The sequence below is a fragment of the Rhodococcus antarcticus genome (assembly GCF_026153295.1).
In the GTDB taxonomy this organism is placed as follows: Bacteria; Actinomycetota; Actinomycetes; order Mycobacteriales; family Mycobacteriaceae; genus Rhodococcus_D; species Rhodococcus_D antarcticus.
In genome coordinates, this window is sequence record NZ_CP110615.1 from 1,139,550 (window position 1) to 1,254,001 (window position 114,452).

Annotated in this window: 104 protein-coding genes (2 of these 104 cut by a window edge); 59 read left to right on the forward strand and 45 right to left on the reverse strand. The window is 72.7% G+C overall.

Annotated elements, in window-relative coordinates; genetic code table 11:
• Positions 1–405: the 3' portion of a DUF3159 domain-containing protein gene (locus tag RHODO2019_RS05595; protein ID WP_435532202.1), read on the forward strand. The gene continues 234 nt to the left of window position 1, outside the view; the window shows 405 of its 639 coding nt (coding positions 235–639); its start codon lies beyond the left edge, outside the window; its stop codon occupies positions 403–405.
• Here RHODO2019_RS05595 and RHODO2019_RS05600 read toward each other — a convergent pair.
• The gene (locus RHODO2019_RS05600; protein WP_265384013.1) at positions 402–1,058 is read right to left on the reverse strand and encodes a potassium channel family protein; all 657 of its coding nucleotides are present in this window, start codon (positions 1,056–1,058) and stop codon (positions 402–404) included. The two genes, RHODO2019_RS05595 and RHODO2019_RS05600, sit on opposite strands and share 4 nt — an antisense overlap.
• A gap of 70 nt (positions 1,059–1,128) precedes the next feature.
• On the reverse strand, positions 1,129–1,791 hold the full coding sequence (locus RHODO2019_RS05605) for a potassium channel family protein (RefSeq protein WP_265384014.1): 663 nt from the start codon (positions 1,789–1,791) through the stop codon (positions 1,129–1,131).
• 100 nt (positions 1,792–1,891) lie between these two features.
• Here RHODO2019_RS05605 and RHODO2019_RS05610 point away from each other — a divergent pair, with 100 nt between their 5' ends.
• Complete coding sequence (locus tag RHODO2019_RS05610) at positions 1,892–3,916, forward strand: APC family permease (protein WP_265384015.1); 2,025 nt, start codon at positions 1,892–1,894, stop codon at positions 3,914–3,916.
• The gene (locus RHODO2019_RS05615) at positions 3,913–5,175 is read left to right on the forward strand and encodes a class I SAM-dependent RNA methyltransferase (RefSeq protein ID WP_265384016.1); all 1,263 of its coding nucleotides are present in this window, start codon (positions 3,913–3,915) and stop codon (positions 5,173–5,175) included. Before RHODO2019_RS05610 ends, RHODO2019_RS05615 begins: the two co-directional genes overlap by 4 nt.
• 62 nt (positions 5,176–5,237) lie before the next feature.
• Here the strand turns inward: RHODO2019_RS05615 and RHODO2019_RS05620 are convergent, their stop codons facing one another.
• Positions 5,238–5,531, reverse strand: a complete 294-nt coding sequence (locus tag RHODO2019_RS05620; RefSeq protein WP_265384017.1) for a hypothetical protein — start codon at positions 5,529–5,531, stop codon at positions 5,238–5,240.
• Positions 5,532–5,608: 77 nt separating this feature from the next.
• Complete coding sequence (locus tag RHODO2019_RS05625) at positions 5,609–6,112, reverse strand: DUF1990 domain-containing protein (protein WP_265384018.1); 504 nt, start codon at positions 6,110–6,112, stop codon at positions 5,609–5,611.
• A 122-nt stretch (positions 6,113–6,234) separates the two neighbouring features.
• Here RHODO2019_RS05625 and dxs point away from each other — a divergent pair, with 122 nt between their 5' ends.
• Genes dxs through RHODO2019_RS05640 form a run of 3 tightly spaced genes read left to right on the forward strand, consistent with a single transcriptional unit; the run spans position 6,235 to position 10,018 of the window.
• Entirely contained in the window at positions 6,235–8,193 is a 1,959-nt protein-coding gene (gene dxs, locus RHODO2019_RS05630) for a 1-deoxy-D-xylulose-5-phosphate synthase (protein ID WP_265384641.1), read from the forward strand.
• Positions 8,194–8,240: 47 nt separating this feature from the next.
• Positions 8,241–8,903, forward strand: a complete 663-nt coding sequence (locus RHODO2019_RS05635; protein WP_265384019.1) for a response regulator transcription factor — start codon at positions 8,241–8,243, stop codon at positions 8,901–8,903.
• A 14-nt stretch (positions 8,904–8,917) separates the two neighbouring features.
• Positions 8,918–10,018 (forward strand): sensor histidine kinase, encoded by a 1,101-nt coding sequence (locus tag RHODO2019_RS05640; RefSeq protein WP_265384020.1) that lies wholly within the window; start codon positions 8,918–8,920, stop codon positions 10,016–10,018.
• A 14-nt stretch (positions 10,019–10,032) separates the two neighbouring features.
• Here RHODO2019_RS05640 and RHODO2019_RS05645 read toward each other — a convergent pair whose 3' ends face one another.
• The 3 genes from RHODO2019_RS05645 to RHODO2019_RS05655 all read right to left on the reverse strand — a co-directional run bounded on the left by RHODO2019_RS05645 (position 10,033) and on the right by RHODO2019_RS05655 (position 12,786).
• Positions 10,033–11,322 carry a ribonuclease D gene (locus RHODO2019_RS05645; RefSeq protein ID WP_265384021.1) on the reverse strand — a complete coding sequence of 430 codons (1,290 nt, stop codon included), beginning with the start codon at positions 11,320–11,322 and terminating at the stop codon, positions 10,033–10,035.
• A 50-nt stretch (positions 11,323–11,372) separates the two neighbouring features.
• Complete coding sequence (locus RHODO2019_RS19205; protein WP_290428892.1) at positions 11,373–12,062, reverse strand: response regulator transcription factor; 690 nt, start codon at positions 12,060–12,062, stop codon at positions 11,373–11,375.
• A gap of 124 nt (positions 12,063–12,186) precedes the next feature.
• A complete protein-coding gene (locus tag RHODO2019_RS05655; protein WP_265384022.1) occupies positions 12,187–12,786 on the reverse strand; it encodes a DUF3000 domain-containing protein in 600 nt (199 codons plus the stop codon).
• Positions 12,787–12,875: 89 nt separating this feature from the next.
• On the opposite strand from RHODO2019_RS05655, the gene hemE reads away from it, so the two are divergent.
• Genes hemE through hemQ form a run of 3 tightly spaced genes read left to right on the forward strand, consistent with a single transcriptional unit; the run spans position 12,876 to position 16,031 of the window.
• Positions 12,876–13,958 (forward strand): uroporphyrinogen decarboxylase, encoded by a 1,083-nt coding sequence (hemE, locus tag RHODO2019_RS05660; protein WP_265384023.1) that lies wholly within the window; start codon positions 12,876–12,878, stop codon positions 13,956–13,958.
• Entirely contained in the window at positions 13,958–15,334 is a 1,377-nt protein-coding gene (locus RHODO2019_RS05665) for a protoporphyrinogen oxidase (RefSeq protein ID WP_265384642.1), read from the forward strand. Before hemE ends, RHODO2019_RS05665 begins: the two co-directional genes overlap by 1 nt.
• Positions 15,335–15,338: 4 nt before the next feature.
• Positions 15,339–16,031 carry a hydrogen peroxide-dependent heme synthase gene (gene hemQ / locus RHODO2019_RS05670; protein ID WP_265384024.1) on the forward strand — a complete coding sequence of 231 codons (693 nt, stop codon included), beginning with the start codon at positions 15,339–15,341 and terminating at the stop codon, positions 16,029–16,031.
• A 185-nt stretch (positions 16,032–16,216) separates the two neighbouring features.
• Here the strand turns inward: hemQ and msrB are convergent, their stop codons facing one another.
• The 9 genes from msrB to RHODO2019_RS05715 form a co-directional block, all read right to left on the reverse strand.
• Complete coding sequence (msrB, locus tag RHODO2019_RS05675; RefSeq protein WP_265384025.1) at positions 16,217–16,633, reverse strand: peptide-methionine (R)-S-oxide reductase MsrB; 417 nt, start codon at positions 16,631–16,633, stop codon at positions 16,217–16,219.
• Positions 16,634–16,705: 72 nt separating this feature from the next.
• Positions 16,706–17,020, reverse strand: a complete 315-nt coding sequence (locus RHODO2019_RS05680) for a hypothetical protein (protein WP_265384026.1) — start codon at positions 17,018–17,020, stop codon at positions 16,706–16,708.
• Between the two features lie 28 nt (positions 17,021–17,048).
• Entirely contained in the window at positions 17,049–18,641 is a 1,593-nt protein-coding gene (locus RHODO2019_RS05685) for an alpha/beta hydrolase (protein ID WP_265384027.1), read from the reverse strand.
• A 36-nt stretch (positions 18,642–18,677) separates the two neighbouring features.
• The gene (locus tag RHODO2019_RS05690; protein ID WP_265384028.1) at positions 18,678–19,946 is read right to left on the reverse strand and encodes a DUF6286 domain-containing protein; all 1,269 of its coding nucleotides are present in this window, start codon (positions 19,944–19,946) and stop codon (positions 18,678–18,680) included.
• A 1-nt stretch (position 19,947) separates the two neighbouring features.
• Positions 19,948–20,400, reverse strand: a complete 453-nt coding sequence (locus RHODO2019_RS05695; RefSeq protein ID WP_265384029.1) for a hypothetical protein — start codon at positions 20,398–20,400, stop codon at positions 19,948–19,950.
• Positions 20,397–20,576, reverse strand: a complete 180-nt coding sequence (locus tag RHODO2019_RS05700) for a hypothetical protein (protein WP_265384030.1) — start codon at positions 20,574–20,576, stop codon at positions 20,397–20,399. The genes RHODO2019_RS05695 and RHODO2019_RS05700 overlap by 4 nt, the downstream gene beginning before the upstream one ends.
• A gap of 43 nt (positions 20,577–20,619) precedes the next feature.
• On the reverse strand, positions 20,620–20,970 hold the full coding sequence (locus tag RHODO2019_RS05705) for an Asp23/Gls24 family envelope stress response protein (protein WP_265384031.1): 351 nt from the start codon (positions 20,968–20,970) through the stop codon (positions 20,620–20,622).
• An 11-nt stretch (positions 20,971–20,981) separates the two neighbouring features.
• The gene (locus tag RHODO2019_RS05710; RefSeq protein WP_265384032.1) at positions 20,982–21,458 is read right to left on the reverse strand and encodes an Asp23/Gls24 family envelope stress response protein; all 477 of its coding nucleotides are present in this window, start codon (positions 21,456–21,458) and stop codon (positions 20,982–20,984) included.
• 106 nt (positions 21,459–21,564) lie between these two features.
• Positions 21,565–22,311 carry a pyrimidine reductase family protein gene (locus RHODO2019_RS05715; protein WP_265384033.1) on the reverse strand — a complete coding sequence of 249 codons (747 nt, stop codon included), beginning with the start codon at positions 22,309–22,311 and terminating at the stop codon, positions 21,565–21,567.
• A 35-nt stretch (positions 22,312–22,346) separates the two neighbouring features.
• On the opposite strand from RHODO2019_RS05715, the gene zapE reads away from it, so the two are divergent.
• The gene (gene zapE, locus RHODO2019_RS05720) at positions 22,347–23,381 is read left to right on the forward strand and encodes a cell division protein ZapE (RefSeq protein WP_265384034.1); all 1,035 of its coding nucleotides are present in this window, start codon (positions 22,347–22,349) and stop codon (positions 23,379–23,381) included.
• A gap of 109 nt (positions 23,382–23,490) precedes the next feature.
• Positions 23,491–25,161: an ABC-F family ATP-binding cassette domain-containing protein gene (locus RHODO2019_RS05725; RefSeq protein WP_354005582.1), complete on the forward strand. Its 1,671-nt coding sequence runs from the start codon at positions 23,491–23,493 to the stop codon at positions 25,159–25,161.
• Between the two features lie 52 nt (positions 25,162–25,213).
• On the opposite strand, the gene RHODO2019_RS05730 is transcribed toward RHODO2019_RS05725, so the two are convergent.
• A complete protein-coding gene (locus RHODO2019_RS05730; RefSeq protein ID WP_265384036.1) occupies positions 25,214–25,552 on the reverse strand; it encodes a GNAT family N-acetyltransferase in 339 nt (112 codons plus the stop codon).
• A gap of 77 nt (positions 25,553–25,629) precedes the next feature.
• Complete coding sequence (gene rocD / locus RHODO2019_RS05735; protein ID WP_265384037.1) at positions 25,630–26,853, reverse strand: ornithine--oxo-acid transaminase; 1,224 nt, start codon at positions 26,851–26,853, stop codon at positions 25,630–25,632.
• A 186-nt stretch (positions 26,854–27,039) separates the two neighbouring features.
• Between rocD and RHODO2019_RS05740 the strand changes: the two genes are divergently transcribed.
• The 3 genes from RHODO2019_RS05740 to RHODO2019_RS05750 are packed head-to-tail and all read left to right on the forward strand — an operon-like array spanning position 27,040 to position 29,210.
• Positions 27,040–27,540 carry a hypothetical protein gene (locus RHODO2019_RS05740; RefSeq protein ID WP_265384038.1) on the forward strand — a complete coding sequence of 167 codons (501 nt, stop codon included), beginning with the start codon at positions 27,040–27,042 and terminating at the stop codon, positions 27,538–27,540.
• Positions 27,541–27,543: 3 nt separating this feature from the next.
• Positions 27,544–28,389 (forward strand): PPK2 family polyphosphate kinase, encoded by an 846-nt coding sequence (locus RHODO2019_RS05745; protein WP_265384039.1) that lies wholly within the window; start codon positions 27,544–27,546, stop codon positions 28,387–28,389.
• Positions 28,386–29,210, forward strand: coding sequence for an SGNH/GDSL hydrolase family protein (locus tag RHODO2019_RS05750; protein ID WP_265384040.1), 825 nt, complete (start codon positions 28,386–28,388; stop codon positions 29,208–29,210). Before RHODO2019_RS05745 ends, RHODO2019_RS05750 begins: the two co-directional genes overlap by 4 nt.
• Here the strand turns inward: RHODO2019_RS05750 and RHODO2019_RS05755 are convergent.
• From RHODO2019_RS05755 to RHODO2019_RS05765, 3 genes are read right to left on the reverse strand one after another with little or no spacing between them, the layout of a single operon-like run.
• Positions 29,188–29,562, reverse strand: a complete 375-nt coding sequence (locus RHODO2019_RS05755; protein WP_265384041.1) for a YchJ family protein — start codon at positions 29,560–29,562, stop codon at positions 29,188–29,190. The genes RHODO2019_RS05750 and RHODO2019_RS05755 overlap by 23 nt on opposite strands.
• 50 nt (positions 29,563–29,612) lie before the next feature.
• A complete protein-coding gene (locus RHODO2019_RS05760) occupies positions 29,613–31,784 on the reverse strand; it encodes a 3-hydroxyacyl-CoA dehydrogenase NAD-binding domain-containing protein (protein WP_265384042.1) in 2,172 nt (723 codons plus the stop codon).
• A 13-nt stretch (positions 31,785–31,797) separates the two neighbouring features.
• A complete protein-coding gene (locus tag RHODO2019_RS05765) occupies positions 31,798–33,009 on the reverse strand; it encodes an acetyl-CoA C-acetyltransferase (protein ID WP_265384043.1) in 1,212 nt (403 codons plus the stop codon).
• Positions 33,010–33,144: 135 nt separating this feature from the next.
• Here RHODO2019_RS05765 and RHODO2019_RS05770 point away from each other — a divergent pair, with 135 nt between their 5' ends.
• Together RHODO2019_RS05770 and ilvA are read left to right on the forward strand one after the other, a co-directional pair.
• Positions 33,145–34,359, forward strand: a complete 1,215-nt coding sequence (locus tag RHODO2019_RS05770; RefSeq protein WP_265384044.1) for a TetR/AcrR family transcriptional regulator — start codon at positions 33,145–33,147, stop codon at positions 34,357–34,359.
• A 25-nt stretch (positions 34,360–34,384) separates the two neighbouring features.
• On the forward strand, positions 34,385–35,662 hold the full coding sequence (gene ilvA, locus RHODO2019_RS05775) for a threonine ammonia-lyase IlvA (RefSeq protein WP_265384045.1): 1,278 nt from the start codon (positions 34,385–34,387) through the stop codon (positions 35,660–35,662).
• Between the two features lie 21 nt (positions 35,663–35,683).
• Here the strand turns inward: ilvA and RHODO2019_RS05780 are convergent, their stop codons facing one another.
• Complete coding sequence (locus RHODO2019_RS05780) at positions 35,684–36,022, reverse strand: hypothetical protein (protein ID WP_265384046.1); 339 nt, start codon at positions 36,020–36,022, stop codon at positions 35,684–35,686.
• 168 nt (positions 36,023–36,190) lie between these two features.
• On the opposite strand from RHODO2019_RS05780, the gene RHODO2019_RS05785 reads away from it, so the two are divergent.
• Positions 36,191–36,979, forward strand: a complete 789-nt coding sequence (locus RHODO2019_RS05785; RefSeq protein ID WP_265384047.1) for an SGNH/GDSL hydrolase family protein — start codon at positions 36,191–36,193, stop codon at positions 36,977–36,979.
• On the opposite strand, the gene RHODO2019_RS05790 is transcribed toward RHODO2019_RS05785, so the two are convergent.
• On the reverse strand, positions 36,969–37,142 hold the full coding sequence (locus RHODO2019_RS05790; protein ID WP_265384048.1) for a CsbD family protein: 174 nt from the start codon (positions 37,140–37,142) through the stop codon (positions 36,969–36,971). The genes RHODO2019_RS05785 and RHODO2019_RS05790 overlap by 11 nt on opposite strands.
• Before the next feature lie 151 nt (positions 37,143–37,293).
• On the opposite strand from RHODO2019_RS05790, the gene RHODO2019_RS05795 reads away from it, so the two are divergent.
• Positions 37,294–38,160, forward strand: coding sequence for an LLM class flavin-dependent oxidoreductase (locus tag RHODO2019_RS05795; protein WP_265384049.1), 867 nt, complete (start codon positions 37,294–37,296; stop codon positions 38,158–38,160).
• Between the two features lie 36 nt (positions 38,161–38,196).
• Here the strand turns inward: RHODO2019_RS05795 and RHODO2019_RS05800 are convergent, their stop codons facing one another.
• Positions 38,197–39,810 carry a phospholipase D family protein gene (locus RHODO2019_RS05800; protein WP_265384050.1) on the reverse strand — a complete coding sequence of 538 codons (1,614 nt, stop codon included), beginning with the start codon at positions 39,808–39,810 and terminating at the stop codon, positions 38,197–38,199.
• A gap of 247 nt (positions 39,811–40,057) precedes the next feature.
• Between RHODO2019_RS05800 and RHODO2019_RS05805 the strand changes: the two genes are divergently transcribed.
• Both RHODO2019_RS05805 and pntB read left to right on the forward strand, forming a co-directional pair.
• On the forward strand, positions 40,058–41,590 hold the full coding sequence (locus tag RHODO2019_RS05805; RefSeq protein ID WP_265384051.1) for a Re/Si-specific NAD(P)(+) transhydrogenase subunit alpha: 1,533 nt from the start codon (positions 40,058–40,060) through the stop codon (positions 41,588–41,590).
• Positions 41,591–41,617: 27 nt separating this feature from the next.
• Positions 41,618–43,054: a Re/Si-specific NAD(P)(+) transhydrogenase subunit beta gene (pntB, locus tag RHODO2019_RS05810; RefSeq protein ID WP_265384052.1), complete on the forward strand. Its 1,437-nt coding sequence runs from the start codon at positions 41,618–41,620 to the stop codon at positions 43,052–43,054.
• A gap of 21 nt (positions 43,055–43,075) precedes the next feature.
• Here the strand turns inward: pntB and RHODO2019_RS05815 are convergent, their stop codons facing one another.
• The 3 genes from RHODO2019_RS05815 to RHODO2019_RS05825 form a co-directional block, all read right to left on the reverse strand.
• Complete coding sequence (locus RHODO2019_RS05815; RefSeq protein WP_265384053.1) at positions 43,076–44,611, reverse strand: amidase; 1,536 nt, start codon at positions 44,609–44,611, stop codon at positions 43,076–43,078.
• A gap of 53 nt (positions 44,612–44,664) precedes the next feature.
• Complete coding sequence (locus RHODO2019_RS05820) at positions 44,665–46,080, reverse strand: amidase (RefSeq protein ID WP_265384054.1); 1,416 nt, start codon at positions 46,078–46,080, stop codon at positions 44,665–44,667.
• Between the two features lie 264 nt (positions 46,081–46,344).
• A complete protein-coding gene (locus tag RHODO2019_RS05825) occupies positions 46,345–47,082 on the reverse strand; it encodes a FadR/GntR family transcriptional regulator (protein WP_265384055.1) in 738 nt (245 codons plus the stop codon).
• Positions 47,083–47,175: 93 nt separating this feature from the next.
• On the opposite strand from RHODO2019_RS05825, the gene RHODO2019_RS05830 reads away from it, so the two are divergent.
• The 12 genes from RHODO2019_RS05830 to RHODO2019_RS05885 all read left to right on the forward strand — a co-directional run bounded on the left by RHODO2019_RS05830 (position 47,176) and on the right by RHODO2019_RS05885 (position 59,739).
• On the forward strand, positions 47,176–48,099 hold the full coding sequence (locus RHODO2019_RS05830; RefSeq protein WP_265384056.1) for a proline iminopeptidase-family hydrolase: 924 nt from the start codon (positions 47,176–47,178) through the stop codon (positions 48,097–48,099).
• A gap of 65 nt (positions 48,100–48,164) precedes the next feature.
• Entirely contained in the window at positions 48,165–49,559 is a 1,395-nt protein-coding gene (locus RHODO2019_RS05835) for an APC family permease (protein ID WP_265384057.1), read from the forward strand.
• Positions 49,559–50,494: an acetamidase/formamidase family protein gene (locus tag RHODO2019_RS05840; RefSeq protein WP_265384058.1), complete on the forward strand. Its 936-nt coding sequence runs from the start codon at positions 49,559–49,561 to the stop codon at positions 50,492–50,494. The genes RHODO2019_RS05835 and RHODO2019_RS05840 overlap by 1 nt, the downstream gene beginning before the upstream one ends.
• Before the next feature lie 158 nt (positions 50,495–50,652).
• Complete coding sequence (locus RHODO2019_RS05845) at positions 50,653–52,269, forward strand: ABC transporter substrate-binding protein (RefSeq protein WP_265384059.1); 1,617 nt, start codon at positions 50,653–50,655, stop codon at positions 52,267–52,269.
• 5 nt (positions 52,270–52,274) lie between these two features.
• Positions 52,275–53,231, forward strand: a complete 957-nt coding sequence (locus RHODO2019_RS05850; RefSeq protein ID WP_265384060.1) for an ABC transporter permease — start codon at positions 52,275–52,277, stop codon at positions 53,229–53,231.
• Positions 53,228–54,115, forward strand: coding sequence for an ABC transporter permease (locus tag RHODO2019_RS05855; RefSeq protein ID WP_265384061.1), 888 nt, complete (start codon positions 53,228–53,230; stop codon positions 54,113–54,115). The genes RHODO2019_RS05850 and RHODO2019_RS05855 overlap by 4 nt, the downstream gene beginning before the upstream one ends.
• On the forward strand, positions 54,112–55,155 hold the full coding sequence (locus tag RHODO2019_RS05860) for an ABC transporter ATP-binding protein (protein ID WP_265384062.1): 1,044 nt from the start codon (positions 54,112–54,114) through the stop codon (positions 55,153–55,155). The genes RHODO2019_RS05855 and RHODO2019_RS05860 overlap by 4 nt, the downstream gene beginning before the upstream one ends.
• Entirely contained in the window at positions 55,152–56,150 is a 999-nt protein-coding gene (locus tag RHODO2019_RS05865) for an ABC transporter ATP-binding protein (RefSeq protein ID WP_265384063.1), read from the forward strand. Before RHODO2019_RS05860 ends, RHODO2019_RS05865 begins: the two co-directional genes overlap by 4 nt.
• 38 nt (positions 56,151–56,188) lie before the next feature.
• On the forward strand, positions 56,189–57,931 hold the full coding sequence (locus RHODO2019_RS05870) for a gamma-glutamyltransferase family protein (RefSeq protein WP_265384064.1): 1,743 nt from the start codon (positions 56,189–56,191) through the stop codon (positions 57,929–57,931).
• Positions 57,919–58,608 carry a GntR family transcriptional regulator gene (locus tag RHODO2019_RS05875; protein WP_265384065.1) on the forward strand — a complete coding sequence of 230 codons (690 nt, stop codon included), beginning with the start codon at positions 57,919–57,921 and terminating at the stop codon, positions 58,606–58,608. The genes RHODO2019_RS05870 and RHODO2019_RS05875 overlap by 13 nt, the downstream gene beginning before the upstream one ends.
• A 4-nt stretch (positions 58,609–58,612) precedes the next feature.
• Positions 58,613–59,398, forward strand: coding sequence for a YoaK family protein (locus tag RHODO2019_RS05880; RefSeq protein WP_265384066.1), 786 nt, complete (start codon positions 58,613–58,615; stop codon positions 59,396–59,398).
• On the forward strand, positions 59,377–59,739 hold the full coding sequence (locus RHODO2019_RS05885; RefSeq protein WP_265384067.1) for a DUF488 domain-containing protein: 363 nt from the start codon (positions 59,377–59,379) through the stop codon (positions 59,737–59,739). Before RHODO2019_RS05880 ends, RHODO2019_RS05885 begins: the two co-directional genes overlap by 22 nt.
• A gap of 75 nt (positions 59,740–59,814) precedes the next feature.
• On the opposite strand, the gene ctaD is transcribed toward RHODO2019_RS05885, so the two are convergent.
• The gene (gene ctaD / locus RHODO2019_RS05890; RefSeq protein WP_265384068.1) at positions 59,815–61,605 is read right to left on the reverse strand and encodes an aa3-type cytochrome oxidase subunit I; all 1,791 of its coding nucleotides are present in this window, start codon (positions 61,603–61,605) and stop codon (positions 59,815–59,817) included.
• Between the two features lie 418 nt (positions 61,606–62,023).
• Here ctaD and RHODO2019_RS05895 point away from each other — a divergent pair, with 418 nt between their 5' ends.
• The 7 genes from RHODO2019_RS05895 (at position 62,024) to RHODO2019_RS05925 (ending at position 72,220) form a co-directional block, all read left to right on the forward strand.
• The gene (locus tag RHODO2019_RS05895; protein WP_290428893.1) at positions 62,024–64,846 is read left to right on the forward strand and encodes an aconitate hydratase; all 2,823 of its coding nucleotides are present in this window, start codon (positions 62,024–62,026) and stop codon (positions 64,844–64,846) included.
• A gap of 73 nt (positions 64,847–64,919) precedes the next feature.
• The gene (locus tag RHODO2019_RS05900; RefSeq protein WP_265384069.1) at positions 64,920–65,648 is read left to right on the forward strand and encodes a succinate dehydrogenase cytochrome b subunit; all 729 of its coding nucleotides are present in this window, start codon (positions 64,920–64,922) and stop codon (positions 65,646–65,648) included.
• Position 65,649: 1 nt separating this feature from the next.
• A complete protein-coding gene (locus RHODO2019_RS05905; protein WP_265384070.1) occupies positions 65,650–67,605 on the forward strand; it encodes a fumarate reductase/succinate dehydrogenase flavoprotein subunit in 1,956 nt (651 codons plus the stop codon).
• Positions 67,602–68,351 carry a succinate dehydrogenase/fumarate reductase iron-sulfur subunit gene (locus tag RHODO2019_RS05910; protein ID WP_265384071.1) on the forward strand — a complete coding sequence of 250 codons (750 nt, stop codon included), beginning with the start codon at positions 67,602–67,604 and terminating at the stop codon, positions 68,349–68,351. The genes RHODO2019_RS05905 and RHODO2019_RS05910 overlap by 4 nt, the downstream gene beginning before the upstream one ends.
• A gap of 326 nt (positions 68,352–68,677) precedes the next feature.
• Positions 68,678–69,790, forward strand: a complete 1,113-nt coding sequence (locus RHODO2019_RS05915; RefSeq protein WP_265384072.1) for an NAD(P)/FAD-dependent oxidoreductase — start codon at positions 68,678–68,680, stop codon at positions 69,788–69,790.
• Between the two features lie 129 nt (positions 69,791–69,919).
• Positions 69,920–71,398: a dihydrolipoyl dehydrogenase family protein gene (locus RHODO2019_RS05920; protein WP_265384073.1), complete on the forward strand. Its 1,479-nt coding sequence runs from the start codon at positions 69,920–69,922 to the stop codon at positions 71,396–71,398.
• A gap of 141 nt (positions 71,399–71,539) precedes the next feature.
• A complete protein-coding gene (locus tag RHODO2019_RS05925) occupies positions 71,540–72,220 on the forward strand; it encodes a haloacid dehalogenase type II (protein ID WP_265384074.1) in 681 nt (226 codons plus the stop codon).
• Here RHODO2019_RS05925 and RHODO2019_RS05930 read toward each other — a convergent pair whose 3' ends face one another.
• The 5 genes from RHODO2019_RS05930 to RHODO2019_RS05950 all read right to left on the reverse strand — a co-directional run bounded on the left by RHODO2019_RS05930 (position 72,221) and on the right by RHODO2019_RS05950 (position 75,497).
• Complete coding sequence (locus RHODO2019_RS05930; RefSeq protein WP_265384075.1) at positions 72,221–72,760, reverse strand: hypothetical protein; 540 nt, start codon at positions 72,758–72,760, stop codon at positions 72,221–72,223.
• 70 nt (positions 72,761–72,830) lie between these two features.
• The gene (locus tag RHODO2019_RS05935; protein ID WP_265384076.1) at positions 72,831–73,274 is read right to left on the reverse strand and encodes a peroxiredoxin family protein; all 444 of its coding nucleotides are present in this window, start codon (positions 73,272–73,274) and stop codon (positions 72,831–72,833) included.
• A 53-nt stretch (positions 73,275–73,327) separates the two neighbouring features.
• Positions 73,328–74,557, reverse strand: coding sequence for an ABC transporter substrate-binding protein (locus tag RHODO2019_RS05940; protein ID WP_265384077.1), 1,230 nt, complete (start codon positions 74,555–74,557; stop codon positions 73,328–73,330).
• A 92-nt stretch (positions 74,558–74,649) separates the two neighbouring features.
• The gene (locus tag RHODO2019_RS05945; RefSeq protein ID WP_265384078.1) at positions 74,650–74,931 is read right to left on the reverse strand and encodes an anti-sigma factor; all 282 of its coding nucleotides are present in this window, start codon (positions 74,929–74,931) and stop codon (positions 74,650–74,652) included.
• Positions 74,928–75,497: an RNA polymerase sigma factor gene (locus RHODO2019_RS05950; protein WP_265384079.1), complete on the reverse strand. Its 570-nt coding sequence runs from the start codon at positions 75,495–75,497 to the stop codon at positions 74,928–74,930. The genes RHODO2019_RS05945 and RHODO2019_RS05950 overlap by 4 nt, the downstream gene beginning before the upstream one ends.
• Before the next feature lie 82 nt (positions 75,498–75,579).
• Between RHODO2019_RS05950 and RHODO2019_RS05955 the strand changes: the two genes are divergently transcribed.
• Positions 75,580–76,209, forward strand: a complete 630-nt coding sequence (locus RHODO2019_RS05955) for a class I SAM-dependent methyltransferase (RefSeq protein ID WP_265384080.1) — start codon at positions 75,580–75,582, stop codon at positions 76,207–76,209.
• A 31-nt stretch (positions 76,210–76,240) separates the two neighbouring features.
• Here RHODO2019_RS05955 and RHODO2019_RS19315 read toward each other — a convergent pair whose 3' ends face one another.
• Genes RHODO2019_RS19315 through RHODO2019_RS05970 form a run of 3 tightly spaced genes read right to left on the reverse strand, consistent with a single transcriptional unit; the run spans position 76,241 to position 78,587 of the window.
• Complete coding sequence (locus RHODO2019_RS19315) at positions 76,241–76,900, reverse strand: glutaredoxin family protein (RefSeq protein ID WP_354005583.1); 660 nt, start codon at positions 76,898–76,900, stop codon at positions 76,241–76,243.
• Positions 76,897–78,297 carry a radical SAM domain-containing protein gene (locus RHODO2019_RS05965; protein WP_265384081.1) on the reverse strand — a complete coding sequence of 467 codons (1,401 nt, stop codon included), beginning with the start codon at positions 78,295–78,297 and terminating at the stop codon, positions 76,897–76,899. The genes RHODO2019_RS19315 and RHODO2019_RS05965 overlap by 4 nt, the downstream gene beginning before the upstream one ends.
• Positions 78,294–78,587: a DUF427 domain-containing protein gene (locus RHODO2019_RS05970; RefSeq protein WP_265384082.1), complete on the reverse strand. Its 294-nt coding sequence runs from the start codon at positions 78,585–78,587 to the stop codon at positions 78,294–78,296. Before RHODO2019_RS05970 ends, RHODO2019_RS05965 begins: the two co-directional genes overlap by 4 nt.
• Positions 78,588–78,926: 339 nt before the next feature.
• Between RHODO2019_RS05970 and RHODO2019_RS05975 the strand changes: the two genes are divergently transcribed.
• The 7 genes from RHODO2019_RS05975 (at position 78,927) to RHODO2019_RS06005 (ending at position 90,220) form a co-directional block, all read left to right on the forward strand.
• Entirely contained in the window at positions 78,927–79,562 is a 636-nt protein-coding gene (locus tag RHODO2019_RS05975) for an isochorismatase family protein (protein ID WP_265384083.1), read from the forward strand.
• A 316-nt stretch (positions 79,563–79,878) separates the two neighbouring features.
• A complete protein-coding gene (locus RHODO2019_RS05980; protein WP_265384084.1) occupies positions 79,879–80,643 on the forward strand; it encodes a hypothetical protein in 765 nt (254 codons plus the stop codon).
• Between the two features lie 753 nt (positions 80,644–81,396).
• Positions 81,397–82,716 carry an amino acid permease gene (locus tag RHODO2019_RS05985; RefSeq protein ID WP_265384085.1) on the forward strand — a complete coding sequence of 440 codons (1,320 nt, stop codon included), beginning with the start codon at positions 81,397–81,399 and terminating at the stop codon, positions 82,714–82,716.
• 133 nt (positions 82,717–82,849) lie between these two features.
• A complete protein-coding gene (locus tag RHODO2019_RS05990; RefSeq protein ID WP_265384086.1) occupies positions 82,850–85,258 on the forward strand; it encodes a phosphoketolase family protein in 2,409 nt (802 codons plus the stop codon).
• Complete coding sequence (locus tag RHODO2019_RS05995) at positions 85,255–86,325, forward strand: class I fructose-bisphosphate aldolase (protein WP_265384087.1); 1,071 nt, start codon at positions 85,255–85,257, stop codon at positions 86,323–86,325. The genes RHODO2019_RS05990 and RHODO2019_RS05995 overlap by 4 nt, the downstream gene beginning before the upstream one ends.
• Positions 86,326–86,408: 83 nt before the next feature.
• The gene (locus tag RHODO2019_RS06000; RefSeq protein WP_265384644.1) at positions 86,409–88,850 is read left to right on the forward strand and encodes a plasma-membrane proton-efflux P-type ATPase; all 2,442 of its coding nucleotides are present in this window, start codon (positions 86,409–86,411) and stop codon (positions 88,848–88,850) included.
• A gap of 44 nt (positions 88,851–88,894) precedes the next feature.
• Positions 88,895–90,220: an APC family permease gene (locus RHODO2019_RS06005; RefSeq protein WP_265384088.1), complete on the forward strand. Its 1,326-nt coding sequence runs from the start codon at positions 88,895–88,897 to the stop codon at positions 90,218–90,220.
• Positions 90,221–90,405: 185 nt separating this feature from the next.
• On the opposite strand, the gene RHODO2019_RS06010 is transcribed toward RHODO2019_RS06005, so the two are convergent.
• A complete protein-coding gene (locus RHODO2019_RS06010; RefSeq protein ID WP_265384089.1) occupies positions 90,406–91,833 on the reverse strand; it encodes an ABC1 kinase family protein in 1,428 nt (475 codons plus the stop codon).
• A gap of 778 nt (positions 91,834–92,611) precedes the next feature.
• Between RHODO2019_RS06010 and RHODO2019_RS06015 the strand changes: the two genes are divergently transcribed.
• The 4 genes from RHODO2019_RS06015 to RHODO2019_RS06030 all read left to right on the forward strand — a co-directional run bounded on the left by RHODO2019_RS06015 (position 92,612) and on the right by RHODO2019_RS06030 (position 95,115).
• The gene (locus RHODO2019_RS06015; RefSeq protein ID WP_265384090.1) at positions 92,612–92,740 is read left to right on the forward strand and encodes a hypothetical protein; all 129 of its coding nucleotides are present in this window, start codon (positions 92,612–92,614) and stop codon (positions 92,738–92,740) included.
• Between the two features lie 148 nt (positions 92,741–92,888).
• Complete coding sequence (locus tag RHODO2019_RS06020) at positions 92,889–93,290, forward strand: hypothetical protein (protein ID WP_265384091.1); 402 nt, start codon at positions 92,889–92,891, stop codon at positions 93,288–93,290.
• A 320-nt stretch (positions 93,291–93,610) separates the two neighbouring features.
• Positions 93,611–93,973, forward strand: coding sequence for a hypothetical protein (locus RHODO2019_RS06025; protein WP_265384092.1), 363 nt, complete (start codon positions 93,611–93,613; stop codon positions 93,971–93,973).
• Positions 93,970–95,115: an NAD(P)/FAD-dependent oxidoreductase gene (locus RHODO2019_RS06030; RefSeq protein ID WP_265384093.1), complete on the forward strand. Its 1,146-nt coding sequence runs from the start codon at positions 93,970–93,972 to the stop codon at positions 95,113–95,115. The genes RHODO2019_RS06025 and RHODO2019_RS06030 overlap by 4 nt, the downstream gene beginning before the upstream one ends.
• An 84-nt stretch (positions 95,116–95,199) precedes the next feature.
• On the opposite strand, the gene RHODO2019_RS06035 is transcribed toward RHODO2019_RS06030, so the two are convergent.
• From RHODO2019_RS06035 to RHODO2019_RS06045, 3 genes are all read right to left on the reverse strand, one after another.
• The gene (locus RHODO2019_RS06035; protein WP_265384094.1) at positions 95,200–97,971 is read right to left on the reverse strand and encodes a heavy metal translocating P-type ATPase; all 2,772 of its coding nucleotides are present in this window, start codon (positions 97,969–97,971) and stop codon (positions 95,200–95,202) included.
• Positions 97,972–98,334: 363 nt separating this feature from the next.
• On the reverse strand, positions 98,335–100,779 hold the full coding sequence (locus tag RHODO2019_RS06040; RefSeq protein WP_265384095.1) for a glycoside hydrolase family 65 protein: 2,445 nt from the start codon (positions 100,777–100,779) through the stop codon (positions 98,335–98,337).
• The gene (locus tag RHODO2019_RS06045) at positions 100,776–101,090 is read right to left on the reverse strand and encodes an HAD family hydrolase (RefSeq protein ID WP_265384096.1); all 315 of its coding nucleotides are present in this window, start codon (positions 101,088–101,090) and stop codon (positions 100,776–100,778) included. The genes RHODO2019_RS06040 and RHODO2019_RS06045 overlap by 4 nt, the downstream gene beginning before the upstream one ends.
• A 495-nt stretch (positions 101,091–101,585) precedes the next feature.
• Between RHODO2019_RS06045 and RHODO2019_RS06050 the strand changes: the two genes are divergently transcribed.
• The 8 genes from RHODO2019_RS06050 (at position 101,586) to RHODO2019_RS06085 (ending at position 109,090) form a co-directional block, all read left to right on the forward strand.
• Positions 101,586–101,882 carry a hypothetical protein gene (locus tag RHODO2019_RS06050; RefSeq protein WP_265384097.1) on the forward strand — a complete coding sequence of 99 codons (297 nt, stop codon included), beginning with the start codon at positions 101,586–101,588 and terminating at the stop codon, positions 101,880–101,882.
• A gap of 934 nt (positions 101,883–102,816) precedes the next feature.
• The gene (locus RHODO2019_RS06055; protein ID WP_265384098.1) at positions 102,817–103,356 is read left to right on the forward strand and encodes a hypothetical protein; all 540 of its coding nucleotides are present in this window, start codon (positions 102,817–102,819) and stop codon (positions 103,354–103,356) included.
• 59 nt (positions 103,357–103,415) lie between these two features.
• The gene (locus RHODO2019_RS06060) at positions 103,416–104,450 is read left to right on the forward strand and encodes a cytochrome b (protein ID WP_265384099.1); all 1,035 of its coding nucleotides are present in this window, start codon (positions 103,416–103,418) and stop codon (positions 104,448–104,450) included.
• Positions 104,447–104,680: a hypothetical protein gene (locus RHODO2019_RS06065; RefSeq protein WP_265384100.1), complete on the forward strand. Its 234-nt coding sequence runs from the start codon at positions 104,447–104,449 to the stop codon at positions 104,678–104,680. Before RHODO2019_RS06060 ends, RHODO2019_RS06065 begins: the two co-directional genes overlap by 4 nt.
• A 138-nt stretch (positions 104,681–104,818) precedes the next feature.
• Complete coding sequence (locus RHODO2019_RS06070) at positions 104,819–105,070, forward strand: heavy-metal-associated domain-containing protein (protein ID WP_265384101.1); 252 nt, start codon at positions 104,819–104,821, stop codon at positions 105,068–105,070.
• 67 nt (positions 105,071–105,137) lie between these two features.
• On the forward strand, positions 105,138–107,585 hold the full coding sequence (locus tag RHODO2019_RS06075; protein ID WP_265384645.1) for a heavy metal translocating P-type ATPase: 2,448 nt from the start codon (positions 105,138–105,140) through the stop codon (positions 107,583–107,585).
• 113 nt (positions 107,586–107,698) lie between these two features.
• Entirely contained in the window at positions 107,699–107,914 is a 216-nt protein-coding gene (locus RHODO2019_RS06080) for a hypothetical protein (protein ID WP_265384102.1), read from the forward strand.
• 213 nt (positions 107,915–108,127) lie between these two features.
• Complete coding sequence (locus RHODO2019_RS06085; protein ID WP_265384103.1) at positions 108,128–109,090, forward strand: DMT family transporter; 963 nt, start codon at positions 108,128–108,130, stop codon at positions 109,088–109,090.
• Positions 109,091–109,808: 718 nt separating this feature from the next.
• On the opposite strand, the gene RHODO2019_RS06090 is transcribed toward RHODO2019_RS06085, so the two are convergent.
• From RHODO2019_RS06090 to RHODO2019_RS06110, 5 genes are all read right to left on the reverse strand, one after another.
• Entirely contained in the window at positions 109,809–110,273 is a 465-nt protein-coding gene (locus tag RHODO2019_RS06090) for a hypothetical protein (RefSeq protein ID WP_265384104.1), read from the reverse strand.
• The gene (locus tag RHODO2019_RS06095; protein ID WP_265384105.1) at positions 110,270–112,072 is read right to left on the reverse strand and encodes a glycoside hydrolase family 15 protein; all 1,803 of its coding nucleotides are present in this window, start codon (positions 112,070–112,072) and stop codon (positions 110,270–110,272) included. Before RHODO2019_RS06095 ends, RHODO2019_RS06090 begins: the two co-directional genes overlap by 4 nt.
• The gene (locus RHODO2019_RS06100; RefSeq protein WP_265384106.1) at positions 112,072–113,709 is read right to left on the reverse strand and encodes a GMC family oxidoreductase; all 1,638 of its coding nucleotides are present in this window, start codon (positions 113,707–113,709) and stop codon (positions 112,072–112,074) included. The genes RHODO2019_RS06095 and RHODO2019_RS06100 overlap by 1 nt, the downstream gene beginning before the upstream one ends.
• Complete coding sequence (locus RHODO2019_RS06105) at positions 113,706–114,233, reverse strand: gluconate 2-dehydrogenase subunit 3 family protein (protein WP_265384107.1); 528 nt, start codon at positions 114,231–114,233, stop codon at positions 113,706–113,708. Before RHODO2019_RS06105 ends, RHODO2019_RS06100 begins: the two co-directional genes overlap by 4 nt.
• A gap of 110 nt (positions 114,234–114,343) precedes the next feature.
• A protein-coding gene (locus RHODO2019_RS06110; RefSeq protein ID WP_265384108.1) for a hypothetical protein crosses the window boundary here: on the reverse strand, positions 114,344–114,452 show its end. 350 nt of this gene lie beyond the right edge of the window; the window shows 109 of its 459 coding nt (coding positions 351–459); its start codon lies off the right edge, out of view; it ends in the stop codon at positions 114,344–114,346.

Genomic DNA, 114,452 nt, shown 5'->3' on the forward strand with positions numbered 1-114,452 from the left:
AAGGGCTTCTTCCTGCTGGGGATCTGGACGAGCGTGCTGTACGGGAGCGCGTTCGTGGTGTCGGTGCTCGTCCGCTGGCCACTGGTCGGCGTCGCCTGGTCGCTGCTGAACGGGCACGGGTGGTCCTGGCGGCAGAGCCGGGAGGCCGTGCGCTCCTACGACGTCGCCTCGCTGGCGTGGGCGGTGCTGTTCTTCGCGCGCTTCGCCGTGCAGTACTGGTTGTACAACAGCGACCAGACGGGCTGGCTCGCCGCGGCCCGGATCGCCATGGGCTGGCCGCTGACCGGGGCGGTGCTGCTGCTCACGGTGTGGGTGGTGCGCCGTGGTGACCGGGCTGCAGCCGCGGCGGAGGAGACCGTTCGGGCGGCCGTGGACCCGCCGGACGTCGACGGGTGGACGCGCTAGCTCGTCAGCGCCGAGCGGATCTCGTCCTCGACGTCCGCCACGCAGACGAAGAACAGCTCGTCGCCCGGCTCCAGCGCGTCGTCGGCCTGGGGCACGATCACCCGTCCGCCGCGAATCACGGTCACCAGGGCTGCGTCGCGTGGCAGCACCACCGACTTCACGGCGCGTCCGGCCAGGGGGGTGTCCGGGGGCAGCGTCACCTCCACCAGGTTGGCCTGGCCCTGGCGGAAGGTCATCAGCCGCACCAGGTCGCCCACCGAGACGGCCTCCTCGACCAGCGCCGCCAGCATCCGGGGGGTGGAGACAGCGACGTCCACGCCCCACGCCTCGGTGTAGAGCCACTCGTTGCGGGGGTCGTTGACGCGAGCGACCACCCGGTGGACCGCGAACTCCGTCTTGGCCAGCAGGCTCACCACGAGGTTGACCTTGTCGTCCCCGGTGGCGGCGATGACGACGTCACAGTTCTGCACGCCTGCCTCCTCGAGGGAGGCGAGCTCGCAGGCGTCGGCGTTGACCCACTCCGCAGCGGGCACCGACTCGCCGTCGATGTGCGCCAGGTTGCGCTCGATGAGCATCACCTCGTGGCCGTTGTCGAGCAGCTCCCGGGCGATGGAGCGGCCCACGGCTCCGGCTCCGGCGATCGTCACCCTCATGCGTGCTGCTCCGTCCGTGGTCGGATGGCCGTTCCGGCGGCTGCGGTGGCCGTCGCTGCGGTCGTGGTCATCAGTCGGTGGGGGGTGCCTGGGCGGCGAGCGCCTTGGCCTCGGCGACGGTGCCGGAGACCGCGGCCACGAAGACCTGGTCATCGGCCTGCACGGCGGTGTCCCTCACCGGCAGCACCCCGTTGCCGAAGCGGACGATGAAGGCGACCCGCGCCCCGATGGTCGCCTCGAGCTCGGTCACCCGGTGCCCGGCCCAGTCCTCGTGCAGGTCCAGCCCGACCACGGCGACCGTGCCCGAGGGGTCTCGCCAGGCCAGTGCGCTCGAGTCGTTGAGCAGGGTGCGCAGGAACCGGTCGGTGGTCCACGGCACGGTGGCCACCGTGGGGATCCCCAGGCGCTCGTAGACCTTGGCGCGTCCGGCGTCGTAGATCCGTGCGACGACGTGCTCCACGCCGAAGTTCTCGCGGGCCACGCGGGCGGAGATGATGTTGGAGTTGTCACCGCTGGAGACCGCGGCGAAGGCTCCGGCCCGCTCGATGCCCGCGGCCAGCAGCACCTCGCGGTCGAAGCCCATCCCGGCGACCTGCTGGCCCGCGAAGTCCGCGCCGAGGCGGCGGAAGGCGGTCGGGTCGCGGTCGATGACGGCCACCTCGTGACCCAGGCGCTCGAGCCCGGCGGCCAGCGACGAGCCCACGCGACCACATCCCATGACGACGACGTGCACTGGTCAGACCTCTCACCGACGAAGACGGGACGGGCAGACGCTACCGGGTCCGGCCGGTCGCGACCCCGGGCACCACCGCAGGCCTCTACGCTGCGTCGTCGTGGCCAGTGCTCCGGACGTGCAGCGACCCAAGCTCTCGAGCGTGACCAAGCGCCTGCTGCTGGGGCGCCCGTTCCGCAGCGACAGCCTGGGCCACACGCTGCTGCCCAAGCGGATCGCGCTGCCGGTGTTCGCCTCCGACGCGATGAGCTCGGTGGCCTACGCGCCGCAGGAGATCTTCCTGGTGCTCTCGGTCGCCGGGGTCTCGGCGGTGGCGCTGACCCCGTTCATCGGTCTCGCCGTGGCCCTGGTGATGGGCGTGGTGGTGGCCAGCTACCGGCAGAACGTGCACGCCTACCCCTCCGGCGGTGGCGACTACGAGGTGGCGACCACCAACCTCGGCCCCACCGCGGGGCTCACCGTGGGCGCGGCCCTGCTCGTGGACTACGTGCTCACGGTGGCCGTGTCGATCTCGGCCGCGGCCGAGAACATCGGCTCGGCGGTGCCGTTCATCGCCCAGCACAAGGTGATCTTCTGCGTGTCCGCGATCGCGCTGCTCACCGCGGCCAACCTGCGCGGGGTCCGTGAGTCCGGCACCGCGTTCGCCATCCCCACCTACCTGTTCATGGGCGGCATGGCCGTGATGCTGGTGTGGGGGCTGCTGCAGACGTTGGTCCTGGGCCGCGACGTGCACGCGGAGTCGTCCGGGTTCACCCTCAGGGCCGAGGACAACCACCTGCTCGGCATCGCGTTCGTCTTCCTCATCGCCCGCGCGTTCTCCTCCGGCTGCGCCGCGCTCACCGGGGTGGAGGCCATCAGCAACGGGGTTCCGGCTTTCACCAAGCCGAAGTCGCGCAACGCCGCCACGACGCTGCTGCTGCTGGGCACCATCGCCGTGACCCTGTTCATGGGGATCATCGTGCTGGCCCAGCAGCTCGGGGTGAAGTACGCCGAGAACCCGGCCACCCAGCTCCTCGGTGCTCCCGCGGGCTACGAGCAGAAGACACTGGTCGCGCAGCTGGCCGAGGCGGTGTTCGCCGGTTTTCCCGTCGGGTTCTTCTTCATCGCCATCGTGACCGCGCTCATCCTCGTGCTGGCGGCCAACACGGCCTTCAACGGCTTCCCCGTCCTCGGGTCGATCCTGGCCCAGGACCGGTTCCTGCCGCGCCAGCTGCACACCCGCGGCGACCGCCTCGCCTTCAGCAATGGCATCCTGTTCCTCTCCGGTGGTGCCATCGCCTTCGTGGTCGCCTTCGGCGCCGAGGTCACCCAGCTCATCCAGCTCTACATCGTCGGGGTGTTCGTCTCCTTCACCCTGAGCCAGACCGGCATGGTGCGGCACTGGACCAGGCTGCTGCGCAGCGAGACCGACCCCCGTGCCCGCTCGCACATGCAGCGCTCCCGGGTCATCAACGGTGTGGGCCTGGCCATGACGGGGACGGTGCTCGTCATCGTGCTCGTCACGAAGTTCCTGGCCGGGGCGTGGATCGCGATCGTGGCGATGACGGCGATCTTCGTCCTCATGCGGCTGATCCGGAAGCACTACGACTCGGTGGCCGAGGAGCTGGACGCCTGGGAGTGGGACGGCGTGCTCCCCAGCCGCAACCACACCATCGTGCTCGTGTCCAAGATCCACCGGCCGACGCTGCGCGCGCTGGCCTACGCCCGGGTCAGCCGGCCGGACGTGCTCGAGGCCGTCACCGTCAACGTGGACGACGCCGACACCCGGCAACTGGTGCGCGACTGGGAGGCCCGGGGCATCCCCGTGCCGCTCAAGGTCGTGGAGTCGCCCTACCGGGAGATCACCAAGCCCGTCCTGGACTACGTCAAGCGGGTGCGCAAGGACGCGCCGCGCGACGTGGTCACCGTGTTCATCCCCGAGTACGTCGTGGGCAAGTGGTGGGAGCAGCTGCTGCACAACCAGAGCGCGCTGCGGCTGAAGAGCCGGCTGCTGTTCCAGCCGGGGGTGATGGTCACCAGCGTGCCGTGGCAGCTGACGTCCTCGCAGGATGCCGAGCCGCTCGACCGGGGTGGTCTGCCGCCCGGTGCGGTGCGCCGGGGCCTCGACGGCGAGTCCCGCGGATGAGCGTCCAGGCCCTGGACTGGACCGGGCGCGAGCTCGACCTCGAGCTGGGCGCGGTGGGCCACGGTGGCTTCTGCGTGGCCCGCCACGAGGGGCGGGTGGTCTTCGTCCGCCACGGGCTGCCGGGGGAGCGGGTGCGGGCCGCGATCACCGAGGACCGGGGCGGCTCGTTCTGCCGGGCCGACGCCGTGGAGGTGCTGTCCGCCTCGGCCGACCGCGTGGTGCCCCCCTGCCCGGTGGCCGGACCGGGCGGGTGCGGTGGCTGCGACTTCCAGCACGCCCGCCTGCCCGCGCAGCGCCGGCTCAAGGCCGAGGTGGTGGCCGAGCAGCTGCGCCGCCTGGGTGGGCTCACCACCACCGCGGAGGACGTGGTGGTGGAGGAGCTGCCCGGCGGGGCCGACGGTCTCGGCTGGCGCACCCGCCTGAGGCTCGCCGTGGGGCGTGACGGACGCACCGGGCTGCACGTGCACCGCAGCTCGACGGTGATCCCGCTGGCCGACTGCCCGCAGGCCGTGCCCGGCACGCTCGACGGCGTGGCCGACCGCACCTGGTCCCCGGGGGCGGAGGTGGCCGCGGTGCTCGACTCCACGGGCGCGCAGCACGTGGTGGAGCTCGTCCCCGTGGCGGACACCGACGGCCGCCGCCCTCGGCGCGGCACGAGGCCGCGGACCCGCCCGCGCGTGGTGCGCGGCTCCGGCCGGGCCGCGCAACGAGCGGGTGGGCGCGACTGGGAGGTGCTGGCCACCGGGTTCTGGCAGGGCCACACCGGGGCCGCGGACGTCTACGCCGACGTGGTGCGCGAGTGGTCCGCCGCGCCGGCCGGCGGCACCGCCTGGGACCTCTACGGCGGGGTGGGGCTGTTCGCGTCCGTGCTGGGTGAGCAGGTGGGGCCCGACGGCACCGTGGTGTCGGTGGAGAGCTCCAAGCTCGCGACGGCGGACGGTGCGGCCGCGCTGGCCGACCTGCCGCAGGTACGGTTCGTGGTCGGCACCGTGGAGGCCGAGCTGGCCGAGCTGCCGCGCCCGGTGGACGTGGTGGTGCTCGACCCGCCGCGCAACGGGGCCGGCCGGGCCGTGGTCGAGGCGGTCGCCGGGGCCGGGCCCGCACGGGTCGTCTACGTGGCGTGCGACCCCGCCGCGCTCGGCCGCGACGTGGCCCTGCTGGCCGCGGCCGGCTACGAGCTGACGGGGCTGCGGGCCTTCGACGCGTTCCCGATGACCCACCACGTGGAGTGCATCGCCCTGTTCACGCCCGCGGTCTGACGGGACGGCCCGGGGGGTCACCGGGTGGGAGCCTGAGCGGCGACGGAGGGCCGGCGGAGGGGTCACTCGTCGAGGGGGTCCCACAGCGCCTGGACGTTGTCGATCTCCACCGCCGGTTCCGAGCCGACCCCACGCTGCAGGAGGGCGGCGGCCGCGACCACGGCGAGCCGGCCCGGGTCCTGCACCACGCCGTGGATGGCCACCTCGGGCGAGGACCCGTCCGCGGACCGCAGGGTGGCGCCCCCGGCCAGACCGCCGGTGATGACCGCGGTGAGGTAGTCCTGGGCCAGGGCGCGGGCCCGACCCTCGTCGTGGACGGTGATGGTGAACCGCAGGGTGCCCAGGAACGTCGTCATGCGGTCGAGCCTGGCACCGGACCCGGGTGCGGACCCGGTGAGCACGCGGCCGGTGGTCGGGGAGCGGTGTGGGCCGCTCAACCCACCAGCGCGGCCAGGTAGCGCCGGGCCACCAGCTGCTGGGCCGCGCGACCCAGCGGTCCGGCCAGGGCGAGCACCCGCCACGCAGGCCGCGACCACGCCTGCACCCGCCCGGTGACGGTGCCGTCCGGGGCAAGGCTGACCGTGAAGCGCTCCACGCCGTGCTCGGGGTGGCCGGGCAGCGTCGCGTAGGCGTAGCCCGCGCAGCGCGGCTCGTCGACCACCTCCACCACCCGGCACCCGGCCCACGCCCGCAGCGGCCCCAGGCCGACTCCGAGCACCACGGTCGTGCCCAGGGTGTCCGCCCGTCCGTCGGCCTCCACGGCCACCAGGGCGTTGCGGTGGGTCACCCACGTGGCCAGGCGCTCGCGCGCCGTCTCGAACGTCGGGTCGCCCACACCGAGCACGCGCACCACGTCCAGCGTGTGGGCACCGGCGGGAGCGTGCTGCGGGTGGCGGGCGACCGCCGCGGTGAGACGGGAGGAGCGGGGGTGGTCCACCGACCCAGCGGACCACGGTCGGCGACGTGCCGCCAGACGGCCAGCCGGCCCGGCCGGGCCTCCGTAGACTCTCGCTGCCATCCCCGAAGACTCCCACCGGAAGGTCGTGACGGACGTTGTCGCTGCTGCAGAGCGTCTCCTCGCCCGCGGACCTGCGACGGCTCGACGCCGCCGAGCTCGCGCGGCTCGCGACCGAGATCCGCGAGTTCCTGGTGCAGAAGGTCTCCGCCACGGGCGGCCACCTCGGTCCCAACCTCGGCGTGGTGGAGCTCACCCTCGCCGTCCACCGGGTGTTCGACTCACCGTCGGACGCGGTGGTCTTCGACACCGGGCACCAGGCCTACGTGCACAAGATGGTCACCGGCCGTCAGGCGGGCTTCGACACGCTGCGCACCCAGGGGGGGCTGTCGGGCTACCCCAGCCGCTCCGAGAGCGAGCACGACTGGGTCGAGTCGAGCCACGCCTCGGCCTCGCTGTCCTACGCCGACGGGCTGGCCAAGGCCTTCCAGCTGCAGGGACAGCGCCGGCACGTCGTCGCGGTGGTCGGCGACGGGGCGCTCACCGGCGGCATGTGCTGGGAGGCGTTGAACAACATCGCGGCCGGCAAGGACCGTCCGGTCGTCATCGTGGTCAACGACAACGGCCGGTCCTACTCGCCCACCATCGGCGGCCTGGCCACGCACCTGTCGACCCTGCGCCTGCAGCCGAGCTACGAGCGGGCCCTGGCCGCCGGGCGCAGCACCGTGCAGCGGCTGCCGCTGGTCGGCAACGCGCTGTTCACGATGCTGCACGGGCTCAAGGTGGGCCTCAAGGACGCGATGAGCCCGCAGGTGATGTTCTCCGACCTCGGCATCAAGTACCTGGGACCGGTGGACGGTCACGACCAGCAGGCCGTGGAGTCCGCGCTGCGCCGCGCCAAGTCCTTCGGGGGACCCGTCATCGTGCACGCGGTCACCCGCAAGGGCATGGGCTACGCGCCGGCGGAGAACGACGAGGCGGACCAGATGCACTCCACCGGGGTCATCGACCCGGTCACGGGCAAGGCGCTGACGCTGAAGAAGCCGAGCTGGACGTCGGTGTTCAGCTCCGAGCTCGTGGAGATCGGTGCCCGCCGCGAGGACGTCGTGGCCATCACGGCGGCCATGCCGGGGCCGACGGGGCTCAGCGCCTTCGCCGAGGCCTTCCCCACCCGGTGCTTCGACGTGGGCATCGCCGAGCAGCACGCGATGACGTCGGCAGCCGGGATGGCGCTCGGTGGGCTGCACCCGGTGGTCGCGCTGTACGCCACGTTCCTCAACCGCGCCTTCGACCAGCTCCTCATGGACGTGGCGCTGCTCCGCCAGCCCGTGACGGTGGTGCTGGACCGGGCGGGGGTCACCGGACCCGACGGCGCCAGCCACAACGGGATGTGGGACCTCTCCCTGCTGGGACTGGTCCCCGGGCTGCGGGTGGCCGCCCCGCGGGACGCCGCGACGCTGCGCGAGGAGCTCGGCGAGGCCGTGGCGGTCGACGACGGCCCCACCGTGGTGCGCTTCCCCACCGGCGCAGTGGTCGAGAGCCTGCCGGCGCTGGAGCGGCTGCCGCACGGCGCGGACCTGCTGCACCGCCCGTCCGAGGGCGAGGCCCCCGACGTCCTGCTCGTGGCGCTGGGCTCCTTCGTGCCGCTGGCGCTGGAGACCGCGGAGCGCCTCGGTCGGCAGGGCATCGGCGTCACCGTGGTGGACCCGCGGTGGGTGCTGCCCGTCGGCGGTGACGTGCTCACCCTCGCCGCGGGGCACCGCCTCGTGCTCACCCTGGAGGACAACGGCGTGCACGGCGGGGTCGGCTCGGCGGTCTCGGCCGCGCTGCGCGCTGCTGAGGTGGACGTCCCGTGCCGCGACCTCGGTGTGCCGCAACGCTTCCTGGACCACGCGAGCCGCACCGAGGTGCTCACCGACCTCGGACTCACGGCGCGGGCGCTGTCCCGCCGGATCACGGGTTGGGTCGCGGGCATGGCGACCGACGACCCGGGAGCCGTGCCCGAGCGCGCGCACCGCGGGGACCGCCCCGTCGAGGACCGTGACGGAGCCGACGGACACTAGGCGCGCTCGACCTGGCCGAACCGCGTGGCGTCCGTACGCTGGTGGACGTGCGAGTACTGGTGGTGGAGGACGAGCAGGCGCTGGCGGACGCGGTGGCGCGCGGGCTGCGGCGCGAGGGCATGGCGGTCGACGTGGCCCTGGACGGGGACACCGCCCACGAGAAGGCGAGCGTGACCCGCTACGACGTGGTGGTGCTCGACCGGGACCTGCCGGGCATGAGCGGCGACCAGCTGTGCCGGGAGATCACGACCAACGGCGAGCTCAGCCGCGTGCTCATGCTCACCGCGAGCGGCAGCGTCGCCGACAAGGTCTCGGGGCTCTCCCTCGGGGCTGACGACTACCTCACCAAGCCCTTCGCCTTCGCCGAGCTGGTGGCCCGCGTGCGCGCCCTCGGCCGGCGGGCGACCCCTGCCACCCCCGCATCCATGGTGGTCGGCGGCGTGGAGCTCGACCCCGCCCGGCGCACCCTCACCCGCGACGGTCGCCGGATCGAGCTGACCCGCAAGGAGTTCGGCGTCCTCGAGGTGCTGATGGCCGCCCGCGGCTCGGTGGTGAGCAGCGAGGAGCTGCTGGAGCGGGTGTGGGACGAGAACGCCGATCCGTTCACCACCACCGTGCGGGTGACCGTGATGACCCTGCGCAAGAAGCTCGGCGAGCCCGGGGTGGTGGAGACCGTGGTCGGCTCCGGCTACCGGGTCGCCGTCGCCTGAGCCCCCGCAGCGCCGTGTCCCGCCCGTCCCTGGGTCTGCGGCTGCGGCTGACCGCGCTGGCGACCGTGGTGGTCGCGCTCGCCGGTGCCCTGCTCCTGGTGCTCGGCTGGGTGCTGGCCGGGCAGGTCGCCAACGACCTGCCGGTCTCGGCGGGAGCGCCGGTGGTGGTCGACGGCGTGGTCACCGACTCCGGCGTGCTCGCGGCCACGTTGCGGGCGCAGGCCCAGTCGGCCGTGCTCAGCCGGGGTGCGCTGGCCTACCCGCTCGTGGTGGTGGCCGCCGCGCTGGTCAGCTGGGTCCTCACCGGGCGTGCGCTGCGGCCGCTGCACCGGGTCACCGCCACCGCCCGCCGGCTCTCGCAGGAGAGCCTCGACGAGCGGATCCGCCTCGACGGCCCCCGGGACGAGGTGCGGGAGCTCGCCGAGACCTTCGACACCATGCTCGACCGGCTGCAGGCCGCGTTCGACGCCCAGCAGCGCTTCGTCGCCGACGCCAGCCACGAGCTGCGCACCCCGCTGGCCGTGATGCGCACCGAGGTCGACGTGACCCTCGCCGACCCCGACGCCGACGTCGCGGAGCTGCGGCGGATGGGGGAGGTGCTGCGGGCGGCCACCGACCGGGCCGAGGCGATGGTGGCCGGACTGCTCGTGGTGGCGCGGAGCCGGGCCAGCGGGCTGGACGTGCACGAGCCGGTGGACGTGGCCGAGCTGGTGCCGGGTGCACTGGCGGCCGTCGCCGGGGAGGTGCGTGGCCGCGACCTGCGGGTCGGTACCGAGCTCGCCCCGCTGCACACCGTGGGTGATCCGGCGCTGCTCGACCGGGTGGTCGGCAACCTCGTGGAGAACGCGGTGCGGCACAACAGCGACGGCGGTTGGCTGCACGTGCGCACCGGGGCCCCGGGCCTCGTGGTGAGCTCGTCGGGAGCGGTGGTCGGCGACGTGGCCGCGCTGTTCGAGCCGTTCCACCGTGGCGGCCCGGGGCGCACCGGTCACCGGGGCTCGGGGCTGGGCCTGGCGATCGTGAGCGCGGTGGTGGCCGCGCACGGCGGGACGGTGCACGCCGAGCCCGTGGAGGGTGGCGGGCTCACCGTGACCGTGGTGCTCCCCGCCCCCTGAGCGCCCGGGCTCCGTCACTCCGTGGCGGCAGGAGCCGGTTCCGCGCGCGGTGCCTCCGGCGCGCTCGCGCGCAGGGCCGGGACCAGGCCGGGCAGCAGCAGCTCGCGCTGCCACGGGCGGGCACCTCCGGCGGCCAGCGCCGCGTCCACCCCGTCCGCGTCCACCTGCTCGGGCGGGGTCCAGCACGTGCGGCGCAGCAGGTCCGGCAGCAGCAGGTTCTCCACCGGCACCCGGTGGCTCTCGCCGAGCTCGACGAGCAGGGTGCGGGCGGCGGTCAGCCGCGCGTGGGCGGCCGGGTCGCGGTCGGCCCAGCGGCTGACCGGCGGGGGGCCCTCGTGCGGAGCGGCGGTCGGGGGCAGCTGGTCCTCCGGCAGGGTGCGGGCCCGCTCCAGGGCCCCGAGCCAGGTGCGGGCCTGCTTGCGCTGCATGCGACCGCCGAACACCTTCAGGGTGGTGAGCCCGCCGACGTCGGTGGGGTCGGCCCGGGCCGCGTCGGCGATCGCGGAGTCCGGCAGCACCCGGCCGGGAGCGATGTCGCGGCTCGCGGCCAGGGCGTCGCGGGTCTGCCAGAGCTCCCGCACGGCCGCGAGCTGGCGCGGCCTGCGCAGGGTGTGGATCCCGGAGGTGCGCCGCCAGCGGTCCGGCTTCGGGGCCGGTGGGCCGGCGAGGCGCACGTGCTCGAACTCCTGACGGGCCCACTCCGCCTTGCCCTGCTCCGCCAGCTCGACCACCAGGGCCTCGCGCAGCTCCAGCAGCACCTCCACGTCCAGCGCGGCGTAGACCAGCCAGTCCGCGGGCAGCGGCCGGCTCGACCAGTCAGCGGCGCCGTGGCCCTTCTGCAGCCCCAGGCCGAGCACGTTCTCCACCATCGCGGCCAGACCGACCCGCTCGTGGCCGAGCAGCCGTCCGGCGAGCTCGGTGTCGAACACCGACGCGGGGTGCAGACCCAGCTCGGCCAGGCACGGCAGGTCCTGGCTGGCGGCGTGCAGCACCCACTCGGGACCGTCCAGGGCGGCCGCCAGCGGGCCCATCGCGCCGGCGGTGGGGATGGGGTCGACGAGGAACGAGCCGGCGCCCGCCCGCCGCAGCTGCACCAGGTACGCCCGTGCGGAGTAGGTGAAGCCGCTGGCGCGCTCGGCGTCCAGCGCGACGGGTCCGGTGCCGGCGGCCAGGCGCCCGGAGGCCTCGGCCAGGGCGGCGGCGGTGGTGGTGACCGGTGGGACGCCGTCGGCGGGGACGAGCAGCGGGGTCGTGGACGGCGCGTCGTCGGCCGAGGCGGGGGCGGGGGTGTCGTCGTCAGGCACCCAACGACCCTACGACCTGCCGGGACGGCATCGGGGAGGCCGGACCGCGGTCAGTCGATGATGCCGGCACGCATGGCGAGGGTGACCATCTGTGCCCGGTCCCCGGTGCCGAGCTTGCGGCTGATCCGGGAGAGGTGGCTCTTCACGGTGAGGGAGGAGAGCCCGAGCCGCTCACCGACGTCCTTGTTCGACTGTCCGTGGGCGACCAGCTGCAGGACCTGGACCTCGCGACCGGAGAGCTCCCGGAGCAGCCCGTCGGCGCCCAGCACGCGGGCCGGCGACGGCTCGCGACCGCGCAGGCGGTTCTCGCCGTCGAGGTCGCTGCGGTGCATCCGCCCCTGGGCGCCCCCTGCGGCCTTGACGAGGTAGCCGTGCGCGCCCAGCCCGAACGCGGCCTCGGCGTCGTCGGAGGAGCCGGCCGTCGCCAGGACGACCACCCGCAGCCACCCGCGCGTGCGGAGCTCGCCCACCAGGGGCAGCGCCATGCCGTCGGGCAGGTCGAGGTCCACCACCGCGAGCTCGCAGATGCCCCACGTGACGGCGCAGATGGTCGCCTCGCCGGCACTGCCTGCCTCGTGCAGCGGATCGGCACCCAGCCGCGCCAGCTCGAGGCCGAGCGAGGCACGCACGTCCGGGGCGTGCGCCACCACCATCGCGCTGAACACGGGTGCCCCGAGGACGGGATCCACCGGTTCGCGGAGCCGCGCGGCCGCCGGACCAGGGCTGTCCTGGACTCTCACGCGACCAGTTCTGCCGTTCGGGGGCACGCCGAGGACCCGTGGACGGAACGGTGCATGGGCTCTGACCTCCTGGCACGGGCGTGGTCAGCGGAGGATAGACCGACCCTGCGGTCTGCCGGCAGGGTCAGCCTCGTCGGTCGTTGAGCTCGCTCACCCCGGCCGGCGCGAGACCGGCCGCCTGGGCGAGCAGGGTGCAGAAGGCCACGGCGTGCGCGGCGAGGTCGTCCGCGCCGTCCTGGCCGTCCTCGGCCGTGCCGCTGCCGGCGACCGTCCAGGAGGCCCGCAGCTCCACCTGGTGCGTGCGACGCGGGCCGGCGATGTCGCCGAAGCGGATCGACGAGGTGGCGGTCACGGTGCCCCCCACGGCGGTGGTGGCGGCCCCGGACTCGGCGAGGGAGTCGACCAGCCAGCTCCACGCGACCTCGGGCAGCAGCGCGTCCTCGGCGAGCGCCTCGTCCACCTCGGCCTGCACGTAGGCCACCAGCCGCAGCGTCCCGTCCCAGGCCTCGTGGCCGTCCGGGTCGTGCAGCAGGATCAACCGGCCGAAGGCGTCGACGTCCTCGGCGCTGGTCACCTCGGCACCGAGGGCGTAGGTGTGCGGGGCGAGCTGCTGCGGCGGGCGGATCGGCCCGAGCGTGATCTCGGCCCGCGTCATCACCGAGGACAGCCCGTCGACGGCGCGGCGGAACACCTCGGGGGTCGTGGGGGACTGGGTCGCGGTCACAGCGGCGGACGCTAGACGCGCCGACGCCCCGCCTGCGGCAGGCGCGCCGCTGCCGGGTCGGTGGGGGGTGGGGCAGGATGGAAAGCGAGATGAGCACCGACGCCAGCGCCCCCGCGACCACCAGCCCCCGTCGACACCTGCCGGAGGCGCCGCTGCTCGTGGCCGCGGCCGGCGGCACCCCGAGCCGGACCCCCGTGTGGTTCATGCGCCAGGCCGGTCGGTCGCTGCCGGAGTACCGCGCCGTCCGGGCGGGCACCGCCATGCTCGACTCCTGCTTCACCCCGGACCTCGTCACCGAGGTGACGCTGCAGCCGGTGCGCCGGCACGGGGTGGACGCGGCGATCCTGTTCAGCGACATCGTGGTGCCGCTGAAGGCCGCGGGGATCGACCTGGAGATCGTGCCGGGCACCGGGCCGGTCATCGCGAACCCCGTGCGCACCGCGGCCGACGTCGCGGCCCTGCCCCGGCTGGAGCCCGAGCAGGTCGCCGCCGTGGCCCAGGCCGTTCGCCAGCTCGTCGGCGAGCTCGGGGACACCCCGCTGATCGGCTTCGCCGGGGCCCCGTTCACGCTGGCCTCCTACCTGGTGGAGGGCGGCCCGAGCCGGAACCACGAGCGCACCAAGGCGCTGATGTACTCCGACCCGCAGACGTGGCACGCGCTGCTCGCCCACCTGGCGGAGACCACCACCACCTTCCTGCGGGCCCAGCTCGACGCCGGGGTGGACGCGGTGCAGCTGTTCGACTCCTGGGCCGGCGCGCTCTCCCTGGCCGACTACCGCGAGCTGGTCCTGCCGCACTCCGCCCGGGTGCTGGCCGCGGTGGCCGACGCCGGGGTGCCGCGCATCCACTTCGGGGTCGGGACCGGTGAGCTGCTCGGGGCCATGGGGGAGGCCGGCGCCGACGTGGTGGGCGTGGACTGGCGGATCCCGCTCGACGTCGCCGCGCAGCGGGTCGGTCCCGGCAAGGCGCTGCAGGGCAACCTGGATCCCGCGGTGCTGTTCGCCGGGTGGGACGCGGTGGCGGGGGAGGTCGGTCGCATCCTCGCCGAGGGGCGCACCGCCGTCGCCGAGCACGGCACGCTGGGCCACCTGGTGAACCTGGGTCACGGCGTGCTGCCGGAGACCGACCCGGACGTGCTGACCCGCGTCGTGGAGCTCGTGCACTCGTCGTGATCCCGTCGGTGGCGGTGGTCGGCGGGGGGATCTCGGGGCTCGCTGCCGCCCACCGGCTGCGCACCCTGCTGGGGCGGGACGCCCGGATCACGGTGCTGGAGCGCGGGTCCCGCCTGGGTGGTGTCCTGCGGACCTCGACCCTGGCCGGCGCCGCCTACGACGTGGGGGCCGAGGCCTTCCTCGTCCGGCGGCCGGAGGTGCCCGCGCTGCTGGACGAGCTGGGGCTGGCCGACGAGCTCGTGCACCCCGGCGACGCCGCCCCCGCGGTGCTCGCGGGCGGGCGGGTGCGGCCGCTGCCGGCGCGGACCTTGATGGGCGTGCCCTCGTCGGCGGAGTCGCTGCGTGGCGTGGTGTCCGACTCCGCCCTGGTGCAGGTCACCGGGGAGGGCTCCGCCGCGTGGGCGTGGACGCCGGGGTCCGACCCCACCGTGGGCGAGCTCGTGCGGGCGCGTCTGGGCCCCGAGGTGGTGGCCCGGTCGGTGGACCCGCTGCTCGGCGGCGTCTACTCGGGCTCGGCGGACTCCCTGGGCCTGCGGGCGGCGGTGCCCACCCTGGCGGCCGCGCTCGACGCGGGAGCGCCCGGGCTGCTCGCCGGGGTGGCCGCCGCGCTGCCCGTGCCGCGGCCCGGAGCACCGGTGTTCGGGGCGCTGCGCGGCGGGTACGAGGTGCTGCTGGCCGCGCTCGCCGCCTCCGTCGACGTCCGGCTGGAGGCGGCCGTGACGGCGGTGACCCGCACCGCAGCGGGGTGGGACGTCGTGGTGGACGGACGCGCTGAACCGTTCGACGCCGTGGTGCTGGCCGTGCCCGCCCCCGTGCTGGCCCTGCTGCTGGGGCGCCCGGTGGAGGTGGAGCTGGCCTCGGTGGCCGTGGTGGGACTGGCGTACGCCGCGCTGACCGAGCTGCCGGACACCTCAGGGCTGCTCGTGGCCACGGGAGAGGCCCTGCACGCCAAGGCGTTCACCCACTCCAGCCGCAAGTGGCCGCACCTGGCCCCCGACCGCGCGGCCCACGGCCCCGTCCTGCTGCGGGCCTCCCTCGGACGCTTCGGGCAGACGGAGGTGCTGGAGCGCGACGACGACGAGCTGGTGGCCCTGGTGCGCGCGGACCTGGCTGCGGTGCACGGTGTCTCGGCCGTGCCCGTCGACACGGTGGTGCAGCGCTGGACCGACGGGCTGCCGCAGTACGGACCCGGCCACCTCGCGGTGGTGACACGGCTCGAGGCGGCCGTCGCGGAGCGGCCCGGGCTGGAGGTGGCCGGCTCCCTGCTGCACGGGGTGGGGGTGCCGGCCTGCATCGGCACCGGAGCGGCGGCGGCGGTGCGTGTCGCAGAGCACCTGGCCGCCCGCGGTGCGCACGGACCGCCGGTGGCACCATGAGGGCATGGCCCGCCTCGACTACGCAGCCCTGAACGCCTCCGTCATCTACACGATGTTCTCCGTCTTCAAGGCGGAGCCGGGGGCGATCGCCGATCGTGGCGCCGCCGCCACGGAGGCGGCGGAGTTCCTCGACTCCCTCGAGGGCAACGGTGTCATCGTCCGCGGGGTCTACGACCTGGCGGGCATGCGGGCCGACGCCGACTGGCTGATCTGGACGCACGCCGAGACCGTGGAGGCGCTGCAGCACACCTACTCGACCCTGCGCCGCGAGACCGCCCTGGGGCGCGCGAGCACCCCGGTCTGGAGCAACGTCGCCCTGCACCGGCCCGCGGAGTTCAACAAGAGCCACGTGCCGGCCTTCGTCGCGGGGGAGGAGCCGGGTGCGTACCTGTGCCTGTACCCCTTCGTGCGCAGCGTCGACTGGTACCTGCTGCCCGACGAGGAGCGCCGGCAGATGCTCGCCGACCACGGCAAGGCGGCCCGCGGGTACGCCGACGTGCGGGCCAACACCGTGCCGTCGTTCGCGCTGGGTGACTACGAGTGGTTGCTGGCCTTCGAGGCGCCGGAGCTCCACCGGATCGTCGACCTCATGCGCGACCTGCGGGCCACGGAGGCACGGCGCCACGTGCGCGAGGAGGTCCCCTTCTTCACCGGCCCGCGGGTGCCCGTCGCCGAGCTCGTCCGCTCCCTGCCCTGAGGGTGGGCGCCTGACCCGTCCGTGCGCCCGCCGGTCCGTCGTTCTCGCACACCCAACGGGCCGCGTCGCTCAGTCGGAAGCCCCGAGCCGTTCGGTGTGCGCCGACGACGGGTGGCGCAGAGCGGCTGCGCACGACGCAGCCCCCACCGCCGCGGGGGCAGTGGGGGCTCCGGCCGAGAGGTCGGTCAGCCCTCGGTGGGGACGAGCTTCACCGAGATGGAGTTGATGCAGTAGCGCTGGTCGGTGGGGGTGTCGTACCCCTCGCCCTCGAAGACGTGACCCATGTGGCTGTGGCACGTGGCGCAGATGACCTCCACGCGCCGCATGCCCATGGCGCGGTCCTCCTTGAGGATCACCGCGTCCCCGGCGAGCGGGGAGAAGAAGGACGGCCAGCCGCAGTGGCTCTCGAACTTGCTGTCGCTGCGGAACAGCTCGGCACCGCACGCCCTGCACTCGTACACACCGGTGGTCTTCGTGTCGGTGTACTCGCCGACGAATGCGGGCTCGGTGCCCGCCTTGCGCAGCACGGCGTACTCGGAGGGGGTGAGCTGCTCGCGCCACTCCTGGTCGGACTTGACGACGGCGGGGGTCGAACCGGTCACGGGAGTCATGGTTCCACGTTAATACCGTGCACGGCCCGCGTCACGGCGGAGGCGTTCGCCGTCAGCGGACGGTCAGAAGAAGGTGGTCAGCATCATGCCGAGCGCGTTCCAGACGGCCACGAGCACCCCGACGAGGATGAGGCCCACGACCGCCACGGCCACGGTGCGCCGGATCCCCGCGGCCCGGTTCGCGGAGTCCGCGAAGTCGCCGACATCGGCCAGGTAGCCCTCCACGGTGAAGCTGGAGCGGTGCCGCTCGACACGGTCGAGGTGCTCCGCGAAGGCCTGCGCCTCCGGGTCGTCCGGATCCAGTCCCACCAGGTCCTCGGCGAAGCGCCCCGGCGGCAGCCGCGGTTCGTCCTCGGGGCGGTCGCTGACGGTGGGCACAGCTGCCACGGTAGCCGTCACCCCGGTGTCAGGGCGGGCAGACGGTGCCGGGCTTGGGCAGCGCGCCGTCGGAGACGTAGCCCACCACCGCCGTCACCGTGCACGACGACGAACCCAGCACCGGGTGACCGCCCCCCAGCCAGCGCAGCACGGTGGCGTGGGCACCGGCGGTGGCCAGCTCCTGCACCGCGGTGGTGGCAGCGTCCGTACCGGTGACCGGATCGTTCGCCGCCGCCAGCACGAGGACCGGCGGCAGGGCGTCCAGACCGGCCAGTGCCGGGGCAGCGGGCGGGGTGGACCAGGGCAGGCACACCAGCAGGCGGGTGGCCGCGTCGGCCCCGAACAGCGGGTTCTCGGCGCTCCAGCGGGGCACCAGGTCGGCCACCTGGGCGGCAGTGGGGCGCAGCGCGGCGTCGCTGCACGTCGCCACGAGCTCACCGTCCTGCCGACTGGTGTCCCCGCCCTGGGCGGCCCGACCGGTGGCCGCGTCGACCAGGGCCAGCAGGCCCCCGGCGTCGCCGTCACGGGCCTGCGCGAGCACCCGGCCCAGGGTGGCGGCCGTCGACGTCCCCGGGGCCGTGAGGGCCTGCCGCACCGCCCCAAGGACGGCGCCCGCCGATGCCCGCCGCCCGCCCGCCGCGGGCAACCCGCCCTGCGCCCGGGCCTGCTGCTGCAGGGCGAGGACCGCGGCCCGCGGATCGCCCACCGGACAACCGGCGGACACGCACGCCGCGGAGAAGGCGTCGAACGCGGCCTCCGAGCCCCGGGCCTGGTCGTGGGCGGCGCTCGCCTGGTCGGTGGTGGGCAGCACCGGGGAGTCGAGCACCAGGCGCGAGACCCGCGCGGGGTGGCGCACCCCGTCGCGCAGGGCCACCGCCGCCCCGCCGCCCGAGCCGAGCACGGCCAGGGTGTCCACCCCGAGGGCCTGCCGCAGCCGCTCCACGTCGTCCGCGGCGTGCTCGCCGTCGAAGGCCAGATCCCCGGGGCTCAGCACGTCGCTGCAGCTCAGGCTCACCTCGCGGCCCAGCGCCAGCGCGGTGGCCTCGGCGTCCGGCGCCCCGGCGTCGAGGTCCACCAGGGCGCTCCGCTCGGCGGCGCTGAGGCACGTGACCGGCGACGAGGTGCCGGTGCCGCGACGGTCCAGGGCCACCACGGGGCGGATGCCCAGCGAGCCCCCGAGCACACCCACGGCGAGCTGGGCCAGGGTGGTGGTGGCGGGGGCGTCGGGTCCGGACAGCAGCACCAGCGGGGCGGAGCCGGTGGGGGTCTGGGGCAGCCGTGCCCGTAGGAGCCCCAGGGTGGTGGAACCGGGCAGCGCGCGGTCGAGCGGCACGGCCAGGGTGACGCACTCCAGCACCAGGCCGGCCGGACCGCCGGTGAGCCCGAGCCGGGTGAGCGTGGGACGGGTGCAGTCGGTCCACGTCAGGTCGGGGACGGGCGCCTGCAGGTCGGGGACGGTGGGTGGTGCTGGGGTGGTGCTGCTGGTCGGGGCACCAGCACCGCGGGCCACGGCGGCGTCGACCAGCGCCAGCGGCGGGCGGGTGGACGGACCGGCGCTGCACGCGGTGAGCACGGTTCCGAGGGCTAGCCCGAGAGCGAGCAGGCCCCCGCGTCGTGTCACGGCGGGCATCGTCGCAGACCCCTGGTGAGGGGACGGTCAGCAGACGCGGGCCGTCGTGGCGCCGGCACCGGGGGAGGCCTCCACCTCCACGTGCACCGCGGTGGGGAGCTCGTCACGCTCCACGGTGGTGCGGGCCGCCACGAGGACCTGCTGCTCCACCCCTTGCAAGACCGTGCCGAGGTCGGCCCCCCGGTGCAGCACGAGGTCGAGGACCAGCACGGGCGCGGCGGCCGTGCCCAGCAGGCGGGCGCGGGCCTGAGCCACCCCGGGCACCTGCTCGGCGTCGGTGCGTGCGGCCTCGGCCAGGGCGGCCCCCCGCACGAGGACCGTCCCGTCGCCCCAACCCTCGGGAACGGCGAGCGTGAGGTCCGGGGCGGAGGTGCGCCGCAGCGACCGCACCAGCCACAGCCCCCCGAGACCGGCGAGGACGACACCGACCAGCGCAGCCACGATCGCGCTGAGCACGGGGGTCCGCCCGGCGCGGGAGACGAGGTCCGGGTCGGCTACCGGCCCCCCGTCACCCAGCGGTCCGGTGCCCAGCAGCAGCCCGAGCACGCCGAGCACCGCGAGCACGCCACCGACCGTGGCGAGCCGCAGCCGCTCGGCCCGCAGCCGGGAGGTCCGCACCGAGCGTGCCCGTGCGGCCGCGGGACCGGGAGCGGCCGGGGTCACCGGATCCGGTGCGGGGGACGGGGCGGGCTCGGCGGGGTCCGCCGGCCGGGGGTCGTCCGGCTCCGGGGTGGTCACGGCGCGCTCCTCGGGGGTGGGGGCGTTGCCCGGGGTGCGCTCGGTGACCTCCACGGTCGGGGTGCGCTGCAGCGGCAGGGTGTCCAGGGCGGTGGCGGCCGCCGCCCGGACCCGCTCGGTGAGGGTGCCGGGGTGGTTGCCGTCGAGCCCGCTGCGGGTGACCCGGACGGTGACGGTGGATCGCCCCACCACCACGTCGACCGCGCCGCTCACCCCGTCGGCCGCGCGGACCGCGGCGCCGACGATCCGGGCGACGGCCCGGCGCGAGGTGGTCCCCGCCAGGGCCGGGTCCCCGGTGCGCAGCGTGACCTCGGCCCGCGAGCCGCGCAGCGCCAGCACCACCAGCACCCCGCCCAGCACGGTCACCAGCAGGCAGACCAGCCGCACCGACGGCGAGGACCAGCTGCCCGAGCCCGCCCCGTCGCGCAGTCCGCGCCAGTCCACCAGCACGTGGTCGGCTCCGGCCAGCGAGCCCGCCGCCTCGACCACGACGAGCAGCCCGGCCAGGGTGAGCACCAGCCCGAGCGCCGGGCCCAGCGCCCGCACCGTGCGCGGCACCTCAGGCCACCCGTCCGGCACCGCTCGCGGCGGGCAGGGCCGTCACCACCAGGTCCATCGTGCGCACGTGGTGGCCGGTGGTGCGGGCCAGGGCGTCGTCCACCGCGCGGCGCACCACCGACGCGGCTCGGCGGACCTCGGCGGGCCGGCGCAGCGCGACCTCGAGGCGGACGGCCACCGCGTCCGCGGCCAGCACCGTCACCACCGCGACGCTGCCCCGCGCCCCCAGCGCGTCGACGTCTCGACCGACGAAGCTGCGCCGCACGGAGACCGTGGCGCCGGTGGTGTCGCAGGCGTGCTCCACCACCTTGCGCAGGACGAGCGGCGCGATGGTGGTCGTGCCCCGGTCGCCGGGGTCGGGGTGGTGGGTGCCCCGGTCGCCGGGGTCGGGGTGGTGGGTGCCCCGGTCGCCGGGTGTGCCGGGATCGGCACCGGGGGAGGCCGGCGCGGTCACCGGTCCCGGCCTCGGCCGAGCAGCTCGTCGAGGTCGAGCTTGCCGTCGAGCACGCGCCCTACGGGGAGCCCGACGAGCCCGGCCGCGATCACCACGACGACCCGGCGAAGGCCGCCGAAGGCGGCTGCGAGCCCGACGACGAGGCCCGCGATCATTCCGGTCGGGGTGGTGGTCATGCGGTCCTCCGGAGGGTGGGGCTGGGGTTCGGGGGGAGCGGGCTCAGCGCACCCGCGGCCGCGGCGGTGCCTCGTCGGGGGTGAGGACGTCGGCGATGGTGACGTGCACGGGGAACTCGGGGGTTCTCAGCACCGCGCGCACGGCCAGCTGCAGCTCGGCCGCGACGGCGCGGACGGGCCGGCGCAGGTGCAGCACCACCGTCACGTTCACCCCGTCGGCGACCGTGCCGACGTGGACCCCGACGACGCGGCGACCGGGGAGGTGGGTGGCGGTGGTGCCGTGCGGACCGCCGTGCAGCTCGGCCACGTCGGGGTGGTCCAGCAGCCGCGCGGCGATGCGCTCGGACACGTCGAGGGTCCGCTCGCGGGGCTCAGGCACGGCGGGGGTGCTCATGGGAGCCCTGCTCACTCCACCCGGGAGGCGGCCGCGACAGGGGCCGGACGCTCCTCGGTCGGCAGCACGATGTCGTGGACGGAGATGTTGACCTCGATGACCTCCAGGCCGGTCATGTGCTCGACGGCGCTGATGACGTTGCGCCGCACGGCCTGGGTGATCTCAGTGATGGAGATGCCGTACTCCACGACGAGGTCGAGGTCGACGGCAGCCTGCTTCTCGCCGACCTCGACCGACACGCCCTGCCCGGCGGAGGCCCCTCCGCCGGGGATGCGCTCCCGGATCGCGCCGAACGCCCGGGACACGGAGCCGCCGAGGCTGTCGATCCCGTCGATCTCCTTGGCGGCGATGCCCGCGATCTTCTGCACGACGGCGGCAGCGATGGTGGTCTTGCCCAGGGAGCGCTCGCCGCCGGGCACGACAGCGGCGGTGGTCGTGGTGGTGGTGGGCTTCTCGAGGGAGGTCTCGGTGCTGGGGGTCTCGGACATGTGTCGTGCAGCTCCTCGGGTCGGCGCGGGTCGGTGGCCTGGGTGGTGCTGGCCGCGGAGCCCCAGACTGCCACCTCCCTCCCGGTGGGTCCTCCCTTCAGAGCACTCAGGTGCGGCGCACCCAGCGCGTCATCAGAGCCCCGTCGTCGCTGAGCACGTGCGCGACCTGGAGCCGGGTGGTCGTCACGGCGGCCGAGCGCGCGATCCGGCCCGCGCCGCCGGCCACCGCGAGCGGGGCCGTCGTCACGCAAACCTCGTCCACGAGGTCGGCGAGGAGAAGGTCGCCGAACAGGCCCGGCCCCCCCTCGCAGAGCACCCGGACGAGGCCGCGCTGCGCGAGCGCCTCCAGGGCCTGGGCGGGATCCACCCGGTCCTCGCCGACCACGAGGACCTCGGCGCCCGCGGACTGCAGGGCTCGGGTCCGGCCGGGATCCGCGTCCTCGGTGGTCAGGATGATGGGCGCCACGCTCGTGTCGGTGAACAGCGCCGAGGTGGGGTCGATGCGCGCCCTCGACGTCACCACCGCCACCGGGGGCACGTCGGACTGACCGCGACCGTGACGGGCCGTGCGGCGGCGCTGCGAGGTGCGCACCCCGCGGTAGTCCTCCTCCCGGACGGTGCCGGCCCCCACCAGGACCACGTCGCAGAGCTCGCGCAGCACCCCGAACACCTGCTTGTCGCCGGGGGAGGAGAGCCCCTCGGACGTCCCGTCCAGGCTGACGGCCCCGTCCACGCTGGAGACGAAGTTCGCCCGCACCCACGGCGTCCCGTCGAGCTCGGGGTAGGCGTAGAGCGCGCGGAGGTCGTCCTCGGTCAGCTCTGTCTGTTCGGTCTCACGTCCCAGGCGGTGCACGGTGGGAATGAGAGCACGCCACTAGCGTGGTCCGCATGGTCGACAGCCCCCCGGACGTCCCACGGCTCGCGGACCGGAGCCCGGTGCTCGCCCCCGAGCAGCTCGTCGCGGAGATGGTGCCGCCGTCGATGTTCGACGACGTCAGCTTCGCCACCTACCGGCCCGACCCGGCCGAGCCGAGCCAGACGGCGGCCGTGGTGGCCGGCGAGGCCTTCGCCGAGCGCGTGCAGGGCGGTGCCGCCAAGAAGGGGCTGTTCGGCCGGCGCAAGGAGCCCGCCACCGGCGCGGGGCTGTACCTCGACGGCGGCTTCGGCGTGGGCAAGACCCACCTCCTGGCCTCCATGTGGCACCTGGCGCCCGAGCCGAAGTCGTTCGGCACCTTCGTGGAGCTGACCAACCTCGTGGGCGCGCTGGGCTACCGCACCGCCGTCGAGCGGCTCTCCGAGCACCGGCTGCTGTGCATCGACGAGTTCGAGCTCGACGACCCGGGCGACACCACCCTGGTGTCCCGGCTGCTCGGCGAGCTGATGGACGCCGGGGTGTGCGTGGCCGCCACCTCGAACACGCTGCCGGACAAGCTCGGCGAGGGCCGCTTCGCCGCCGAGGACTTCCTCCGCGAGATCCAGGCGCTCAGCGCGCGCTTCGACGTGGTGCGGGTGGACGGGCCGGACTTCCGCCACCGTGACCTGCCGCCGGCGCCGGACCCCGTCGACGAGGCGGCGCTGGTCGCCCACGCGCAGGCCACCGGCGGGGCCACCCTGGACGACTTCGACGCGCTCGTGCAGCACCTGTCCTCGCTGCACCCCTCCCGCTACGGCGCCCTGGTGCGCGGGGTCACGGCCGTGCACCTGAGCGGCGTGCACCCGGCGGGCGACCAGTCGACGGCGCTGCGGCTGGTGGTGCTGGCCGACCGCCTCTACGACCACGACATCCCGGTGATGGTCTCCGGGGCGCCGCTGGACGCGCTGTTCACCGAGGAGATGCTGGCCGGCGGGTACCGCAAGAAGTACCTGCGGGCGACCTCGCGGCTGGTGGCGCTCTCCCGGCTGGAGCGGGCGCAGGCGGCCTGACCCGCGGCCGGGGTGTCCGCGCGGACCCCCAGCACCGGCCCGGGCGGTCCGCACCCGGCACCGAGCGTCCGCGCCGAACGGGTTTGACGGCTCCGGCACGATCGTGGCCATGGGTCTCCTGGACGCCGTCGGGCTGCGGCACGTGCTGCCCGACGGCCGCGAGCTGTACGCCGACGTCACGCTCAAGGTGGGTGACGGGGCCGTGGTGGCGCTGGTGGGCGACAACGGCGCGGGCAAGACGACCCTGCTGCGCACCCTCTCCGGCGAGCTCGCCCCGGCCGCAGGCTCGGTGCGGGTCCAGGGCGGGCTCGCGGTCATGCCGCAGTTCATCGGCTCCGCCTCCCAGGATCCGGACGGGGCCGACCGCACGGTGGCCGACCTGCTGCTGGCCGTGAGCCCGCTGCCGGTCCGGGAGGCAGCGGCCGAGCTCGCCGCCGCGGAGCTCGCGATGATGGACTGCGAGGACGAGCCCACCCAGATGCGCTACGCCCACGCGCTGTCGGAGTGGGCCGAGGTGGGAGGCTACGACGCCGAGGTCGCCTGGGACGTGGTGTGCACCGCGGCGCTGGGGGTGCCCTTCGACGGGGCCCGCTTCCGGGACCTCTCGACCTTGTCCGGCGGTGAGCAGAAGCGGCTCGCGCTGGAGGCGCTGCTGCGCGGCCAGGCCCAGGTGCTGCTGCTCGACGAGCCGGACAACTACCTCGACGTGCCGGGCAAGCGGTGGCTGGAGGACCAGCTGCGCTCGACCCCCAAGGCCGTCCTGCTGATCAGCCACGACCGGGCGCTGCTCGCCGAGGCCGCCACCGCGGTGGTCACCCTGGAGGCCGGCACCGCCTGGACGCACCCGGGGCCGTTCGCGACGTGGCCCCAGGCCCGGCAGGCTCGCTGGGAGAAGGTCGCCGAGCTGCACAAGCGCTGGGCGGAGGAGCACGAGCGCCTGCGCCAGCTCGTGTTCACCATGCGCCAGCAGGCCGCCATCAGCCCCGACATGGCCAACCGCTACCACGCGATGCAGACGCGGTTCGCGAAGTTCGAGGAGCAGGGGCCGCCGCCCGCGCTGCCCCGCACCCAGACCCTGGCCCCGCGCCTGGCCGGCGGTCGCACGGCGATGCGGGCGGTGACCTGCGAGGACCTGGAGCTGACCGGGCTCATGCAGCCGTTCAGCACGGAGGTCTTCTTCGGCGACCGGGTGGCCGTGCTCGGCTCCAACGGGTCCGGCAAGAGCCACTTCCTCCGGCTGCTGGCCGGTCTGCCGCACGACGGGGCCCTGACCGCGGTGCCCGGGGTGGCGCACACCGGCACGGTGCGGCTGGGCTCGCGGGTGGTGCCGGGGATGTTCGCGCAGACCCATGCGCACCCCGAGCTCGTCGGGCGCGACCTGCTGGACATCCTGTGGAACGGGGAGGGGCGACGCGCGGGGATGGGCCGCTCGGCCGCGTCGTCGGCGCTGGACCGCTACGGGTTGGTCGACCAGGCCGAGCAGCGCTTCGAGACCCTCTCCGGCGGGCAGCAGGCCCGGCTGCAGGTGCTGCTGCTCGAGCTCGGCGGCGCCACGCTGCTGCTGCTCGACGAGCCGACCGACAACCTCGACCTGGTCTCCGCCGAGGCGCTGCAGGGCGCGCTCGGGTCGTTCACCGGGACGGTGCTGGCCGTGACCCACGACCGCTGGTTCGCCGAGAGCTTCGACCGGTTCCTCGTCTTCCGCTCCGACGGGGTGGTGCAGGCGACCGACGAGCCCGTGTGGGACGAGACCCGGGTGGTGCGGACGCGCCAGGTGTGATGGTCCGCACGCACCACCACCACGGCCCCCGACGGTCCGCACCCGGCCGGGGTCAGCCGGTGACGGCCCGCTCCATGACGACGTCCCGGTAGGTCTGGCTGCCCACCGTGAAGTTCTTGTGGCCGACGGGGGCGAACCCCTGCTTGCCGTAGAAGCCCTGGGCACGGAAGTTCAGCGAGGACACCCCGAGCCACATCCCGGGGGTGCTGGTGACCGCGAGCCCGGCGGCGAGCAGCCCGGCGGCGAGGCCGCTCCCGTGGTGCTCCAGCCGCACGTAGCACTTGCTCAGCTCCGTGGTGGGGGAGTGCGTCAGCGCCTCGGCGACCTCGGGGTCGGGAGGCTCGGCGCGCACGAGCAGCACGTAGCCGTGCAACCCGCCGTCGGCGGCCACCAGCACCGTCTGCGCGGGATCGGCCAGCCGGGCGGCGAAGCGGGCCGGGGTGAGCTCGGTGGCGATGTGGGGCGGGCTCAGCCCGCGAGCACGTCCGCCAGCGCGTCCACGGCGGAGTCGAGCTCGGCCGTGGTCACCACGAGCGGCGGGGCCATCCGCAGCGTCGCCCCGTGGGTCTCCTTGCACAGCACGCCCCGGGCCATCAGCCCCTCGCTGGCCGCGCGCCCGGAGACGCCGTCGGCCAGGTCCACCCCGGCCCACAGCCCGCGCCCGCGCACCCGGGCGACCCCGTGGCCCACGAGCTCGCCGAGCCGGCCGTGCAGGTGCGCCCCGAGCTCGGTCGACCGCGCCTGGAACTCGCCGGTGCGCAGCAGCTCGACCACCGCGCGACCCACGGCGCAGGCCAGCGGGTTGCCACCGAAGGTGGAACCGTGCTCGCCGGGCTTGAGCACCCCGAGCACGTCCGCGCGCCCCACCACCGCGGACACCGGCACGATGCCGCCGCCCAGCGCCTTGCCCAGGGTGTACAGGTCGGCGCGCACGCCGGAGTCGTCCAGGGCCAGGAGGTCGCCGGTGCGGGCGAGCCCGGACTGGATCTCGTCGGCGATGAGCAGCACGTCGTTCGCGGTGCAGAGCTCGCGCACCCGCCGCAACCACGGCGTCGGCGGCACGACCACCCCGGCCTCACCCTGCACGGGCTCCAGCAGCACGGCGGCGGTGCGAGGGGTGATCGCCGCCTCGAGCGCCAGGGCCTGGGGGTCGTCCGGGCCGTAGGGCACCGTCACGAAGCCCGGGGTGAACGGGCCGAACTCCGCCCGCGCGGAGCTGTCGGTGGAGAAGCTGATCACGGTGGTGGTGCGGCCGTGGAAGTTGTCGGCCATGACGATGATCTCGGCGGTGCCGTCGGGCACCCCCTTGACCTGGTGGGCCCACTTGCGGGCGACCTTCACCGCGGACTCGACGGCCTCGGCGCCGGAGTTCATCGGCAGCACCATCTCGGTGCCGGTCAGCTCGGCCAGCTCGTGGCAGAAGGCGCCGAGCTGGTCGTGGTGGAAGGCGCGGCTGGTCAGCGTGACGCGGCCGAGCTGGGTGACGGCGGCCTCGACGAGCGCCGGGTGGCGGTGGCCGAAGTTCAACGCCGAGTAGCCGGCGAGGAAGTCCAGGTAGCGACGACCCTCGACGTCGGTGACCCAGGCGCCCTCGGCCTCGGCGATGACGACGGGCAGCGGGTGGTAGTTGTGCGCGCTCCACCGCTCGTCACGGGCGATGAGGTCGGCGGACAGGCTGCTGGTGAGCGTCATGTCTCCAGGCTAGAGGCACGTCGTGCACGAAACATCCATCGAACGCTGCGTCCAGCGCGGGTTCTTTGCGCCAGATCACACGACCGTGACGGATCGTTGCAGCAGCACCCCGGTGCCGCGGTCGTGGCACCCTGGGGGACACGTGCCGCACCCGGCGCACGCACCGACCACCAGGAGGACCGGCCCGTGCGCCGTCGAGCCACCACCGCAGCACTGACCGGACTGGGGGCCGTCGCGCTCGTCGCGCTCGCGGGCTGCAGCGCCAACGGCACCCCCGCCGCACCAGCCCGCTCGGAGGCGGTGCCGACCACCGCGGCCGCGACGCCCACCGGCGACGTCTCGGTGAGCGCGTGCACCGCCTACGCCGGCGCGACCGGCAACCCGCGCCAGGTGGTCGCCACGTCCTCGGCCAAGCCGGTGCTGGGCCCGGCCGTGGCCCTGGTGCTCGTGAGCTTCCGCGGCGTCGTCTCCGGGGCGAGCGTGCCGGCCGACCCTCAGCTGCAGGAGGCCTTCACCGAGCTGGTGGCCTCCGTGGACGACCTCTCCACCCAGCTCGCGGCTGGGCTGCCCGCAGGGGCGGACCCGGTGAAGACGCCGGTCACGGTGGACCCGACCCGGCTCCGGACCGCGCTGGACGCCGCCGACGCCCTCTGCACCGCCCGCGGCGTCGCGCCCAAGGCGGGCTGATCCGTGTCCGACGTGCGGGCACACTTCCGCCTGCCGGTCGGGGTGCCCGTGGACCTGGCCACCCATGGCTGTCGAGCCACCCCGGTGGGGCCGCGCCACAAGAAGGCCGGTCGGCGGGCGCTGGCCGAGCTCGGTCCGCACCTGGTCGACCGGCAGCAGGCACTCTGGGCGGAGGGGCGGGCGGGGGGCTCGCGGCGCGTGCTGCTGGTGCTGCAGGGCATGGACACCGCGGGCAAGGGCGGTGTGGTCCGTGCCGTGGGAGGCCTGCTCGAGCCGCAGGGGGTGGCGCTGAGCTCCTTCGGCCGTCCCACCGCCGAGGAGCTCGAGCACGACGTGCTGTGGCGGGTGCGTCGTGCGCTGCCCGCTCCCGGTGTCGTCGGCTTCTTCGACCGTTCGCACTACGAGGACGTTCTGGTGGCGCGGGTGGAGCACCTCGCCGAGCCGGCCGAGCTCGAGCGGCGGATCCAAGCCATCAACGCCTTCGAGACCGAGCTCGTCGACTCCGGGGTGGCCGTGGTGAAGGTGTTCCTGCACCTGTCCTCCCGAGCGCAGCTCGACCGGCTGACCGCGCGGCTCGACGACCCGGACAAGCACTGGAAGTACACCCCCGAGGACCGGCTGAACCGGTCGCGGTGGGACGACTACCAGCGGGTCTACGCCGACGTGCTGCAGCGGTGCGCCACGGCGGCGGCTCCCTGGCTGCTGGTCCCCGCCGATCGCAAGTGGTACTCCCGCTGGGCCGTCGGCGCCGTGCTCTCCGAGACCCTCGACGAGCTCGACCCGCACTTCCCCCCGCCCACCTACGACGTGGTCGCCGAGCGCGCGGCCCTGCTGGCCACCCGTCCGTGAGCGGGGCCCTCGGGGTGGCGGCCGCCGCGGTGCTCGTCGCCGCCCTGGGCGCCGGGTGCGCCGGCGGAGCCACTCCCGCCGTGCACGTCGAGCTGCCCCCGAGCCCGACCACCGGCTCCGTGGTCTCCCTGGTGGGTCTGGGCGACTCCATCCCCGCCGGCGACGAGTGCGACGGGTGCACCCCGTTCGTCGAGCTCTACGGGAAGCAGCTCGCCCGGGCCGCTTCCGCTCGAGTGGACGTGACCAACCTCGGTGTGGGCGGGTGGACCAGCAGCGACCTGCTCGTGGCCCTGCAGCCCGGTGGGGACGACGCCGCGGCGGTGGCCGGGGCGGACGTCGTGACCGTCACCATCGGCGCCAACGACTTCTCCACCCAGCTGGACAGCTACCTCGCCGGCGACTGCGGCGGCAGCGACGGTCTCGGCTGCTTCCAGCCCTACCTCCCGCAGCTGCGCAGCACCCTCGTGCAGGTGCTGCGGGAGATCACCGCGCTCCGGGCGGGGCAGCCGACCCGGATCGTCGTCACCGGGTACTGGAACGTCTTCCCCGACGGTGAGGTCGCGCAGGACGAGTACGGTCCCGGCTTCCTCACCGCGAGTGCGGCGCTGACCACCCAGGTCAACTCCGTCATCGCCTCCGCGGCCGCCGAGCAGGGGGCGGCCTACGCCGACCTCGCCACGCCGTTCAAGGGTGTCGACGGCGAGGGCGACCCCACCGGGCTGCTCGCCGCCGACGGGGAGCACCCCGACCAGGCCGGCCACCAGGCCATCGCCGACGCCCTGGTCGCGCTGGGGCCGCTCACGCCGGTCCCCGCGGCCTGAGGTACGTCCACGCCCCGTCCACCCGGACGAACTCGCTGTCCTCGCTCTGCACCCCGTCGGCGTGCACCGCGCGGAACTGCACGGTGCCGGTGGACTCCAGCAGCCCTCCGCCGGTGCGGTCCAGGACCTCCAGCCGCGTCCAGCGCACGCCGGGGTCGAGCTCGAGGACGGCCGGGCGGGTGGTGCGGTGCCAGGTCCGCAGCAGGTACGGGGCGTCGCCGACGACGAAGGCGCTGTAGCGCGCACGCATGAGGGCCTCGGCGGTGGCCGCGGCACCACCGGCGTGCAGCCGGCCGCAGCAGGTGTCGTAGGTGGCCGGCAGGCCGCAGGGACAGCGAACGGGGCGGGTCACCCGGTCAGTGTGCTCGACCGTGCGACCCGCCCCGCCGTCCCGGGTGCGACCTACTCGATGATCTGGCCCGCGTCCGCCTTGTCGACCAGCGACTGCGGCGGGGTGAACTGCGGGCCGTAGAGCTCGGCCAGCTCGCGGGCGCGGTCGTTGAAGCCCTTGAGCCCGCCCTCGTAGCCGTTGATGTACTGGATCACACCACCGGTCCAGGCAGGGAACCCGATGCCGAAGATGGACCCGATGTTGGCGTCCGGCACGGAGGTCAGCACGCCCTCGTCGAAGCAGCGCACCGTCTCCAGGGCCTCGGCGAACAGCATCCGCTCCTGCAGGTCGCGGAACGGGACGTCCTTCCCGGAACCGGTGCCGAACGCCTCGCGCAGGCCGGGCCAGAGCCCGGTGCGCTTGCCGTTCTCGTCGTAGTCGTAGAAGCCCGCTCCGGTGCTGCGCCCCTTGCGGTCGTGGATGTCGAGCATGGCGTCGATGACGGCCTCGGAGCCGTGCTCGGGCCACGTGCCGCCCTCGGCCAGGACCGCCGCCTTCGTCTCCGCGCGGATCTTTCGCGGCAGCGTCAGGGTCAGCTCGTCCATGAGCTGCAGCGGGGGTGCGGGGTAGCCGGCCTGCGACCCGGCCTGCTCGATGGTGGCCGGCGCCACGCCCTCGCCGAGGGCCGCGATGGCCTCGTTGAGGAAGGTGCCGATGACCCGGCTGGTGAAGAACCCACGGCTGTCGTTGACGACGATCGGGGTCTTCTTGATCTGCAGCGTGTAGTCGATGACCTTGGCCAGCACCTCGTCGGAGGTCTTCTCCCCGCGGATGATCTCGACCAGCGGCATCTTGTCCACGGGGGAGAAGAAGTGCACGCCGATGAAGTCCGCGGGACGGGAGACGCCCTCGGCCAGCGCCGTGATGGGCAGGGTGGAGGTGTTGGACCCCAGCACCGCGTCCGCCTCCACCACGTCCTGGATCTCGCCGAACACCGCGTGCTTGACCTCCACGGACTCGAAGACCGCCTCGATGACGAAGTCCACGCCCGCGAAGTCCGCCGCCGAGGCGGTCGGGGTGATCCGGGCCAGCAGCTCCGCGGAGCGCTCCGGGGTGGTCTTGCCGCGGCTGAGGGCCTTGGCCTCCAGCGCCTCGGCGTAGCCCTTGCCCTTGGTCGCGGCCTCGATCGTGGTGTCCTTGAGGACGACCTCGATGCCCGCCTTGGCCGAGACGTAGGCGACAGCCGCACCCATCATCCCGGCGCCGATCACGCCGAGCTTGCGCACGGTGTGCTGGGGGTAGCCCTCCGGGCGGCTGCCACCACCGTTGATGTGCTGCAGGTCGAAGAAGAACGCCTTGATCATGTTCTTGGAGACCTGGCCGACGACCAGGCTGACGAGGTAGCGGGTCTCGATGAGGGTGGCGGTCTCGAAGTCCACCTGGGCCCCCTCGACGGCCGCGGCGAGGATCGCCCGCGGCGCCGGCATGGGGGCACCCTTGATCTGCTTGCGCAGGTTGGACGGGAAGGCCGGCAGGTTCGCGGCGAAGCCCGGGCTGGACGGCGTGCCGCCGGGGATCCGGTAGCCCTTGACGTCCCACGGCTGCACCGCGTCCGGGTGCTCCTTGATCCACGCCTTGGCCGCCGGGACCAGCTCCTCGACGGTGTCCAGCACCTCGTCGACCAGGCCGACCTCCTTGGCCTTGGCCGGACGGTAGCGCTGGCCCTGGGCGAGCACCTGGAGCACTGCGCCCTGGATGCCCAGCATGCGCACGGTGCGGGTGACGCCGCCACCGCCGGGCAGCAGCCCCAGCGTGACCTCGGGCAGGCCGATGAGCGACCCCCGGGTGTCCGCGGCGATGCGGTGGTGGCAGGCCAGGGCGATCTCCAGGCCCCCACCGAGGGCCGCCCCGTTCACGGCGGCCACGACGGGCCGGCCGAGGGTCTCCAGCCGGCGCAGCTGGGCCTTGATGCGGTTGGCGTGCTCGGTGACCTGGGGGGCGTCCTCCGGGCCGGCCTTGATCAGGTCGTGCAGGTCGCCGCCGGCGAAGAAGGTCTTCTTGGCGGAGGTGATGACGACGCCGGTGACGGTGTCCTTCTCGGCCTCCAGCCGGTCCACCGCCACGCCCATGGAGTACAGGTAGTCGGCGTTCATCGTGTTGGCCGACTGGTTGGGGTCGTCCAGGGTCAGCACGACGATGCCGTCGGCGTCGGAGTCCCAGCGGATCGTGTTCGTCTCGCTCATGTCAGTCAGCTCCTCAGACCCGCTCGATGATGGTGGCCACGCCCATGCCGCCGCCGATGCACAGCGTCACCAGCGCACGCCGTCCGCCGGTGCGCTCCAGCTCGTCGACGACCGTGCCGACGAGCATCGCGCCGGTGGCCCCGAGGGGGTGCCCCATCGCGATGGCCCCACCGTTCACGTTGAGCTTCTCCTCCGGGATGTGCAGGTCCTTCTGCCACTTGAGCACGACGGAGGCGAAGGCCTCGTTGAGCTCGAACAGGTCGATGTCGTCCACGGTGAGCCCCGCGGTGGCCAGCACCTTGCGGGTGGCCGGGGTGGGGCCGGTGAGCATGATCGTGGGGTCGGCCCCGCTCGTCGCGGAGGCGATGACGCGGGCGCGCGGGGTGAGCCCGGCGCGGGCGCCGGCCTCCTCGGTGCCGACGAGCACGAGGGCCGCGCCGTCGACGATCCCGGAGGAGTTGCCCCCGGTGTGCACGTGGTTGATGCGCTCGGTGGCGTGGTACTTCTGCAGCGCCACGGCGTCGAAGCCGCCCATCTCGCCCATGCCCGCGAACGCGGCCTTGAGCTTGCCCAGGGACTCCACGGTGGAGCCGGGCCTGCGGTGCTCGTCGTGGTCGAGCAGGGTCACGCCGTTCATGTCCTTGACGGGCACGACGGACTTGGCGAAGTAGCCCCCGTTCCAGGCGGCCTCGGCGCGGTCCTGGGAGCGGACGGCGAACGCGTCGACGTCCTCGCGGGAGAAGCCCTCGATGGTGGCGATGAGGTCGGCGCCGATGCCCTGGGGCACGAAGTAGGTGTCGTAGTTGGTCGCCGGGTCCATGGCCCAGGCCCCGCCGTCGGAGCCGATGGCCACCCGCGACATGGACTCGACACCACCGGCGACCACGAGCTGGTCCCAGCCGGAGATGACCTTCTGCGCCGCGGTGTTCACGGCCTCGAGGCCCGACGCGCAGAAGCGGTTGAGCTGCACGCCACCGACCGTGTCCGGCAGGCCGGCCACCATGGCCGCGGTGCGGGCGATGTCCGAGCCCTGGTCGCCGACGGGGGAGACCACGCCGAGCACGACGTCGTCGATGTCCTTCGGGTCCAGCTGGGGGTGGCGGACCTTCAGCTCGTCGATGAGCCCCACGACGAGGTCCAGCGGCTTGGTGCCGTGCAGCGCACCTCCCTTGTTCTTGCCTCGGGGCGTGCGGATCGCCTCGTAGATGAACGCTTCACCACTCACTGTGCGAGCCTCCTGGGATCGGGTGGTGGACGGCCTCGTCCACCGTCGCTGATGCTAACAGCGGTTCACTGCAGACGCCATCGTCGCAGACAGGACGGCTGCCGGTGCCCTCCTCGCCTGCTAGCGTCCCGTCACGTGAGCACGCAAGCGACGACGGCCGCACGGGGCTCGGACCGCCGTGCCCAGCTGGTGGCGGCCGCGACCACCCTGTTCGCCGAGCGCGGGTACGAGTCCGTCTCGGTGGAGGACGTGGCGGCGGCTGCGGGTGTCACCGGGCCCGGGGTGTACCGGCACTTCGAGGACAAGCAGGCGCTGCTGGCGGAGGTCGTGCTCGCCGGCGTCGGCCACCTGGAGCAGCGGTCCGCGGCGGCTTTGGCTCCGACGGACCCCGACCAGGTGGCCGCTCCGGCCGGTGGTGAGGTGACGGCCCTGCTCGCCGAGCTCGTGGCCCTGGCCGTCGCACGCCCGGCCGCCGCGGTGGTGTGGCGCTGGACCGGGGGGCACCTGGCGCCGGCGGACCAGCGCGAGGTGGCCCGCCGCGCGCACGCGCTGCTGACCACCTGGGGCGACGTGGTCCGGGTGCAGCGGCCCGAGCTCAGCGCGGCCGACGCCGAGCTGCTGTGCTGGGCCGTGATGAGCGTGCTCGGCAGCACCACCGTGCACCGCACGCGGATCGGGTCGGCGCGGGCCCGGGACCTGCTGCGCGCGGCCGGAGGGCGGGTGCTGGGCGTCCAGCCCGGCGCGGCCGCGCCGACCCCGCCGCTCCCGGCCCCGGCGTGGACCCCCGGCAGCCGGCGCGAGCAGATCCTCGAGGCGTCGTCGAGGTTGTTCGCCGAGCGCGGGTACCACGCGGTGGGGATCGACGACATCGGTGCGGCCGTGGGCATCGCCGGGCCCAGCGTGTACCGGCACTTCCCCAGCAAGGTCAGCGTCCTCGTGGCGGTCTGCCAGCGGGCGGCCGAGCGGCTCGCCCTCGGTGTGCTGGACGCGCTGCGCGTCGGCCGGGACGCCCACGACGTGCTCCGCAGGCTGGTGGGCTCCTACGTCGACGCGCTGCTGGTCTCCCCGGACCTGCGGGTGGGGATGTCCACCGATCGGGCCGCCGTCACCGGGGCCGACCGCGAGGGACTGCGGCGCAACCAGCGCGAGCTCGTGGCCCACTGGGTGTGGGCGTTGCGGGAGGTGCACCCCGAGCTCGCCGCCGCCGACGCCGCCGTGCTGGTGCACGCCGGGCTCACGGTGGCCAACGACCTCGCCCGCACCCGCAGCGTGGCCGGCCGTCCCGGGCTGCGCGCCGAGCTCGTCGCCCTGGTGCTGGCCGTGCTGGACGTGCCCTCGGCGCAGGCGTGAGGGGCACCTGGCATCGTCTGCGGGCGTGACACCGCCCGCCGGCTCGGCCCGCCCCGCCCCCACCGTCACCGCCGAGCTCGTGGAGCAGGCGGCGGCCCGGTTGGCCGGGGTGGTCACCCGCACCCCGCTGGAGCCCAACCCGCGGCTCTCGGCCCGGACCGGTGCCCAGGTGTGGCTCAAGCGCGAGGACCTGCAGACGGTGCGCTCGTACAAGGTGCGCGGCGCGTACAACCTGGTGGTCCAGCTCCCGCCGGAGGTTCGCGACCGCGGCGTGGTGTGCGCGAGCGCCGGCAACCATGCGCAGGGCATGGCGCTGGCCTGCCGTCAGCTGGGGGTCACCGGCACCGTGTTCGTCCCGGGCACCACGCCGCGGCAGAAGCGCGAGCGGATCGCGGCGCTGGGTGGGGACGACGTCCGGGTGGTGGTGGTGGGGGAGACCTACGAGGACGCCAGCAGCACCGCGGCGGCGGAGGCGCAGCGGACGGGCGCGACGCTGGTGCCCGCCTTCGACGACCCCCGCACCGTGGCCGGGCAGGGCACGGTGGCCTGCGAGCTCGTGGAGCAGCTGGGCCGGGCCCCGGACGTGCTCGTGGTGCCGGTCGGGGGCGGCGGCCTGCTGGCCGGGATGAGCACCTGGTTCGGCGAGCGCCACCCCGGGACCAGGGTGGTGGGGGTCGAGCCCGCCGGCGCCGCGTGCATGGCGGCCGCGCTCGCGGCGGGCGAGCCCGTGGCGCTGGAGGCGCTGGACTCCTTCGTCGACGGTGCCGCGGTCCGCAAGGCGGGTGCGGTGACCTTCCCGCTGATCCGCGACGCGGGCGCGGAGCTCGTCAGCGTGGCCGAGGGTGCGGTGTGCACCGAGATGCTCGGCCTGTACCAGACCGACGGGATCATCGCCGAGCCCGCCGGTGCGCTGACGGCCACCGCCCTGGGCACCGTGGTGCAGGTCGAACCGGGCCAGACCGTGGTGTGCGTGCTCTCCGGCGGCAACAACGACGTCAGTCGCTACGCCGAGGTGCTCGAGCGCTCCCTGGTGCACTCCGGGCTCAAGCACTACTTCCTGGTCGGCTTCCCGCAGGAGCCGGGAGCGCTGCGGCGCTTCCTCGACGAGGTGCTCGGCCCGGACGACGACATCACGCTGTTCGAGTACGTCAAGCGCAGCAGCCGCGAGACGGGCCCGGCGCTGATCGGCATCGAGCTGGCCCGGGCGGGCGACCTGGCGGGGCTGCTGGAGCGCATGGCGGCCACCCCGCTGAAGGTGGAGCCCGTCGAGCCCGGGAGCCCGGTGTTCGAGTTCCTGCTCTGAGGCCGCTGCGGGCTCGGACGCTCAGCCGCCGCAGACCTGGTCGAGGGTGCCGCGGACGGTGGTCAGCTCGTCGGGGGTGATCGCCGCGTACCGCGCGTCGAAGCGGCTCTCGAACGCGGACAGGAACGCGTCCTTGCCCGAGGTGTAGGAGCTGCACGCGGCCTGGCGCTGTGCGCCGGTGACCTTGGTCAGCGCCGCGGGGACGGCGGCCAGCGCCTGCGCGCGCTCCTGCGCCGAGCCGAGGCTCGTCGGGGCCGCCGCGGTGGTGGCGGACGGGGCGGGGCTGTCCGGGGCCGGGGCGGAGGAGCAGCCCGCCACCAGCAGGAGACCGGTGACGACGAGGGTGAGGGCGGATCGCATGGAGCGACCGTAGCGCTGGTGCGGCCGGGGTGGTCGTCCCGGCGTCCCGTCCCGGTGCCCAGGACGGGCGCCCCGAGGTGCTCAGCGACCAGGGTGCCTGTCCGGCACGTCCGGACCGCCCGGGGCAGTCTGGTCCCCACGACGGTGCGGCCGGACCTGGCCGCACGCGTGAGCACCCGGGACGGAGGCGGTGTCGTGGTCCCCGCGGACTTCACCTACGACAACCGCACGGGGCGCGGCCCGGGCCGTGCCATCCGCGTGATGGGGGCGGTGCTGCCGGGCGTGGCCGCCGTGTGGCGCCAGGTCGAGCCGTACGCGGACGCGTGGCGGGTCGACAACAGCAGGAACCTCGACCGGCCCGGTCGACGCTGGATCGTGCTGGGGGACTCGATGTCGCAGGGCGTCGGCGCCTCGAGCCACGAGGCGGGGTGGGTCGGGCAGCTGCGCGGGCGGCTGGCCGCCGACGGCGAGGACCTGCAGGTGCTCAACCTGTCCGCGACCGGGGCCCGCGTCAGCGACGTGCTCGACCAGCAGCTGCCCCTGCTGCACGGGCTCGGCCCGCGCGAGGACGACCTCGTGACGGTGCTGGTGGGTTCCAACGACCTCTTCGGGGACCGGGGCCGCCGCAGGGAGCTGCCGGCGGCGTTCGCCGAGCTCGTGGACCGACTGCCGTCCGGTGCGGTGGTCGCCACGCTTCCCCAGCCCAGCGGTGCCGCCACCCTGGCCAACGAGCACGTCGAGCGGGCCGCAAGGAACGGCGCGATCGTCATGGTCGACCTGCGGGTCACCGGCCCACGGTCGTGGCGAGGGCGGCTCGCCGGGGACTTCTTCCACCCCAACGACGCCGGGTACGCCGCGATCGCGACGGCCTTCGAGCCCACGATCCGCAGCAGCCTGGCCTGCGGGCGTGGCAGGGCGGCGCCCCGACGTCGAGGTGGTCCGGGGGTCAGTGCTTGAAGACGTCCTTGATCTTCTCGCCGGCCTGCTTCAGGTTGCCCTTGGCCTGGTCGCCCTTGCCCTCGGCCTCCATCTGCTCGTCGCCCGTGGCGTGACCGACCTTCTCCTTCGCCTTGCCCTTCAGCTCCTCGGCCTTGTTCGATGCCTTGTCGTCGAGTGCCATGACGCTCTCCTCGGTTCTGTGCGCAGCGGGCCGCCGTGCGGCGGTCCGTGCTCGGGGACGGTAGTCGCGCGGCCACGGGAGCACCGGGGGAGTGCGGGAGGCCCGTCTCGGTCGTGGTGGTGGGCGCGTCCCGGGGGCTACCGTCTCGCGCGTGACGCGCACCGGAGCGATCTTCCTGCCGGCCTGGGCTCCGGAGACCTTGCTCCCGCTGGCCCGTGCGGCCGACGAGGCCGGGGTGGACGAGCTGTGGGTGTGGGAGGACTGCTTCCAGCAGTCCGGGGTGGCGGCGGCGAGCGCCTGCCTGGCGGCGACCACGCGGATCGACGTCGGCATCGGCCTGATGCCGGCCCCGCTGCGCACGGTGGCCCTGACCGCCATGGAGATCGCCACCCTGCAGCGGTTGTTCCCCGGCCGCTTCCGGCCCGGGATCGGCCACGGCGTCCAGTCGTGGATGGGGCAGGCCGGTGTCCGGGCCGCCTCCCCGCTGACGCTGCTCGACGAGCAGCTGACCGCGCTGCGCGCCCTGCTGGACGGACAGCGGGTCAGCACGCGAGGTCGGTACGTCCACCTCGACGACGTCGCGCTGGACTGGCCGCCGCTGCAGCGCGTGCCGGTGCTGGCCGGGGCCGAGGGTCCGAGGTCGTTGCAGCTCTCCGGTGCGCTGGCCGACGGCACCCTCCTGCCGGCGGGAACCACCGTGGACCGGTTGCGCGCGGCGCGCGAGCAGATCGACATCGGTCGCGAGCGGGCCGGTCGCACCGACCACCACGACGTCACCGTCTTCGTCCCGGTCGCCACCGGTCCGGGCGCCCAGCAGCGGTTGGACGCCTGCCAGGCCAGGTGGGGCTTCGACGGCCCGGGCTGGGGCGCGGCCGGCGACGCCGAGCAGGTGGCGCAGGCCCTGCGCGGGTGGGCCGGGGCCGGCGCTGACGCGGTCGCTCTGCAGCCCACCGACGACGACCCGGATCCGGCCTCATTCATGGCCTTCGCGGCGGAGGTGGGGCTGCTGCTGAGCTGAGGCCGCGCGCTCGCGACCCCAGCCCGGCGGCGGTGGTCACAGCTCGTGACTCCGACGTTGCCGGCGCGACCGACCGTCGGGGTCGGCGACCAGGGCGTAGAGGGGGTCGGCGAGCAGCCGTCGGACCCGGCTGACGGGGTCGGGGTCGTGGCGGCGTGCCTGACCCGGTGGCCGTGCACCGCCACCGCCGGCGGCGTGCCAGCGGTCGAGGTCGGCCGCTCGTGCGGTCCACAGCGCGAGCAGGTCGCCGGTCAGCAGCCGGGGGTCGTCCTGGGCGAGGCCGAGGTGCTCGGCCCACAGCTGCAGCCGCAGGTCGCGGGCGGCCACGCGGGCCCCGGCCCCGTGCCCGTCGAGCACCGTGGGCTCGCGCGGGTCGCGGCGGGTGTCGACCACCGCGCACGCGAGCTCGCTGTCGGAGGTCCACGAACGGCGGTTGAAGTTGTCCGAGCCGCAGGTGAACCACACGTCGTCGACCATGCAGGTCTTGGCGTGGACGTAGATCGGCGTGCCCGCGGCGTTCTCCAGGTCGAACACACCGACCCGGTCCGGGGCCTCGGACCGGAGCAGGGTCATGGCCCGGATCTGCCCGATCCGGTTGACCGGACCCATCAGCGTGCCGTCGGCGTCCGGGAACCGGGGCACCACCGCGATCACGCGCAGCGCGGGCGCCCGGCGCAGGGCGGCGACGAGCAGCCGTGCGACGACGGGGGACCACAGGTACTGGTCCTCGATGTAGATGAGGGAGCGGGCGAGACCGAAGGCCTTCTCGTAGGCCCGGGCGATGCTGCGCTCGCCCTGCGGCGCGAACGGGAACCGCGGGCGCTTGCGGCTGTACGTGCGCAGCACCTGCACCGCCTGCTCGCCGCACGGCTCGGGCAGCGGGCCCCGGGCAGGCAGCGGGCGAGGCCGGCGCGGCATGTCCGCCCGGCGCTGCAGCAGCATCCGGTAGGGGGTCCGCCGGTCCAGGGGCGTGGGGTCGTCCCACCGCTCGGCGAAGGTCTCCAGCAGCTCGCCCACCGCAGGGCCGCGGACCGCCATCGTCAGGTCGTGCCAGGGGGCCCGGGGTCCGTACCGCGCGTCCATGGGCTGCTGCTGCGGGTCCCCGCGGTGCTCGGCGTCGTCGCGCCGGCTGTGGCTGAGGTCGATCCCACCGACGTAGGCCACCGCCCCCGCCGGCGCGGCCCGCTGCAGGAGCAGCAGCTTCTGGTGGTGCGAGCCGAAGCGCCGCACCCGCTGGTCGAGCAGGGCCTCGGCGCCGGCCTCGTTGAGCTCGGCGCCCAGGCGCTGGTTCTGCTGCGCGCTGAAGGACATGTGGTCGGAGTGCGACCTCCACAGCAGTCCGCGCACCTCGACACCCCGCCGGGCCGCCCCGCACAGCAGCTCGTGCACGGTGGGTCCGTCGGCGGCGAGCCGCTCGTCCCCGTCGCCGCGCCAGTCCGTGAAGTAGATCTGGTCGCCCGCCCGCAGGTCGGTGACCTGCTCGAGCACCCGGCGGAAGTAGTGCGCCCCGTGGACCACCGGTTCGACGGCGTTGCCGGTGGTCCACCCGTGGCCCGTGGCCTGGGAGGTCAGCCTCGTGTGCGGGTTGCCGCGCTCGGTCGCGCTCAGGAACCAGCGCGCCGGAGCAGCGTCCTCGTGCGGGGGGGTCATGGCTGGTCAGCGTAGGCAGGCGGGCCCGCGACCGGGAGCCCGGGACCGCAGGTAGGATTCGGGGCGACGTGCCATCCGGAGCAGCAGCCTGGGCGGTCCAGCGGGGCCACCTACGACGCCCGGCGGGGTGCCCGTTGACCGGCACCGGTTCACACCGGCGTGCTCCTGCGTGTCGCCGACACGGTCCTGGTCGTTACCCTCCCGGTGGCGGCGCAGGTCTGACCACGACCCCCGGGAAGGAACGACCGTGCTGATCGGTGTGCTCAAGGAGGCTCGGCCCGGCGAGACGAGGGTGGCCGCCACTCCAGCGACGGTGGTGCAGCTGCAGAAGCTCGGTTACGCGGTGGTGGTCGACGCCGGGGCCGGTGAGGCGTCGACCTTCACCGACGCCGCCTACGCGCAGGCCGGCGCGACGACCGGTGACGCGGCGCTGGCCGACGTGGTCCTCGGGGTGAACGCACCCTCGCCCGACCAGCTCGACCGGCTCCGCCCCGGAACCACGCTGGTGAGCCTGCTCAGCCCCGCCCTGGACGCCGAGCTGGTCGCCGACCTGGCCCGGCGGCCCATCACGGCGCTGGCCATGGACGCGGTGCCGCGCATCTCCCGCGCCCAGTCGATGGACGTGCTGTCGTCCATGGCCAACATCGCCGGCTACCGCGCCGTCGTCGAGGCCGCCCACGTCTTCGGCCGCTTCTTCACCGGCCAGGTCACCGCAGCGGGCAAGGTTCCGCCGGCGAAGGTGCTCGTGTGCGGCGCCGGGGTCGCCGGCCTGGCCGCGATCGGGGCGGTCGGTGCCATGGGCGCGGTGGTCCACGCCACCGACCCGCGGCCCGAGGTGGCCGACCAGGTGAAGTCCCTGGGCGGGCAGTACCTGGCCGTGGAGACCCCCGAGGTGACCGACGAGGGGCCCGGCACCGGCTACGCGAAGGAGATGGGCACCGACTACGCCGCCCTCGCGGAGGCGCTGTACGCGAAGACCGTGCCGGACATGGACATCGTCATCACCACCGCGCTCATCCCCGGCCGGCCGGCGCCGAGCCTGCTCACCGCCGAGATGGTCGCCTCGATGAAGCCCGGCTCGGTCATCGTCGACATGGCCGCGGCCAACGGGGGCAACGTCGCGGGCACCGTCAAGGGCGAGGCCGTGGTCACCGGGAACGGTGTCACGATCATCGGCTACACCGACCTGGCCGGCCGCCTGCCCGCCCAGGCCTCACAGCTCTACGGCACCAACCTGCTGAACCTGGTCAAGCTCATGACCCCGCGCGGCGACGGTGAGCTGGTGCTCGACCACGAGGACGTCGTGCAGCGGACCATCACCGTGGTCCGCGACGGTGAGCTGATGTGGCCGCCCCCGCCGGTGCAGGTCTCGGCCGCGCCTGCTGCCGTGTCCCCGGCGAAGGCCCCCGTGGTGGCCGAGCCGAAGGTCCCCGCCTCGCTCGCGCGCCGGCTCACCGTGGTCACCGTCGCCGCCCTGGTGCTCGGGCTGCTGGTGGCCGTGGCCCCGCCCGCGCTGCTGGGGCCGCTGACGGTGTTCGCCCTGGCGATCGTGGTCGGCTACTACGTCATCGGCAAGGTGCACCACGCGCTGCACACCCCGCTGATGAGCGTCACCAACGCCATCTCCGGCATCGTCGTCGTGGGGGCGGTGCTGCAGATCGGCAGCGGCAGCACCCTGGTGACGATCGTGTCGTTCTTCGCGGTGCTGCTGGCCAGCATCAACGTCGTCGGCGGCTTCGCCGTCACCCGCCGGATGCTCGCCATGTTCAGCCGAAGCTGAGCGGGCTGTGAGAATGAGGAACCCACGATGACCATCCAGACCGCTGCGTCCGCGGCGTACATCGTCTCCGCGCTGCTGTTCATCCTGGCCCTCGCCGGGCTCTCCAAGCACGAGAGCGCCACCCTGGGCAACGGGTTCGGCATGATCGGCATGGCCGTGGCCCTGGTGGCCACCGTCGTGCTGGCGATCGACCGTGGCCTGTCCGGCCTGGGCCTGGGCCTGCTCCTGCTGGCCACCGCCATCGGTGCCGCGATCGGCATCGCCCGGGCGCGCTCGGTCGAGATGACGGGCATGCCCGAGCTGATCGCCCTGCTGCACTCCTTCGTCGGCATGGCCGCCGTGCTCGTGGGCTGGAACGGCTACCTCGAGGTCGAGGCCCACCCGGACGGGGCCGAGGCCGCCGCGCTCGACGCCATCGGCACGCTCGGCATCCACCACGGCGAGGTCTTCATCGGCGTCTTCATCGGCGCGGTCACCTTCACCGGCTCGATCGTGGCCTACGGCAAGCTCTCCGGGCGGATCAGCTCCACCCCGCTGGTGCTGCCGGGCAAGAACCTGATCAACGTCGGGGCCCTGGTCGCCTTCGTCGTGCTCACCGCGTGGTTCGTCGTGTCCCCGGCGCTGTGGCTGCTGGTCGCCATGACCGTGGTTGCCCTGGCGCTGGGCTGGCACCTCGTGGCCTCGATCGGCGGGGGCGACATGCCGGTGGTGGTGTCAATGCTGAACAGCTACTCGGGCTGGGCGGCGGCGGCCTCGGGCTTCCTGCTGGAGAACAACCTCCTCATCATCACCGGGGCGCTGGTCGGGTCCTCGGGTGCCTACCTCAGCTACATCATGTGCACGGCCATGAACCGCTCGTTCTTCTCCGTGATCGCCGGTGGCTTCGGCATCGTGGCGGCGGGTGGCGACGACACCGACTACGGCGAGCACCACGAGATCACCGCCGAGGGTGTGGCCGAGCTGCTGTCCGACGCCGAGCGGGTCATCATCGCGCCGGGGTACGGCATGGCCGTGGCCCAGGCGCAGCACGGCGTGGCCGACCTGACCCGGCTGCTGCGCGCCCGCGGCGTCGACGTGCGCTTCGGCATCCATCCCGTCGCGGGCCGTCTCCCCGGGCACATGAACGTGCTGCTCGCCGAGGCCAAGGTGCCCTACGACATCGTCCTCGAGCTCGACGAGATCAACGACGACTTCGCCGAGACCGACGTCGTCCTCGTCATCGGGGCCAACGACACCGTGAACCCGGCCGCGGCCGACGACCCGACGAGCCCCATCGCGGGGATGCCGGTGCTGACGGTGTGGGACGCCAAGCACGTCGTGGTGTTCAAGCGGTCGATGGCGCCGGGCTACGCCGGCGTGCAGAACCCGCTGTTCTTCCGGGACAACACGTCGATGATCTTCGGTGACGCCAAGGACCGGGTCGAGGACATCCTGCGGGCGCAGGTGCCGGCGCGCGTCGGCTGACCCGTCCCGCCCGGGTTCGCGCTACGGCGTCGACACCGTCGGTGTCGGGAACCCGCCGACCGCCTGCTCGAAGGTGTGGGCAACGCGCAGCACGGTGGCGTCGTCGTGCTGGTTCCCGATGATCATCATCCCGGTGGGCAGGCCGTTGACCAGACCGGCGGGAACGCTGCAGGCGGGGTGCCCGGTCACGTCGGTGACGCAGGTGTTGGCGATCATCTCCAGGGCGCGAGGGATGACCTCCTCGCGCGGGGCGTCCGGCTTCGGCAGCAGCGTGGCCTGCAGCGGCACGGTCGGCATCACGAGCACGTCGTAGCGGGACAGCGCCTCGTCGTAGGCCCTGCGGAGCTCGATGGCCAGGTTCTGCGCCATGGCGTAGTGCTTGCCCTGGTAGCGGTTCATGGCGTACCGGCCGGTGAGCAGGACCAGCTTGACCGTCTCGGGGAACTGGCTGCCGTCGGCGCGCCAGCGGCTGCCGTAGTGCTCGACGACCTCCGGGTCGTAGAGGCCCTTCCAGCTCATCCCGTAGCCGTTGCCGTCCACCATCTGCGCCGTCGGGCCCTCCACGGCGATGACGTCCCAGATCTTGGCGCCGTGCAGGTGCCAGGGGATCGACACCTCCTCGGCGCTGAGCCCGGCGCCGACGAGCGTGTCGACTGCTGCGCGGACCGCGTCGTTGACGCCCTGCTCGGCGTTCGCCTGGGCGAACCCCTCCGCCACGACACCTATCCGCAGCCCCTCGGCGCCGCGGGTGATCGCGGCCGGGTAGTCCACCGGCACGAGGTCGCGGGGCTGGCGGGGATCGAGCCCGTCGGGCCCCGCGATCACGCTCAGCACGAGCGCGGAGTCGGCCACGGTGCGGGTGATGGGGCCGACGTGGTCGATCGTCGCCTCGATGGGGAACGCGCCGGTGTAGGGGACCAGGCCCCAGGTCGGCTTGTGGCCCACGGTGCCGCTGTAGGCGCTGGGGATGCGGATGGAGCCGCCCTGGTCGCCACCGGTGGCCACGTCCACGATCCCCGCCGCCACCAGGGCGGCGCTGCCCGAGGACGACCCGCCCGCCGAGCGCGTCTCGTCCCAGGGGTTGCGGACGGCGCCGGTGCGCGAGGTGTGCGAGCCGCCGGAGAAGCAGAGGTCCTCGCAGGCCGACTTGCCCACGATGGTGCCGCCAGCCGCGAGCACCCGGCTGACGATGGTGGCGTCCCGCAGGGGTGTGTAGCCCTCGATCGTGGCCGAACCGTTCATCATCGGCACGCCGGCCACCGCGGTGTTGTCCTTGACCGCCACGGTCTTCCCCGCGAGCGGACCCTCGCCCGAGCCGGTGATGGAGGTCTTCACGTACCAGGCGTTGTACGGGTTGTCGGCCGCCTCGGGCCGCGTCCAGGTCCGCTCGGCCATCGTGGGAACCGACGCGGCGTAGAGCTCCTCGACCACGTCCCAGGAGGCGAGCAGCCCGGTCACCATCGGCGCGAACGACTCCAGGTCGGATCCCGACAGGCCGAGCCGGTACTGCTGGTTGACCGCATCGAGGGCGGCGTCATCGGGCGGGTCGACGGGCATCCGGGCTCCTGACTGCGGGTGGTGACGACGCTAGGCACCCGGCCCACACCCCGTCAACGGGTCGATACCTCCCACCCGAGCCCGTGCTCGAGGGCGTGGGCCACCTCGAGCAGCTGCTGGTCGGCCCGGTGTGCTCCGACGACCTGCAGGCCGACGGGCAGCCCCTCGGGTGTCCGGCCGGCGGGCAGGGACAGGGCGGGCAGCCCGGTGGCGCTGATCAGGGTGCAGGACCGCATCCACCCCAGGTAGTCGGCCTGCGCAGTGCCGTCGACGACGGTGGGGTACTCGGTGTCGACGTCGAACGGGACGACCTGGGTGGTGGGGGCGAGCAGGACGTCGTACCGGGTGAAGAAGTCCGCGACCGCGACGTGCAGCCGGGTGTGGGCGGCCTCGGCCCGGGCCAGGTCGGTCCCGTCGAGCCGCCGGCCGGCCGCGACGTTGCCGTGGATGGTCTCCTTGACGAGCGCGGGGTGGGCGTCGACGACCGGGCCCAGCGACGCGGCGAACAGCCACGCCCGCAGCACGGTGAACACCTCGTCGGCCTCGTCGAGGTCGGGGCACGCCTGCTCGAGCTCCCCGCCGAGGGCGAGGACGAGGTCGGGGACACCGGTGAGGGCGTCGCGGACCGCGGCGTCGACCGGGATCCGCCCGCCGAGGTCGGGTGCCCACGCCACCCGCAGACCGGTGAGATCCTCCAGGACCGGTCGGGTGAACGACGCTCCGAGCTCGGGCAGCGAGAGCGGGGCTCGCGGGTCCGGACCGGCGAGGACGGAGAGTCCCAGGGCGACGTCGGCCACGGTGCGGCCCAGCGGCCCCTGCACCGAGAGCGTCGAGAAGCCCAGCGCCGTGGGGAACGTCGGCACCCGGCCGGGGCTGGGCCGCAGCCCGACGACCCCGCAGAACGCGGCCGGGTTGCGCAGCGAGCCACCCATGTCCGAACCCTCGGCCAGGGCGACCATCCCGGTGGCCAGTGCGGCTGCGGCCCCGCCGCTGGACCCACCGGCGCTGCGGCTGGGGTCGTGCGGGTTGCGGGTGGGCCCGAACAGCGTGTTGGTGGTGTGCGAGCCCGCCGCGAACTCCGGGACGTTGGTCTTGCCGACCCGCACAGCACCCGCCGCGCCCATCCGCGCCACCACCAGCTCGTCCTCGGTCGGCACCAGGTCGCGGTGCACGGGCGAGCCGAAGGTGGTGCGCATCCCCGCGGTGAGGTGCGTGTCCTTGTGCGCCACCGGCAGGCCGTGCAGCGGTCCGACGGCCGCACCGTGGGCGAGGGCCTCGTCAGCGGCGGCCGCTGCTGCCGTGGCCCCCTGGACGTCCAGGGTCACGAGCGCGTTCACCGTCGGGTTGAGGCGGTCGACCCGGGCCAGGTGCGCGGCGAGGAGCTCGCGGGCGGAGACCTCACGGGCGCGCACCATCCCGGCCAGCCGGGTCGCGGGCAGCAGGCACAGGTCGTCGTCCGGCAGCGTCATCCCTTGATGGTGCAGCACGCGGTCTCGTCGCGGCTCGATCGCCGCACCCCGGCACGCGACCGGGCCACGAGGGGTGGACGACCTGACCACCACCGCACCCACGACCGATCAGGCGGTTCCGCACCGACGCGTCCGTGCTCACCCCGTCGCTGGGGACACCGGAGGCGCCGTGCCCGACCGTGGTGGCGGCCCCCTGGGGCGCGACCGGTGCCACGTCCGCGCCGAGTGGTGCCCGGCGTCGACGCCGCAGCTCGGGGGCCCGCCCTACGAACCGTTGGCCGTCGCGCGGCGCAGGCTCGCCCGCATCGTCTCCAGGGTCAGCGCGAAGTGCGCCTGGGCGCAGCGGCCGGCGACCTCGGCGTCCCCGCGGACGACGTGTCCCACCAGTGCGGCGTGCTCGTGGGTGGCCTGCTCGACGAAGCCTGCCTCGTAGGGCTCCGAGCCGAAGCCGAGGGTCGCGGCTGCGGTGAGGTGGGCCGACAGCAGGGTCAGGTGGGGGTTGCGGGCTGCGGCGCCGATCAGGCCGTGCAGCCTGCGGTCCCAGGTCCGGGCCTCGATCATCGACGTCGCGCGGCGAAACTCCGCCATGGCGTCGCGCATCATCGTCACGTCCTCCGCGGTACGCCGCTCCGCCGCCGCGCGGGCGATCATCCCCTCGACCATGCAGCGGTAGTCGAACAGGTCGACCAGACGGGGGAGCTCCACCTCCAGCGTCCGGCGTGCGGCCTCGGGGGCGATGTCCTCCCAGGCGACGGCCGCGACGAAGCTGCCGCCGCTCCGACCGCGGCGCACGTCGAGCAGACCGAGGTCGGCGACCCGGCCCAGCGCCTGGCGCAAGGTCACCCGGCTGACGCCGAGGCGCTCGGCGAGCTCGCGCTCGGGGGGCAACCGCTCCCCGGGTGAGTACGCGCCGACGGCGATCGCGGTGACCAGGCGGTCGGCCAGGGACGAGACCAGCGACGTCGGGTGCAACCCGCGGCGGCCGGCTTCCTCGGCGGTCATCGGGGAAGTCTATCCGCGTCGGCCCGAAAGGTATTGGCAGGAGACCTTTGGCGTGCTCTAGTACCCCGGTACCCCTGACCGGAGAGGCGTCCCATGGCCACCACGCGCGATCCGCGGTTCCCCGACGCGACCACGACCGGCACGGTGGAGACACGTGGCGGGCAGACCTGGTACCGCGTCACCGGTGAGCTGGGGAGCTCCGACAGGGCCCCCGTCGTCGTCCTGCACGGTGGCCCCGGCGTGGGCCACAACTACACGCTCATGATGGCCAACCTCGCCTCCGACGGCCGTGCCGTCGTCCACTACGACCAGATCGGGTGCGGCGGCAGCACCCACCTGCCCGATGCCCCGGCCGACTTCTGGACCGTCGACCTGTTCGTCGAGGAGCTGCGCTGCGTGGTCGACGCGCTCGGGATCAGCGACCGGTTCCACCTGCTCGGCCACTCCTGGGGCGGGATGCTCGGCCCTGAGGTGGTCCTCGCCGATCCCACCGGCATCGCCAGCCTCTCCATCTGCGACTCGCCGGCCAGCATGGGGCTCTGGCTGGAGGCGGCGGCCCGCCTGCGGGACGAGCTCCCCGCCGCCGTCGCGGCCACGCTGGGAACGCACGAGGAGGCCGGGACGACCGACACCGCCGAGTACGCGGGCGCGATGGAGGTCTTCTACGACCGGCACGTGTGTCGTACGGTGCCCAACCCGACCGAGGTGAAGGACTCCTTCGACCAGCTCGCGGCCGATCCGACCGTCTACCACACGATGAACGGACCGAGCGAGTTCCACGTGGTCGGATCGTTGAGGGACTGGACGATCGTGGGTCGCGTCGGCGGCATCGGCGTCCCGACGCTGGTCGTCTCGGGGGCACACGACGAGGCGCAGCCCGACACGTGGGCGCCCTACGTCGAGGGCATCCCCGACGTCCGAACCCACTTCTTCGCCGAGTCCAGCCACATGCCGCACGTCGAGGAGCCCGAGGCGTTCCTCGACGTCGTCGGGTCGTTCCTGCGCCAGCACGACTGACCCGGCACGACGCACCAATCGCCCTCCGCCCCGCACCGTTCGAGCAGGAACACAGAAGGAGTCCCGTGACCGAGACCCGCCCCACCTCCGGCGTGGAGGAGTTCGGCTACAAGCAGGAGCTGCGCCGAGGAATGTCACGGACCGACCTGCTCATCTACGGGCTGGTCTTCATGGTCCCGATCGCACCCTGGGCGATCTTCGGGGTGGTGTTCAACGAGTCCAGGGGGATGGTGCCGCTGGTCTACCTGATCGGCCTGGTCGCCATGATCTTCACCGCCGTCTCGTACGCCCAGATGTCTCGGGCGTTCCCGGTCGCGGGCTCCGTCTACGCCTACGTGGGCCGTGGGGTCCACCCCCAGCTGGGCTTCCTCGCCGGCTGGACGATCCTGCTCGACTACCTGCTGGTCCCGACGCTGCTCTACGTGTTCGCCGCCGAGTCGATGTCCGGGATCTTCCCGGACGTCCCGCGCTGGGTGTGGATCGTGGCCTTCCTCGCCGTCAACACCGCGGTCAACTACATCGGCATCTCCTTCACCGCGATCGTCAACCGGCTCTTCCTCACCGCCGAGGTGCTGTTCATCGTGATCTTCGTGGTCATGGCGGTGGTCGCGATCAGGAACGGCACGAACGGCGCCGAGCTCTCCACCAAGCCGATCTTCAACGCGCCTGAGTTCAGTCCTGGGCTGGTCGCCACCGCACTGAGCATCGCCGTGCTGAGCTTCCTCGGCTTCGACGGCATCGCCACCCTGTCCGAGGAGAGCAAGGGCGGGCGCGGCTCGGCCGGCTTCGCGATGATCGGCGGGCTCGTCATCGTGGCCATCTTCTTCATCGGCCAGACCTGGCTGGCGGCGATGCTGGTCCCCAACCGCACGTCGTTCACCGACGAGGAGGCCAACAACGCCTTCTTCAGCATCGTCGCGAGCGTCAGCAACAACGGTTGGCAGATCGCCTTCCTGGCCATGAACGCCCTGGCCGTCGGCATCGCGAACGCGGTGGCCGCCCAGAGCGCCACCTCGCGGCTGCTGTTCTCGATGAGCCGCGACGGTCGGCTGCCCCGCTTCCTGGCCTTCATCAACCGCCGCACCCAGGTCCCCGAGCGGGCGATCCTGCTGGTGGCCGGGCTGACCCTGGTGCTCGGGCTGGTCTTCGTCGGTCAGATCAACACCATCGCCTCGCTCGTGAACTTCGGGGCACTCACGGCGTTCCTGCTGCTGCACGTGTCGGTGGTCGTCTGGTTCGGGATCAAGCAGGGCTCGCGCCGCTACCTGGTGCACTGGGTCGGCCCGGTGATCGGCTTCGCTGTCATTGCCTACGTGCTCTACAACGCCGAGGCCGCGGCCAAGATCGGCGGCCTGATCTGGCTCGTCGTCGGCGTCGGGGTGATGCTCTACTACCGGGCCCGCGGCGGCGGGATCCTGCCCGAGCACGCGGCCGGCGCGGACCCCGTCGAGGTGCGGTGATGGTGGAACACCTCATCACCCGCGACCAGGCGTGCGCGGGCTACAGCGCGGCCCACGCACCGGTGCTCACCGTCGCGCCCGGCGCCGGCGACCGCATCGTGTTCGAGACCGACGACGCCGCGTACGCGCAGATGGAGCAGCACCGGGACCTGGCCACGATCACCGCCACGCTGAACCCGGTGACCGGCCCCGTGTACGTGGAGGGCGCCGAACCCGGCGACGCTCTCGCGGTCACCATCCACGACATCACGATGGCCGAGCACGGCTGGTCGGTCCACATCCCCGGCGCCGGCGCGCTGACCGCACGGATGGGTGAGGACTTCTTCGTCCGCCGGATACCTGTCGTCGACGGCACCGTCCGGCTCACCGACACCGTCAGCTGCCCGGCGCAGCCGATGATCGGCTGCATCGGGGTCGCCCCGCGCCACGGGACGATGTCGACGGTCATGCCGTCCTACGTCACCGGCGGCAACATGGATCTCACCGACGCCCGGCCGGGCTCCACCGTCTACCTCCCGGTGCAGGTGGCGGGCGCGCTGCTCGCGATCGGAGACCTGCACGCGGTCATGAGCCGCGGCGAGAGCTCGTTCGTGGCGATCGAGATCGCCGGTCGCGCCACCGTCAGCGTCGACCTGGTCAAGGGTCGGAACCTGCGCGCCCCGCAGATCGACACCGGCCCGGAGTGGGTGTGCGTCGGGATCGGTGACCCCGTGCAGGAGTCCGTCCGGATGGCCTACGAGGCGATGTTCGACCTGCTCGTGGACGATCACGGCTTCCACCCCGACGATGCCTACGTCGTCATGAGCGCGCTCGCGCACACCGAGCTCGGCGGCCCGACCGGCTCTCGTGACCCGGACCCGCTTCACCCGTTCAGGCCGGTGGGAGCGGTCACCCTGGCCCGGATCGCGAAGGACGTGCTCAGGTCGGTCCGGTGACGCGTCTCTACGGCCGGTGGCAACAACCGAGCCTTCGGAGCCGCCGATCTCCACCGAACCCTTGTCAAGTTCTTCGTATACAACATACGCTCCCCGCAATCCGAAGGGCAGGTGCTCCCATGCACAGTCGTGCAGTCCAACCCAGAACGACCGCGCTGGTGCGCGGTGTCGCCCTCCTCTGCGCGGCACTGACCGCCGCCTGCTCGTCGGTGACACCGGCCGCCGGTGGCGGCGCTGATGCCGCAACCGCACCCGCCGACAGCTTCGGGCAGCCGGCCGCCGCCGGCGAGGTGAAGCAGGGCGGAGCTCTCGTCATGGCTCTGTCCGCGGAGCCGGACCAGCTCGACCCCACGCTGTCGCGGAGCCTCTACTCCCGGTACGTGTTCTCGTCCATGTGCGAGAAGCTCTACGACGTCGACCAGCAGTCGAAGATCGTTCCTCAGCTGGCCACGGCCCTGCCCACCGTCACCGATGGCGGCAAGACGGTCACCATCCCGGTGCGCGACGGGGTGAAGTTCGCCGACGGCACCCCTTTCGACGCGTCGGCGGTGAAGTCGACCTTCGAGCGGAACCTGACCCTGAAGGGCTCGGGCCGCAAGAGCGAGCTGGGGCCGATCGAGAGCGTCGACGCGCCGAGTGCGAACACCGTCGTGGTGCACCTGAAGGAGCCGTTCGCGCCGCTCACGGCAGCACTGGCCGACCGTGCCGGGATGATCATGAGCCCCACGGCGACGAGTGCGCTGGGCGACAAGTTCTCGACGGCCCCCGTGTGCGTGGGAGCGTTCAAGCTCGACAAGCGGGTGCCGCAGAACTCCATCGACCTGGTCAAGGACCCCAACTACTACGACGCGGCCAACGTCCACCTGGACTCGATCTCGTACCGGATCATCACTGACGCGAACATCCGCGCGGCAAACCTGCGCTCAGGTGACGTCCAGGTCGCGGACACGCTGTCCCCGCAGGGCGTTCCCGAGGTTCGCGCCGACTCCTCGTTGACGGTGCTCCAGTCGACCTCGCTCGGCTACCAGGGTGTCACCTTCAACGTCGGCAACGTCGACGGCGTGGGAAAGCCGGCCAAGCCGGTCGACACACCGGCCGCCAAGGACCCTCGTGTGCGGCAGGCCTTCGAGTACGCCATCGACCGTGCCGGTCTGGTGAAGGTCGTCTTCAACGACCTCTACGCCACCGCCTGCTCGCCGATCGCGCCGGTGAGCGAGTTCAGCTCGCCCGCTTCCGAGGTGTGCAAGCCCCACGACCCGGCCAAGGCCCTGCAGCTGCTGAAGGACGCCGGCGTGCAGACGCCCTACCCGATCTCGATGCTCGTCTCCAACAACCCCGACTCGCTCCGGCTCGCGCAGGCCCTCCAGTCGATGGTCAAGGAGGGCGGCTTCGACCTGCAGATCAAGCCCGTTGAGTACGCCTCCCTGCTGGACCAGCAGGACCGGGGCGACTTCGAGCTCCTGCAGCTGGGCTGGTCGGGCCGGGTCGACCCGGACGCGAACATCACGAACTTCCTGGGCACGGGGGGCAGCCAGAACGTTGCCGGCTTCAACGACCCCGCCCTCGACTCGATCCTGACCCAGGCGCGGCAGTCGACGGACCTCGCGCAGCGGCGTGACCTCTACGGCCAGGCCGTGACCAAGATCCAGGAGTCCGACCCGCTCATCTACCTCTACCGGCAGCGGAACCTGACCGGTGTCTCCAACACCGTCAAGGGTGTCCAGGTCTTCCCGGACGGCGTGGTCCGGCTCGCCTTCGCCGGGCTCGCCAAGTAGCGGCGGTGTCCCGGTACCTTTTCCACCGGGCGTGGCAGTCCCTGCTCACGCTGTTCCTGGCCACGGTCGTGGTGTTCCTCGGGGTGCGCGCCCTGCCGGGAGACCCGGCCCTGGCCCTGGCCGGAGAGGACCGCTCACCGGCCGTCCTGGCGGCCATCCGGCAGGAGTACGGGCTGGACCGCTCGTTGCCCGTGCAGTTCTGGAGCTTCATCAGCAACGCCGTCCGGGGTGACCTGGGCACCTCCATCCGCACCGGGATCCCCGTCTCGTCGATGCTGAGGACCGCGCTGCCGGTGACCCTGGAGCTGTCGGTGCTGGCGATGCTGATCGCCGCTGTCGTGGGGGTCGGGGCTGGTGTCGTGGCGGCCGTCCGGCGGGGACACCTGGCGGAGTGGTTCGCCAACGCGCTGGCCCTGATCGGACTCTCCGTGCCGCACTTCTGGCTCGGGCTGGTCGCGATCCTGTACCTGGCCGTCGCCACGGGCCTGTTCCCCGCGTCCGGCTTCGTGCCGCTGCTGGACGACCCGATCGACAACCTGCACCACATCATCCTGCCGGCAGTCATCCTGGGTACCGGGCTGTCGGCGGTGCTGATGCGCCAGACGCGCTCCTCGATGCTCGACTCGCTGTCCACCGACTACGTGCGCACGGCCAAGGCGAAAGGCCTGCGCCCGGCGGTCGTCGTCGGGCGGCACGCCCTGCGCAACAGCCTCATCGTGGTCGTCACCATCGCCGGGCTCCAGCTCGGCGAGCTCCTCTCGGGGGCGGTGGTCACCGAGCAGATCTTCGGGCTCCCCGGTTTCGGCAAGATGACCATCGACGCCGTGTTCCAGCGGGACTACCCGGTGATCCAGGCGGTCGTGCTGGTCACGGCCACCGCATACATCACGATCAACTTCTTGGTCGACCTGCTCTACTCCGTGATCGATCCGCGCATCCGGGTAGGAGCTGATGCCGCATGACCAACGTTGCCGTTCCCACCGGAGCCGACGTGCGCGGCGGCACCAGCCGGCGCAGCCGAGTGCTGCGACGGCTGCGCCGGAACCCGTTGGCCGTCGTCAGCTCCACCGTGCTCCTGGTCGCCGTCGTCGTCGCCGTGCTGTCCCCGTGGCTGGCCCCCTACGCACCGGAGCAGACCGACTTCGCGAACGTGTTCTCGCCGCCGGGAACGTCCGGGCACCTGCTGGGGACCGACGACCTCGGCCGGGACGTCCTGTCCCGGATCATGCTGGGAGCGAGGGCGTCCCTGCTGGTCGCGGCCCTCGCGGTGGCCACGGCACTGCTGATCGGCGTGCCGCTCGGCCTGGCGGCGGGATACTTCCGCGCGTGCGACGCGGTGCTGTCCCGGTTCACCGACCTGCTGCTGGCGTTCCCCTTCCTCATCCTCGCCGTCGGGCTGGCCGCGATCCGCGGCGCCAGCCTGAGCAACGCCGCAGTGGCCATCGGCATCGCCCAGATCCCGGGGGTGATCCGGTTGGTGCGCTCGGAGACGCTGCGCCTGAAGTCGCTGGACTTCGTGGCGGCCGCCGTGGTCGACGGGGCCAGCGACGTCTGGGTGCTGTTCCGGCACATCCTGCCCAACGCGACCTCCGTGATCCTGGTGCAGGCAACGGTCGCGCTCCCGGCGGCGATCCTCGGTGAGGCGGTGCTGTCCTTCCTGGGCCTCGGGATCCAGCCGCCGTCGCCGAGCCTGGGAACCATGCTCGCCACGGCGCAGCAGTTCGCCACGAAGGCCCCGTGGGCCGCGATCCTGCCCGGACTGGCGATCATGGTGCTCGCCCTGGCGTTCAACGTCTTCGGTGACAGCCTGCGTGACGCCCTCGACCCCAAGGGAAGCCGAGAATGACCACACCCACCCGATCCGTCGGGGCGCCCGTCCTGACCGTGCGCGGCCTGTCGGTCAGCTTCACGACCGAGAGCGGCACCGTGTCCGCGGTCGACGGCGTGGACGTGACCCTCGCGCCGGGCGAGATCGTCGGCATCGTCGGTGAGTCCGGCTGTGGGAAGAGCGTCACCGCGATGAGCCTGACGGGTCTGCTGCCGCGCAGCGCCCACGTCACGGGCTCGGTCCTGCTGGAGGGGACGGAGCTGGTCGGAGCCCGGGAGTCGGTGCTGCGGTCGGCCCGCGGCAAGAAGATCGCCTACATCTTCCAGGAGCCGATGAGCTCGCTGAACCCCGTGCTGACCGTCGGCCGGCAGATCGGGGAGGTGCTGCAGGTCCACGAGGGCCTCTCCCGCAAGAAGGCCAAGGCGCGCGCGGTCGAGCTCCTCGCACTGGTGGGGATCCCATCGGCCGGCACCCGCGTCGACAGCTACCCGCACCAGCTCTCCGGCGGCATGCGCCAGCGGGTGATGATCGCGATGGCGGTGGCCTGCGGGCCGACGGTGCTGGTCGCCGACGAACCCACCACAGCCCTCGACGTCACCGTGCAGGCGGGGATCCTGAACGTCCTGCGCGAGCTCAGGGACCGGTTGGGGACGAGCATCTTGATCATCACCCACGACCTCGGGGTCATCGCGGACATCGCCGACCGGGTGGTGGTCATGTACGCCGGACGCATCATCGAGCGGGCGGGGGTGGACGAGCTGTTCGCCCACCCCCGCCACCACTACACCGCGGGACTGCTCGCGGCCTCGCCTGCGCCCGGCAAGCACGCCGGAACCGAGCGGCTGCAGGAGATCCCGGGCCTGGTGCCCGTGCTGTCCGTCCAGCCCGATGCCTGCACCTTCGCCGAGCGGTGCTCCGCTGCTGACAGCCTCTGCCACGACAGCAGACCGGAGCTGGGCGCCGACCCCGGCGCGGAGGAGCCCCGGCCCGACCACCTGGTCGCGTGCTGGCACCCGTGCGGGACGCCGTCGCAGCCGCGAGTGGCGGTGCGGGCGTGAGCGGGGACGAGCCGGCGCTCGAGCTGGCGGACCTGGTCATGCACTTCGGTGCGGTCCGGGCCGTCGACGGTGTCTCGCTGAGCATCCGCAAGGGCCAGGTCACCGCGCTGGTCGGGGAGAGCGGCTCCGGCAAGTCCACGGTCGGACGGTGCATCGTCCGGCTGCTCGAACCCACGTCCGGGACGGTGCGGGTCGGGGGGACCGACATCACCAAGCTGTCCCGTCGCCAGCTCCGCCCGCACCGCAAGGACGTCTCGATCGTGTTCCAGGACCCCGCGGGCTCGCTGGACCCCCGGATGCTGGTCGGCGACGTCATAGGCGAACCGCTGCGGCTGCAGGGGGACGCCTCTCGACGGGACGTCCAGGCGCGGGTCGACCGCGAGCTCAGCCGTGTCGGCCTGCGCAGCGAGGTGGCCAGGCGCTACTCCCACGAGCTGTCCGGCGGGCAGCGTCAACGGGTGAGCATCGCCCGCGCGCTCATCTCGGACCCGACGCTGCTCGTCGCCGACGAGCCCACGAGCGCGCTGGACGTCTCGGTGCAGGCGTCGGTGCTCAACCTGCTGGCCGACCTGCAGCGCGACATCGGGTTCGCGTGCCTGTTCATCACCCACGACCTCTCCGCGGTGGAGTACCTCGCCGACGAGATCGCGGTGATGTACCTGGGACAGCTGATCGAGAAGGGCTCCCGGGAGAGGATCTTCAGCCGTCCCACCCACCCCTACACGCAGGCGCTGCTGGCCGCGGCTCCGATCGCCGACCCACCCCGCCAGCGCGCCCGCCAGCCGGTGCTGCTCGGGGACGACCTCCCGTCCGCTCTGAACCCGCCCACGGGCTGCCGCTTCCACACCCGCTGCCCGCTCGCGTTCGACCGCTGCGTCACCGAGGTCCCCCCGCTGCTGGAGATCGAGGACGGGACAGTGGCCTGCCACCTGGTGCGGCCCGACGGGACGGGCCCCGACATCCGCACCACCGACCACTCGGGGACCACACGATGACGTTCACGACCAGGCCGACCTTGCGAGGGACCTTCGGGATGGCCTCGTCCACCCACTGGATCGCCTCCCAGGCCGCGATGCGGGCGCTCGAGCTGGGCGGCAACGCGTTCGACGCCGCGGTGACCGCAGGGTTCGTCCTGCACGTCGTCGAGCCCCACCTGAACGGGCCCGGGGGGGAGGCGCCGGCCATCATCGCGACGGCCGCGGACCCCGCGCCGCGGGTCCTCGCGGGTCAGGGACCCGCGCCCGCCGCTGCCACCACCGCCCACTTCGCCGCTCTGGGGATCGAGCTGATCCCGGGCTCGGGACCGCTGGCGGCGACCGTGCCGGGGGCGGTCGACGCGTGGCTGCTGCTGCTGCGCGACCACGGGACCCAGCGGCTCGCCGAGGTCCTGGAACCGGCCATCGGGTACGCGGGTGGCGGGCACCCCCTCGGTGAGCGGGTCAGCACCACCGTGGCGAGCGTGCGTGAGCTGTTCGCGGACAGCTGGGCCCCCTCGGCCGAGCTGTGGCTCCGCAACGGCGCCGCACCGGAGATCGGGGCGATGTTCGCGAACCCCACCTACGCCCGTACCCTCGCCCGGCTGGTCGAGGAGGGGGAGGCCGCGGGCACCGACCGCGAGACCCAGATCGACGGGGCCCGTCGGGCGTGGAGCCAGGGGTTCGTGGCCGACGCGGTCGACGCCTTCTCCCGGAGGGCGTTCCGCGACTCCACCGGTGACGCCCACGCGGGGCTGGTGACTGGTGCCGACATGGCGGTGTTCAGCGCCACGTGGGAGCAGCCGACCACGCTGGAGTGGCATGGGTTCTCGGTGGCCAAGACCCAGCCCTGGGGTCAGGGGCCGGCCCTGCTGCAGACCATGAGCATCCTCGACGCGCTCGGGGACCCCGCGGCGCTGGATCCGTCCACGGCCGAGGGGATCCACCCGATCGCGGAGGCGCTCAAGCTGGCCTACGCCGACCGTGAGGCCTGGTACGGCGACAGCGATGACGTCCCCGTGTCGACGCTGCTCTCGCGCGAGTACGCCGTGCAGCGAGCCCGGTTGGTGGGCGATCGGGCCAGCGGCGAGGTCCGGCCCGGCAGCCCCGACGGCCGGGCACCCCGCATCGCTGCATACCTGCTGGACCGCCGTTCTGCCGCCACCTCGGACGCGACGACCGGGGAGCCCACCGTGCAGCCGGACGGGGTGACCCGGGGCGACACCTGCCACGTCGACGTCGTCGACCGCTGGGGGAACATGATCTCGGCGACGCCCAGCGGGGGGTGGTTGCAGAGCTCGCCGACCATTCCGGAGCTCGGGTTCCCGCTCGGCAGCCGGTTGCAGATGTTCTGGCTCGAGGAGGGGCTCGCGTCCTCGCTCGTGCCCGGCAGGCGGCCGCGCACCACCCTGACCCCCACGATGGTGCACCGCGACGGCGAACCCGTCCTCGCCTGCGGCTCCCCGGGCGGCGACCAGCAGGACCAGTGGCAGCTGCTGTTCCTGCTGCGGCACCTGCTCGGGGGGCAGTCCCTGCAGGAGGCCATCGACGCCCCGATGTGGAACACGACCAGCTTTCCCGGCTCCTTCTACCCCCGCACCGTGGAACCCGCGGTGCTGGTCGCCGAGGACCGCATCGACGAGTCCGTGCTGGCGGCCCTCGAGGCACGCGGCCACCAGGTCAGGCGGTCCGGTCCGTGGAGCCTGGGGCGGATGTGCGCGGTGTCGCGCGACCCTGGAACGGGCGTGCTCGGCGCTGGGGCCAACCCGCGCGGCATGCAGGGCTACGCATGCGGACGGTAGAGCGGGCCTCGCGCAACGGTGACGCGCCGACGATCGGCGGACAGCACCTGCCGCTGCGGGACCAGGTCCTGGCTGTCCTGCGTCAACGCATCGTCAACGGCGACTACCCGCCGGGCGAGCGGTTGACCGAGGACCGGCTGGCGGCGGACTTCGGCGTCTCCCGGAACCCGGTCCGCGAGGCGCTGCGGGTCGTCGAGGCGGAGGGGTTCGTGATCATGGTCCCGCGCCGGGGTGCTGTCGTGGCCACACCCGATGCCACCACGATCGCCGACCTGTTCGCCGTGCGCGAGCGGCTGGAGATGCTGGCGGCGCGCCTCGCGGCCGAACGGGCGACGCCCGGCGACGTGGCGGGTCTTCGACGCCTGCTGGACGAGGCGAGGGTGGCCACCGAAGGGGTCGACTTCGACACGGTGGCCGAGCTCAACAGCGCGTTCCACCTCAGGGTGATCGAGATCAGCGGCAACCGGTGGCTCGCGTCGATCGCGAGCGCCCTGTACCTGCACGTCCAGTGGGTCTTCCGGATCGGTGCCGCCCAGCGGGCCCCGCACTCGTGGATCGAGCACATCCACCTGGTCGACACCATCGAGGCCGGCGACGTCGACGCAGCCGAGGCGGCGGCGCTGGCCCACGTGGTGGCCGCCTCGGCCGCTGCGCTGGACAAGCTCAGCGAGGGCTGACCGCGTGGTACCCGTCGCCAGCACGACCGCGCTCGAGGGCCTGAAGCGGCGCCGTCACACCCTGGTCGTCCTGCTGACCCTGGTCACCGGGGCTGCGGACGCGACCGGCTTCCTGGCGCTGGGTGGCGCGTTCTCGAGCGTCATGACGGGCAACATGGTCCTGCTCGGCCTGTCCGCCGGGCACACCGACGCCGCGCTGGCCGTCACCTCGGGCAGCGCCATCATCAGCTACGTGGTGGGGGTGCTGCTCGGCGCGCACGTCGCCGGGGCTGCTGTGCCGGGAGACCCGGTGTGGCCGCGGCAGGTGAGCCGCGCGCTCACCGTCGAGGGGGCCGTCCTGCTGGTCTTCCTGCTCGTGTGGGAGGTGACTCTGGGAGACCGGTCGACGGGGACCGCGCTGGCCCTGCTGATGATCGCGGCGGCTGCGCTCGGCATCCAGAGCAGCGCGATCCAACGGTTCGGCGTCTCGGGCCTGTCGTCCACCTACCTCACCGGCACGTTGACCACCCTCATCGGGGCCGTCGCAGCACGGAGTCCGCGACACACGCTGCTGCCGAGCGCGCAGGTCCTCTCCGCGCTGGTCGTGGGCGCCGGTGCGGGGGCCCTGGTCGTCGAGCACCTGCCGTGGTTCTCGCCCGTCCTGATCATCGGTCCCCTCGTCGTGGTGGTCGGGCTGTCGAGGCGGGTGCACGATGGGGGGTGGAGCGGTTCAGCCCGTCCGGATGGTTCTGTGCTGAACTCGCCGCAACCGTCGAGAAGGGGTGCGTGGTGGCCGCGAAGCACGAGGTGAAGGTCGGGCGGCCCTACGACTCCCGCCGGTACGGGGACGGGCTGAGGGTGCTGGTCGACCGGCTCTGGCCGCGGGGGTTGAGCAAGGAGGCCGCGGACCTGGACGAGTGGTGCAAGCAGATCTCCCCGTCCACCCAGCTGCGCACCTGGTACGGCCACGACCCCGAGCGCTTCGCAGAGTTCGGCCGCCGCTACCGGACCGAGCTCGAGGAGCCCGAGCGCGCGGCTGCGCTGGTCCACCTGCGCGCACTGGCCGAACGGCGGGTGCTGACCCTGCTCACGGCCAGCAAGGCCGTCGACATCAGCGAGGCCGTGGTGCTCGCGGAGGTGCTCCGCACGTAGCTGTTCCGCCTGCGGGTCTCGGCCGCGTCCTCCCCGGTCCCGCAGGGCGGTGCGAACGGCACCGCCCGGTGTCCACTAACGAGAACGGGCGTCGCCGCCGCTGACCTCGTCGGGCTCGAGAACGTTGGTGAGCGTCTCGGAGAGAGCCGCGGCGTCGTGACCGTCTCCGGTGTGGGCCTCCAGCCGCATCCGCTCGACCATGTGCGGGTAGTGCAGCTCGAACGCGGGGCGCTCGGAGCGGATGCGGGGCAGCTCGAGGAAGTTGTGCCGAGGCGGTGGGCAGGAGGTGGCCCACTCCAGGGAGTTCCCGTAGCCCCACGGGTCGTCGACGGTGACGATCTCGCCGTAGCGGTAGCTGGTGAACACGTTCCACAGGAAGGGCAGCATCGAGGCCCCGAGGATGAACGCGCCGATCGTGGAGATGGTGTTCAGGGTGGTGAACCCGTCGGTGGGCAGGTAGTCGGCGTAGCGGCGTGGCATGCCCTCGGCACCGAGCCAGTGCTGGACCAGGAAGGTGGAGTGGAAGCCGATGAACGTGGCCCAGAAGTGGTACTTGCCCAGACGCTCGTCCATCATCCGGCCGGTCATCTTGGGGAACCAGAAGTAGATGCCGGCGTAGGTGGCGAACACGATGGTGCCGAACAGCACGTAGTGGAAGTGCGCCACCAGGAAGTACGTGTCGGAGACGTTGAAGTCGATGGGCGGGCTGGCCAGCAGCACACCGGTGAGCCCACCGAACAGGAACGTGATCAGGAAGCCGACGGAGAACAGCATCGGTGTCTCGAAGGTGATCTGGCCCTTCCACATGGTGCCGATCCAGTTGAAGAACTTCACCCCGGTGGGCACGGCGATGAGGAACGACATGAAGGAGAAGAACGGCAGCAGCACCGCGCCGGTGGCGTACATGTGGTGCGCCCACACCGCGGTGGAGAGTGCTCCGATGGCCAGGGTGGCGTAGACCAGGCCCTTGTAGCCGAACAGCGGCTTGCGGCTGAACACCGGGAAGATCTCGCTGACGATGCCGAAGAACGGCAGGGCCACGATGTACACCTCGGGGTGGCCGAAGAACCAGAACATGTGCTGCCACAGGATGACCCCGCCGTTGGCCGGGTCGAAGACGTGGGCGCCCAGGTGGCGGTCGGCGAGGAGCCCGAACAGCGCTGCGGTGAGGATCGGGAACGCGAGCAGGATGAGGATCGAGGTCACCAGGATGTTCCAGGTGAAGATCGGCATCCGGAACATCGTCATGCCGGGGGCCCGCAGGCAGACCACCGTGGTGATCATGTTCACCGCACCGAGGATGGTGCCGAGGCCGGCGACGATGAGTCCGGTGATCCACAGGTCCGCACCGGCGCCCGGGGAGTGCACGGCGTCCGAGAGCGGGGTGTAGGCGAACCAGCCGAAGTCCGCCGCGCCACCGGGGGTGATGAAGCCCGAGGCCGCGATGATGCCGCCGAACAGGTACAGCCAGTAGGAGAACGCGTTCAGCCGGGGGAAGGCCACGTCCGGCGCCCCGATCTGCAGCGGCAGGATGTAGTTGGCGAAGCCGAAGACGATGGGCGTCGCGTACAGCAGCAGCATGATCGTGCCGTGCATGGTGAACAGCTGGTTGTACTGCTCGTTGCTCAGGAACTGCAGACCCGGCACGGCCAGCTCGGCGCGCATGAGCAGCGCCATGATCCCACCGATGATGAAGAAGCCGAACGACGTCACCAGGTACATCAGCCCGATGGTCTTGGGATCCGTCGTGTGGACCATCTTCAGGATGAAAGAGCCCTTCTTCGCCTCCCTGGCCGGGTACGGGCGCGTGTCAAGGGGTTTCGGGGAGTCGGATCCCGGGACGACGGGGGAGGCGGTCGTGGTCATGGGTCCCTCGGTCACGATCGGCGGTCAATGACGTCGCGGCTACGACAGGTCGTCGGGACCGTTCTGGTCCAGCGTCGGCCATCGAGGATCCGGACGGGAGGGCTGAGTGGACCCTCACGGGGGGACGTTCGGCCCTACCGCTGCCCGTGCTCGAGCCCACGTCCGCCCGGACTGACCCGCCGGTGGGGCCGGGGCGCGATGTCACGGGCCGCGTAGGGCCGAACGGCACTACCTCTGGTCAGGGGGTGCGGACAGGGTCGGGGTGTTGGCGTAGCCGGGAACCACAGCGAGGTGGTCGCATGACCGAGGAGACGCGCAGCCGGGCAGTGCCGACCGGCTCCGCTGGACGGTGGCTGAGGTGGAGACGGGCGCGGCCCGGTCCTCGGAGCACGTTCCTCGCGGGTGCCGGGGGAGGGCTGTGACCACCAACAGCTTCGGGACCCGTGACCAGCTCGTCGTCGACGGCACCGGGTACGCCATCCACCGGCTGGACCGGATCGAGGGAGCGGCGCGCCTGCCCTACAGCCTGAAGATCCTGCTGGAGAACCTGCTGCGCAACGAGGACGGCCGGCTCGTCACCCCCGACCACGTCCGTGCGCTGTCTGGTTGGCGGCCGACGGCGGACCCCACCACCGAGGTGGCCTTCACCCCTGCGCGGGTCCTGATGCAGGACTTCACCGGGGTGCCCTGTGTGGTCGACCTGGTCGCGATGCGCGACGCGATCACGATCCTCGGTGGCGACACCTCGCGGATCAACCCGCAGGTTCCCACCGAGCTGGTCATCGACCACTCCGTCGTGGCGGACGTCGTGGCTCGACCGGACGCTTTCGCCCGCAACGCCGAGCTGGAGTTCGAGCGCAACCAGGAGCGCTACCAGCTGCTGCGCTGGGCCCAGCAGGCGTTCACCGACGTCAGCGTGGTCCCGCCCGACACCGGCATCTGCCACCAGGTGAACCTCGAGCACCTCGCCCGCGTCGTCTTCACCCGTGCCGGGCCGAACGGCCCCGAGGCCTACCCCGACACCCTGGTCGGCACCGACTCGCACACCCCCATGGTCAACGGACTCGGTGTGCTGGGCTGGGGCGTGGGGGGCATCGAGGCCGAGGCCGCCATGCTCGGTCAGCCGCTGAGCATGCTGGTCCCGCAGGTCCTGGGGCTCAGGCTGACCGGCGAGCTGCCACCGGGGACGACGGCCACCGACCTGGTCCTCACGATCGCCGAGCTGCTGCGCCGCACCGGCGTGGTCGGCAAGTTCGTCGACCTCTACGGACCCGGCGTGGCCAGCGTGCCGCTGGCCAACCGCGCCACCATCGGCAACATGAGCCCTGAGTACGGGGCCACGTGCGCGATCTTCCCGATCGACACCGTGACCCTGGACTACCTGCGGCTGACCGGTCGCCCGGAGCACCGCATCCGCCTGGTCGAGGCCTACGCCAAGGAGCAGGGCCTGTGGCACGAGCCGGACCACGAGCCGGACTACTCCCAGACCCTCGCGCTCGACCTGGGCAGCGTGGAGCCGTCCATCGCTGGGCCCACCCGCCCCCAGGACCGGATCCCGCTGCGCGTCGCCCCCCACGCCATCGCGGCGCTGCTGTCGGGGTGCACCCAGACCGAGGCGCTCGAGACCGGACCGAACGGTGTGGGCCCCGATGGGGCCGGCCTGGACGAGGCAGGGGGTGAGTCGTTCCCGGCCAGCGACCCGATCGCGATCGACCACGACCGGACCCGTGACCGGCCGACCCCGTCGTGTGCGTGCCCGGGCAGCCACGACTGGCCGCACCACCCGGTCGAGCTCACCCTCGGCGGAGAACGGGTGAGCATCGACAACGGCGACGTCGTCATCGCGGCGATCACCTCCTGCACCAACACGTCCAACCCGTCGGTGATGATCGCTGCGGGCCTGCTCGCCAAGAAGGCGGTCGAGCGGGGTCTGGCCCGCAAGCCGTGGGTCAAGACCTCGCTGGCGCCGGGGTCGCGGGTGGTCACCGACTACTACGAGCGGGCCGGGCTGACCCCGTACCTGGACGCACTGGGCTTCAACCTGGTCGGCTACGGGTGCACCACCTGCATCGGCAACTCCGGTCCGCTGCTGCCCGCGGTGAGCGCCGCGGTCACCGAGGGCGACCTGACGGTCTGCGCGGTGCTCTCGGGCAACCGCAACTTCGAGGGCCGCATCCACGCGGAGTGCCGGATGAACTTCCTGGCCTCGCCACCCCTGGTGGTGGCCTACGCGCTGACCGGCTCGCTGCACGCTGACCTGCTCAACGACCCCCTGGGCACCGGCTCGGACGGGAACCCGGTGTTCCTGCGCGACATCTGGCCCTCGAGCGAGGAGATCACCGCGGTCGTCGACGACTGCGTCCGCGCGGAGATGTTCACCCGCGGGTACGCGGACGTCTTCGCCGGCGACGAGCGCTGGCGAGGTCTGCTCACGCCGGAGACCGACACCTTCGCGTGGGACCCGACCTCGACCTACGTGCGCAACCCGCCCTACTTCGAGGGCATGGGCCGCGAGCCGGAGCCACTGCGCGACGTCACCGGGGCGCGGGTGCTGCTCAAGCTCGGCGACTCGGTCACCACCGACCACATCAGCCCCGCCGGTGCGATCGCGGTCGACTCACCGGCCGGGGTGTACCTGCGCGAGCACGGCGTGGCGCGGGGCAGCTTCAACTCCTACGGCTCGAGGCGCGGCAACCACGAGGTGATGATCCGCGGCACCTTCGCCAACACCCGGCTGCGCAACCAGCTGGCACCGGGCACCGAAGGTGGCTGGACCCGCGACTTCACCCGTGGTGGTGCCGTCGCCACCATCTTCGACGCCGCCACGAGCTACGCGGCGGCGGGCACGCCGCTGGTCGTCCTGGCCGGCGCGGAGTACGGCTCGGGCTCCTCGCGCGACTGGGCCGCCAAGGGCACCGCGCTGCTCGGGGTCCGGGCGGTCGTCGCGGAGTCCTTCGAGCGCATCCACCGCTCGAACCTGATCGGGATGGGGGTGCTGCCGCTGCAGCTGCCCGACGGCGTGAGCATCGACTCGCTGGGGCTGACCGGAGAGGAGTGCATCGACATCACCGGCGTGACCGCCCTGCAGGACACCATCCCGGCGACGGTGCACGTGCGCGCGGGAGAGGTCGAGCTCGACGCCCGGCTCCGCATCGACACCCCGGGGGAGGCCGAGTACTACCGGCACGGCGGCATCCTGCGCTACGTCCTGCGGCAGCTGATCGACGGCGAGCAGGCGTGAGCGTCCACGCCCGGTGGGGGCGACGGTGATGGGTCGACGCGACATCCCCAGCACGACCGGGCCACGCCTGGGGGTGACGACCCGACCGCCGACCGCGCGGCAGCGTCGCAGCGCCGCCCTCCGCTCGACGGTCGTGCTCAAGGCCGCGATGGCGGTCTCCGGGCTGCTCATGGTGGCGTACCTGCTGGCCCACATGTACGGCAACCTCAAGATCTTCGCGGGCCAGGCATCCTTCGACGGGTACGCGCAGTTCCTGCGGACGGTGGGTGAACCGCTGCTGCCCCACGGGGGTCTGTTGTGGCTCGTGCGGGTGGTGCTCGGCGCCAGCGTGGTGGTGCACGTCAGCGCGGCCGTGGTGCTGTGGCGGCGGGCCCGACGAGCCACCGGGGGCCGGGGAGGTCAGCGCTACGAGAGCACCAAGGCCCGGACCGGTGTCCAGCGCTCCTACGCGTCGTTCACGATGCGCTGGGGCGGGGTGACGCTGCTGCTGTTCATCGTCTTCCACGTGCTGCACCTCAGTGCGGACAACGTGATCCATCCCGGTGGCGCGTCGAGCAGCCCCTACGAGCGCGTGGTGAACGGCTTCGGTGTCTGGTGGGTCGTCCTGAGCTACACCCTCGCCCTGCTCGCCCTGGGTCTGCACCTGCGCCACGGCTTCTGGAGCGCGTTCGCCAGCCTCGGCGCGAACACGAGCACCGCGCGTCGCCGGCACCTCAACGGGGTGGCCGTCGGCGTCTCCCTGGTGATCACCACCGGGTTCCTGGTCCCGCCCTGGGCCATCTTCCTCGGACAGGTCGGGTGACATGACCACAGGTGCCACGAACAGCCACTACACCGTCGGCGAGCCGGTCACCGAGACCAGCACGCCGCCCGGGCCCATCGAGGGGCGCTGGGACTCCCGCAGGTTCCACGCGGCGCTGGTCGGCCCGACCAACCGCCGCGGGCTGTCGGTGATCATCGTCGGGACCGGGCTGGCCGGTGCCTCGGCGGCGGCCACCCTCGGCGAGGCCGGCTACCGGGTCACCAGCTTCTGCTACCAGGACAGCCCCAGGCGGGCGCACTCGATCGCGGCCCAGGGGGGCATCAACGCCGCGAAGAACTACCGCAACGACTCCGACAGCACCTACCGGCTGTTCTACGACACGGTCAAGGGTGGTGACTACCGCTCGCGCGAGTCCAACGTGTACCGCCTCGCCCAGGTCAGCGTGGACATCATCGACCAGTGCGTGGCCCAAGGTGTTCCCTTCGCGCGGGAGTACGGCGGGCTGCTGGACAACCGGTCCTTCGGCGGGGTCCAGGTCTCGCGCACCTTCTACGCCCGCGGCCAGACGGGCCAGCAGCTGCTGCTCGGCGCCTACCAGGCGCTGGAGCGCCAGGTCGCCGCGGGCACCGTGACCGTGCACCCGCGCCACGAGATGCTCGACGTCGTCGTCGTCGACGGCCGCGCCCGGGGGGTGGTGGTGCGCGACATGGTGACCGGAGCGGTCGAGACCCACCTCGCCGACGCCGTCGTCCTCGCGACCGGCGGATACGGCAACGCCTACTACTTGTCCACCAACGCGATGGGCGCCAACGTGACCGCGACGTGGCGGGCCCACCGCAGGGGTGCGTTGTTCGCGAACCCCTGCTTCGCCCAGATCCACCCGACCTGCATCCCCGTCAGCGGCGAGCACCAGTCCAAGCTGACGCTGATGAGCGAGTCGCTGCGCAACGACGGGCGCATCTGGGTGCCGCGGGAGCCCGGCGACGCCCGCGCCGCCCGCGACGTCCCCGCCGAGGACCGCGACTACTACCTCGAGCGCCAGTACCCCTCCTACGGCAACCTCGTCCCCCGCGACGTGGCCTCCCGTGCGGCCAAGACCGTGTGCGACGAGGGTCGGGGCGTGGGTCCCGGCGGCCGGGGCGTCTACCTGGACCTGGCCGACGCGATCACGCGACTGGGCCGGGAGGTCATCGCGGACCGGTACGGGAACCTGTTCGACATGTACCGGCAGATCACCGACGAGGACCCGTGGGAGGTGCCGATGCGGATCTACCCCGCCGTGCACTACACGATGGGGGGCCTGTGGGTCGACTACGACCTGCAGTCCTCGATCCCCGGGCTGTTCGTCATCGGGGAGGCGAACTTCTCCGACCACGGGGCGAACCGGCTCGGGGCCAGCGCCCTGATGCAGGGCCTCGCCGACGGCTACTTCGTCCTGCCCGGGACGATCAACGACTACCTGGCCGGCGGACCCTTCGCTGACGTCGAGCTCTCCCACCCCGCCGTCCGGGACGCGGTCGAGGCGGTGAACCGGCGGATCGAGGGGTTGCTCGCGGTCGACGGCACCCGCACGGTCGACTCCTTCCACCGGGAGCTCGGCGCCATCCTGTGGGAGCACTGCGGCATGGAACGCACCAAGGAGGGCCTGGCCACCGCACTGCAGCTGGTGCGCGCGCTGAAGGCGGAGTTCTGGCGCGAGCTCAAGGTCACCGGCACCGGTGAGGAGCTCAACCAGGCCCTGGAGCGGGCCGGTCGGGTCGCGGACTTCCTCGAGCTCGCCGAGCTCATGTGCATCGACGCGTGGCACCGCGACGAGTCCTGCGGCTCCCACTTCCGGGCCGAGAGCCAGACCCCCGACGGTGAGGCACTGCGCGACGACGACAGCTTCGCCTACGTCGCGGCGTGGGAGTTCACCGGGTCGGGACAGCCGCCGGTGCTGCACAAGGAGGCCCTGACCTACGAGTTCATCGAGCTGAAGCAGCGGAGCTACGCGTGAACATCACCCTGCGGGTGTGGCGCCAGGACAGCCCGAGCTCCCGCGGCAGGCTGGTCAGCTACGGCGTCGACGGCGTCTCGCCCGACATGTCGTTCCTGGAGGTGCTCGACACCCTCAACGAGCGGCTCACGCTGGCCGGTGACGTCCCGATCGCCTTCGACAGCGACTGCCGGGAAGGCATCTGCGGCAGCTGCGGGCTGGTCATCGACGGTGTGGCCCACGGCCCGCTGCCCCTGGTGACCACCTGCCAGCTGCACATGCGCAGCTTCGCCGACGGGGCCGTGATCGACGTCGAGCCCTGGCGCGCAGCACCGTTCACCGTGGTCAAGGACCTGGTCGTGGACCGCGGCGCCCTCGACCGCATCATCGCCGCCGGCGGGTACATCAGCGTGCCCACCGGGGCCGCACCCGACGCCCACGCCGTGCCGGTCGCGAAGGCCACGGCGGACCACGCCTTCGACGCGGCCACCTGCATCGGGTGCGGTGCGTGTGTCGCGGCGTGCCCCAACGGGTCCGCGGCGCTGTTCCTCGGCGCCAAGATCACCCACCTCGGCGACCTTCCCCAGGGACAGCCCGAACGGGACTCACGCGCGATCAGCATGGTGGAGGCCCACGACGGCGAAGGCTTCGGTGGCTGCACCCAGATCGGTGAGTGCACCGCGGTGTGCCCCCAGGGCATCGGGCTCGACGTCATCTCCCGCTACCACCACGACGTGCTCGCCGCCCTGATCCACGGCGAGGGCTGACCTCCCGGCCAGGACGCCGGTGACCGGGAGGTCGACGGCGAGAAGGCCAGGCTCCTCGGTACCGAGACCGAGGAAGTCCGAGCACAAGGTCTTCGCGGACCCGATGTCGGCAACGCGAAGGTCGGCGGTGATGCTCGTCGTGCGCACCGTTCCTCCGACCGTGGAGGGGTGGTCGATGAACGAGGTCCGGTCGCCGCACGCTGTCGACCGCCGGGCGGTCGTGCCCGGTCGACCGGGGTGCGCACACCTCTCCCGTAACCTGGGCACGCGGCACGTCCTTCCGGCTGCCGTGGCCACCACCTCGCCCCACCGATCGGGGTCCTCCTGTGCCGGTCCTGCTCCTGGTCGGGGCGGGCCACGCCCACCTCCACCTGGCGAGGCGCGCGGCCGCGCTGGCTGCGGCGGGCTACCAGGTGCTGCTGCTGGCCCCGCGCTACTTCGACTACAGCGGTGTCGCCTCGGCCACGGCCGCTGGCGTGCTGGACGGCAGCGTCGGGCGGATCGACGTGCGAGCGCTGGCTGCCGCGTCGTCCCTGGAGATGCACGAGGGCACCCTGGAGTCGCTCGACCCCCAGGCGCGGATCGCGGTGACATCGGCGGGGGAGCTCCTCGCCTACGACGTGCTCTCGCTCAACATCGGCAGCGTGGCCGACCCGGTCGGTGTGCACGTCCACCCGTCCGTGCTGAGGGTGAAGCCGCTGCGCGGTCTCGCGGAGCTGGACGGGCGGCTCCGCGCTCGTGGGGCCCAGCGTGCGGTGGTGACGGTCGTGGGTGGCGGTTCTTCCGGCGTGGAGCTGGCGGCCCACCTGTCGGTGCGGTCGGACGTCGCCCACGTCCAGCTGGTGGAGTCCGGGGCCGGTGTCGGGGCCGGCCTGCCCGCGGGCGCCCGCAGGCGGATCGTGCGGCTGCTGGCCCGGCGTGGCGTGGCCGTGCACACCGGGCGCGTGGTCCGCGAGCTCGGCGAGCGCCAGCTGGTCTGCGACGACGGCACCGTGATCGCCCACGACGTCGCCCTGCTGGCCGCCGGTCTGACGGCTCCGCCCCTGCTCGCCGAGATCGGGCTCGGCGACGGGCGCGGGGTCCCGGTCCGGGCCACCCTGCAGCACGTGGAGCGGGACGAGGTCTACGCGGTGGGCGACTGCGCCCTCTTCCTCCCGCGCGCGCTGCCCCGCATCGGTGTGCACGGGGTGCGGCAGGGCCCCGTGCTGCTGCAGAGCCTGCTCGCGCGCGCACGGGGTGCGGCGCTCCCGGTCTACGAGCCCCAGCGACGGGCGCTGGCGGTCCTCGACCTCGGTGACGGCGTCGGCCTGGCCGCCCGGGGAGGGCTGTGGTGGTACGGCACGGCTGCGCTGCGGCTGAAGCGGTACGTCGACCGGCGGTGGCTGCGGACCTACCAGGAGCCCGTCCCGCTGCCTCGAGCCGGTCCCGGGAAGCGATGACGCCGTCGCGAGCACCCCGGACCGCGGGAAGCAGGACCCGTGCCCAGGGGGTTCCCTGCCCGTGCACGTGACCGCGTCGCCCGACCGTGTCCGAGACCTGCCGTCCACCTCCCACGACGAGGACACCCCGTGACCACCGACCGGCCGACCACGCACCCAGCTCCGTCCGTCGCGCCGGACGAGCCCTGGGACCTCCTGGTCGTCGGGGGTGGGACGGCGGGGATCGTCGGCGCGAAGACCGCCGCGCGGCTCGGGTCCCGGGTCCTGCTCGTGGAGCGCGAGCGCACGGGGGGCGACTGCCTCTGGACGGGCTGCGTCCCGTCCAAGGCGCTCCTGGCCGCAGCCGGCGTCGCCGCCGGGGCGCGCGGCGGACACCGGTTCGGCATCGACGTCGTCGGGGTCTCCGTCGACTTCGCGAAGGTGATGGAGCACGTCCGGGGCGCGATCGCGCACATCGCACCCGTCGACTCCGTCGAGGCGCTCGGGCAGGCATCGGTCTCCGTCCGCACCGGCACCGTCCGCTTCACCGGGCCGGACGTGGCCGAGATCGACGGGACGCCCGTGCGGTTCCGGCAGGCGCTGGTGGCCACCGGTGCCTCACCCGCGGTTCCCCCCGTCCCCGGCCTCGACGAGGTCGAGCACCTGACCAGCGAGACCGTCTGGGGACTGAGCGAGCTCCCCGCGCAGCTGGTCGTCCTCGGCGGTGGGAGCATCGGCTGCGAGCTGGGCCAGGCCTTCGCCCGGCTGGGTAGCACGGTCTCCGTGGTCGAGGGCGCCGCCCGCATCCTGCCCCGCGAGGACCCGCTCGCCGCAGCGGCGATCGCGCACGCCCTGGCCGAGGACGGCGTCGAGCTGCACACCGGCTACGGGGTCGCCAGGGTCGAGCCCACCGGGCGCGCGGCCGGGGTGCTCCACCTCGAGAGCGGGCAGCGGGTGCCGTTCTCCTGCCTCCTGGTCGCCGTCGGACGGTCCCCGCGCACGAGCGGCATCGGGCTGGCCGAGGCGGGCGTGGAGGTCGACGACCAAGGGTGCGTCGTGGTCGACGACCTCCTGCGCACCACCAATCCCCGCATCTGGGCTGCCGGGGACCTGACCGGCCATCCCCAGCTCACCCACCTGGCCGGTGTGCACGCGAGCCTGGCCGCGTCCAACGCGATCCTGGGGGTCCGCCGCAGGGTCGACCTCACCGCGGTGCCCCGGGTGACCTTCACCGACCCCGAGGTCGCAGCGGTCGGCGTGGGGACCGACGAGGTCCCGACGGGGTCGCGCGTCGTCGGCTGGTCCCACACCCACGTCGACCGGGCGGTGGCGGAGGGGGAACCCGCAGGTTTCGCGCGTCTCGTCGTCGACGGGCGCGGCCGCGTCCTCGGGGCGACGGTGGTGGGGCCGCGGGCGGGGGAGACCCTCGGTGAGCTCACCCTGGCCATCACCCAGGGACTCACGACGCGCGACCTCGCCCGCGCGACGCACGCCTACCCCACCTACAACGACGGACCGTGGAACGCCGCGATCTCCGACGTGCAGGAGCAGCTCCGGCGCCCCGCCACCCGGCGCGCCCTGGGCGTGCTGGCCCGGGTGCGCAGGTGGTGGGTCTCCCGGGACCGCTGACGGGACCGGCCGGCCCCGCGCCGGTGCGTCGCCACCCCGGCCGCAGGTCGGTGCTGTGGTCGAGGAACGCGATCAGGCGGCCTACGGTGGCCGGGACAACCCCGTGGGACGGTGAGAGGACCTGATGTGTCGGCAGCAAGCGTGATCGTGTTCGACGTCAACGAGACCCTGTCCGACCTCGGTCCGATGGCCGAGCGCTTCGCCGACATCGGGCTGCCCGCCCCGCTCGCCACGACGTGGTTCGCCCAGGTGCTGCGCGACGGGTTCGGGCTCGCCGCCGCCGGGGCGGCGGCCCCGTTCGCGACGATCGCGGACGGGGTGCTGCGCACCATGTTCGGCACGAGCGCGCCCAACCGGGCCGCCGACGACGCGGTGCGGCACGTGCTGGCGGGCTTCTCGTCCCTGCAGGTCCACCCCGACGTCCCGGACGGTGTCCGGGCCCTGGCCGCCGGTGGGCGGCGCCTGGTCACGCTGTCCAACGGGGCGAGCAGCGTGGCCGAGGCCCTGCTCACGACCGCCGGGGTGCGGGGGGAGTTCGAGCGGCTGCTCAGCGTGGCGGACGCCGGTCGCTGGAAGCCGGCTCCGGAGTCCTACGCGTACGCGGCCCGGGAGTGCGGGGTGGACCCGGCGGAGATGATGCTCGTGGCGGTGCACCCGTGGGACGTCGACGGTGCTGCCCGCGCCGGGCTGCGGACCGCGTGGGTCGACCGCTCCGGAGCTGGGACGTACCCCCCACACCTCACCGCACCGGACGTCACCGTCTCCGGCGTCGACGACCTGGCCCGCGAGCTCAGCGGCGGCGAGCCGCCGGCGCCGCGGTGATCAGGGCCTGACGCTGCCGGTCATCGCGGGCCGCAGCTCCCAGAGCCCTCCCAGCACCAGGAACACCCCCCAGGGCCAGCCGTCGGCGAAGACGCCCCCGGCCTGCGCCTCGAGCAGCTCGAGGGCGCCGATCGCGGCGACGACCACGGCGATGGCGAGGGGGTTGCAGGGAATGCCCGCGCGGGGGAGCTGCGTAGCGGCGATCGCCCCGACACCGATCGCGAGGACCGCAGCCGCGGTGAAGTCGACGCTGAGCGTGCCGCTGAGCACGGTCGTGGTGGCCACGCCCCACGCCGTGACGATCAGGCCGGGGACCCACAGACCCCCGCTGCGGCCGCCCGCCGCCGAGCTGAGCAGGTAGGTGACCCCGAGGACCAGGGGCATCACGTACAGCTTCGCCGGCCCGACCGGTTCGACGAGGACGATCACCACGAGCCCGCCGACGAGCAGCAGCAGCCCACGGGCCCAGGCCTGCACGCGGGTGGGTCGAGGCCGGACCCGTTCCGACGTCTCGGCGACCTGGGCGGGGTGGGAGCTCATCGGATCGTCTCCCCAGGCGCGGCCGGCAGCCGGTGCCCCGGTGTCGCGGCGGGAGCCCCGGTCCCGGCGGTCACGCGGCACCACGGACGGGGTAACCGGCCTCCTGGGCGAGGCGGAGCCCGGCGAGCACGTCGTCGAGCGGAGGACGTCCGAACGGCGTGCTGGCCACGCTGGTCCAGAACACGGTGCCGTCGGCGTCGAGGACGACCATGCCGGGCTCGGTCAGGCTGTGCGCGACGGCCAGTGCGTCGAGGTGCCACCGCTCGACCAGGCTCGCGCTGCGCTCGGCGGTCTCCATGCTGATGGCCACCACCCGCCCGACCCCTGCGGCCGCGACGTCCTCGCGGCGCCGGTCGAGCTCGGAGAGCTGCGCCCGGCACACCGGGCAGTGCAGGCCACGGAAGAACACGACCAGGGTGAACCGGCCGTCGGTGCCGGTGCCCAGCGCGAGGTCGTCGGTGCTGCCGCCCCCGGTCACGGGCAGGGACAGCGGGGGTGCGGGTGTCGTAGGCATCAGCATCACGGAGACGAAACCCCGCGTCGGGCGGCTCGCATTCCCCGGCGGGGTCACCCGCCGAGGACCTGCGACCGCCATCCCGCGTCCAGCGCGGTCACCCAGGCGGGAGCGAGCTCGGCCTGGGCGTTGCGGGAGAGCTCGGCGTAGGTCGGGACGACCGGCGAGGAGGGCAGGGCCTCGAACGGTGCCCGTTGGGCGGGGGTCAGCCGTGCCTGGTCGAGCACCGGGAACTGGCCCCACGTCGTCGGATCGGCCTTGGCGGCCTGCTGCTCGGGAGACAGCGCGGTGTTCGCGACGACCATGGCTCCCGCGCGGGCGCCGGAGCTGGCGGGCAGGGCGAGGAAGCTGGCGTTGCCGAAGGTGCCCTCCTCGAGCGGCAGGACCGTCGTGGTGGCGGGATAGGTGCCCTTGGCGACCAGGTCGGTGAGGGTGGCCGGTCCGTAGGTCATGGTCATGTCCACCTGGCCGTCGGCGTAGAGCTGGTTGAGCTCCTCGCCGGTCCGCGGGTAGGTCGTGCCCCCGCGCCACAGGCTGGGCGCCAGGTCGCGCAGGGTGCTGAGCAGGGCGGGGGCGTCCTGGTCGTAAGCGGCCTGGTCGAAGGTGCGGGGCACCGCGTCGCCGCCCCCGGTGACGCTGGTGAGGACCTGGCGGACGAAGACCGAGCCGGTGAAGTCCGGCGGTGCGGGGTAGGTGAAGCGGCCCGGGTGCGCCCGCGCCCAGTCCAGCACCCCGGCCAGGGTCGTCGGCGGGTCGGGGACCTTCGCGGCGTCGTAGACGAGGCTGAACTGCGCCTTGTGCCAGGGCGCCTCGCAGCCGTCGACCGGGACCCCGAAGTCGCTGGCCAGCAGGGGGTCGTCGGGGTCGGTGAGCGCGACGTTCGGCAGCCCGCCCGCCCAGCCGCACAACCAGGCGCCGGCCTGCCGCCCGGTGGAGAAGTTCGCGCCGTTGACCCACACCAGGTCCACGCTGCCGTCGGTGACCCCGGCCTGCCGCTCGGAGAGGACACGGGCGAGCGCGTCGGCGGTGTCAGCCACCGGTACACGGCGCAGGGTCACCCCCTGCGCGGCCACGGCCGGGGTGAGGACGTCGTCGACGTAGGCGTTGCCCTGGGTGTCACCGCTGTACATCCACAGCGACACCGTCTGCCCCTGGGCCTGGGCGAGGACGCTCGAGAAGTCCTGCGCCCCCACCGTCTCCGGGGTGGGGGCGGGGGCGGCGCACCCCGCGGCGAGCACCGCAGCGAGGGTCACGCCCAGGAAGGCACGGCGGTGCAGGGTCACGAGGTCTCCTCACGGCGCAGCGGTCGTCGGCCGGGAACCCGCCGCGTGGGCCCCACCCTTCCCGCTGCGCTCCGGTGCGGCGCGCCGGGACGTCAGCTCCGCTCGTCGTCGGCGGCGATGGTGTGGACCAGGTGCTGCAGGCGGGCGAGCGACGCGGCGTCGGGGCGGTGGTGGTCGCCGAGGCGGTGCAGGGAGGCGCGCAGGAGCCGGTGACGGGCCGCTGCGCGGGTGCACCGGTCGCACACGGCGAGGTGGGCGGCCAGGCGCTGCCGCTCGTCGGCGGGCAGCGGTGCGGAGGGATCCGCGTCCAGGTACTGCTCCAGCCGCGCGGCGGACCGCCGGCACTGCACCATCGACTGCATCCACGTGATCACGGGCTACCTCCGGAGCTCGACGGGTCGGGGTGGGGGCCGAGGTGCTTGCGCACCCGGTGCCGGGCTCGGCTCAGCCGGGACATCACCGTGCCGATCGGCACGCCCAGGGTGGCGGCGGCCTCGGCGTAGGTCAGCTGGTCGACGTCCACCAGCAGCAGCACGGTGCGGAACGTCTCGGGCAGGGCCAGCACGGCACGCTCGAGGCGGTCGCTGAGCTGCGCGTCCGCGTGGACCTGCTGGGGGTCGGGGTGCTCCCGAGCGCCGAAGGCGGGGCGCGCCCCCACCGCGTCGGCCGGCTCGGCCGCGGTGTCGGGACGCTGCCGCCGGTGCGTGTTGCGGTGGGTGTTGCGCAGGATGGTGAGCAACCAGGCCCGCGGGTGCCGACCGTCGAAACCATCCATCGCTCGCCACGCCCGGATCACGGTGTCCTGCACGAGGTCCTCCGCATCGGCCCGGTGTCCTGTCAGGGACAGCGCCACCCGCAGCAGCACCTCCACCTCGGGCTCCACGTGGGTTCCGAAGGCGAGACGGCGCGCGCTGTCGTCGACCTCGGGTGCGATGTCCACGTCCGGGGAACCCTTCGGGGTGCCCGCCGTGTTCCCTGGACACCACCCGTCCCCGTGCTCCGACACCAGCAAGGAGGTGCTCGTGACCCGTCCCGAGCGCTACACCGTCTCGGCCCGTGCCTACGACCTCATCTCCGGGGAGCGCCCGGTCTACCGTCGGGGCCGGGTCGCCGGCATCGCCGGGCTCGGTCTCACCCCTGGGTGCTCGGTGCTGGACCTCGGCTGCGGGACGGGGCTGAACCACCCGCTGCTCGTCCGCGCCGTCGGTCCCTCGGGCAGCGTCGTGGGCCTCGACCGCAGCCCCGCGATGCTGGCGCAGGCCCGCCGCCGCGCGAGCCGCGAGGGCTGGTCGCAGGTCCGCACGGTGCAGGCCGACATGGCCGACGGACCCGTCCCCACCGCGGACGGGTCCACCGGGTTCGACGCGGTGGTCGCGACCTACGCGCTGTCGCTGGTGCCCGAGTGGGAGCGGGCCTGGGCGAACGCGCTGCAGGCGGTGCGCCCCGGGGGGCGGATCGCGGTGGTGGACCTCGCCCTGCCCACCGGCCGCGGCCGTCTGCTGACGTCGTTGGCCCGCGCGGCCTGCGCCCTCGGCGGCTCGGACCCGCAGGCCCACCCGTGGACGGCGGTGGAGCGCGACTGCACCGACGTCACCGCGAGCAGCTGGTGGGGTGGGCACGTGCAGGTGCGGGTGGGTACCCGGCCGGCCTGACGGCCCGGTAGCCCGGCAGCCCGGCGGTGGCTCAGCCGCTCCGGTGCGCCCGCCGGGTCGCCAGGGCGAGCACCACCGCGGGTCCGAGCACGGCCAGGACCATCGACTCCACCACCGCGGGCCCGGGACCGGTGATCACCGGACCGTGCAGCAGGCCGAGGGTCCAGAGCACCCCGGTCAGGGTGATCACGACGACGCTGCTGGTCAGCGAGACCCGGCGCAGCAGGGGCAGGGAGTCCCGGTCGGGCTCGCCGCGCCGGGTCAGCAACCAGGGTGGGGCCGCGGCGGCGAGGAACGGGGCCAGGTGCCACTGGGTGTCCGGTCGCCAGGCGGCGAGCACCACCCAGAGCAGCGCGACCACCGCCCCCGCGAGGGCCCCCTCGCGCCACACCGGGGTCTGGGCCTCCAGCTCGGCGTGCCCCAGGAGGTCGTCCGCGTGGTCGGGGAGCTGCTCCCGCACGGCCGCCACGACCTGGCGCAGGTCCGGGTTGACCAGCGCCCGCTTCCCGATGACGACGGTGGGGACCGTCTCGTCGCCCCCGGTGGCCGCCCGCACCCGTGCTGCGGCCGCCGGGTCGGCCCAGATGTCGTGCTCGACGGTGACCACGCCGGCCCTCGCGAGGTCCCGGCGCAGCCGGGAGCAGTACGGGCAGCCCGGTCGCCACAGCACCTCGATCGCCGGGGTGCTCATGCGGCGCTCGCCCGGCTAACCGGGGTCAGGGGCAGCAGGGTTCGCAGCGCGACGTTCTCCACGGGGTCCAGCACGGAGTGCTGGACGCACGCCGGGACGAGCTCACCGGTGTCGGGGTGCGCCATGGCGTAGGAGCAGGCCGCCAGCCGTTCCTGCGTCTCGCGCAGCCTCGGCTCGGTGCAGGTCTCACCGCGCTGCGTCGCCGCCCACGCCGGGCCGACGTCGGCGGCGTCCATGAAGGAGTGCATCACGAACGTCACCGGGTGGATCCCGCCGCGCACCAGCCGCAGCGGCCCGATCCGCACCAGCCGCCGGACCAGCCACCGGCCGAAGTGCCCCACCAGGGACGGATGCCGCACGACCACACGGAGCAGGGTCGCGGCCAGCCGGGCCGGGGGAGTGCCCGTGAACCGGACCCCCCCGAGTCGGTCGAGGAACGCGTCGCGCACGGCCATGTCGCGGGGGTCGCGGTCGCCGAGGATCGGGTGGTAGTCCGGCCCGACGTAGAAGCCGTAGGTGGTGCGGTTGCAGCGCTCGTCGCCGTGCTGGAAGACCCGGAACGGCAGCCGGGTGCCTGCGCCGGCCTCGATCTGGGCCCACACCGCGTCGCCGGTGGTGGCGCCGTAGTCGTCGTGCCAGCGGCGGTCGTCGCCCACGAAGGCGGCCGGCTGGAACGAGAACAGCCGGTACCCGAAGCTGCGGGCGGTGCGGATGACGTCGGCCACCTGGTCGACGTTGCGCGGGGTGACGGTCATGTTGTGGGCGAGGAAGCTGCGCACCCCGTGGGAGGCCTTGAGTGCGCGCACGTCCTCGGCGAAGCGCCGGCGGAAGGGGTGCAGGGACGCCTCGTCCGGCGGGCGCTCCATGCCCCGGCGCCCGAACATCAGCATGTCGAAGTGCCCGGCGAAGGACACCCGGTCCAGCCGTCGGCGGCCGTCCGGGCCGGTGACGAGCCGTCGCAGGTAGTCGGCGTCGACGTCACCGTGGGTCATGCTCATCGGCTCGCGCCCGTGCTCGCGCATCACCGCCAGCGTGGCGGCGTGGTCGTCGGGCTCCAGCAGGGTGACCTCTCCGCCGATCAGCTGGGCGTGGGCGTGCGGTCCGCGCCGCGCGACGAGCAGCTCCATCTGCGCCCGCACCTCGCGCACGGTGTGGCCCCCGTTGGTGGCCACCCGGTTCGCGTCCCGGGAGTGGTAGCAGGGGGTGCACGCGAGGTTGCACCGCGGGAACACTCCATGGGTGCCCTCGCAGCCCACGGCGTGACGGCCCAGCACCTGCGACGGGGTCCGCACGTGCGGGGGCAGCTCGGCCCAGCGCCGCTGCAGCGCAGCCCTGGTCAGCGGGTGCACCGGGCGGGTCCGCTCCACCCACGACCGGGCCCGCGAGAGGAGGCTCACCGGACCTCGCGGACGTCGACCGACGAGTGGAAGGCGACCCGGTTCTTGATCCGGCGGGCGAGCGGTGACGGGTGCCGGTAGGTCCAGGCCCCGTTGTCCACCACGACCTCACCGGCGTGCACGGAGTAGTAGCTGGCCACGCCCTTCCACGGGCACAGGGACTTCATCCGGCTCCGCCGCAACACCCCCTCGGTCACCGACTCGACCGGGAAGTAGTGGTTGCCCTCCACCACCACGGTGTCCTCGCTGCGGGCCAGCACCCGGCCCGCCATGAGCGCTTCCACCACCACGCCACTCCTCCTCGACCTGTCTCGGCGTGCACACCCTCGCGGGGCCAGTGCGTCATCGCCCCCGGGCGACCTCACCAAGGAAACCCGCTGACCGGTCGCATGTCTTCCCCGCCGGTCCGAGAGCCGGCTCGACCTTCTCGACCCACCCCCGTGCGCGCCAGCTGTGGTCAGGGGTGGTTCTGGCCCGGTGGCTGCGGTGCCGCGGCTGCTTCGGCCGCGCTCTCTCCTGACCCCTGGTTGGCGCGGATCCACCGCAGCACCACCTCCGTGCCAGTGGTGGTTCCGTTGCCCGGGGCCGAGAGTGGGGCTCGACCCCGCCGTCCCAGCTCTGGAGACACCATGACCGCGCCCCGCCGTGCCCTGATCATCATCGACGTGCAGCAGCAGTACTTCGCCGGTCCCCTGGAGGTCCGGCACCCGCCGCACGCGGAGTCCCTGCCCCGGATCACCGCGGCGCTGGACGCCGCCAACGAGGCTGGTGTCCCGGTGGCCGTGTTCCAGCACACGGCCGGCGAGGGGGCACCGGTCTTCGACCCGACGACCCCGCAGTGGCAGCTGCACCCCGAGGTCGAGCACCGCCTGCAGCCCGGGTCGTTCCGCTCCGAGAAGCAGTTCGGCACCGTGTTCGCCGGCACCAGCCTGCTGGACTGGCTGCGCGCCCAGGACGTCGACACCCTCACCCTCGTCGGCTACATGACGAACAACTGCGTGCTCGCCTCGGCTGCGGAGGCCGAGACCCACGGGTTGTCGGTAGAGGTCCTCTCCGACGCCACCGGCGCCATCAACATCACCAACGAGGCCGGTTCCGTCGACGCCCGGACCGTGCACACCACGCTGCTCGCCCTGCTGAGCTCCAACTGGGCCGCCGTCGTCGACACCGACCGGTGGGTGCAGGCGGTCGGTGCCGGGACCGCGCTGTCCGGCTCCAACCTGGTGGTCTCGGCCGTGCAGGGCGCTGCCCGCGCCGCCGGCTGACCACCCCCAGGCGGACGCGCGCGACGGTGTTGTCGTTGCTCGACGGACACAGCTCAACCGTTGTCACGCTTCTGGCTCGAGTCGAGGTGGATCGGGTGTCGACCCGGAGACGTCGCCGGGCTACCCGGCGAAGGAGGCCCCCGGGCGCGCTCCGCGCGGCCACGGGGTGGTGGCTGAGGTCGCTCGGGGTGACCGAGGTCGTGGGCCGGGGCCGGGCCGGGCCGGGGACGTTGTGCTCTACCCCGGGGAGGTGGTTCGAGACCACGCTGACCGGGTGCCCCGGGCCCGTCCGGGGCACCCGGACGAGGAGATCACCGTGACCGCGACCGAACCGACCGCCGTGCCGAGCACCACCCCGGTGGCGACCCCCTCGGGCAGCCGGACCTTCACCCTCGGCGCGGACGCCCGCTGCCGCGACGGCGGGGCTGGCACGGTGACCCGTGTGGTCGTCGACCCGCGCACCCGGGCGGTCACCCACCTCGTGGTGACCCCCCGCCACCACCGCGGCGGGTTCGGCCGGCTCGTCCCGGTCGGCCTGGTGTCGACGGGGCCGGCGGGCGAGGAGGTGGTGCTGGACTGCACGCTCGAGGAGCTCGCGACCTTCCCCGAGGCGGAGGAGCACCACTTCCTCCCGGGCAACGAGGCCTACGGCGGGTACGGCCCCGCGCAGGCACTGGCCTGGCCGTACTACTACTACGGCACCGGCTACGTCGGGGGGATCGGGATGGGGGGCAGCTGGACGGGGGACGGTCTCGGGGTCGGGATGGGTGGCGGACCGGTGCTGACCACCTCGGAGACCGTGCCTCTGGGCGAGGTGTCGGTGCACCGCGGGGATCCCGTGCGCACGACGGACGGCAACGTCGGCCACCTGCACGGGCTCGTGCTCGGACCGGACGACCGGGTGAGCCACCTGCTGCTGCAGGAAGGTCACCTGTGGGGTCGCAAGCAGGTCGCCATACCCGTCAGCTCCGTGACCTCGATGGACGACGGGGTGGCGGTGCGCCTCACCACCCGCCAGGTGCACGACCTCCCGGAGATCACCCTGCTCCCGCACCCGGCGGCGGAGGCTGCGTCCAGGTAGCCGGCTCGCGGCGCACGACGCGAGCCGGCCGCCGGTCGACGCGGGCACCCACGCTGGGTGGCGTGCTCCCGGTCGTCGACGGGGGGTGGGCGTCGGCGGGTGCAGAGCCGCACGAGGGGTTCTGGTGACGACCGGGGCGACCGGGGTGGGTACCTGCAGCACGGTGCTCGGGTCCTGGACGAGCCGGTGCCCCTGCAGGCCGAGGGGGCTGTCGAGCCTGATGCGGGGTGGCCACGACTCTCTGGCCAGGGGCCACGGTCCCGCGCGGACGGGCCGGCTGGCCTCTGCACGATGGGTCCGGACGGTGGGGGAGCGGGCTCCGGCCCGAGGGGTCGACTCCGACCACCGGCGGTGGGGTGTCGCCCGGTCCTGATCGAGCCCGCCGCCGAGCAGGTGCCGGTGGCCGACCCGAGGGCCCGACAGGAGGGGGACCCGTGCCAGCCGGTTGCGGGGCCACCGGCCGAGTCCGAGGGGACGTTCGGCCCTAACCGGGTCCGCGGCAGGTGGCGCAGCGTGGGGACCGCGGTTGATCACGGTGGCGCACCCATCGCCGGACCCTGCTGCGGCCGCTCCCGTCGGAACGTCGCCCTGCTGACACCCGACCCCACGACAACACCGGGAACAATGATGACGAACCTCCACGACACTCCGGCTGACACCGCACCCCCTGCCGCCCCGGGGTCGCCTCCGCCGCCCACGCGGGGACCACCGGGGGACCGGGGGCTTGGGCTCACCCAGTCGACGGCCCTCATCGTGGGCAGCATCATCGGCGTCGGGATCTTCAGCCTGCCGTACTCGTTGGCCTCCTACGGGCCGATAAGCCTCGTCGCTCTGGCGCTGGCGACGGTGGGGGCGCTCGCGTTCGCGGTGCTGTTCGCCGCGCTGAGCAGGCGGATGCCTGCGGACGGCGGGCCCTACGCCTACGCCCGGGCCGCCTTCGGCAACGTGATCGGCTTCGGCAACGCCTGGACCTACTGGATCACGGCCTGGGCCGGCAACGCGGCGATCGCGGTGGGCTTCGTCTACTACGTCGAGAAGTTCGTGAACCAGGGCGGCACGAAGGGATGGACCATCCTGATCGCGCTGTCGGCCCTGTGGATACCGGCCCTGGTGAACCTGACCGGGCTGCGCAACGTGGGCAGCGTGCAGGTCGTCACCACCGTCTTCAAGTTCATCCCGCTGCTGCTCATGGCCACCGTCGGGCTGTTCTACATCAAGGGCGCCAACTTCACCCCGTTCAACACCAGCGGTGGATCGAGCCTGTCCGCGATCGGCGGGGCGATGGCGATCGCCCTGTTCAGCTACCTCGGCGTCGAGACGGCCGCGGTGGCCGCCGCGCGGGTGCGTGATCCGGAGCGCAACGTGCCTCGCGCCACGGTGTATGGCACCTTGGCCAGCGCCGCGGTGTACCTGCTCTCGATGATCGCGGTCTTCGGCATCCTTCCCGCCAGCGCACTGGCGCTGGACGAGAACAAGGCCTCCTACTCGGTCGCGGCCGACACCGTCGTCGGCGGCTCCTGGGCCGGGAACCTGATCGCGCTCGCGGTGATCATCTCGGGGCTCGGCGCCCTGAACGGGTGGACGATGATCTGCGCGCAGATGCCGCTCGCCGCGGCAAACGACGGTCTCTTCCCCCGACGCTTCGCCGGCCTCAACGCCCGTGGCGCACCCGCGTTCGGGATCGTCTCCTCGACCTCGCTCGCATCGGTGGCGGCGATCGTCTCCTACCTCGGCACCAGCGGCTCGACCGTGTTCACCACCTTGGTCCTGATGACCGGGATCACCGCAGCGGTCCCCTTCGGCTTCTCCGCCCTCGCCCAGATCGTGTGGCGGCTGCGGGACCGGCGCAGCTCGCTGCGCACCCGGCACTTCGTCCGCGACGTCGTCGTCGGCGGGATCTCGCTGCTGTTCGCCCTGGCGTTCATCTACTACTCCCGCAACACCGGCAACAGCTGGTACGTCGTCTGGGGCCCCTTCCTGATGACCGGCGGCGCCCTCCTGATCGGCGTGCCCGTCTACCTCGCCCAGCGCAGGCACATGACGCCGCCCGAGCCGGTGCCTCCCTACCGCTGACCGACGTCGCTGCCGGCCTCCGCGGTGAGGCCGGCACCACCGTCACCGCCCCACCGAACCCCGACCTCCGTGGCCCGCACCGGGCCGCGGGCGCCGATCCCGCACGAACCCCGACGAGACGAGGAACGACCTCATGACGGCCACCATCACCCCGGTGAACGCGCCGAGCCCCGGCCCGACGCCTCCCCTGAGCCCCGAGCTGTTGCGTCGGATGAACGCCTACTGGCGGGCGGCGAACTACCTGTCGGTGGGCCAGCTCTACCTCTACGACAACCCGTTGCTCACCAGGCCGCTGGCACTGTCGGACGTGAAGCCGCTGGTGGTCGGACACTGGGGCACCACGCCGGGGCAGAACTTCATCTACGTCCACCTCAACCGGGCCATCGTCACCCACGACCTGAACATGTTCTACGTCGCCGGGCCGGGGCACGGTGGGCCGGCCCTGGTCGCCCACACCTACCTGGAGGGCAGCTACACCGAGATCTACCCCGACATCAGCCAGGACACCGACGGGATGCGGAAGCTGTTCACCCAGTTCTCCTTCCCCGGCGGGATCTCCAGCCACGTCGCTCCGAGCACGCCGGGCTCGATCCACGAGGGCGGCGAGCTGGGGTACTCGTTGAGCCACGCCTTCGGTGCCGTGTTCGACAACCCTGACCTGGTCGTCGCCTGCGTGATCGGCGACGGTGAGGCCGAGACCGCTCCGCTGGCCACCGCGTGGCACTCGAACAAGTTCCTCGACCCGGCGACCGATGGCGCGGTGCTGCCGATCCTGCACCTCAACGGGTACAAGATCAGCAGCCCCACCGTGCTGGCGCGCATCGAGCCCGAGGAGCTCGATGCGCTGCTGCGCGGCTTCGGCTGGGCGCCGCACTACGTGGAGGGCGACGATCCCGAGACCATGCACCAGCTGATGGCGACCGCGGTCGACGAGTCCGTGGCCGAGATCCGCTGGTTCCAGGACCGGGCCCGAACCGAGGGTGACACCACCCGTCCGCGGTGGCCGATGATCGTGCTCCGCTCGCCGAAGGGGTGGACGGGCCCGAAGGTGGTCGACGGACTCCCCAACGAGGGCACGTTCCGGTCCCACCAGGTGCCGGTGCTCGTCGACGAGGCACACCCCGGTCACGTCGAACAGCTCGATGCCTGGATGCGCAGCTACAAGCCCGAGGAGCTGTTCGACACCAACGGGCGGCTGCGGGCCGAGCTGGCCGCGCTCGCCCCGCAGGGTGATCGGCGGATGGGGGCCAACCCACACACCAACGGCGGGCTGCTGCTGCGTGACCTGCACATGCCCGACTTCCGGACCCACGCCGTCGCCGTCCCCTCCCCGGGCGCGGTCAGCGCCGAGGACACCAGCGTGCTCGGCGAGTTCCTGCGCGACGTCGTCGTCGCCAACGACGCCCGGCGCAACTTCCGGATCTTCGGCCCGGACGAGACGCTCTCGAACAAGCTCGGGGCGGTCTTCGAGGTGACCAACCGGCAGTGGGACGCGGCCACCGTCGCGGGTGACGAGTGGCTGGCGCCGTCGGGGCGGGTGCTGGACTCGATGCTGTCCGAGCACCAGTCCCAGGGGTGGCTGGAGGGATACCTGCTCACCGGTCGGCACGGGCTGTTCAACTGCTACGAGGCGTTCGTCCACATCGTGGACTCCATGTTCAACCAGCACGCCAAGTGGCTCAAGGTCACCAGGGCGCTGCCGTGGCGCCGCGACATCTCCTCGCTGAACTACCTGCTCACCTCCCACGTCTGGCAGCAGGACCACAACGGCTTCACCCACCAGGACCCCGGCTTCCTCGACCACGTCGTCAACAAGAAGGCCGACGTCGTCCGGGTCTACCTCCCGCCGGACGCCAACACCCTGCTCTCGGTCGCCGACCACTGCCTGCGCAGCCGTCACTACGTGAACGTGATCGTCGCGGGCAAGCGCGCAATGCCGCAGTGGCTGACCATGGAGCAGGCGGAAGTCCACTGCACCCAGGGCATCGGCATCTGGGAGTGGGCCGGCAACGACCGCGGCGCCGAGCCGGACGTGGTGCTGGGCTGCTGCGGAGACACCCCGACCCTGGAGGTCCTGGCGGCGGTGTCGATCCTGCGGGAGCACCTGCCCGAGCTGAAGGTCCGGGTCGTGAACGTGGTGGACCTCATGCGGCTGCAGTCCGCCAGCGAGCACCCGCACGGGCTGTCCGACCGCGAGTTCGACGCGCTGTTCACCACCGACAAGCAGGTCATCTTCGCCTTCCACGGCTATCCGACCTTGATCCACCGCCTCACCTACCGGCGGACCAACCGCAACCTGCACGTGCGTGGCTACAACGAGGAGGGCACCATCACCACCTCGTTCGACATGCGGGTGCAGAACCGGCTCGACCGCTTCCACCTCGTCCAGGACGTCATCGACCGGCTGCCCCAGCTCGGTGCGACCGGGGACTACCTGCGCCAGGCCATGGCCGACAAGCTCGTCGAGCACGACCTGTACATCAACACCCACGGCCAGGACCTCCCAGAGATCCGGGACTGGACCTGGACCCCGTCGGCGTGAGCACCACCCTGCTCCCGCCACCGGCGGGCCTGGGCTCGCTCGTGGACACCGCCCGGCTCCTGGTCGGCGGCGACAAGGGTCTGCTCGCGATCGACGAGTCCACGTCCACCTGCAACAGGCGCTTCGCCCGCCTCGGGATCGCCCAGGACGAACCCACCCGCCGCGCTTGGCGCGAGCTGATCCTGACCACCCCCGGCCTCGGGGACGCGATCAGCGGGGTGATCCTCGTCGACGAGACGATCCGGCAACGCACCCGTGGTGGCACTGCCTTCCTGACCGTCCTGGCGCAGGCCGGGATCACCGCAGGCATCAAGGTCGACCTCGGTGCGACACCGTTGGCCGGGCACCCCGGGGAGACGGTGACCGAGGGGCTGGACGGGCTGCGGCAACGGCTGGGCGAGTACGCCCGGATGGGCGCCCGCTTCGCGAAGTGGCGGGCCGTGCTCACCATCGGGGACGGAACCCCGAGCCGGGCCTGCGTGACGGCCAACGCCCACGCGCTGGCCCGGTACGCCGCGCTGTGCCAGGAGGCCGGCCTGGTACCCGTCGTGGAGCCGGAGGTGCTGACGGCGGGCGAGCACACCCTGGCCCGCTGCGAACAGGTCACCGAGGACGTGCTGCACGAGGTGTTCGCCCAGCTGGACACCCAGGGGGTCGTGCTCGAGGCGATCCTGCTCAAGCCCAGCATGGTCCTGCCCGGGTCGGACAACCCCACCCAGGACCCGGTCGACGCGGCGGCCGCAGCCACGCTCCGCTGCCTGCGGCGGGCGGCACCGGCGGCCGTCGCCGGGATCGCGTTCCTGTCCGGCGGCCAGTCCGGTGACCTCGCCGCCGCCCGCCTGGCTGCGATGAACAGCCCCGCGCTGGCCCCGCTGCCGTGGCCGGTCTCGTTCTCCTTCGGGCGCGCGATCCAGGAACCTGCGCTGTCGATCTGGGGCGGCCAGGACGCGAACACCGAGCGGGCACAGCAGGCCCTGCTCCGGCGGGCCACCGCCAACCGCGATGCCCGCCGCGGCGAGGACACGAGCACGGGCGCCCATCCACGTCGACCTGAAGGACGAGCGTGATGACCACCGACGCGAAGCGACCCGAGGCTGATTCTCCGCCCGGCACGAAGCCGGACCCGGAGCACGACCTGAAGACCCTGTCGATGACCGAGGTGGAGTCCCAGCTCGACAGCTCGCCCGACGGGCTGACCCAGGCCGAGGCCGCGCAGCGGCTGGAGCGCTACGGGCCGAACGAGATCGTCGACCACAAGACCAACCAGCTGGTGAAGTTCCTGTCCTACTTCTGGGGCCCGATCCCGTGGATGATCGAGGCTGCGGTGATCCTGTCCGGCGCGGTGGGGCACTGGGCGGACTTCGGAATCATCCTGGTGCTGCTGCTGGCCAACGGGGTCGTCGGCTTCACCGAGGAGCGCCAGGCCGGCAACGCCATCGACGCGCTGAAGGCCAAGCTCGCGATCAACGCCCGCGTGCGACGCGACGGGCAGTGGGTCACGCCCGCTGCCCGTGAGCTGGTGCCCGGTGACGTGATCCGGCTGCGGCTGGGGGACATCGTCCCGGCGGACGCCCGGTTGCTCGACGGCGACGAGATCGAGGTCGACCAGTCCGCGCTCACCGGGGAGTCCCTTCCCGCGACCTGCAAGGCCGGGGACGCGGTCTACTCCGGCTCGGTCGTCCGCCGGGGCGAGATCGGCGCCCTGGTCTACGCCACCGGCACCGACACCTACTTCGGCAAGACCGCCGAGCTCGTGGAGGACGCGCACACGGTCAGCCACTTCCAGAAGGCTGTCCTGAAGATCGGCAACTACCTCATCGTCCTCGCGGGCGCGTTCGTCGCGGTGATCGTCGTCGTGTCGCTGCTGCGCGGTGACGAGCTCCTGACCACCCTGCAGTTCGCCCTGGTGCTGACCGTCGCAGCGATCCCGGTCGCGATGCCCACGGTGCTCTCGGTGACCATGGCCGTGGGGGCCCGGCTGCTCGCCACGAAGCAGGCCGTCGTCAGCAAGCTGGTCGCGATCGAGGAGCTCGCGGGGGTCGACATCCTCTGCGCCGACAAGACCGGCACGCTGACCCAGAACTCCCTGACCCTCGGCGAGGCGTTCAGCGTCGGCGACACCGCCGCGGCCGACGTGGTCCTCGCCGGCGCCCTGGCCTCCCTAGCCGACAACGACGACCCCATCGACCTCGCCGTCCTGGGCGGGCTGGGCGACGCCTCCGACCTGCACGGCTACACGGTGACCCACTTCCAACCCTTCGACCCGGTCGGAAAGCGCACCGAGGCAACGGTGGAGGCCGCGGGCAAGCCCACGTTCAAGGTGACCAAGGGGGCCCCCCAGGTCATCCTCGCCCTGGTCGACGACCAGGACGAGGTCGGCGCGGGCGTCGACGAGGCCGTCGACGACTTCGCCAGGCGCGGGTACCGCTCGCTGGGCGTGGCCCGGGCCGACGGCGACGGGCCGTGGCACGTGCTCGGCGTCCTGCCGTTGTTCGACCCGCCCCGGGAGGACGCGAAGACCACCATCGCCACTGCCCGGGAGATGGGCGTCGCGGTCAAGATGGTCACCGGCGACGCGATCGCCATCGCCAAGGAGACCGCGGCCAAGGTCGGCCTCGGTACCAACGTCCTGGACGCCGCCGGCCTCGGCGACGTGCACAAGACGGAGACCGACGCGGTCGCAGAGTCCATCGAGACCGCCGACGGGTTCGCCCAGGTCTTCCCCGAGCACAAGTACCACATCGTCGACGTCCTGCAGCAGCGCGGCCACATCGTCGGCATGACCGGCGACGGCGTCAACGACGCCCCCGCACTGAAGCAGGCCGACTGCGGCATCGCCGTCTCCGGCGCGACCGACGCCGCCCGCGCGGCCGCCGCGATCGTCCTCCTCACCCCGGGGCTGTCGGTCATCGTCGACGCGGTCAAGGAGAGCCGCAAGATCTTCCAGCGGATGAACAGCTACGCCATCTACCGCATCGCGGAGACGCTGCGGGTGCTGATCTTCGTCACCCTCACCATCCTTGTGTTCAACTTCTACCCCGTCACCGCCATCATGATCGTGATGCTGGCGCTGCTCAACGACGGCGCCATCCTCTCGATCGCCTACGACAAGGTGCGCTACCGCAACCAGCCCGAGGCGTGGAACATGCGCCTGGTGCTCGGGATCGCCACGGTGCTGGGCGTCGTCGGGCCGATCGCGGCCTTCGGCCTGTTCTACCTGGGCGACCGCGTCTTCGACATCGAGCGTGATCGCCTCCAGACGATGATGTACCTGCTGCTCTCGGTCGCCGGACACCTCACGATCTTCCTCACCCGCACCCGCGGACCGTTCTGGTCCATCCGCCCCGCCCGGGTGCTGGTGCTCGCGGTGGTGGGCACCCAGGTGATCGCCACCCTCATCGCCGTCTACGGCCTGTTCATGACCCCGCTGGGCTGGGGGTGGGCCGCCTTCGTGTGGGCCTACGCGCTCGTCTGGGCGCTCGCCAGCGATCGCATCAAGCTGTTGGCCTACCGGATACTGGACCCGGCCGAGAACCCCGCCGGCACGGATGTGGAGACGGCGTCGACCGAGCACGTCAGCGCGGGCGGATGATGCGACCACGCTTCGGTCCCGGGCTCGGTCCGCGGCGACGGCACGTGTCCGAGACCCCCGAGGACGTGCCGGGCAGCTTGAGCCTGTCGGGAGCGGTGGCGCTCGGTACCGGGGTCATGATCGGCGCCGGGATCTTCGCGCTCACCGGGCAGACCGCCCGTCTCGCCGGCGACCTGTTCCCGCTCGCGTTCATCGCTGCCGCTGTGGTCGTCGGGTTCAGCGCGTACTCGTACGTGAAGCTCGCCAACGCCTACCCGTCGTCGGGGGGCATCGTGGTGTTCCTCCGCGAGCAGTACGGACCCGGCACGACGACCGGGGTGTTCGCGATCCTCATGTACGTCTCGATGGTGATCAGCGAGAGCCTGGTTGCCCGCACGTTCGGCTCGTACGTGCTCCAGATCGTCGGCCTGCAGCCGGCCGCCTTCTGGGTGCCCGCCCTGGGGGTCGGGCTCCTGGCGGTGGCGTTCCTCGTGATCGTTGCCGGGAACAAGGCAGTCGAAGCCAGCCAGCGCGCCATGGCTGCGGTCAAGATCCTTGGTCTCGGGTTGTTCGCCATCGCCGGACTCTGGTTCGCCCAGGCCGCCAACTTCACCAACGGAACATCCGCTGCGGGAGTCGATGTCTCTCCCGAGGGGTTCCTGGCCGCGGTCGCCCTGGCCATCCTCGCCTACAAGGGGTTCACCACCATCGCCAACAGTGGTGGCGAGATCGTCGATCCCCACCGCAACACGGGCCGGGCCATCGTGATCTCGCTGGCCGTCTGCGGCGTGGTCTACCTGGCCATCGCTGCTGCCGTGGCCGGCAACCTCACCCTCTCCGAGATCGTTGCCGCCGAGAACTTCTCCCTCGCCGAGGCGGCCCGGCCGGCGTTCGGCGCCAGCGGCGTCTGGTTCACCGTGGCGCTTGCCGTGGTCGCGACGGCATCGGGGGTCATGGCGAGCATGTTCGCCGCCTCCCGCGTGCTGGGCATGCTCACGCGGATGAGACAGGTGCCCCACCGCCACTTCGGGCTGCCGGGCGCCATTCGCACCCACGCCACCGTCTACACCGTCGTGCTGGCGATGTCCCTGACCGCGTTGTTCGACCTGAGTCGCATCGCCGCCCTCGGTGCGATCTACTACCTCTTGATGGACATCGCCATCCACTGGGGTCTGCTTCGCCACCTCCGGGCGCGCGTCTCCTTCGCGCCGGCCATCGTCGTCACAGCCATCGTCCTCGACCTGGTGGTCCTGGGCGCCTTCGTGTGGGTCAAGGCCTCGGTCGACGCCACCACCCTCTACGCCGCCGGCGGCGGCATCATCCTCATCGTCCTCGGGGAGCGGCTCTTCATGCGCTCGCACACCCGCCAGGACGACACGATGGACATGTGAGGCAGCGCCGGCACCGCGCGGGCCGGATCAGCGCACACCTCCAGCCGCGCTGGCTGGCACTGCCCCTGCTGCACGTGGTCGAGAACACCGCCAGCGACACCGACATCCATCACGGCATCGCGCGGCTGGCGGGGGTGTTCGTCCTTCCCTCGGTGGCTGTCGTGGCCCGAGGCCTGCCGGGCTGGTCAGGCGGACGATCCCCGCCCACGTGCCGTTGCCGCGGCGAGCCACCCGGCGGCGGCCCCGGTGGTGGTGGCGGCGAGCAGGAGCCAGCCCGGGGAGGGCCGGTCCGGCATCGGCTCCCGTTGCAGCTCAACCGGGTTCGGCGGCCCGTTCCTCAACCGGCGGGCGAGGTCGGGCAGCAGGTCGCCGAGCAGGTCGGGCAGGTCGAGCGCCAGCTGGAGGTAGTCGAACCGGTGGTGCTCGAGCACGTCCTTGAGCTGGGCCACGCTGGGCAGCACCGCGTCGCGGATGTCACCGACGAGCGGTTCCAGCAGCTCGCGGAACGAGCGCTCGGGAACCACCAGCGTGGTTGTCGCCTCGAGTCCCACCAGGGCGCGGGCGACGAGAACCAGATCGCGCGGGAACACGATCCCGAACCGTGCGCCGAGCCCGAGCTCGCGGACCAGCAGGCGTGCGATCGACGCGTTGGCCTTTCCCGCGTACCAGTCCTGCACGACGTCGTCGAGCGCGTCGCGAAACGCCTCGGGGTCGGCTCCGGGAGCCCGCGTGGCGAAGTCGAGGAGCTGGCCTGCGACCGCGTCGAAATCACCCTGCACCAGCGCCCACACCATCAGCGCCAGCTTGCGCCGGTTGCGTGTGTTGAGGCGACCGAACATGCCGAAGTCGAGGAAGGCCACCCGGTCGCCGGGCAGGAACAGCAGGTTTCCCGGATGCGGGTCCGCATGGAACAGACCGAGCGTGAACAGCTGCTCGAGCATGGCCCGTGCACCCGTGTCGAGCAGCCGGTCGACGTCGAGACCCTGCTCGAGAAGGACCGCGGCGGGAGCAGGGGAGACACCCTCGATGAGCTGCATGGTCAGGACGCGTTCCGTGCTGCGGTCGGAGTCGATCCACGGAATGACGACGTCGTCGCGGCCGGCGAAGTACCTGCCGACCCGCTCGCAGGTGCGGGCCTCCTGCCGGAAGTCCAGCTCCCGGAGCGTCGTGTCACGGAGCTCGGCGACCATGGCCGAGGGTCGGAAACCCAGGACCTCCGGAGCACGGCGCTCCAGCCGACGGGCGAGGAACGCGAGGAGCTCGAGATCGTCCCGCATCTGACTGCCCGCCCCGGGACGCTGGATCTTGACCGCGACGCGACGTCCGTCCGGGAGCGTGGCGCGGTGGACCTGGGCCAGCGACGCTGCCGCGAACGGCTCCGGCTCGAAGTTGGCGAACAGCTCGTCCAACCGTTGGCCGAGCTCGGCCTCGACCACCCGCCGGGCCGACTCGGACCCGAACGGCTCGGCGTGGTCCTGCAGCTTCCGCAGGGCCAGCGCGTACTCGGTCGGCACGTAGTCCGGGCGCATCGCGACGATCTGCCCGATCTTGACGAAGGTCGGGCCCAGGGTTTCCACCACCCGGCGCATCCGGTCCGGCAGCGGCACATCCATCTCGACATGGTGGTGGCACTGACGAAGGCGCCCCGTGCACAGCACTCGACACCCGACGTCGACACAAACGCGCAGGCCGAGCGCCGCCACCAGCCAGGAGAACTCGCTCGCCGACAGGATCGTGGCGATCTGCGCCGCGCGCCGGAGCTGCCGGAGGACGTGACGTGGGTCTGCAGCGACGGGGTTCATCGCTCAGCGCCTCGCTTCGTGACGAGCCACGGCTCGGATCCCGGAGGGCAGCTCGACACCTCCGATGCGATGTCCACCACGACCGTGTCGCCGGGCGACGGGACCTCGCGGTGCTCGACGCACGCGGTGGTGGTTGCCGGCCACCGCGCCGCGGGCCACGCACTCGCGGGGCGTCCCGCCCCGGTTCGGAGGGCCTGGGACTCCGGTGGTCGCGGTCGTGTCCGCGAAGCTCACCTGTCCCCGCAGCGGCACCCAGCTCGGCGGTGTGCCTCGACCTCCAGCTCCGACGTCGATCGATGCTCGGTCACGAATCCTCCTCGAGTGGTCGGGCCACGTCCCCCTGAGCCTGTCCGGTTCCGCGGTCAGCTCCTAGGGTCTTCGGGTCCTGCCGGTGTGACCTTCGACCCTGTGTGGATGCGGTCGTAGCGGGGAGCGTGGGTGCTCTCGGTCGCGAACCCGCACGGTCGGGGTCGGAGGGTCGGAGGCAGCATGGTGACCGTCTCGTCGAGTCCCGTGGCAGCGACGGCGCTGGGCGCCGAGGTGCGTGTCCCCGGTGGTGCGGGCCTGGGGGGACGTGTGCTTGGGCCCCGTGCTCAGCGCACGGCTCGGCGTGCTTGCCTTCCTCGCCCTCGGCGCCGTCACCCTGACCTACCGGCGCGCCACCCGCCCCGCCGGAGTCCCACCGGTCAGCTCCGCCCGCACCCACGACCGGCCGTGACCACTCGACCCTGGCGAGGACACCGAGCTTCGTCACCCGCACCACGACTGTGCCACCGGGCCCGCTCTCCGCTGCGCCGGGGCGCCGGCGGGCGGCGCAACCAGGTGCGCCTGCGACAGCCGGCGCTGCACTCCGGGGGTCGCCGCGCATGAGCACGGCTCGCCTGTTCCCACGCCGCAGGTCCGGCGAGGTCGGTCGGCTCTACCTGCTGCTCACCGCAGGCCTGCTCGGCTGGATCGTGGTGCTGGTGCTACGACTGCCGACCCGTCACGTCGCCCCGCACTACGGGCTGGCGTGGGTGGGGTTCGATGTGGGCCTGGGCGGGGTGATGCTTGCGACAGGTGTCCTGGCGATGCGTCGTAGTCCCCGGTTGGTGCTCACGGCCGCGGCGACCGCGGCGATGCTGATCACCGACGCCTGGTTCGACGTCACCACCTCCGTGGGGTCTGGCCTGGTGGTGGCGCTGGTGCTCGCTGCCGCGGTCGAGCTGCCCCTGGCCGGGCTCTCCCTCCGGGTTGCCGCGCACGCGCTCGCCCGCCCCGCGGGCTGACGGCACGGTCTCCCGGGAGTGGACCTGCACCCCGAGGATGTGGCGGAAGAACATGTCGACCACCACGCAGGCGTCGACGTGGCGTCCCGCGACCGGGGCGCGGGACCACCAGACCCGGACGCCGCGCGGCAGGGTCGGAGGTCCCCCGGGAACCGGCCCTACGGCCGTGGGCCCGACCCTGCCGGCACAGCAGGCTCGGGTGAACGCCCCTGCACCCGCACGGGCCCACCCGGAAGGGCCACGTGGCGACGGCGCGTGAAGGTCGTCAGCTGTCCCGGTCCTGCGGGCGGAGGGCTTCGCAGCGGAGAAGGAATCGCGCCATGAACCACAAGACTCATCTGCATCTCGTGGGCGGTCTGGTGCTCGTCGGTGCAGTGGTGCTGCCGACCGGTGGTGGGAGCACGTCCGGCCCGGCCGGGGGCGGAACGAGCGCACGTGCGCGCCGACCCCGTCTCGGCACGGGCACACCCGACGAACTCGAGGATGCGGAGGTCCGGGTGTGGCACCTCTACCTCGCCGGATCCGCGCTGGGCTTCGAGTCCGGCGACCTCCAGGTCCACCAGAGCCTGGCCGTCCGCTCCGCCGACGGCCACAGCGGAGTGCCGTTGCGACCCGGCTGGGACGCCCGTCCCCTCGCCGCGCCCGCGGCACCCGCGCCGGCCCGGCTGCAGGCGGCGTCGTGAACCCGCGACCGGGCGGCACCTCGGCGCCCGAGGTGTTCGACGTGATCATCGTCGGTGCCGGTCCGGGCGGCTGCGCCGCGGCGATCAGTGCCCTTCGTCTCCGACCCTCCGCGCGGGTGCTGATCCTGGACCGGGCACCACCGGGCCGGGACAAGGTGTGCGGCGACGGCGTCGGCCCCGACGCCGTCGCCGAGCTCGCCGGCCTGGGGCTGAAAGATGTTCTCCGGCCTGCTGAGCGGGTGACGAGGTTCCGGCTGGTCGCGCCCTCCGGTGCGGACGTGTCCGGCGCACCACCGGATCCCGGCTACGTCGTTCCCCGCGCCGAGCTCGACCACCGGCTGCTGCGCGCCGCCGTCGCCGCGGGCGCGGTCTTCCGCCAGCACCGGGTGCGCGAGATCGACCAGCACCCCGACCGGGTCGTGGTCGACGGGACCTGCACCGCAACCGTGCTCATCGGCGCGGACGGGGCCAGCTCCACGGTGCGCCGCGCCACCGGGCAAGCACCCAACCGGGGCAGGCACATGGCTGTGGCCGTCCGCGGCTACGTCCCCGCACCGGCCGGGTCCGACGAGCTGTACCTGCGCTTCGACCCGGTTCAGGGCGGCGGAATGAGCTACGCCTGGGCGTTCCCGACCGCCCGGGCGACGCTCAACGTGGGTTACGGGCAGGCTGGTCCGGCCACCAGCAGGGCGTGGCTGATGCACCGGGCGACCGAGCTGCTGCCGAGCTTGGCGGTCGGGTCGACACCGATGACCGGGCACCTGCTGCCGCTGTGCAGCCGCACGCCCCGGGCGGTGACCGGCCGTGTGCTGCTCGTCGGTGACGCGGCCAGCCAGATCAACCCGCTCAGCGGCGAGGGGATCTTCTACGCGCTGGCCACCGGCGCGCTCGCCGGAGCGGCCACCGGCGCCAGAGACGCCGGCGCGCACCACGCGCGGGCGCTGCAGGCCAGGTTCGGCCGTCACCAGCGTCAGGTGCGCACGCTGTACCCGCTGCTGGACCGGCGCCGCACCATCGAGACCGCTGTGCGGGCCTGCGGGCGGGATGACCGCGTCTTCGAGCAGGTGCTGTCGGTCGCGCTCGGCGACGGCACCGTCAGCATCACCGACCTGGCCCGATTCGCCTGGGCCGCCCGGAGATGACGACGAGAGCTGGCTCCGGCCCAGGTCGTCCGCCCCCAGGTGGAACCAGCTCCACTGCCCGCGCCCTGCGGGTCACCTCGAACGTCAGGTGGTGCTGGTCGCGGGGGTATGAGCTCCGGGGTTCGCGGCATAGGCCTGGGCGCAGCCCTCGGAGCAGAAGTAGTAGGTGTGGCCGGCGTGCTCGGTGCTGCTGGCCGCGTCAGCAGGGTTGATTTTCATGCCGCAGACCGGATCGGTCACCATCTTTGCGTCGCTCATGTCGTTCTCCTTCGGTTGGTCGCGCCCGATCTCCACCACCGGGTCGGTGGCCTCCACCTGGGCGTGGTCGGGGATGACGGTGGGAGTGAAGCCGCGGAGGCGGTTGGCGTTGGCGACGACGGACAGCGACGACAGCGCCATGGCGCCCGCGGCGATGACCGGGCTCAGCGTGACGCCGAACGCGGGGTACAGCGCACCGGCAGCGATCGGGATGCCGACCCCGTTGTAGAGGAAGGCGAACACCAGGTTCTGCCGGATGTTGCGCATCGTGGCCCGGGACAGGTCGATGGCGGTCACCAGGCCGGACAGGGCGCCGGAGATCAGGGTGAGGTCGGAGGACTCGATAGCGACGTCCGTGCCGGTGCCGATGGCGGAGCCGACGTCGGCCTGGGCCAGGGCGGGGGCGTCGTTGATGCCGTCGCCGACCATGCCGACGACCCGCCCCTCGGCCTGCAGTCGGCGAACCTCGGCGGCCTTGTGCTCGGGCATCACCTCGGCCAGGACCCGCCGGATGCCGACCTGACGTGCGATCGCGGCGGCGGTCATCCGGTTGTCCCCGGTCATCATGACCACCTCTATGCCCCGGTCGTGCAGGGCGGCCACCGCCCCGGCCGAGCCGGCCTTGACGGTGTCGGCGACGCCGATGACTGCGGCGGCGCGCCCGTCGACGGCGACCAGCATGGGGCTCTTGCCGTCCGAGGCGAGCCGCTCGCTGTCCGCGCGCAGCGGGTCATCCTCGATCCCGGCTGCGGCCAGCAGTCGCCGATTGCCGACCAGCACCTCCCTGCCTCCGACCAGGGCGCGCACGCCCTGCCCGGTGATGGAGTCGAAGGCCGTGGCCGGCGGCACGGTCAGCTCGCGCTGCACGGCGCCGGCGACGATCGCGGTGGCCAGCGGGTGCTCGGAGGAAGCCTCGACCGACGCCACGAGCGCAAGGACCTCGTCCGCGGTGAATCCGTTGACCGGCAGGACGTCAGTGAGGGCGGGAGTGCCCTCGGTGATCGTGCCGGTCTTGTCGAGCACGATCGTGTCCAGCTTGTGCGCGGTCTCCAGGGCCTCGGCGGAGCGGATGAGGATGCCGGCGGCTGCGCCCTTGCCGGTGCCGACCGTGATCGACAACGGGGTGGCCAGGCCGAGCGCGCACGGGCAGGCGATGACGAGCACCGACACGGCGGCGACGAGAGCGAAGATGAACGCGGGTGGAGGTCCGAGCAGCGCCCACACCACGAAGGTCCAGATCGCCAGGCCGATCACGACCGGGACGAAGAAGCTGGACACCTGGTCCGCGAGGCGCTGGATCGGGGCCTTGGAGCCCTGTGCCTGGCGGACCAGCTTGATGATCTGCGCGAGCATGGTGTCCGCGCCGATCTTGGTGGCCTCGTAGCGGAAGGACCCGGTCTGGTTGATCGTGGCTCCGATGACGGTGTCCCCGGGGGACTTGACCACCGGGATCGGTTCGCCGGTGACCATCGACTCGTCCACCGCGGATCGGCCTTCCACGACTTGGCCGTCCACCGGGAGCTTCTCGCCGGGCCGTACCACCACGACGTCGGCCACGACGACGTCGTCGATGGACACCTCCACCTCCTGTCCGTCGCGGATGACCCGGGCGGTGCGGGGCTGCAGCCCGATCAGCGTGCGGATCGCCTCGCCGGTACCGGCCTTGGCCTTGGTCTCGAACAGCCGTCCGAGCAGGATCAACGTGATGATCACCCCGACAGCCTCGTAGTAGACCTCGCGCACGCTGGTGGGCAGGACTCCGGGGAAGAACGTGACCACCGCGCTGTAGCCGTAGGCCGCGATCGTGCCCAACGTGATCAGGGAGTTCATGTCCGCGGTGCGGTGCGACAACGCCAGCCACCCGGTGCGGTGGATGGGCCAGCCGGTGTAGAACATCACCGGTGTGATCAGGACCAGCTGGAACCAGCGGTTCATCAGCAGTCCCGGCATCCAGGTGACGCCGAAGATCTCCACCAGCATGACCGCGAAGAGCACCGGTGCCGTGAGCACCGCACCGAAGACGACCCGTCGGGTCAGGTCCGAGATCTCGGCCTTGCGCTCCCGCTCCTCCTCCTCCGAGGTGTCCGCGCCGGCCAGCGCACCCGGGGGGTCCGCGGCCACCTCGCTGGTCGAGCCGTCCGAGACGGTGCGCACCGACTCCGCCGCACCGTCCGCCCTGGACGCAGGAGCAGCCACCGCTGCACCACCACCCGGCTGCCCGTCGCCCTGCACGACCTCCAGCCGGCCACGGATCATGTTCATGCCGCAGGCGAACTCGTGGCTCCCGGCGTGTTCGGGCAAGAACTCCACCGCTGTCGTGGCGAACGCCGGCAACGCCTGGTTGATCCGGAAGTCGGGCAGGACCACCCGCGAGGAGCAGTCGCCAGACTCCTGGCGGTCGAACAGCAGCCGCACGGGCACGCCCAGCGCGACCTGGATGACGTCGGGGCTGTACCCGCCCTTCACGGTCACCGTGATGCTCTGCACACCGTCGCCCAGCTCGGCGTGCCGGGACTTCTTCGGGCCGAAGAAGTACCACCCCAGCAGGCCGGTCAGAACCACGGCACCAACAACGACCAGTACCTCGCTACCGCTCATCGGCTACCTTTCGTACGAGACGCGACCCGTCACCCTCGATCTAGAGCGAACGGTGATGTCCACCAACAGGTTTGGCTCTTCCCGGTGGACCTGAGAACGTCCTGGCGCGCGTGGCGGTCCACGACGACGTCCGTCACTGCTCCAGTGACCACAGCTCGGCTGCGGTCACCACAACCCGTGATCGGTGTCCACCCTGGCTCCAGCATCGGCGGTGAAGCTCCCTACCGACGGTGACAGCCAGCCGCCTCGCCGCCCAGAGTCAAAGGTCCTTCGACAGGAGGGCGCCTCGGGCGACCAGCTTCAGCAGCGCGTGCATCGTGCGGATCCCGTGCACCCCGTCGTCCTCCCCGTGTACCAGGCCGATCACCGGCCAGGGCTCGGCCACCGGGGTGCGCAGGCGTGGGTGCGTTCGACGTCACCACCTCCGTGGAGTCCGGCTCGGTGCTGGCTCTGGGTGCGGTGTGGCGCGCGGGGCACCGGCGCCCGCCCCGTCGGCTGCTGCGGGGCCGGAAGGCTTCGCGCGGCGGCCGGTGGTCTGTGGACTGGGATCCCGGCGTCGAGGACGACGGGCGTGCCGTGGTCGAGGATCGTCACCGGCGGGCCGGAGAGCAGCGTGTACCGCGTGCGGGCAGGGATGATGTCGAGCTTGACGTGGTGCCCGTCGATCGCGACGCAGAACGTCAGCAGGGTGGTGCCCGGCGGCAGCCGAGGGGTGAACGAGACCGTGGTGCCGTCGTCGCGCATGCCCCCGAACCCGACCACGAGCGCGGTCCAGCACCCGGCCAGCGCGGCGAGGTGGAGCCCGTCGCGGGTGTTGTGCTGCAGGTCGTGCAGGTCCACCAGCGACGCCTCGGCGAGATAGTCGTAGGCGAGCTCGAGGTGGCCGACCTCCGCGGCGAGAACCGCCTGCGGAGCGGCCGAGAGCGAGGAGTCGCGCACGGTGATCGCCTCGTAGTACTCGACGTTGCGGCGCTTCTCCTCGTCGGTGAAGGCACCGCTGCACAGCTGCATGGCGAGCACCAGGTCGGCCTGCTTGACCACCTGCCGCCGGTAGAGCTCCACGTAGTGGTGGTGCAGCAGCAGGGGGTAGTCCTCCGCCGGGGTGGCGGCGAAGTCCCAGCGCTCGTGGTCGCAGAACGCATCGTCCTGCAGGTGGATCCCGAGTCCCTCGTCGTAGGGCACCACGACCGCAGCCGCGGCCGCCTCCCACGCAGTCCGCTCCTCGGCGGTGACTCCGAGGGCAGCGGCCCGACCGGGGTGCGCACGGGCGAGGTGCGCTGCGGCCGTCAGGTTCTGCTGGGCCATGAGGTTGGTGTAGAGGTTGTTGTCGACCAGGGCGCTGTACTCGTCGGGACCCGTCACGCCCTCGATGCGGAAGCCGCCACGGCCGTCGTGGTGCCCGAGGCTCGCCCAGAGCCGAGCGGTCTCCACCACCAGGTCGACCCCGACCGTGGCCTCGAACGCGGTGTCGCCAGTGGCGCGGACGTAGCGCAGCACGGCGTGGGCGATGTCCGCGCCGATGTGGAAGGCGGCGGTGCCGGCGGGCCAGTAGCCGGAGCACTCCTCCCCGCGGATGGTGCGCCACGGGAACGCCGCCCCCGCCAGACCCAGCACCCGGGCACGATCGCGGGCCAGCGGGAGGGTGGTGTGCCGCCAGCGCAGCGCCTGCTCCGCCGCCTGCGGAGCGACGTGGTCGAGCACCGGCAGGACGAAGATCTCGGTGTCCCAGAACGTGTGGCCGTCGTAGCCGGGGCCGGTGAGACCCTTGGCCCCGATGGCCCGGGACTCCGCCCGGGCGCCGGCCTGCAGGACGTGGAACAGCGCGACGCGCACTGCTTGCTGAAGCTCGTCGTCCCCCTCGAGGACGACGTCGGCCCGGTCCCAGAAGTCGTCGAGGTAGGTGCGCTGGGTGGAGAGCAGGCCGTCCCACCCGACGCCCTGCGCGACGACGAGCGCGGCGTCGACCTCGTCGAGCACGGCCGCCCCGCTCCGAGTCCCCGACCAGGCGTGGGCAACCAGCTTGGTCAGCCCCAGCTGCTGGCCCGCTGCGAGGGTGGCGGTCACCGTGGTCCGCCCGACGTCCGGGGTGCACGCCACGTCGGTGCGCGTTCCCGGCGGACCCGTCACGTCGTGCCAGGTACCCGCACCGACGAGCAGCCCGCTGAGCCGGGTCCGGTGCAGCAGTCGCACGCCGCCGTCGGTCACCGTGTGCGTCTGTGCCACCAGTGGCGCGGTGAGCCCGGCGGCGCTGCGCGGATCACCACCGGCGGCGGACGGCGGCGCAGTGACGCCGAGCTCCGACTGCACCACGACGCGGACCGGGCCGTCCAGGGCCTGCACCGACCAGCACACCGCCCCCAGACCACGCTGGGTCAGCGACACCAGCCGCTCCGAGCGAACCACCACGCGGCGGCCCGCCGGAGAGGTCCAGTCCGCGGTGCGCCGCAGCGTGCCCGCCCGCAGGTCGAGCACCTGCTCGTGGGAGTGCAGCACCCCCCGGCGCACGTCGAACGGCTCGCTGTCGACGGTGAGGCGCACCAGGGTCCCGTCGGTCACCCCGACGATGGTCTGGCCCGCCTCGGGGTAGCCGAAGCCAGCCTCGGCCTGGTGCAGCGGACGCAGCTCGAACACTCCGGCGAGGTAGGCGCCGGGCAGGCCCACGGGTTCCCCCTCGTCCAGGGTGCCGCGCCAGCCGAGGTGGCCGTTGGACAGCGCGAACAGCGACTCGAACTGCGCCAGCACGCCAAGATCGAGGGACGTGGCGCGCAGGCACCAGGGCTCGACCGGGCAGGCGGGGTGTCCGATCACCTGGTGACCTCCAGGCGCGACGGAGACGACAGCGCAGCCAGGTCGCCCACCAGCGCGTCTGCCCCCGCCACCCGTCTCGCCGTGCCGGCACCGCCGCGGTCGACCTCGACGACGTGGCCTTGCCCGCCCGTGCGACCGGCGTGCACCCCCGTCACGGCGTCCTGGAGCACCGTGGCCGCGGCAGCCTCGATCTCGAGATCCGTTGCGGTGGAGCGGAAGCCGTCCGAGCGCGGACCTTGCACGTAGATCGCGGGCGTCGGCGACCACCCCAGTGGGGTCAGTGCGGTGGTGGGGGTCTCGTACGTGGTCACACCAGCTACCTCCTCGAGGGCGGTACCGGTACCGCCCCCTGGGCAGCGTGGCCGCGACCGGCCAACCGGGGGAGAGGACAACGTCCCGTCTCCGCTCTGCGTCATGGCGGGTCGGGACCGACAACCGGTGCTCGTCACGATCCGGCTGGGTGGCGCGGTGGCTCGCGAGCGGTATCCGCCCCGCCGGCGTCTCTGGTCCTTCGGCACCGTCACCACGGCCCCGCCCGCACCCGCCCGCGAGACGGTCGGGATCCCCCCGTGACCACCGTCAGGTTGGCCACCACCTGGCCGACACCGTCTGCAGCCGCACGCCGTGCCCGGCGGTGGTGGTGCGCAGGAACGCGCCGCAGGTGGGTCCTTGGTCCCGGGCACGCGAGTCCATTGCCTCTGATCCGTCCGTGCCTGCCCGCCGCAGAGTGGCGACCAGTCGGCGACCGTCGACAGATCTCATGATCCTGCGGGCGGATGGCTGCGCAGCGGAGGAGGAGTCGTGTCATGAACCACAAGACCCATCTGTACCTCATGGGCGGTCTGGTGCTCGTCGGCGCAGTGGTGCTGTTCACCGGCAGTGGGGGTGCGTTCGGCGGGGGAGGGCTGTTCCTGCTGGTGTTCCTGGGGTTCTGCTTCGCGATGATGTTCTTCATGATGCGCGGGATGAGCGGCGGTGGCACGGGGGGCGGCAACGACATGGGCGGGATGGACGGCGACGCGCGTGGCGGCCGACACGGCACCGACGTGCCCACCGAGCGCGAGGAGGAGAAGTTCGACGACGGCAACCGGCGGACCTGGTGAGGTACAACGCGGGACCGCTGCTGCGATGGGGTGGGTGGCCGAGGGCCACGGGGAGCGCGAGGCGTTCGTGCGCCTGGACGCCGGGCTGATCGCCTCCGCCCGTCCTGTGGAGATCAACCGCCCGGCTCGTCAGTGACGAGCTCGGCCGGCAGGCACGGTGCTCGCCAAGCTCGAGGGGCAGCACCTCGCCGCGGCGGGCCGGTGCCGGATCCCTCGGGCGTGGCTGCCCCGCCGGGGGCTGAACCGCGGTCGGCACCACGGATGCCGTGCGCAGCTGTGTGGTCGACCGCATCAGCGACCCGACCTGCGGCGATGGCGGGGGTCCCACCGTGTGGGAGCGGATCAGCCGAACCGAGCTCACCACCGGCGGCACCCCCCTCGGCCGGCTCGCCCCAGAGCCCCTGGAGCGCTGACCGCCGCCCATCCGGGTCGCCCCACCCTGCCGGGCTGGGGCGAGCTCGGGTCGCCGCGGCGACGTCGTCCTCGTGGTCCTGCGATGCCCATCGCCACCGAGCCCGTCCGCGCATCCGAGACGGCACTGCACGACCACCCGGTGCGCCGGCGGGGTTCGTCCGAGACCCCACGTCGACGCCTCGACGCCTCGACGCAGGTGGGCGACCTGCTTCGCGTGCCGCGGCGGCACTTCGTGGCCGCGTACCAACAGGCCTGTCCTGGAGGGGACCTTCGACACTGGATCAGGGGCAGCGGTGGAGAACAGGGTGTCGTCATGCAGCAGGCACGTTCAGCCACAGCACGGTTCGGGGTCGTGTTCCCGTGGCCGGTGTTCTTCAGCCCGTCCCGGTGTCGTGGGTGGTGGGTGGTGTCGCGCCGGTGGGGGACGGTGGTGGTGGGGCTGTTGCTGGTCGGTGTGGTGTCGACTGGTCCGGCGTGGGCGCACGGGGGTGGGGATGGTGCCCCGGAGGGGTATGTCCTGGTGCAGCAGGCGTTGGGGCACCTGGCGCAGGACCCGGGCCCGAAGGGGGTCGCCGCGGCCGAGGCCAAGATCGGGGAGGCTCTCGGTGGCCCTGACCAGGACGGGGTGGACGTTGCCCTGGTGGGGCAGGCGCAGGCTGAGCTGACCGCCGGTGAGGTCGTGGTGGCCCAGCAGACCCTGCAGCTCTCGATCGCCGAGGCGGTGGGGCAGCTGGAGCCGGCGTCGGGGGAGGAGACGGGGACCACCGTGGTGGGTGAGCCGCTGCCGGGGCGGGGTTCGTTGACCGGTACCGACTGGACCTTCGGTGCGGTGTCGCTGGTGCTGCTGGTCGTGGGGGTTGGTCTCGCGCTGTGGTTCCGCCCGGCGGAGAACCTGGCTGAGCTCCGGCGGGGGCTGGCCGGTGCCCCGGACACCGGGTCGGACCCGGACCCGTCCACGGACCCGTCCCCCACCTCCCCCACCTCCCGCACCTCCCCCACCTCCCGCACCTCCCCCTCGTCCCGCACCTCCCGCACCTCTCCGGAAGGACCCCGGTCGTGACCCGTGTCGAGGAACGACCTGCCTCACCGCGGGTGAGCAGGACCCGCCGTACCCTCGACGTGGTCGATGAGCGCCTCGGTATCAGGGCGTTGGAGTACCCGGTGCCCGAGCACGCCAACAAGCTGGCCTGGAGCCTGGGTGGGGTGACCGCGGCGGCACTGGTCATCTTGATCGCCACGGGAATCGTCCTGGTGCAGTTCTACAACCCGGTCCCCGAGGCCGCGAACCAGTCGGTGCGCTACCTGGTGACGCAGGTGTGGGGTGGTCGCTTCGTGCGGGGGGTCCACTTCTGGGCTGCGCAGGCCATGTACGTGACCGCGGCGCTGCACATGCTGCGGGTGTTCCTCACCGGGTCCTACAAGCGGCCCCGCGAAGCCAACTGGCTCGTGGGTGTGGCCATGTTCGGGCTGGTGACCCTGGCGATCTTCACCGGCACCGTGCTCAAGTGGGACCAGGAGTCGTTCGAGGCGCTGGGGCACAACCTGGAGGTCGGCAAGCTGCTCGGCGGGGTCGGGTTCTGGTTCTCCCCGACCTTCGCCGGAAACGTGCCCATCCTGATCCGGCTCTACGCCGCCCACGTCGTGTTCATCCCCGGGCTGATCCTCGTCCTGGTCGCGCTGCACATGTTGCTGGTCAAGAAGCACAAGATCTCCCCGCATCCGGCCCTGCCCAGCGAGGGCCGTGGGGATCAAGCCCCCGCCGCCGAGCCCACCGAACCGTTCACCCACCACCTGCGCCGCATCAGCTCCTTCGGCCTGGCCCTGTTCGGCCTCATCGGGATCCTGGCCGTGGTGTTCCCACCCGGTCTCGGAGCCCGCCCGGTGCAGGGCATCGAGGTCACCACACCCCCCCTCAACTTCTGGTGGCTCTACAGCCTGGAGAACTTCTTCGGGCTGCCCGCCATCATCTACGGCGAGCTCATCTTCTTCGGCCTGCTGGTCGTCATCCCCTTCGTCGACCGCAGCGGCGAGCGCTACTGGCGGCGGCGCCCGGTCGCCATGACACTGCTGACCGTGTTCCTGGTCGTGATCATCACCCTGACCATCCTGCTGAAGTTCCTCGCCACCAAGGACCACCTCGGGATGGGCGGATGAGCACCATGAACCACACCCGAGCAAGGGCCCGCCGGACCTTCTGGGTCCTGCTCACCACCACGATCCTCGCGACCGGGTCGCTGACCAGCGCCCTGGCCAGGCCACCGGGGACATGGACCGGACTGACCGTCGCCGCATCAGGGATCGTCCTGGCCCTCGCAGCCACCCTCACCTGCCGCGTGATGCTCGCCCTCGGACGACCACACCAACACGAGTCGGCAGAAGCGTGAGGTTCCTGCCGGTCAGGCAAGCCGAGAGGCGGGCCCATGACCACGACGACCCGGGTGGCCCGTGTCGTGGTGCGAGACGAACTACTGCCGGACGGGAGCACCCGCGAGGACTCGTCCATGAAGTGATGGGAAGCAGCCATGACCACAAGCAACGTCGACGTAGGCGGGATCCTGTCCGCGCTGAGCGCCCGCGGCGTCGAGAAACAGCTCAGGAGGTTGCCGGGTATCGAGAAGGTCGACGTCAACTACGTCAGCGGCAGCGCGACCGTGACCTATGACGAGCGGGTGGTGGGCCTCCGGGAGATAAGCGCGAAGGTACGGACGTGCGGCTATCACTGCAGCGGTGAGCAGCTGCCGAAGCACATGTGTGCGGCAGCACCCGATCGATGACGGCCGGCCCACTCTGACCGGACCCTTGACCAGGCAGGTGCACGATGAAGCCGCCGGAGGAAAAGACATGAAGACGAGCGTTATCGACGTCCCCGAGATGTTGGCCGTGTTGAGCTTGAGCGAAGTGGAGTCGCGGATACGCCTGGTTCCGGGGGTCGAGAGCGTGAAGGTCAGCGCTGCTACCGGTAGCGCCACCGTCCGCTACGACGAGACCCGGCTCGAGGTCGGCGACATCACCTCAGCCATCAACCACCGTCAGGACAAGCCTCGAGCGGCCGCGGGAGAGGGCGATGGACCCAGCGACCCACCCGAACGCACGGCTCCTGCGGTGGACCCGGTGGAGGCGGCGCCCAATTCCCATCGCAAGACTGGTGCTGCGCCATCGCCGCACGCAGCCGAAGCCCACACGGGGCACCCGGCGCCGCCCGGAAAGCCTGCCAAATCAGCCGAGATGGCGGAGGAGATGGGTCACGGCGACGGCATGGACCTGCCGACCATGGTCCGCAACATGCGCAACCGCTTCTGGATCGCGCTCGTGTTCACCGTGCCGATCCTGGTCTACGCCCCGATTGGCCTCTTCACCTCGCCCAGACCGCCGTTCGGTCTCGATCTGAACCTGTGGCTGTTCTTCTTCGCAACCGCTGCCGTCGTCTACCCGAGCTGGCCGTTCTTCATCGCCGCCTGGCGCGCGGTCAGGAACGGTGTGCTCAACATGGCGGTGCTGGTCGTGCTGTCGGTGGGTATCGGATACCTCTACAGCGTCGGGGCCACCTTCTTCTTCGACAGCGAGCAGTTCTACGAGGCCGTTGCCCTCCTGTTGATCTTCATCCTCCTCGGCCACTGGCTCGAGATGCGCGCCCGCTCCGGGGCCTCGACCGCAATCACGGCGCTGATGGACCTCGCTCCGCCGAAGGCCAATGTCCTTCGCGACGGTGAAGAAGTCGAGGTGTCGACGGCCGACGTGGTGGCAGGGGACGTCGTGGTGATTCGACCGGGCAACAAGATTCCGGTCGACGGCACCGTCGAGGACGGCGAGTCGCTGGTCGACGAGTCCATGCTGACCGGCGAGTCCATGCCGGTCCAGAAGGGCCCCGGGGCCACGGTGATCGGCGCGACGATCAACATCAGCGGCAGCTTCCGCTACAAGGCGACGAAAGTGGGTGCCGATACCGCACTGGCGCAGATCGTGAAGCTCGTCAAGGAGGCGCAGAACTCCAAGGCGCCGTCGCAGCTGCTCGCGGACAGGGCCGCCCAGTGGCTCGTGATCGCAGCGATCGCCATCGGTCTGGCGACCTTCACGTTCTGGTTCTGGTGGACCGGAGAACCGCTGCTGTTCGCTGTGTCGCTGACCATCACGGTGTTCGTCATAGCCTGCCCCGATGCCTTGGGGCTCGCCACGCCGATGGCGGTGATGATAGGCACCGGGATGGGTGCCGCCAACGGCATCCTCTTCAAGAATGCCTCGGCGCTGGAGGACTCCACCCGACTCGACGCCATCGTCTTCGACAAGACAGGAACCCTCACCCTCGGCAAGCCTCAGGTCGTGGAGATGGTGACCGCGGAAGGCATCACGGACGACGTGCTGCTGCTTGCCGCCGCCGCGGTCGAACAGGGGTCGGCCCACCCGCTTGCGCAGGCGATCCTCTCCCGTGCCTCGGACCTCTCCGTCGTCGCGCCGACCGGGTTCAAGAGCATCAACGGCATGGGCGCGCAGGCGGAGACCGTCGACGGCACGGTGTTCCTCGGAAATCGACTGCTGATGGACACGCAGAAGCTCGAGCTGGGTGCCCTCGAGGCCGAGGCCACGAGGATGCAGGACGAGGGTCTCACCGTGGTCCACGTGGCCCAGGACGATCGGGTCATCGGCCTCATCGCCATCGCCGACAAGGCGAGGCCAACCGCCAAGGCCGCCGTGGCCAAGCTGCGTGAGCGTGGTATCGAGGTGATCATGCTGACCGGCGACAACGCTGGTACCGCCCAGCGGATCGCTGCGGATCTCGGCATCGACACCGTTCTGGCGGACGTTCTGCCGGGCCAGAAGGCAGACAAGGTGAAGGAGCTCCAGGCCACCGGCAAGAAGGTCGGGATGGTGGGCGACGGTGTCAATGATGCGCCCGCGCTCACGCAGGCAGACGTCGGCTTCGCCATCGGCGCCGGCACGGACGTGGCGGTCGAGAGCGCCGATGTGGTGCTGATGAAGAGCGATCCGTACGACATCGTTGCCTCGATCGAGCTGTCGAAGGTGACCCTGCGCAAGATGCATCAGAATCTTGCCTGGGCGGTGGGCTACAACGTGCTCGCGTTTCCGGTTGCCGCAGGTGTCCTCTTCCCGTTCGTGATCAGCCCTGCGGTGGCCGCGCTGTCCATGTCGGGCAGCACGCTGATCGTCGCTGCCAACGCACTGTTGATGAAGCGCACCAAGCTCTCGATCACGCATGGTCCCGACGAGTCGGCCACGGCGGCAGCGGCTCCACCTGCGGAGACCGAGTCGGCCGACAGGGCGGTCGTCGCCTGACGGCGCTGTGAGCGCAGTCGGCGTGAGGACGCGCGACCGCCACTCCGGCAGCGCAGGTCCTCCCGCCACGTTCCGGTGCACTTGTTCAGCTGTTCGGCGTGGTGGAAGGGCAGGTGATCACCGTGTTCCTCGGGGCCGGCCGCGAGCTGTTCAGCTCGACCGTGGCGCCACCGTTCGGGCTGCGAGAGGAGCTGTCGCAACTGATCCTGAGCCTGCCCGCGATCGTGTGCTGGGCGTGGGCGGCCCGTACGTCGAACACCGCGGTGCTGGCTCGCCGTCGGTACCGGTTGGATGGGCTCGGTCGGGTCGACAGCGACCGGCGGGGGTGACGTCATCAACGAGGTCGGGACGATCCCGACAGCGCGGAGGCACGCCAACGACGAAGCGCGAACGCTGCTCGACCTGGCGCCGCCGCCGGCGTCGGTCGTCGCCAGTGTGCTGCTGGTCCGGCCGGGTTCGCTGGACCCTCGACATCCCGTGCTGATGGACAGACGCAGGCATCAGTGGTGGCGGACCGACGGTGCCTCGCCGCCGGGTGAGCGATGACAGCCTCACTGGCGCGCGCAGATGCGCCGGCGCTGACCGGTCGTCCGGCACCGCTGCGGATGCTGTGGATCACCGCCGCCCTGGGTGCCTGCTTCCTCCTCATCCAGTGGGGGCTGCGGGACGCTCCACTGTTGTGGTTCGCCGCGTTGCGGGCGCTGCTCGGTGGTGCCGCTCTGGCCGCCGTCGCCCTCTGGCAGCGGCGACCGTTGCCACCCGCCGGTGGTGCGTGGGTCAAGATCGTCGTCCTCGGGGTGGTCAACGTCAGCCTCGCGTTCGCGGCCATGTTCGCCGGCGTCGCCGGGTTGGCCACCGGTGTTGCCGCCGTGCTGGCCAACGCCCAGCCGTTGCTCATCCTGCTGCCCGGGTGGTGGCTCTTCCGGGAACGGATCACGGCACGGACGGGGATGGCGCTGCTGGTCGGGTCCGGCGGGCTCCTGATGGTCGCGCTACCCGGTGGAGGCGGTTCCGGGGCGCTGCTGTCGCTGCTCGCGGCCGTGGCAGTGACCACGGGCACGTTGATCGTACGCACCCTGGGTGGCCTCGATGTCGTGGTGACCAGCGCGGCTCACCTCCTCGTCGGTGGGCTGGTGCTCGCCGGGGCCGCCCTCGCCGTGGAAGGTCCTCCCGACATCTCGTGGACCCCCCGGTTCGTCCTCGTGCTCTCGTTCCTCGGACTGGTGGCCACCGCAGCAACCACGCTGGCCTGGTTCGTGGAGGCACAACGGTCGGCGTTGTCCTCGCTGACGATGTGGATGTTCTTGATTCCCGTGTTCGGCCTGCTGCTCGGCATGGTGGTGCTCGGTGAACGACCAGGTCCATGGACGGGCGTCGGCATCGCTCTGGTGCTGGTCGCCATGCTGCTGGCGCTCACCCAGCAACCCGTTCCCGGTGCCGGGCCTCCGGGTGTGCTGTGCGCAGCGTGCCGGCCCGACGCCACGACGACCGAGGACGCGCACTGACCTGACGTGACCGAGCTCATCACCCTCGGACGCACCCTGCGTCGCCGGGCCGGCGACGTCCTGGTGGGCCGCTCGGGCACGAGCCAGGATCTCTGACGCGACCCAGAGCTGGGCCGCAGCCTCGGTAGTCGTACCGCCGGTTCAACACTGCCCTCGAGCTTCGGTGTCGTGCGCCCCGTGGGCTGGGGCGCCCGGTTCGGGAGCAGCGTGGTTGCCGACGCCGGACCGAGGGTTCGCACTCGTGACCACGCAGCAGAACGACGACCAGGTCGGTCAGGCTGACGTCCCGACGAAGCAAGAGTCGAAGTCACGTCCGAGGCAGGGGCAGATCAGACCGTGTGGATCCCGATGGCCGTCGCACCTCCCCACGTTCCGGCTGGGACGTTCATCACCAGTTCGAGGCTGCACCTCGGTGACAGGCGTGGGGGAGGTGAACGTCTCGACGGTGCTCCGTGTTGTCCCTGGATCCGGCACGAGCCGCACGTCGAGCCAGCAGACGGACGGGGTAGGGCCGAACCGCCATCCTCGGCGGACTCGAGCAGCCCTCCGCCGGCCGCCGTCAATACCGGTGTCGATGGTTCTCCGATTGCACGCGGTCGTCCGGTCGGGAACCGGCGCCCCGACCGCGGCGGCGCCGGCGGCGCTCGGACTCAGCACGCGGGCGACCAGGACGACGTGACGAGCCCGCTCCGCCCCACCGGCGACCCAGGCCGCAGCATCACCCGCGGGCGCGACCGGCCAGCCCCAGCAACCGTGCCCCGCCCGGGACCACGCCCAGCACCGCCCGGGCGAGGGCGTCACGGACCCGGTCGTGGGCAGGTGGGGTCGCGACGGCTCGGCGCAGGTCGCGCAGGCCCAGCCTGGACCACCCGGCGGCGACCGCGGCGTCAGCCACCCCTGCGACCGCCCGGTCGGGATCCAGGACGGCGAGGGCCAGCGCCGTTGCGCTGTGCGCCCCGTCCACCCAGACGCCCATCGCCAGCACCTCCGGGCTGGGTCGCAGCCCCGAGAGCACACCCTGGGTCAGCTGACGGACCCCCAGGATGCGGGTCACGACGACGCCAGGGGTGTCCACCCGTGCACCCGTCGCCCCGAGGACACGGGCGGGGGCAGCCAGGAGCAGGACACCCCACCCGATCCGGCCGAGCTCGAGACGCCGGGACCGCGCGCTCGGCCGGGTCACGGGCGCATCGAGCTGCTGGACGGTGCTTCCGCGAGCCGGGTGGCGGTCTCCAGCACCAGGGCGTGCACGAAGGCCTGGGGCAGGTTCCCGCGGAGCTGGCGCTGGCTGATGTCGTACTCCTCGGAGAACAGTCCGGGCGGTCCGCACGCGGCCCGGTTGCGCTCGAAGAACCGCATGGCGCTCAGGTCGTTGCCCTGGTGGTGCTCGGCCAGGGCCATCATGAACCCGCACAGCAGGAACGCGCCCTCGGCGTCGCCGAGATCGCGCTGGTCGTGGCGGAACCGGTACACGTAGTGGTCGTCGCACAGGGTGTCCTGGACTGCGCGCAGGGTGGCCCGGCTGCGGGGATCGTCGGCGGGCAGGGCGCCGCGCACCGGCGGCAGCAGCAGCGACGCGTCCAGCCCCGGGTCGTCGGGGGCTCGTTGCCAGTACCCGTCGGGATGCAGGCTGGTCCGCGCGGTGTCGGCCAGGATGATGTCGGCCAGGGTGGCGCACTCGGCGAGGTCGGCCCCGGCCGACGGCATGGCCGCGACGGCGCGCAACCCGGCCACGCACGCCAGCCGCGACTGGGTCCACCTCCGGTTGTCGAGCTCCCAGATCCCGGCCTCGGGATCGTTGTGCCGGGCGGCGATGGCCTGCACAGCGGTGTGCACCGCCCGGTGCCCGTCGGCATCGAGCCGGTCGACGCGGGCCGCGGCCGCCATCAGCTGCAGGGCCTCCCCGAACGCGTCCAGCTGGAACTGCTGGTTGACCCAGTTGCCGGTCTTGTCGCTGCCTCCGGGGTAGCCGCGGAGGTCGAGGGTCTGCTCGTCGGGAACAGCGCCACCGGTGACGGTGTAGGCGGGCTTCAGCTGCGGTCCATCCTCCAGCAGGCGCGCCGAGACGAACCCGACCGCCGCGTCGAGCAGCTCGGGTGCGCCTGCGCTGGCGGCGGCCATCCCCGCGTAGGACTGGTCACGGATCCAGGCGTAGCGGTAGTCGTAGTTGCCGCCCCGCCCGGCTCGTTCGGGCAGGCTCATGGTGGCGGCGGCGACCATGCCACCACCCGCGCTGGTCAAGCCGCGCAGCACCGCGTAGGAGTGGCGCGCGTCGCGCGGGGCGAGGGAGGACCCCAGCTCGGGGACGCTGCGCGACCACGCCGCCTCGGTCGCCGACCACGCCGTGTCGGGATCGACCAGCTCCTCCGGGAGCGACTGCGCGGAGGCTTCGAACACCAGGTCGTGGTGCGTGCCCGCCGGCACGGTCAGCTCCAGCACCAGCAGCTCCCCGTGGGGGTGGGTGCTGGTCCGCGGGTGGGCGGCCTCGACCCCGGCGCAGCGCCAGTGCAGGTTGCCGCTGTGCCCGCTCCACACCCCGGCGTCCTGGTGCAGCTTCCCTGGGCCGTGCCGCCCGAACCCGGGGCGCGGTTGCAGCACCACCCGCACCTGGGCGTCACCCCGCACGGCCGTGATGCGACGCAGCAGCACCACCCTGTCGGGGTCACCGGGGAAGGCGAGGGCCTCGCGGCACTCGATGATGCCGTCGTCGGTGATCCACCGGGACCGCCAGATGAGGCCACCCTGCTCGTAGGAGCCACCCCAGGTGTGGTGCACGTCCTGGGGGGTGACGGCGAAGGTGCCACTGCCACCGATCAGGGAGGAGAACACTGCCTCGGAGCTCCACCGGGGAGCGCACATCCAGGCGATGTCGCCCTGCGGTCCGACGAGGGCACCCCGCTCACCGTCGGCGAGCAGCGCGTACTGCCGCAGGACGTGCGGGGGGAACATCGCCTCGACGTCGACCTTGTCCGCCGTCGCCATCAGCTCTCGCTCCGTCGGTTGCTGAGCAGGTCGGCGGCGCGGGCGGCGACGGCCATGATCGTCAGGGCAGGGTTGGCGCTGCCCTGGGTGGGCAGGACGCTGCCGTCGGTGATGTAGAGGTTGTCCACGGCGAAGCTGCGGCAGCTGGCGTCGACGACGCCGTGGTGCTCGTCGTTGGCCATGCGGGCTCCACCGACCAGGTGCGCGGCGCGGTCGATGGTCATGACCTCGCTGGCCCCGGCGGCGTGCAGAAGGTCCTCCATGACCGACTGCGCGGCTCTCATCAGGGCCTTGTCGTTGTCGCACTGGGTGTAGGAGAACTCCGCGACGGGCAGGCCGTGGCGGTCGGTCTGCTCGGCGAGGGTGACGCGGTTCTCGGCCTGGGGCAGGAACTCGCACAGCGCACCGAGGGTCGACCAGTGCACGTAGTCGCTCATGTACTCGCGCAGGTCGGCGCCCCAGTGACCCTGCGCGGAGACGTGCTCGGCCCAGGTGATCGGCAGCGGGGAGACGGTCTGGATGGAGAAGCCGCGCTTGTAGCCCTTGCTGGGGTCGGTCTCGTAGAACGCCTCGGTGCTCACCTCCGGCGGCGGGGCCTTGTACATGCGGATCTCCTCGTCGAAGCGTCCGGCGGTCTGGGGTGCTCCCTGCACCATCAGGTAGCGCCCGACCTGGTCGTGCTCGTTGCACAGCCCGTCCGGGAAGCGGTTCGTCGCGGAGTTCAGCAGCAGGCGCGGGGTCTCGATGGAGTAGCCGGCCACCGCCACCATGCGGGCCCGTTGGAAGTGCTCGACACCGCCACGCACGTAGTGCACCCCGGTGGCGCGCCCGCTGTTCTCGTCGATGCCGATGCGGGTGACCATGCTGTCGGCCCGCACCTCGGCCCCGTGGGCGAGCGCGTCGGGAATGTGGGTGATCAGCGGCGACGCCTTGGCGTTCACCTTGCACCCCTGCAGGCAGAAGCCGCGGTAGATGCAGTGCGCGCGGTTGCCGAAGCGGCCGTTGGTGATCGCCACCGGGCCGACCTTCGCGGTGATGCCCAGCTTCTCCGCGCCGCGGAGGAACATCTGGCCGTTGCCGCCGACGGGGTGCGGGCGGTGCGGGTAGGTGTGCGGGTCTCCCCACGGCCAGTCCTGCCCGGCCACCGGCAGCTCCCCCTCGATGTCGGCGTAGTAGCGGCGCAGGTCGGAGTACTCGATCGGCCAGTCCACACCGACCCCGTCCTGGCTGCGGGTGCGGAAGTCGCTGGGGTGGAAGCGCGGGACGTAGCCGGCGTAGTGCACCATCGAGCCACCCACTCCACGCCCGGAGTTGTTGGAGCCCAGCGGAACCGGGTCGGAGCCGCTGATGACGCGGGGCTCGGTCCAGTACAGGTGGTGCGAGCCGGCCTCGTCGGAGACCCAGTCGGAGTCGGGGTCCCAGAACGGACCGGCGTCGAGGGCGGCGACGGTCCACCCGGCCCGGGCCAGGCGTTGGGCCATCACCGACCCGCCGGCTCCGCAGCCCACGATGACCAGGTCGATCTCGTCGGTGTCGGCGAAGCGGCGCATGTCGGTGCGCAGCTGGTGGTTGGTGCGGGTGCCGTCGTTGGGCAGCAGCCACGCGGAGTCGTTGCGGTCGCGGACGTCGTTGCTCATGAGCTGGCCTTCCTGGCCGGGTCCTGCGTGGGGCGGGCGTCGCGGACCTCGCCCTTCTCCACCGTGTTGATGCCGAGGTTCTTGTAGCCGCGCGGGTAGGCCGGGCCGGAGAAGCCGATCTCGTTCCAGGCCCAGGGGTGGGAGTAGAAGGCGGTGCACGCGTAGCGGGTCCACAGGCTCCACACGTGCGCGGCGCTGCGCCCGTGCCAGGTCTGCGAGCCCAGCTCCTGTACCGACGCCACGAGCACCGCCTGCTCGCCACGGGTGCAGACGGCGAAGCCTGCGTCGAACCGGTCCTGGGCGTCGGAGTCGAGGTGGGCGAGGGACTCGCGCCACGCCTGGTCGTCGTGGGGCATGTCCTCGTAGCGCCAGCCGTCGGTCTGCATCTCGGTCAGGCGGGCATCGATGAGCTGCGCGACCGGCACCTTGGGGTCCTCGTGCTGGTTCAGCAGCTGGTCCACCAGGGCCTCGGCGACCGCGAACTCCTTCGGGGTGAAGAAGCGGACGTCGGGGGGAAAGCTCAACCGCGACAGCACGACTCCGGCCGTCACCTGGTCCCAGTGGCCAGAGTTCTGAAGAACGTCGAACCCGGGGAAGCGGTGCTGCGCCCCCCCAGGGGTGGTAGGACGGGCGCTCACTGCTCGCGCCGCAGCACGGCCGCGAGCAGGCCCATGCCCCCCACCATCGTCACCAGCAGGGGCGCCATCAGCGGGGGGCCCATCTCCATGTTGTAGCGGAAGTCC

Coding starts and splice junctions, on each gene's coding strand:
- zapE (WP_265384034.1), top strand. CDS start 22,347: ATGGTCGACAGCCCCCCGGACGTCCCACGGCTCGCGGACCGGAGCCCG.
- RHODO2019_RS05975 (WP_265384083.1), top strand. CDS start 78,927: ATGACCGCGCCCCGCCGTGCCCTGATCATCATCGACGTGCAGCAGCAG.
- RHODO2019_RS06100 (WP_265384106.1), bottom strand. CDS start 113,709: ATGAGCAACGACGTCCGCGACCGCAACGACTCCGCGTGGCTGCTGCCC.
- hemE (WP_265384023.1), top strand. CDS start 12,876: ATGAGCACCGACGCCAGCGCCCCCGCGACCACCAGCCCCCGTCGACAC.
- RHODO2019_RS06000 (WP_265384644.1), top strand. CDS start 86,409: ATGACCGAGGTGGAGTCCCAGCTCGACAGCTCGCCCGACGGGCTGACC.
- RHODO2019_RS05905 (WP_265384070.1), top strand. CDS start 65,650: ATGACCACAGGTGCCACGAACAGCCACTACACCGTCGGCGAGCCGGTC.
- RHODO2019_RS05700 (WP_265384030.1), bottom strand. CDS start 20,576: ATGACCACCACCCCGACCGGAATGATCGCGGGCCTCGTCGTCGGGCTC.
- RHODO2019_RS05825 (WP_265384055.1), bottom strand. CDS start 47,082: ATGACCGCCGAGGAAGCCGGCCGCCGCGGGTTGCACCCGACGTCGCTG.
- RHODO2019_RS05615 (WP_265384016.1), top strand. CDS start 3,913: ATGAGCGTCCAGGCCCTGGACTGGACCGGGCGCGAGCTCGACCTCGAG.
- RHODO2019_RS06070 (WP_265384101.1), top strand. CDS start 104,819: ATGACCACAAGCAACGTCGACGTAGGCGGGATCCTGTCCGCGCTGAGC.
- RHODO2019_RS05855 (WP_265384061.1), top strand. CDS start 53,228: ATGACCAACGTTGCCGTTCCCACCGGAGCCGACGTGCGCGGCGGCACC.
- RHODO2019_RS05875 (WP_265384065.1), top strand. CDS start 57,919: ATGCGGACGGTAGAGCGGGCCTCGCGCAACGGTGACGCGCCGACGATC.
- RHODO2019_RS19315 (WP_354005583.1), bottom strand. CDS start 76,900: ATGAGCACCCCGGCGATCGAGGTGCTGTGGCGACCGGGCTGCCCGTAC.
- RHODO2019_RS05930 (WP_265384075.1), bottom strand. CDS start 72,760: ATGAGCTCCCACCCCGCCCAGGTCGCCGAGACGTCGGAACGGGTCCGG.
- RHODO2019_RS05620 (WP_265384017.1), bottom strand. CDS start 5,531: ATGACGACGTTCCTGGGCACCCTGCGGTTCACCATCACCGTCCACGAC.
- RHODO2019_RS06020 (WP_265384091.1), top strand. CDS start 92,889: ATGAGCACGGCTCGCCTGTTCCCACGCCGCAGGTCCGGCGAGGTCGGT.
- RHODO2019_RS05800 (WP_265384050.1), bottom strand. CDS start 39,810: ATGACCCCCCCGCACGAGGACGCTGCTCCGGCGCGCTGGTTCCTGAGC.
- RHODO2019_RS06095 (WP_265384105.1), bottom strand. CDS start 112,072: ATGGCGACGGCGGACAAGGTCGACGTCGAGGCGATGTTCCCCCCGCAC.
- RHODO2019_RS05860 (WP_265384062.1), top strand. CDS start 54,112: ATGACCACACCCACCCGATCCGTCGGGGCGCCCGTCCTGACCGTGCGC.
- RHODO2019_RS05830 (WP_265384056.1), top strand. CDS start 47,176: ATGGCCACCACGCGCGATCCGCGGTTCCCCGACGCGACCACGACCGGC.
- RHODO2019_RS05710 (WP_265384032.1), bottom strand. CDS start 21,458: ATGTCCGAGACCCCCAGCACCGAGACCTCCCTCGAGAAGCCCACCACC.
- RHODO2019_RS05815 (WP_265384053.1), bottom strand. CDS start 44,611: ATGCCCGTCGACCCGCCCGATGACGCCGCCCTCGATGCGGTCAACCAG.
- pntB (WP_265384052.1), top strand. CDS start 41,618: ATGACCATCCAGACCGCTGCGTCCGCGGCGTACATCGTCTCCGCGCTG.
- ctaD (WP_265384068.1), bottom strand. CDS start 61,605: ATGACCACGACCGCCTCCCCCGTCGTCCCGGGATCCGACTCCCCGAAA.
- RHODO2019_RS06085 (WP_265384103.1), top strand. CDS start 108,128: ATGACAGCCTCACTGGCGCGCGCAGATGCGCCGGCGCTGACCGGTCGT.
- RHODO2019_RS05820 (WP_265384054.1), bottom strand. CDS start 46,080: ATGACGCTGCCGGACGACGACCTGTGCCTGCTGCCCGCGACCCGGCTG.
- RHODO2019_RS05790 (WP_265384048.1), bottom strand. CDS start 37,142: ATGGCACTCGACGACAAGGCATCGAACAAGGCCGAGGAGCTGAAGGGC.
- rocD (WP_265384037.1), bottom strand. CDS start 26,853: ATGACGCTCACCAGCAGCCTGTCCGCCGACCTCATCGCCCGTGACGAG.
- RHODO2019_RS06035 (WP_265384094.1), bottom strand. CDS start 97,971: ATGAGCGGTAGCGAGGTACTGGTCGTTGTTGGTGCCGTGGTTCTGACC.
- RHODO2019_RS05870 (WP_265384064.1), top strand. CDS start 56,189: ATGGCCTCGTCCACCCACTGGATCGCCTCCCAGGCCGCGATGCGGGCG.
- RHODO2019_RS06025 (WP_265384092.1), top strand. CDS start 93,611: ATGAACCACAAGACTCATCTGCATCTCGTGGGCGGTCTGGTGCTCGTC.
- RHODO2019_RS06010 (WP_265384089.1), bottom strand. CDS start 91,833: ATGGATGTGCCGCTGCCGGACCGGATGCGCCGGGTGGTGGAAACCCTG.
- RHODO2019_RS05935 (WP_265384076.1), bottom strand. CDS start 73,274: ATGCCTACGACACCCGCACCCCCGCTGTCCCTGCCCGTGACCGGGGGC.
- RHODO2019_RS05840 (WP_265384058.1), top strand. CDS start 49,559: ATGGTGGAACACCTCATCACCCGCGACCAGGCGTGCGCGGGCTACAGC.
- RHODO2019_RS05990 (WP_265384086.1), top strand. CDS start 82,850: ATGACGGCCACCATCACCCCGGTGAACGCGCCGAGCCCCGGCCCGACG.
- RHODO2019_RS05760 (WP_265384042.1), bottom strand. CDS start 31,784: ATGAGCGAGACGAACACGATCCGCTGGGACTCCGACGCCGACGGCATC.
- hemQ (WP_265384024.1), top strand. CDS start 15,339: ATGGCCCGCCTCGACTACGCAGCCCTGAACGCCTCCGTCATCTACACG.
- RHODO2019_RS05725 (WP_354005582.1), top strand. CDS start 23,491: ATGGGTCTCCTGGACGCCGTCGGGCTGCGGCACGTGCTGCCCGACGGC.
- RHODO2019_RS05600 (WP_265384013.1), bottom strand. CDS start 1,058: ATGAGGGTGACGATCGCCGGAGCCGGAGCCGTGGGCCGCTCCATCGCC.
- RHODO2019_RS06065 (WP_265384100.1), top strand. CDS start 104,447: ATGAGCACCATGAACCACACCCGAGCAAGGGCCCGCCGGACCTTCTGG.
- RHODO2019_RS05780 (WP_265384046.1), bottom strand. CDS start 36,022: ATGCGATCCGCCCTCACCCTCGTCGTCACCGGTCTCCTGCTGGTGGCG.
- RHODO2019_RS06050 (WP_265384097.1), top strand. CDS start 101,586: ATGAACCACAAGACCCATCTGTACCTCATGGGCGGTCTGGTGCTCGTC.
- RHODO2019_RS05705 (WP_265384031.1), bottom strand. CDS start 20,970: ATGAGCACCCCCGCCGTGCCTGAGCCCCGCGAGCGGACCCTCGACGTG.
- RHODO2019_RS06075 (WP_265384645.1), top strand. CDS start 105,138: ATGAAGACGAGCGTTATCGACGTCCCCGAGATGTTGGCCGTGTTGAGC.